The sequence below is a fragment of the Salmonella sp. SAL04214 genome, from assembly GCF_046550615.1.
GTDB lineage: Bacteria > Pseudomonadota > Gammaproteobacteria > Enterobacterales > Enterobacteriaceae > Salmonella > Salmonella enterica.
Map to the genome: position 1 here is coordinate 373,497 of NZ_JBGDXT010000003.1, position 101,291 is coordinate 474,787.

General features: G+C 51.0%; 100 protein-coding genes and 4 pseudogenes (1 of these 104 only partly in view). 67 read left to right on the forward strand and 37 right to left on the reverse strand.

What is annotated here, in order from left to right; all coding sequences use genetic code 11:
- Window positions 1–78, reverse strand: partial view of a LysR family transcriptional regulator gene (locus ACLJQD_RS07530; protein ID WP_001176641.1) — the beginning only. 831 nt of this gene lie to the left of the window's left edge; the window shows 78 of its 909 coding nt (coding positions 1–78); its start codon is at window positions 76–78; the stop codon falls past the left edge of the window.
- 401 nt (window positions 79–479) lie between these two features.
- Here ACLJQD_RS07530 and ACLJQD_RS07535 point away from each other — a divergent pair, with 401 nt between their 5' ends.
- Together ACLJQD_RS07535 and ACLJQD_RS07540 are read left to right on the forward strand one after the other, a co-directional pair.
- Window positions 480–668, forward strand: a complete 189-nt coding sequence (locus ACLJQD_RS07535) for a DUF29 family protein (RefSeq protein ID WP_017441350.1) — start codon at window positions 480–482, stop codon at window positions 666–668.
- Window positions 669–1,035: 367 nt separating this feature from the next.
- Window positions 1,036–1,816 (forward strand): annotated as a pseudogene (locus ACLJQD_RS07540) (hypothetical protein); the annotation flags it as partial.
- Between the two features lies 1 nt (window position 1,817).
- Here the strand turns inward: ACLJQD_RS07540 and ACLJQD_RS07545 are convergent.
- The 3 genes and pseudogenes from ACLJQD_RS07545 to ACLJQD_RS07555 form a co-directional block, all read right to left on the reverse strand.
- Window positions 1,818–2,726: a hypothetical protein gene (locus ACLJQD_RS07545; protein ID WP_077906523.1), complete on the reverse strand. Its 909-nt coding sequence runs from the start codon at window positions 2,724–2,726 to the stop codon at window positions 1,818–1,820.
- A gap of 272 nt (window positions 2,727–2,998) precedes the next feature.
- Window positions 2,999–3,331, reverse strand: a complete 333-nt coding sequence (locus tag ACLJQD_RS07550; protein ID WP_017441352.1) for a DUF1493 family protein — start codon at window positions 3,329–3,331, stop codon at window positions 2,999–3,001.
- Window positions 3,332–3,874: 543 nt separating this feature from the next.
- Window positions 3,875–3,979 (reverse strand): annotated as a pseudogene (locus ACLJQD_RS07555) (IS110 family transposase); the annotation flags it as partial.
- 355 nt (window positions 3,980–4,334) lie between these two features.
- Here ACLJQD_RS07555 and ACLJQD_RS07560 point away from each other — a divergent pair.
- The 5 genes from ACLJQD_RS07560 (at window position 4,335) to ACLJQD_RS07580 (ending at window position 6,575) form a co-directional block, all read left to right on the forward strand.
- Window positions 4,335–4,724 (forward strand): hypothetical protein, encoded by a 390-nt coding sequence (locus ACLJQD_RS07560; protein ID WP_017441353.1) that lies wholly within the window; start codon window positions 4,335–4,337, stop codon window positions 4,722–4,724.
- A 2-nt stretch (window positions 4,725–4,726) separates the two neighbouring features.
- Window positions 4,727–5,080 (forward strand): hypothetical protein, encoded by a 354-nt coding sequence (locus ACLJQD_RS07565; protein WP_000418733.1) that lies wholly within the window; start codon window positions 4,727–4,729, stop codon window positions 5,078–5,080.
- A 412-nt stretch (window positions 5,081–5,492) separates the two neighbouring features.
- Complete coding sequence (locus tag ACLJQD_RS07570) at window positions 5,493–5,741, forward strand: type II toxin-antitoxin system Phd/YefM family antitoxin (protein WP_000885424.1); 249 nt, start codon at window positions 5,493–5,495, stop codon at window positions 5,739–5,741.
- Window positions 5,731–6,015 carry a type II toxin-antitoxin system RelE family toxin gene (locus ACLJQD_RS07575; RefSeq protein WP_000221345.1) on the forward strand — a complete coding sequence of 95 codons (285 nt, stop codon included), beginning with the start codon at window positions 5,731–5,733 and terminating at the stop codon, window positions 6,013–6,015. The genes ACLJQD_RS07570 and ACLJQD_RS07575 overlap by 11 nt, the downstream gene beginning before the upstream one ends.
- Window positions 6,016–6,185: 170 nt before the next feature.
- Entirely contained in the window at window positions 6,186–6,575 is a 390-nt protein-coding gene (locus tag ACLJQD_RS07580) for a RidA family protein (RefSeq protein ID WP_001652798.1), read from the forward strand.
- A gap of 57 nt (window positions 6,576–6,632) precedes the next feature.
- Here ACLJQD_RS07580 and ACLJQD_RS07585 read toward each other — a convergent pair whose 3' ends face one another.
- Both ACLJQD_RS07585 and ACLJQD_RS07590 read right to left on the reverse strand, forming a co-directional pair.
- Entirely contained in the window at window positions 6,633–7,706 is a 1,074-nt protein-coding gene (locus tag ACLJQD_RS07585) for an S-adenosylmethionine:tRNA ribosyltransferase-isomerase (protein WP_017441355.1), read from the reverse strand.
- Between the two features lie 192 nt (window positions 7,707–7,898).
- Window positions 7,899–8,387, reverse strand: coding sequence for a MarR family winged helix-turn-helix transcriptional regulator (locus ACLJQD_RS07590; protein WP_017441356.1), 489 nt, complete (start codon window positions 8,385–8,387; stop codon window positions 7,899–7,901).
- 44 nt (window positions 8,388–8,431) lie between these two features.
- Here ACLJQD_RS07590 and ACLJQD_RS07595 point away from each other — a divergent pair, with 44 nt between their 5' ends.
- From ACLJQD_RS07595 to ACLJQD_RS07615, 5 genes are all read left to right on the forward strand, one after another.
- Complete coding sequence (locus ACLJQD_RS07595; protein WP_017441357.1) at window positions 8,432–9,940, forward strand: FAD-dependent oxidoreductase; 1,509 nt, start codon at window positions 8,432–8,434, stop codon at window positions 9,938–9,940.
- Window positions 9,930–11,171, forward strand: coding sequence for an MFS transporter (locus ACLJQD_RS07600; RefSeq protein ID WP_017441358.1), 1,242 nt, complete (start codon window positions 9,930–9,932; stop codon window positions 11,169–11,171). The genes ACLJQD_RS07595 and ACLJQD_RS07600 overlap by 11 nt, the downstream gene beginning before the upstream one ends.
- Before the next feature lie 69 nt (window positions 11,172–11,240).
- Window positions 11,241–12,797, forward strand: a complete 1,557-nt coding sequence (locus ACLJQD_RS07605) for a PhoPQ-activated pathogenicity-related family protein (RefSeq protein WP_017441359.1) — start codon at window positions 11,241–11,243, stop codon at window positions 12,795–12,797.
- Window positions 12,798–12,973: 176 nt separating this feature from the next.
- The gene (locus ACLJQD_RS07610; RefSeq protein WP_000824240.1) at window positions 12,974–14,260 is read left to right on the forward strand and encodes an MFS transporter; all 1,287 of its coding nucleotides are present in this window, start codon (window positions 12,974–12,976) and stop codon (window positions 14,258–14,260) included.
- Entirely contained in the window at window positions 14,235–15,260 is a 1,026-nt protein-coding gene (locus tag ACLJQD_RS07615) for a zinc-binding alcohol dehydrogenase family protein (protein WP_017441360.1), read from the forward strand. Before ACLJQD_RS07610 ends, ACLJQD_RS07615 begins: the two co-directional genes overlap by 26 nt.
- Before the next feature lie 58 nt (window positions 15,261–15,318).
- Here the strand turns inward: ACLJQD_RS07615 and ACLJQD_RS07620 are convergent, their stop codons facing one another.
- Both ACLJQD_RS07620 and ACLJQD_RS07625 read right to left on the reverse strand, forming a co-directional pair.
- Window positions 15,319–16,110 carry a FadR/GntR family transcriptional regulator gene (locus ACLJQD_RS07620; protein WP_001518759.1) on the reverse strand — a complete coding sequence of 264 codons (792 nt, stop codon included), beginning with the start codon at window positions 16,108–16,110 and terminating at the stop codon, window positions 15,319–15,321.
- A gap of 45 nt (window positions 16,111–16,155) precedes the next feature.
- Window positions 16,156–17,247 (reverse strand): choloylglycine hydrolase family protein, encoded by a 1,092-nt coding sequence (locus ACLJQD_RS07625; RefSeq protein ID WP_000976503.1) that lies wholly within the window; start codon window positions 17,245–17,247, stop codon window positions 16,156–16,158.
- 417 nt (window positions 17,248–17,664) lie between these two features.
- Between ACLJQD_RS07625 and ACLJQD_RS07630 the strand changes: the two genes are divergently transcribed.
- From ACLJQD_RS07630 to hypA, 9 genes are read left to right on the forward strand one after another with little or no spacing between them, the layout of a single operon-like run.
- Window positions 17,665–18,768 carry a hydrogenase small subunit gene (locus tag ACLJQD_RS07630; RefSeq protein ID WP_001194450.1) on the forward strand — a complete coding sequence of 368 codons (1,104 nt, stop codon included), beginning with the start codon at window positions 17,665–17,667 and terminating at the stop codon, window positions 18,766–18,768.
- A 2-nt stretch (window positions 18,769–18,770) separates the two neighbouring features.
- Window positions 18,771–20,573 (forward strand): nickel-dependent hydrogenase large subunit, encoded by a 1,803-nt coding sequence (locus ACLJQD_RS07635; RefSeq protein WP_017441361.1) that lies wholly within the window; start codon window positions 18,771–18,773, stop codon window positions 20,571–20,573.
- On the forward strand, window positions 20,524–21,267 hold the full coding sequence (cybH, locus tag ACLJQD_RS07640) for a Ni/Fe-hydrogenase, b-type cytochrome subunit (RefSeq protein ID WP_000924455.1): 744 nt from the start codon (window positions 20,524–20,526) through the stop codon (window positions 21,265–21,267). The genes ACLJQD_RS07635 and cybH overlap by 50 nt, the downstream gene beginning before the upstream one ends.
- A 5-nt stretch (window positions 21,268–21,272) precedes the next feature.
- Window positions 21,273–21,881 (forward strand): HyaD/HybD family hydrogenase maturation endopeptidase, encoded by a 609-nt coding sequence (gene hybD, locus ACLJQD_RS07645; protein WP_000852663.1) that lies wholly within the window; start codon window positions 21,273–21,275, stop codon window positions 21,879–21,881.
- Complete coding sequence (gene hypC, locus ACLJQD_RS07650; RefSeq protein ID WP_000334904.1) at window positions 21,881–22,180, forward strand: HypC/HybG/HupF family hydrogenase formation chaperone; 300 nt, start codon at window positions 21,881–21,883, stop codon at window positions 22,178–22,180. Before hybD ends, hypC begins: the two co-directional genes overlap by 1 nt.
- On the forward strand, window positions 22,177–22,587 hold the full coding sequence (locus ACLJQD_RS07655; RefSeq protein ID WP_017441362.1) for a hydrogenase: 411 nt from the start codon (window positions 22,177–22,179) through the stop codon (window positions 22,585–22,587). The genes hypC and ACLJQD_RS07655 overlap by 4 nt, the downstream gene beginning before the upstream one ends.
- 17 nt (window positions 22,588–22,604) lie before the next feature.
- Window positions 22,605–23,666: a hydrogenase expression/formation C-terminal domain-containing protein gene (locus ACLJQD_RS07660; protein WP_001016739.1), complete on the forward strand. Its 1,062-nt coding sequence runs from the start codon at window positions 22,605–22,607 to the stop codon at window positions 23,664–23,666.
- A complete protein-coding gene (locus ACLJQD_RS07665) occupies window positions 23,654–24,541 on the forward strand; it encodes an ATP/GTP-binding protein (RefSeq protein WP_017441363.1) in 888 nt (295 codons plus the stop codon). The genes ACLJQD_RS07660 and ACLJQD_RS07665 overlap by 13 nt, the downstream gene beginning before the upstream one ends.
- Before the next feature lie 12 nt (window positions 24,542–24,553).
- Window positions 24,554–24,895: a hydrogenase maturation nickel metallochaperone HypA gene (gene hypA / locus ACLJQD_RS07670; RefSeq protein ID WP_000544772.1), complete on the forward strand. Its 342-nt coding sequence runs from the start codon at window positions 24,554–24,556 to the stop codon at window positions 24,893–24,895.
- Between the two features lie 140 nt (window positions 24,896–25,035).
- Here the strand turns inward: hypA and ompC (ACLJQD_RS07675) are convergent, their stop codons facing one another.
- Complete coding sequence (gene ompC, locus ACLJQD_RS07675) at window positions 25,036–26,154, reverse strand: porin OmpC (RefSeq protein ID WP_000758335.1); 1,119 nt, start codon at window positions 26,152–26,154, stop codon at window positions 25,036–25,038.
- A 716-nt stretch (window positions 26,155–26,870) separates the two neighbouring features.
- Here ompC (ACLJQD_RS07675) and ACLJQD_RS07680 point away from each other — a divergent pair.
- Window positions 26,871–27,413: a YybH family protein gene (locus ACLJQD_RS07680; RefSeq protein WP_000513128.1), complete on the forward strand. Its 543-nt coding sequence runs from the start codon at window positions 26,871–26,873 to the stop codon at window positions 27,411–27,413.
- A 55-nt stretch (window positions 27,414–27,468) separates the two neighbouring features.
- On the opposite strand, the gene ACLJQD_RS07685 is transcribed toward ACLJQD_RS07680, so the two are convergent.
- The 4 genes from ACLJQD_RS07685 to sad all read right to left on the reverse strand — a co-directional run bounded on the left by ACLJQD_RS07685 (window position 27,469) and on the right by sad (window position 31,385).
- Window positions 27,469–28,383: a bestrophin family protein gene (locus ACLJQD_RS07685; RefSeq protein ID WP_001670736.1), complete on the reverse strand. Its 915-nt coding sequence runs from the start codon at window positions 28,381–28,383 to the stop codon at window positions 27,469–27,471.
- Window positions 28,384–28,638: 255 nt separating this feature from the next.
- Window positions 28,639–28,998: a DUF4186 domain-containing protein gene (locus tag ACLJQD_RS07690; RefSeq protein ID WP_000992449.1), complete on the reverse strand. Its 360-nt coding sequence runs from the start codon at window positions 28,996–28,998 to the stop codon at window positions 28,639–28,641.
- Window positions 28,998–29,924 (reverse strand): glutaminase B, encoded by a 927-nt coding sequence (gene glsB, locus ACLJQD_RS07695; RefSeq protein ID WP_000090081.1) that lies wholly within the window; start codon window positions 29,922–29,924, stop codon window positions 28,998–29,000. The genes ACLJQD_RS07690 and glsB overlap by 1 nt, the downstream gene beginning before the upstream one ends.
- Before the next feature lie 72 nt (window positions 29,925–29,996).
- Window positions 29,997–31,385 carry a succinate-semialdehyde dehydrogenase gene (gene sad / locus ACLJQD_RS07700; protein ID WP_000178413.1) on the reverse strand — a complete coding sequence of 463 codons (1,389 nt, stop codon included), beginning with the start codon at window positions 31,383–31,385 and terminating at the stop codon, window positions 29,997–29,999.
- 102 nt (window positions 31,386–31,487) lie between these two features.
- Here sad and ptrR point away from each other — a divergent pair, with 102 nt between their 5' ends.
- Complete coding sequence (gene ptrR / locus ACLJQD_RS07705; protein WP_000366539.1) at window positions 31,488–32,360, forward strand: putrescine utilization regulator PtrR; 873 nt, start codon at window positions 31,488–31,490, stop codon at window positions 32,358–32,360.
- Window positions 32,361–32,475: 115 nt separating this feature from the next.
- Complete coding sequence (locus tag ACLJQD_RS07710; RefSeq protein ID WP_000154617.1) at window positions 32,476–33,666, forward strand: sugar transporter; 1,191 nt, start codon at window positions 32,476–32,478, stop codon at window positions 33,664–33,666.
- A gap of 46 nt (window positions 33,667–33,712) precedes the next feature.
- On the opposite strand, the gene ACLJQD_RS07715 is transcribed toward ACLJQD_RS07710, so the two are convergent.
- On the reverse strand, window positions 33,713–34,378 hold the full coding sequence (locus ACLJQD_RS07715; RefSeq protein ID WP_000968968.1) for a MarC family NAAT transporter: 666 nt from the start codon (window positions 34,376–34,378) through the stop codon (window positions 33,713–33,715).
- A gap of 258 nt (window positions 34,379–34,636) precedes the next feature.
- On the opposite strand from ACLJQD_RS07715, the gene marR reads away from it, so the two are divergent.
- Genes marR through marB form a run of 3 tightly spaced genes read left to right on the forward strand, consistent with a single transcriptional unit; the run spans window position 34,637 to window position 35,718 of the window.
- Window positions 34,637–35,071, forward strand: coding sequence for a multiple antibiotic resistance transcriptional regulator MarR (gene marR / locus ACLJQD_RS07720; protein WP_000843434.1), 435 nt, complete (start codon window positions 34,637–34,639; stop codon window positions 35,069–35,071).
- 19 nt (window positions 35,072–35,090) lie between these two features.
- On the forward strand, window positions 35,091–35,474 hold the full coding sequence (marA, locus tag ACLJQD_RS07725) for an MDR efflux pump AcrAB transcriptional activator MarA (protein ID WP_000091194.1): 384 nt from the start codon (window positions 35,091–35,093) through the stop codon (window positions 35,472–35,474).
- 28 nt (window positions 35,475–35,502) lie between these two features.
- Window positions 35,503–35,718: a multiple antibiotic resistance protein MarB gene (gene marB, locus ACLJQD_RS07730; RefSeq protein WP_000783049.1), complete on the forward strand. Its 216-nt coding sequence runs from the start codon at window positions 35,503–35,505 to the stop codon at window positions 35,716–35,718.
- Between the two features lie 118 nt (window positions 35,719–35,836).
- On the opposite strand, the gene eamA is transcribed toward marB, so the two are convergent.
- The gene (eamA, locus tag ACLJQD_RS07735; RefSeq protein WP_000987750.1) at window positions 35,837–36,739 is read right to left on the reverse strand and encodes an O-acetylserine/cysteine exporter; all 903 of its coding nucleotides are present in this window, start codon (window positions 36,737–36,739) and stop codon (window positions 35,837–35,839) included.
- Window positions 36,740–36,966: 227 nt separating this feature from the next.
- Between eamA and ydeE the strand changes: the two genes are divergently transcribed.
- Both ydeE and mgtS read left to right on the forward strand, forming a co-directional pair.
- Window positions 36,967–38,154, forward strand: a complete 1,188-nt coding sequence (gene ydeE / locus ACLJQD_RS07740; protein WP_017441365.1) for an efflux MFS transporter YdeE — start codon at window positions 36,967–36,969, stop codon at window positions 38,152–38,154.
- Between the two features lie 247 nt (window positions 38,155–38,401).
- Window positions 38,402–38,497 (forward strand): protein MgtS, encoded by a 96-nt coding sequence (mgtS, locus tag ACLJQD_RS07745; RefSeq protein WP_000901531.1) that lies wholly within the window; start codon window positions 38,402–38,404, stop codon window positions 38,495–38,497.
- A 346-nt stretch (window positions 38,498–38,843) separates the two neighbouring features.
- On the opposite strand, the gene ACLJQD_RS07750 is transcribed toward mgtS, so the two are convergent.
- On the reverse strand, window positions 38,844–39,236 hold the full coding sequence (locus ACLJQD_RS07750) for a YdeI family stress tolerance OB fold protein (RefSeq protein WP_000776348.1): 393 nt from the start codon (window positions 39,234–39,236) through the stop codon (window positions 38,844–38,846).
- A gap of 382 nt (window positions 39,237–39,618) precedes the next feature.
- On the opposite strand from ACLJQD_RS07750, the gene ACLJQD_RS07755 reads away from it, so the two are divergent.
- Complete coding sequence (locus ACLJQD_RS07755; RefSeq protein WP_017441366.1) at window positions 39,619–40,146, forward strand: 2-oxo-tetronate isomerase; 528 nt, start codon at window positions 39,619–39,621, stop codon at window positions 40,144–40,146.
- 119 nt (window positions 40,147–40,265) lie between these two features.
- On the opposite strand, the gene ACLJQD_RS07760 is transcribed toward ACLJQD_RS07755, so the two are convergent.
- Window positions 40,266–40,448 carry a general stress protein gene (locus ACLJQD_RS07760; protein WP_000807642.1) on the reverse strand — a complete coding sequence of 61 codons (183 nt, stop codon included), beginning with the start codon at window positions 40,446–40,448 and terminating at the stop codon, window positions 40,266–40,268.
- Window positions 40,449–40,792: 344 nt separating this feature from the next.
- Window positions 40,793–42,835 (reverse strand): peptidyl-dipeptidase Dcp, encoded by a 2,043-nt coding sequence (gene dcp, locus ACLJQD_RS07765; RefSeq protein WP_017441367.1) that lies wholly within the window; start codon window positions 42,833–42,835, stop codon window positions 40,793–40,795.
- Window positions 42,836–42,973: 138 nt separating this feature from the next.
- Between dcp and ydfG the strand changes: the two genes are divergently transcribed.
- From ydfG to ydfZ, 3 genes are all read left to right on the forward strand, one after another.
- Window positions 42,974–43,720: a bifunctional NADP-dependent 3-hydroxy acid dehydrogenase/3-hydroxypropionate dehydrogenase YdfG gene (gene ydfG / locus ACLJQD_RS07770; RefSeq protein WP_000636564.1), complete on the forward strand. Its 747-nt coding sequence runs from the start codon at window positions 42,974–42,976 to the stop codon at window positions 43,718–43,720.
- Between the two features lie 129 nt (window positions 43,721–43,849).
- Entirely contained in the window at window positions 43,850–44,536 is a 687-nt protein-coding gene (locus ACLJQD_RS07775) for a GntR family transcriptional regulator (RefSeq protein ID WP_000215562.1), read from the forward strand.
- A gap of 180 nt (window positions 44,537–44,716) precedes the next feature.
- The gene (gene ydfZ / locus ACLJQD_RS07780; RefSeq protein WP_000989267.1) at window positions 44,717–44,920 is read left to right on the forward strand and encodes a putative selenium delivery protein YdfZ; all 204 of its coding nucleotides are present in this window, start codon (window positions 44,717–44,719) and stop codon (window positions 44,918–44,920) included.
- Between the two features lie 66 nt (window positions 44,921–44,986).
- Here ydfZ and ACLJQD_RS07785 read toward each other — a convergent pair whose 3' ends face one another.
- The 5 genes from ACLJQD_RS07785 to ACLJQD_RS07805 all read right to left on the reverse strand — a co-directional run bounded on the left by ACLJQD_RS07785 (window position 44,987) and on the right by ACLJQD_RS07805 (window position 50,722).
- Window positions 44,987–46,453, reverse strand: a complete 1,467-nt coding sequence (locus ACLJQD_RS07785; RefSeq protein ID WP_001181240.1) for a mannitol dehydrogenase family protein — start codon at window positions 46,451–46,453, stop codon at window positions 44,987–44,989.
- Window positions 46,454–46,596: 143 nt separating this feature from the next.
- The gene (locus ACLJQD_RS07790) at window positions 46,597–47,976 is read right to left on the reverse strand and encodes an MFS transporter (protein WP_000192118.1); all 1,380 of its coding nucleotides are present in this window, start codon (window positions 47,974–47,976) and stop codon (window positions 46,597–46,599) included.
- A 53-nt stretch (window positions 47,977–48,029) separates the two neighbouring features.
- Window positions 48,030–49,049 (reverse strand): Zn-dependent oxidoreductase, encoded by a 1,020-nt coding sequence (locus ACLJQD_RS07795; protein WP_017441369.1) that lies wholly within the window; start codon window positions 49,047–49,049, stop codon window positions 48,030–48,032.
- 10 nt (window positions 49,050–49,059) lie between these two features.
- Window positions 49,060–50,274, reverse strand: a complete 1,215-nt coding sequence (gene rspA, locus ACLJQD_RS07800) for a starvation-sensing protein RspA (protein WP_017441370.1) — start codon at window positions 50,272–50,274, stop codon at window positions 49,060–49,062.
- Window positions 50,275–50,395: 121 nt separating this feature from the next.
- Window positions 50,396–50,722 carry a YnfA family protein gene (locus ACLJQD_RS07805; RefSeq protein ID WP_000921382.1) on the reverse strand — a complete coding sequence of 109 codons (327 nt, stop codon included), beginning with the start codon at window positions 50,720–50,722 and terminating at the stop codon, window positions 50,396–50,398.
- 152 nt (window positions 50,723–50,874) lie between these two features.
- Between ACLJQD_RS07805 and ACLJQD_RS07810 the strand changes: the two genes are divergently transcribed.
- Together ACLJQD_RS07810 and speG are read left to right on the forward strand one after the other, a co-directional pair.
- Complete coding sequence (locus ACLJQD_RS07810) at window positions 50,875–51,216, forward strand: DUF1283 family protein (protein WP_001066440.1); 342 nt, start codon at window positions 50,875–50,877, stop codon at window positions 51,214–51,216.
- Window positions 51,217–51,251: 35 nt separating this feature from the next.
- Window positions 51,252–51,812, forward strand: coding sequence for a spermidine N1-acetyltransferase (speG, locus tag ACLJQD_RS07815; protein ID WP_000199997.1), 561 nt, complete (start codon window positions 51,252–51,254; stop codon window positions 51,810–51,812).
- A 40-nt stretch (window positions 51,813–51,852) separates the two neighbouring features.
- Here speG and ACLJQD_RS07820 read toward each other — a convergent pair whose 3' ends face one another.
- Entirely contained in the window at window positions 51,853–52,563 is a 711-nt protein-coding gene (locus ACLJQD_RS07820; protein ID WP_000743122.1) for a YnfC family lipoprotein, read from the reverse strand.
- A 103-nt stretch (window positions 52,564–52,666) separates the two neighbouring features.
- Here ACLJQD_RS07820 and ACLJQD_RS07825 point away from each other — a divergent pair, with 103 nt between their 5' ends.
- The 11 genes from ACLJQD_RS07825 to clcB all read left to right on the forward strand — a co-directional run bounded on the left by ACLJQD_RS07825 (window position 52,667) and on the right by clcB (window position 65,424).
- The gene (locus tag ACLJQD_RS07825; protein WP_000975516.1) at window positions 52,667–52,975 is read left to right on the forward strand and encodes a DUF1161 domain-containing protein; all 309 of its coding nucleotides are present in this window, start codon (window positions 52,667–52,669) and stop codon (window positions 52,973–52,975) included.
- 156 nt (window positions 52,976–53,131) lie between these two features.
- Window positions 53,132–55,570 carry a selenate/tellurate reductase subunit YnfE gene (gene ynfE / locus ACLJQD_RS07830; protein WP_017441042.1) on the forward strand — a complete coding sequence of 813 codons (2,439 nt, stop codon included), beginning with the start codon at window positions 53,132–53,134 and terminating at the stop codon, window positions 55,568–55,570.
- A gap of 98 nt (window positions 55,571–55,668) precedes the next feature.
- Window positions 55,669–58,104: a selenate/tellurate reductase subunit YnfF gene (ynfF, locus tag ACLJQD_RS07835; protein ID WP_017441041.1), complete on the forward strand. Its 2,436-nt coding sequence runs from the start codon at window positions 55,669–55,671 to the stop codon at window positions 58,102–58,104.
- A gap of 10 nt (window positions 58,105–58,114) precedes the next feature.
- Window positions 58,115–58,732 carry a dimethylsulfoxide reductase iron-sulfur subunit DmsB gene (gene dmsB, locus ACLJQD_RS07840; RefSeq protein WP_000213069.1) on the forward strand — a complete coding sequence of 206 codons (618 nt, stop codon included), beginning with the start codon at window positions 58,115–58,117 and terminating at the stop codon, window positions 58,730–58,732.
- Between the two features lies 1 nt (window position 58,733).
- A complete protein-coding gene (locus ACLJQD_RS07845) occupies window positions 58,734–59,591 on the forward strand; it encodes a dimethyl sulfoxide reductase anchor subunit family protein (protein WP_000534698.1) in 858 nt (285 codons plus the stop codon).
- A gap of 42 nt (window positions 59,592–59,633) precedes the next feature.
- On the forward strand, window positions 59,634–60,248 hold the full coding sequence (gene dmsD / locus ACLJQD_RS07850; RefSeq protein WP_000206567.1) for a Tat proofreading chaperone DmsD: 615 nt from the start codon (window positions 59,634–59,636) through the stop codon (window positions 60,246–60,248).
- Window positions 60,249–60,552: 304 nt separating this feature from the next.
- The gene (gene osmY / locus ACLJQD_RS07855) at window positions 60,553–61,263 is read left to right on the forward strand and encodes an osmoprotectant ABC transporter permease OsmY (protein ID WP_000557304.1); all 711 of its coding nucleotides are present in this window, start codon (window positions 60,553–60,555) and stop codon (window positions 61,261–61,263) included.
- Window positions 61,264–61,291: 28 nt separating this feature from the next.
- A complete protein-coding gene (osmX, locus tag ACLJQD_RS07860; protein WP_001211193.1) occupies window positions 61,292–62,194 on the forward strand; it encodes an osmoprotectant ABC transporter substrate-binding protein OsmX in 903 nt (300 codons plus the stop codon).
- Window positions 62,195–62,203: 9 nt separating this feature from the next.
- On the forward strand, window positions 62,204–62,851 hold the full coding sequence (gene osmW / locus ACLJQD_RS07865) for an osmoprotectant ABC transporter permease OsmW (RefSeq protein ID WP_017441040.1): 648 nt from the start codon (window positions 62,204–62,206) through the stop codon (window positions 62,849–62,851).
- Window positions 62,851–63,999 (forward strand): osmoprotectant ABC transporter ATP-binding protein OsmV, encoded by a 1,149-nt coding sequence (osmV, locus tag ACLJQD_RS07870; protein WP_000593093.1) that lies wholly within the window; start codon window positions 62,851–62,853, stop codon window positions 63,997–63,999. Before osmW ends, osmV begins: the two co-directional genes overlap by 1 nt.
- A 135-nt stretch (window positions 64,000–64,134) precedes the next feature.
- Window positions 64,135–65,424: a voltage-gated ClC-type chloride channel ClcB gene (gene clcB, locus ACLJQD_RS07875; protein WP_000554911.1), complete on the forward strand. Its 1,290-nt coding sequence runs from the start codon at window positions 64,135–64,137 to the stop codon at window positions 65,422–65,424.
- Here clcB and bioD read toward each other — a convergent pair.
- The 3 genes from bioD to ACLJQD_RS07890 all read right to left on the reverse strand — a co-directional run bounded on the left by bioD (window position 65,380) and on the right by ACLJQD_RS07890 (window position 68,448).
- On the reverse strand, window positions 65,380–66,075 hold the full coding sequence (bioD, locus tag ACLJQD_RS07880) for a dethiobiotin synthase (protein WP_000919206.1): 696 nt from the start codon (window positions 66,073–66,075) through the stop codon (window positions 65,380–65,382). The genes clcB and bioD overlap by 45 nt on opposite strands.
- 125 nt (window positions 66,076–66,200) lie before the next feature.
- The gene (gene mlc / locus ACLJQD_RS07885) at window positions 66,201–67,421 is read right to left on the reverse strand and encodes a sugar metabolism global transcriptional regulator Mlc (protein WP_017441039.1); all 1,221 of its coding nucleotides are present in this window, start codon (window positions 67,419–67,421) and stop codon (window positions 66,201–66,203) included.
- 127 nt (window positions 67,422–67,548) lie between these two features.
- Window positions 67,549–68,448, reverse strand: coding sequence for a LysR family transcriptional regulator (locus ACLJQD_RS07890; protein ID WP_001624166.1), 900 nt, complete (start codon window positions 68,446–68,448; stop codon window positions 67,549–67,551).
- 119 nt (window positions 68,449–68,567) lie between these two features.
- On the opposite strand from ACLJQD_RS07890, the gene ACLJQD_RS07895 reads away from it, so the two are divergent.
- Complete coding sequence (locus ACLJQD_RS07895; RefSeq protein ID WP_000091796.1) at window positions 68,568–69,821, forward strand: MFS transporter; 1,254 nt, start codon at window positions 68,568–68,570, stop codon at window positions 69,819–69,821.
- 66 nt (window positions 69,822–69,887) lie between these two features.
- On the opposite strand, the gene ACLJQD_RS07900 is transcribed toward ACLJQD_RS07895, so the two are convergent.
- Window positions 69,888–69,980 (reverse strand): KPN_01571 family protein, encoded by a 93-nt coding sequence (locus ACLJQD_RS07900; protein WP_001068154.1) that lies wholly within the window; start codon window positions 69,978–69,980, stop codon window positions 69,888–69,890.
- A 235-nt stretch (window positions 69,981–70,215) separates the two neighbouring features.
- Between ACLJQD_RS07900 and asr the strand changes: the two genes are divergently transcribed.
- Window positions 70,216–70,467 carry an acid resistance repetitive basic protein Asr gene (gene asr / locus ACLJQD_RS07905; RefSeq protein ID WP_017441038.1) on the forward strand — a complete coding sequence of 84 codons (252 nt, stop codon included), beginning with the start codon at window positions 70,216–70,218 and terminating at the stop codon, window positions 70,465–70,467.
- 268 nt (window positions 70,468–70,735) lie between these two features.
- The gene (locus ACLJQD_RS07910) at window positions 70,736–71,557 is read left to right on the forward strand and encodes a trypsin-like serine peptidase (RefSeq protein ID WP_000549649.1); all 822 of its coding nucleotides are present in this window, start codon (window positions 70,736–70,738) and stop codon (window positions 71,555–71,557) included.
- 34 nt (window positions 71,558–71,591) lie between these two features.
- Here the strand turns inward: ACLJQD_RS07910 and mdtI are convergent, their stop codons facing one another.
- Both mdtI and mdtJ read right to left on the reverse strand, forming a co-directional pair.
- On the reverse strand, window positions 71,592–71,921 hold the full coding sequence (gene mdtI, locus ACLJQD_RS07915; protein WP_001183821.1) for a multidrug/spermidine efflux SMR transporter subunit MdtI: 330 nt from the start codon (window positions 71,919–71,921) through the stop codon (window positions 71,592–71,594).
- Entirely contained in the window at window positions 71,908–72,270 is a 363-nt protein-coding gene (gene mdtJ / locus ACLJQD_RS07920) for a multidrug/spermidine efflux SMR transporter subunit MdtJ (protein ID WP_000500277.1), read from the reverse strand. The genes mdtI and mdtJ overlap by 14 nt, the downstream gene beginning before the upstream one ends.
- A gap of 417 nt (window positions 72,271–72,687) precedes the next feature.
- On the opposite strand from mdtJ, the gene ACLJQD_RS07925 reads away from it, so the two are divergent.
- Window positions 72,688–73,722 (forward strand): AI-2E family transporter, encoded by a 1,035-nt coding sequence (locus ACLJQD_RS07925; protein ID WP_001118268.1) that lies wholly within the window; start codon window positions 72,688–72,690, stop codon window positions 73,720–73,722.
- 174 nt (window positions 73,723–73,896) lie between these two features.
- Here ACLJQD_RS07925 and pntB read toward each other — a convergent pair whose 3' ends face one another.
- A complete protein-coding gene (pntB, locus tag ACLJQD_RS07930) occupies window positions 73,897–75,285 on the reverse strand; it encodes a Re/Si-specific NAD(P)(+) transhydrogenase subunit beta (RefSeq protein ID WP_000014056.1) in 1,389 nt (462 codons plus the stop codon).
- Between the two features lie 10 nt (window positions 75,286–75,295).
- Complete coding sequence (gene pntA / locus ACLJQD_RS07935; protein ID WP_001219360.1) at window positions 75,296–76,825, reverse strand: Re/Si-specific NAD(P)(+) transhydrogenase subunit alpha; 1,530 nt, start codon at window positions 76,823–76,825, stop codon at window positions 75,296–75,298.
- Between the two features lie 526 nt (window positions 76,826–77,351).
- Here pntA and ydgH point away from each other — a divergent pair.
- Window positions 77,352–78,296: a DUF1471 family protein YdgH gene (gene ydgH / locus ACLJQD_RS07940; RefSeq protein WP_000769294.1), complete on the forward strand. Its 945-nt coding sequence runs from the start codon at window positions 77,352–77,354 to the stop codon at window positions 78,294–78,296.
- A gap of 298 nt (window positions 78,297–78,594) precedes the next feature.
- Window positions 78,595–79,977: an amino acid permease gene (locus ACLJQD_RS07945; protein ID WP_017441037.1), complete on the forward strand. Its 1,383-nt coding sequence runs from the start codon at window positions 78,595–78,597 to the stop codon at window positions 79,975–79,977.
- Window positions 79,978–80,036: 59 nt separating this feature from the next.
- On the opposite strand, the gene ACLJQD_RS07950 is transcribed toward ACLJQD_RS07945, so the two are convergent.
- The gene (locus ACLJQD_RS07950; RefSeq protein ID WP_000524877.1) at window positions 80,037–80,372 is read right to left on the reverse strand and encodes a GlpM family protein; all 336 of its coding nucleotides are present in this window, start codon (window positions 80,370–80,372) and stop codon (window positions 80,037–80,039) included.
- Window positions 80,373–80,498: 126 nt separating this feature from the next.
- On the opposite strand from ACLJQD_RS07950, the gene rstA reads away from it, so the two are divergent.
- The 5 genes from rstA to tus all read left to right on the forward strand — a co-directional run bounded on the left by rstA (window position 80,499) and on the right by tus (window position 87,127).
- Window positions 80,499–81,230: a two-component system response regulator RstA gene (gene rstA / locus ACLJQD_RS07955; protein ID WP_001080048.1), complete on the forward strand. Its 732-nt coding sequence runs from the start codon at window positions 80,499–80,501 to the stop codon at window positions 81,228–81,230.
- Window positions 81,231–81,708: 478 nt separating this feature from the next.
- A complete protein-coding gene (gene ompC, locus ACLJQD_RS07960; protein WP_000824335.1) occupies window positions 81,709–82,851 on the forward strand; it encodes a porin OmpC in 1,143 nt (380 codons plus the stop codon).
- Window positions 82,852–83,003: 152 nt separating this feature from the next.
- Window positions 83,004–84,710 carry an amidohydrolase gene (locus ACLJQD_RS07965; RefSeq protein ID WP_072103455.1) on the forward strand — a complete coding sequence of 569 codons (1,707 nt, stop codon included), beginning with the start codon at window positions 83,004–83,006 and terminating at the stop codon, window positions 84,708–84,710.
- 110 nt (window positions 84,711–84,820) lie between these two features.
- Entirely contained in the window at window positions 84,821–86,122 is a 1,302-nt protein-coding gene (rstB, locus tag ACLJQD_RS07970) for a two-component system sensor histidine kinase RstB (RefSeq protein ID WP_000732949.1), read from the forward strand.
- A 75-nt stretch (window positions 86,123–86,197) separates the two neighbouring features.
- Window positions 86,198–87,127, forward strand: coding sequence for a DNA replication terminus site-binding protein (gene tus, locus ACLJQD_RS07975; protein ID WP_017441034.1), 930 nt, complete (start codon window positions 86,198–86,200; stop codon window positions 87,125–87,127).
- Here the strand turns inward: tus and fumC are convergent.
- Window positions 87,124–88,527 carry a class II fumarate hydratase gene (fumC, locus tag ACLJQD_RS07980; RefSeq protein ID WP_000259117.1) on the reverse strand — a complete coding sequence of 468 codons (1,404 nt, stop codon included), beginning with the start codon at window positions 88,525–88,527 and terminating at the stop codon, window positions 87,124–87,126. The two genes, tus and fumC, sit on opposite strands and share 4 nt — an antisense overlap.
- 167 nt (window positions 88,528–88,694) lie before the next feature.
- A complete protein-coding gene (gene fumB, locus ACLJQD_RS07985; RefSeq protein ID WP_000066609.1) occupies window positions 88,695–90,341 on the reverse strand; it encodes a class I fumarate hydratase in 1,647 nt (548 codons plus the stop codon).
- Window positions 90,342–90,540: 199 nt separating this feature from the next.
- Between fumB and manA the strand changes: the two genes are divergently transcribed.
- Window positions 90,541–91,716 carry a mannose-6-phosphate isomerase gene (manA, locus tag ACLJQD_RS07990; RefSeq protein ID WP_001170624.1) on the forward strand — a complete coding sequence of 392 codons (1,176 nt, stop codon included), beginning with the start codon at window positions 90,541–90,543 and terminating at the stop codon, window positions 91,714–91,716.
- Between the two features lie 102 nt (window positions 91,717–91,818).
- Complete coding sequence (locus ACLJQD_RS07995; protein WP_017441033.1) at window positions 91,819–93,327, forward strand: YdgA family protein; 1,509 nt, start codon at window positions 91,819–91,821, stop codon at window positions 93,325–93,327.
- 57 nt (window positions 93,328–93,384) lie between these two features.
- Here the strand turns inward: ACLJQD_RS07995 and malI are convergent.
- Window positions 93,385–93,987, reverse strand: a pseudogene (malI, locus tag ACLJQD_RS08000) (Mal regulon transcriptional regulator MalI); the annotation flags it as partial.
- 18 nt (window positions 93,988–94,005) lie between these two features.
- Here malI and ACLJQD_RS08005 point away from each other — a divergent pair.
- Window positions 94,006–94,380 (forward strand): annotated as a pseudogene (locus ACLJQD_RS08005) (aminotransferase class I/II-fold pyridoxal phosphate-dependent enzyme); the annotation flags it as partial.
- Between the two features lie 217 nt (window positions 94,381–94,597).
- Entirely contained in the window at window positions 94,598–95,599 is a 1,002-nt protein-coding gene (gene add / locus ACLJQD_RS08010; RefSeq protein WP_000565565.1) for an adenosine deaminase, read from the forward strand.
- A gap of 74 nt (window positions 95,600–95,673) precedes the next feature.
- Here the strand turns inward: add and ACLJQD_RS08015 are convergent, their stop codons facing one another.
- Window positions 95,674–96,714 carry an oxidoreductase gene (locus ACLJQD_RS08015; protein WP_000998242.1) on the reverse strand — a complete coding sequence of 347 codons (1,041 nt, stop codon included), beginning with the start codon at window positions 96,712–96,714 and terminating at the stop codon, window positions 95,674–95,676.
- 207 nt (window positions 96,715–96,921) lie between these two features.
- Here ACLJQD_RS08015 and blr point away from each other — a divergent pair, with 207 nt between their 5' ends.
- The 6 genes from blr to rsxC form a co-directional block, all read left to right on the forward strand.
- A complete protein-coding gene (gene blr, locus ACLJQD_RS08020) occupies window positions 96,922–97,047 on the forward strand; it encodes a division septum protein Blr (RefSeq protein WP_001708800.1) in 126 nt (41 codons plus the stop codon).
- 297 nt (window positions 97,048–97,344) lie between these two features.
- Window positions 97,345–97,560: a transcription modulator YdgT gene (gene ydgT / locus ACLJQD_RS08025; RefSeq protein ID WP_000217946.1), complete on the forward strand. Its 216-nt coding sequence runs from the start codon at window positions 97,345–97,347 to the stop codon at window positions 97,558–97,560.
- 88 nt (window positions 97,561–97,648) lie between these two features.
- On the forward strand, window positions 97,649–98,089 hold the full coding sequence (locus ACLJQD_RS08030; protein WP_000214061.1) for a DUF2569 domain-containing protein: 441 nt from the start codon (window positions 97,649–97,651) through the stop codon (window positions 98,087–98,089).
- A gap of 76 nt (window positions 98,090–98,165) precedes the next feature.
- The gene (gene rsxA, locus ACLJQD_RS08035) at window positions 98,166–98,747 is read left to right on the forward strand and encodes an electron transport complex subunit RsxA (protein WP_000133179.1); all 582 of its coding nucleotides are present in this window, start codon (window positions 98,166–98,168) and stop codon (window positions 98,745–98,747) included.
- The gene (rsxB, locus tag ACLJQD_RS08040) at window positions 98,747–99,325 is read left to right on the forward strand and encodes an electron transport complex subunit RsxB (RefSeq protein ID WP_017441032.1); all 579 of its coding nucleotides are present in this window, start codon (window positions 98,747–98,749) and stop codon (window positions 99,323–99,325) included. Before rsxA ends, rsxB begins: the two co-directional genes overlap by 1 nt.
- A partial coding sequence (rsxC, locus tag ACLJQD_RS08045; protein ID WP_410967612.1) for an electron transport complex subunit RsxC occupies window positions 99,318–101,291 on the forward strand: 1,974 nt, incomplete at its 3' end. The genes rsxB and rsxC, both read left to right, overlap by 8 nt.

The window sequence follows — 101,291 nt, forward strand, 5'->3', positions numbered from 1 at the left end:
TTCCGCCGCGCGGATAAAGCTCCCTTGCTCTACCACATTGACATAAATATTCATGGCTTCCAGCATATTCAGCTGCATCTGTTCTCAGTCCTCAACCATTATTTGTGTCGAAGGGGGAAGCTCCTTATAACATTCCTGTCTGCTGGAACATATCCCTTTCTGAGCTGATTGTTTTATCTGGAGTAACATACTGCTATCGATACATGACTTTTACCGGGTGGTTGAGGTAAGACATGTCATTTGTAAAATCGCTACCAATTCTTCGCAACCTTTTTGGATGTTCGGCGGCGTCGTCTACAAAAACAAACAGGCCAGGCGATACGGTTACGCATGTGCAGGTCATGCCAGGCGCGACGCTAAAATACGAGCCGATTATGTTTGACCGCCGCCAGTGTAGGTGGCGAGTGTGAATGCAAGACATTGGCAGACAGTGAATAATCAAACCTCGTGAAATGAGGTTCCCATTGATTTTTTAGTCCATGTCAGCGCAGCGCAGGAAAATTGCCCGTCGTCTGGAAAAAAGCTCGTCATTAAAACGGGAACTGTCGGAAATGGCTGTTGAGTCCTACGGCGATGCCATGTTATCTGCAGCGCGTGAAAAGAGTTTTCCGTCTGAAATGCCGTGGGCGCTCGCTGATGCGCTGCGCGACGATTTCATCCCGGACTGACACACTGACAGTGACGAATCAGTCACAATGGCCGGTTTTTTTATGCCTGCGCGGCGTGTGCTGCGTGAAATCGTGTGCAGGATAGCGGGTGCAAATCAACAGAATTCGCGCAGCGTCACGGCAGGGAAGGGATCAAACTTATGGGCCAGAAGTTTTTTGACATGCACGAATCCAGCCGCCTTAATATGTCTTTTAAATGTTCTGGTGCATTTAACATAATATACATTATGCGCACTAATCTTGTAGAAGCTCAATGCTAATGTCTATTTGTGGCTCATTTATAGGAATGTCCAGGCTATAGTTCTCAGATCTGTATGTCTAAACAACGACTCGCATTTTCCTGATGAGACGTTTTCTATGGCTATACATGACGCCGGGATGTTCACCAGTGAAAGAAATCAACCGCCTCAAAATCCTGCAGGATGTCATCGACCACAATTTACGTCCCGGTCAGGCTGCTGAGATGCCCGGCATTACGCCACGCCATTGCAACCGGCTGCTGAAACGTTATCGTCAACTCGGACCACTTGGCATGAGCAACCATAGTCGTGGCCGCGCTGGTAACCGTCTGTTGCCAACTTCACTGATAGATCAGGCACTCCGTATAATCCGGGAGCACTACCGTGATTTTGACCCCACGCTGGCGCGGGAAAATCTGGAGGAAGTTCACGGTCTGGTTCTTGGCAAGGAAACTATCCGACGCCTCATGATAAAAGCCGGAATCTGGATCCCTCGCAGACAACGTGCGCCGAAAATTCATCAGCCTCGTTACCGGCGGTCTTGTACTGGCTAACTGATACAAATTGATGGCTGTGACCATCACTGGTTTGAAAACCGGGGTCGACCCTGTACTGCTCTTGTCTATGTTGACGATGCCACCAGTCGCCTGATGCACCTGCTGTTTGTGAAATCTGAATCCACAGATTGAGGACAGCGAGCACAGTCGCCGGGCCATCGGTAAATATATCGAAGTCTGGCATTATACTGACGAGCATAAGGAGCTGCGGCTGAATGACGTTCTGCTCCCCTATTCCACCTTCGACCTGTTATCGGAGGTGGACCCCGTCGCAATTATTGATAATAAAAGACTGGGTCATGTGCTTGAAGTTGCGCGCCAGGTCCAGAGAAAACGGAACAATAATCGCTCACTTAAATAAAGAGATGTCGTAAAAATGCCAGCTCAGGCCTGCGCTGCGCCAAAAAATCAACTAACGGATTGAACCACTCTGGACGCTGCCACTGCGAAAAGTCAGGACAATTCGCTGTCGTCATCGGACTATTCATCAATGGATGTTCAATCATTGGTGTACTTAACCCTTGACGTGCTCGCCAGTTTTTTACCGCCTGATATTCAAATGGCCAGAGTAATAGATCCTGACGCTGAATTTCATAGCCAGTCAAGCAACAACGCTTATCGCTATTATGAAAATCAGTCCACTCAAGATGCTTATCGCATAGCGTAATCAATCCGGTGCGGACTAGTTCATCATCTGATGACAATAAAATGTTTTGGCAAAAGTCCAGATAGACAGGATCAACACGCACTTGCATTGCTTCCCAGTTGATTGTATCCCCCCGTTCACGCGCCATTATCTCCATCGCCAGGATACCCAATTTCTGTTCACGATAAAACGGAACAATTTCTTTCAATACGCCGCTTTGAAACCCGCGCTGAATGGCCGGATAGCAGTAAGGAACTAAAGAGAATTGATTGCAGGCGAATAGTGTTAACCAACTCTCTCCCTGCTGGCTAAACTTCGTGGTATATCCCCGTTCTTCCCGAATATCAAAATGATCGCAGGCTAGCTCGATACTCCATAGAGCAAGATTGGTACAAAGCAACGAGTTATCTGCTTTCCCTGTTTTATAGCAACCATCAAAATAGAGCGTGCCATTAGCCTGAAAGTGACAAAACAATTGAGTTCCGATAAGCACCCCTAAATCATCTTCAGCTTGATAAATTTCATCCAAACGCTTCTGAACCAATTTGTCATTGAGCTGATAGTAGCGCTCAAAATACTCCTCTTTCCACAGTACATGTTTCTTAACATGGTTCACAACTTGTTTATAAGTGGGCATGGCGTCACCTAATAGTCCATTACTTTAGCGTTCAATATATATTTTTATAGAGCGTAAGGCTCTATAACTTGTTAGGGCATATTAACAATATAACTTTTTTCCCCAGCAGAACGTAAGCGTCAAGCTACTGCCGCCTGTGTGATTCTGTGCCCAAGATTGTTAGAGGACATTTGAACTTTGCTGGCAGGCGGACATTTCTACTTAGCCTTGACAATAATGACGGAGGACGGAAAGCAGCCCCCAAGCGTGAATCAGTCATACAACCAGCGACCAGACCTGGCAGACGAAATGAGCATACCTATCGTGAAATCCGGCATCTGAGGAATATCGTTTTTGCGAAACGGATTAAGCAAATGCTTTAGCGGTGGTTCTGGCGGATAGTATGTTGTGATCGAGAAATTCCCTTTATCTACATTGAATGTCGTAAAAAAATCATCCATCAATGCCAGTGCTTCATCATCTTCCAACCGTAGATCTGAATCCAAATCTGTTGACGGTGTCAGTTCTTTTTTCTTAAAAAGGTAAATTCCATCATGGCTTCTTACCAGTTCATAAATCCGCTGTTCAAGAATATCACTTACCATATTTTATCGCTTCCTCTGGCAATGCGTTTGAAGGACGAGCGCCGAAATGCTGCCTGCTTGTTTTTATTGATGATGCTATCGGTCACCTGATGCACCTCCGCTTTGGTGAGGCTGAATCAGCCTTTGGTATGATGAGGTTCGCATAGTTACCCCTTCCGGATGTGTTTCCGACACCGTGCCGATGCCGGCTATTTTCTGCAGCCAATACGTTTCCGCATAGGGTCAGTATATGCAGATTATATATGTAGCAGATGCAGGACATATGGATATGTGTTACCTATCCCTTCTTCTCTCTTTTTACGGCAGGACCAAAAAAGGCAAAAAAGGATCTTTTAACATGTCTTCGTCATACGTATGACTACTTTGATACCGATCCTGGTCAGGACGATGCAATTTACGCAGATGGACAGCCAGATTTTGTCTCTGTACGCCAAAGGTGTTTCAGAAGTAATTGAGAACCATTAATCCTGGGCCAGTGAATCCTGAAGAGTTCAGAACCAGCCTTAAATGTTAGCCCCCTCCCACTCCCCGCACTCCTCTGAAGTTTGCCAGTGCAGTCCGCTGCTCCACCATCAACTGACGAGTGCTTCGAAGAGCCTTCATATCCTGCTGCTCAACTGTTTTGATGGCAACGAAATGATTTCCTGGATTTATTGATATTGAGGATGAATGGTCAGATTGCCAGGTTGATGGCGAAAGATTGAATGAAGATATTACACGCGCAGTAGATAATTATTAAACATGGAGTTTTTCCGAAAAACCTTAGGGAGTTTAAAAACAAGTTATTATATTCGCCACTTCACTATATCATCCTGCTGCTATTGGTAAATCTGCACCTGATACACGAGAATCATACACCACTAGTACAAAAGATTTATGAAAAAAGCGATGTCTGGAGAGGTGTAAAAAAATTAACAGCCTCAGGAATGAGACAAACGTGCAGTATTACCAACACTGAATGTTCTTGGTTGGGTGATTTTTAAACACAAGGAAAGGGTAAATTATGAACAAAACCGTGTATGTACCAAGCTACTTCCAACCTATCTACAAAGAGGTAACGGTCAAAGTTCCCACCGGAAATACAAAACGATTTCTTGGATTTATTGATATTGAGGAAAAAATCCGCAAAAAAGAGGTAGTACAGGAAGGATGGTCAGATTGCCAGGTTGATGGTGAAAGATTGAATGAAGATATTACACGCACAGTAGATAAGCTCAACCAAGACGGATTTGAAGTTATTAGCATAACGCCAATAACGTCCGGAAACTGGGGATTTAAATATGACTCAGGGTCTATCAACAATGGAACCGGCAGAGGTGGATATGGTTACGGATATGGTTACTCTTATACCGAAGGTGTTTTAATCCTCGCAAAGGAAAAGGGAGCTTATTAAATATGGAGTTATTCCGAAAAACTTTAGGGGGTTTAAAAGCAAGTTATTATATTCGCCATTTCATTTTTGGCGCGATAATTTCAACATTCTTTATTTACATCTCTATGCAGAATCCTTCTGGGATGAAGGTGGGTAATGTAATATTCTTTGTTATCAATGCGTTACTTTATCCATATGCAAGATTCGTATATGAGCAGGTTGTTTCGTTCATAATGGGTGAAAATGTCTTCTTCATCAATGCGATAGTGATGTTAATGGCTAAGGTCATCACAATGTGCTTATGTTGGATATTTTCAATATTTATCGCTCCAGTTGGATTGGCATATCTTTATTATTATCATTCCAGGGGTGATTAGGTATTGGAAAATAGCAATTGGTTCGCCCAATGACGTTATGCTAAAAAGGCCGTTGCGGGATCCGATTTTCGCAGCGGCCTTTTCAACAGCCGTACATTATGCGCATTTAAATTGTAGAGGCCCAATGCTAATGCCTATTTGTAGCCATTTTTGTCCAGGTTTGTCGACCAGTGTCCTGAGCACCCAGATGGCCGCGCTGCGCCTGGGTATCTCTGTCCGTCACTTCCGAGTGTGATCTTACTCACATAATGTGGACGCTCTAAGCGAGGTTCTGGACATCTGAAATTAGCCTTGAAAAAACCGTCAGCTGCCCGCATCACTGACCGGGCTGGAGCTGAATCCCCTTCGTGAAGGATGCTTTTATTAGTACTATTAAAGGTGCTATATTTAGTCATCAACCAGGAGGTAAATTATGGCATTTCAAATTTTAACGACTACTGCAGCAAGCATTACAGAACTGAAACGTGATCCAATGGGAACTTTCAATGCCGGAGATGGCGCTCCAGTTGCCATTCTTAACCGTAATGAACCGGCTTTCTACTGTGTGCCTCCGGCACTTTATGCTCATCTTATGGATATTCTTGAGGATGAAGAACTCGGTCGTATTATCGATGAGCGTGCGAATGAACGCGTCATTGAGGTCAACATTGATGACTTATAAGCTGGCATTTAACGAATCTGCACTAAAAGAGTGGAAAAAACTGGGTCATACTATACAGGAACAGTTTAAAAAAAAGTTACGGGAACGGCTTGAAAACCCTCGGGTTCCGGCTTCTCAATTACATGGAAGAAAGGATCAGTACAAAATTAAGCTGCGTGGTGCAGGATACAGACTGGTGTACAGCGTCGAAGATGAAATTATCACGGTAACTGTCATTGGTGTTGGAAAGCGTGAAAATGATGCCGTCTACAAAGTGACACGACACAGAAGCTAATCACTCAGAAAATGCTCTCTTTCCCGTCAAGCGATACGACAAACAGGCCCAGTTCTTTTATGTGACGGCACCTTGACATATGCCACGTATATGAAACTATGGCCTACGTTGTGTATGTGACATTCATTTTATTCCCGCCCGGAGTGTTTACGCTATCTGAGGATAACATTATGACGCAACGTATCGCGGTTTTTCCTGCCGACCGCCATTCTCTGTATGAGGAACATGGGTATTCCGCAGCCATCCGTTCTGGTGATTTACTGTTTGTTTCAGGCCAGGTAGGCAGTCACACAGACGGCACGCCGGAGTCTGATTTTCAAAAACAAGTGAGACTTGCTTTTGAAAACCTGAAAGCAACACTGACTGCAGCAGGATGCACATTCGATGACATAGTGGATGTCACCACCTTCCATACCGATCCAGAGCAACAACTTAACGACGTGATGGCGGTGAAACAGGAGATATTTGCCCATCCCCCTTATCCTAACTGGACCGCTGTTGGCGTTACCTGGCTGGCCGGCTTTGATTTCGAAATAAAGGTTATTGCCCGAATCCCCTGATGCTTATTCTCGGTAAAACCGGTAGCATTATATGTACCGGTTTTATTTTATTCATCCCTACCCTTCATCCTGTATGATTAACATGCAATCACCAAACATATCGAACTGACATGACTGGATATCTTCTGAGGCATAGGCCTTCATGAGTAGATCAACCCCAGCAAACTGACCGGTTAACACCATATGCGTCGTTTTTGGCTGATGTAAGTTCGTTAGCAGGCAGTCAACCACTTTCAGTTGATAGCCTGGATGTATATAAAGCGCAGTCCAGCCAGAACTTGCTTTGAGGCAATTGTATTCCCTCGAATACGCAGATTCCAGGCATCGTGTAACGGTAGTTCCTACGGCAAAAATACGTCCGCCATTTTGCTTCGCAGTATTAATGATATCCGCTGTTGCTTGCGGAACCTCGTAGTATTCTTCGTTGATAGTCACTTCCTCTACACATTTTGTTTGTATTTTTCTGTTGGACAACATTTCTGTTGATGCAACATGTAAAGTAATAAAAGATATTAACCCACCTTTATCTTTGATTCTTTGGATAAGATCCCAGGTAAAATGAATGCCGGCAGAAGGTATTTCCAAAGAACCATACTTTTTAGAAAAAACGGAACGGTAAGCATCTGGATATTTATAAAATAGGCTGGAATCCACATACTCATCAAGACGCTCACCATGACTGGCTAAATAGCAAATTAAGGCCTCATGATTTTCCACGACGGCCCGGTACTGGCTCTCTTCGCTAAACTTTTGCTCTATCTTAATGGAAATTTCAGGGTTATCAACCAAATAGAAAACATCATTCGCGTTAAGCCTTTCTTTTAAAAGTCCGGAAATAATTACTCTATTATTTGGTAAAAATCCCTCTAAAACAATTTTAATTAACTTATTCTGTCTTGTTTTACAGATAAACATATGGTTTATTATAGTACTGTCGTTAAAACAGATTACATCACCTTCTTTGATATAATCTGTTAATTTACTAAAGTCTACCTTATGAATTTCCCCTTTACTCCGGTTGAGGACAAGCATTTTACACTTTTCCCTGTATGAATCATTGGCTATCCAATGAGGTCTGAGTGGGATAGTCATCTGATCGGTAATGCGAAAATCATATTTTTCGGTAAGCATATATTTACCCTTTGAAAAACCATTGATACGGCGATTGTTATATAGCCGTATTCTGCAGTATACGTTGGCCTTTCAAAGGGTGAAAATTAACTCAATAAATGTTGTTATTATATTTACTTTGCTGGCTATTTAATCAATGTCAGATACCGATATTAACCTGGACGATCGGATTTGACCGCCCTTTTCTTTTGCTTATTCCGGCATTGAAGCATCGCTATCCATTGCATCGGCAAACTTTTGCATTAACCGAACAAAGACATCAAGTTCATCCTGAGGCCAGTCTTTAAAAACAACTTTGCCCATTTGCTCTCGCGCAGCGTCTATACGCTCCGTCATCGCCTTTCCTGTCCGGGAAATAACGGCCTCGCGTATACGACGATCGATGGCATTATGTTGCCGTATTATCAATCCCAGCTTCTCCAGTTTGGCGACCTGTCGGCTTACCGTCGTATAATCACGACCGGCACGTTCGGCTAACTCAACAACGCCAATCGGCCCTAAACGTTCGATACTAATAAGGATCGAAAATAGCGCACGATCGAGTTGAATCCCCGCTTCTGCAATTAATTTCTCATCATTACGAGGCCGGTTAAGCGCGCTTACCACGCGAATCAACGCACCGTGAAGCGCCTTCATTTGCTCGGAAATACGTGTATCTTGCACATTTTTATTTTCTGACATAGCATGTCTCCTCTTATGTGCATAATACACATATCGGAGAGACGATGACAAGATACACCACTACAGATGTACTGATCTGCGGCGCTGGCGTAACCGGGCTTACTTTAGCCATCGAACTGGCGCGTCACGGGATCTCATTTCGCCTGATTGAGAAAAGAACGACGCCTTTTACCGGTTCCCGCGGTAAGGGTATTCAGCCGCGAACGCAAGAAATCTTCGAGGATCTTGGGATACTCAATAAAGTGGTCGCCGCCGGCGGGCTCTATCCCCGATTACGAACCTACCGTCACGACGGAAGCTACGTAGATTCAGATATTGCGCATCATACAAAACCGACCCACGCCGAACCCTACCACCTGCCATTGATGGTTCCACAGAACGTGACAGAAACGATTATGCGGGAGCAATTAAAAGCGTGGGGACACCGGGTGGAGTTCGGCTGCGAGTTACGACATTTTGCGCAAACCCCACGCACGGTCACCGCGTATGTTGCCGGGCCGGCTGGAGAAGAGGTCATCATCGCGCATTATTTGATAGGCGCGGATGGCGGCGGAAGCTTTGTCAGAAAGAAATTAGGCGTCAGCTTCCCCGGCCGTACGTTGGGAATCCATGCGCTTGTGGCTGACGCTTCGCTTTCCGGTCTGAACCGGGATGTATGGCACCATTTTAACGATGGCGATATGGCGCGGATGATAACGATTTGCCCTCTCGCCGGCACGCAGCTCTTTCAAATCCAGGCGTTGTTGGCCCCGGACGACTCGCAGAATTTCTCAGCCGACGTGCTCACGGCTTTTCTTACTGAACGAATCGGGCGGACGGATGTTCGCATCCATTCGATTCCCTGGGTATCGAAGTACCAGATGAATGCGCGCATAGCGGAACATTACCGTGTGGGTAAGGTATTTTTAGCCGGTGATGCCGCTCATGTGCATCCGCCGACGGGTGGGCAAGGGTTAAATACCAGCATCCAGGATGCCTATAACCTGGGATGGAAAATGGCAGCCTCGCTGCGGGGCGCAGGAGAAGAGCTTCTCGATAGCTATGAACAGGAACGCCGCCCGGTAGCCGAATCACTGCTCCACCTTTCTACCCGATTACTTGACTCTCAAAAACAAGGTGGCATCAAACGAGAACGCGACGTTCAACAACTTGACATCCAGTATACCAACTCCCCCTTAGCCCACACGTTGCCCGAACGTCAGCATGGGTTACAAGCGGGAGAAAGAGCTCCGGATGCTCCTCTTTTGGGCGCCGGCGGCCAATCATTACGATTATTTCAGTTACTCCAGGGTCCGGACTGGAATCTGTTGGCCTACGAAACCCACGGTAAGGTCATCGATGCGCGGCGAGGACTGCGTATTCATCACATTGGCGAGCAGGACGAGCTCATCGATACCCTGGGGCACTTCCGGGAGTCCTATCATCTGGCGCCGGGTCAATGCGTGCTGATCCGACCCGATGGCTATGTCGGCGCGTTCTTTCACGGCAAACAGAGCAACGATATTGAAAATTATCTCTCTCGTTTTGCCATAGGGATTAAAGATGAATACTAATGTTTATGAGAACACCAACAGCGAAACTATCACCCCGCTCAACAAGCGGCGTATTTTACCTGTTTTCCTGCTTGTCGGCCTTTACGCCGCCAGTACAGCGGCTGTAATGTCGGTACTGCCTTTTTATATCCGCGAGATGGGCGGTTCGCCGCTTATCATTGGAATCATCATTGCCACTGAGGCTTTTAGCCAATTTTGTGCGGCACCCCTGATTGGCCACCTTTCCGATCGCGTTGGCCGCAAGCGAATACTGATTGTCACGCTGGCTATTGCGGCGATAAGTCTACTATTACTCGCCAACGCGCAATGTATCCTGTTTATCCTGCTCGCCCGCACGCTTTTTGGCATTAGCGCCGGGAATTTGTCAGCCGCCGCAGCCTATATTGCCGATTGTACGCACGTCAGAAATCGGCGCCAGGCAATCGGTATCCTCACAGGCTGCATTGGCTTAGGCGGTATTGTCGGGGCAGGCGTTTCCGGGTGGCTATCGCGTATCAGTCTGAGCGCGCCAATCTACGCCGCCTTTATACTTGTCCTTGGGTCTGCCCTGGTCGCGATTTGGGGGTTAAAAGACCCTTCCACAGCATCACGTACCACAGATAAAATAGCGGCGTTCTCTGCCCGCGCTATTTTAAAGATGCCAGTCCTTCGCGTCTTAATCATCGTAATGCTTTGTCATTTCTTCGCCTATGGCATGTACTCTTCACAATTACCTGTTTTTCTTTCTGACACCTTCATCTGGAATGGGCTTCCCTTTGGGCCAAAAGCGTTAAGCTACCTGTTAATGGCGGACGGGGTTATTAATATTTTCGTTCAGCTATTTCTGTTAGGTTGGGTGAGCCAATATTTTTCGGAGCGAAAGCTAATTATCCTCATCTTCACCCTTCTTTGTACTGGATTTCTCACTGCGGGTATCGCCACGACCATACCAGTGCTTATTTTTGCTATCGTTTGTATTAGCATCGCTGATGCGCTAGCCAAACCCACTTATCTTGCCGCCTTGTCCGTCCATGTATCGCCTGCCCGACAAGGTATCGTCATCGGAACGGCACAGGCATTAATCGCAATCGCTGATTTTATATCCCCCGTATTGGGCGGATTTGTCCTGGGTTATGCCCTGTACGGCGTCTGGATCGGTATAGCTATCTCTGTCGCCATTATTGGTCTGGTGACGGCAATGATTTACCTTTCAAAAAGTTCAGTGCTAATAGTGAAACCAGAAACAGAATAATGTGACAACGTCACAAATATTATTGTTCCCTTCTTCCGTTATTTATCAAAAGTATTGTACTTATATTGAATGTTTAAGAGGTATTTATGGAAATTATGCTGGCTGGCATTTGCCCTTGTAACGCGCGGGGAAAGCATGAAAAAAATATATCTCGTTGTTATCGTACTGTTTTTGATTTCTACAAAAGTTTATACACTACTTCATAACAACATCTTCTTTTGTCGAAACAGCCCGGAGTGTGATTTGTCTCATGTTCTCCCCGACTACCGGGAGCAGATTTCAGGCACACCGCTAAAATATACCTTGATTAATACAGCTCCATTAGCACAGGTGGTAGTCAGACACTATGAATTATTATCGCAACACTGGTCGCCAGATGACATGGTAACCCCTGCGCAATGGCGACATAACGTTGATATTTATATCCCTGAAACGGCAAAAGAGCACCATGCTTTGGTGGTTGTAAACAACGGAATTAATTATGATAAAGGCGTACAAATCACTGGTAAACCTGGTGATTTCCCTCAGGAAACACTGGCAAGCATCGCCCGTGATACGAATACCATCGTAATATCAGTGAGTGATATACCTAACCAATATTTAACCTTTCAGGATGATAAAAAACCATTGAAAGAGGACGAAAGCGTTTCCCGAAGCTGGGCATTATTTATGGAAGCGCCGGAGCAACGTGAGTTAATGCCTTTAAATATTCCTATGGTCACTGCCCTATCGCAAGCGATGAGATTAGCAAAAAAGGAGTTAACGCAATGGAATATAAATTCCTTTATCATTACAGGTATTTCAAAGCGTGGGTGGACCACCTGGTTGTCAGCTATTGCCGATCCTGATGTTGAAGCAATTGTTCCCTTCGCCATTGATCTACTTGATATTGATGCTTCACTTGAGCATATTTATCAATCATACGGTGGAAATTGGCCCATTACATTCTACCCCTACTACCAGCAAGGCATAGATGAGAAAATAAAATCCCCCACATTTACCCAGCTAAGGCAAATAATAGATCCGCTAAGATATCTCAACACTATTTATCAACCCCGCCTTGCAATACCGAAATATATTATTAATGCAAGTGGCGATGATTTTTTCGTACCAGACAATACTCGCTTTTATTATAGCAAACTTCCTGGCGTAAAATCATTACGTATAGTGCCTAATATGAACCACTACTCAATTAACCAGTTCGCTGAAGAAAGCCTCGTTCCATTTATTAATAGGTTTCAAAGTAAAAAAACATTACCACAGTTGATCGGCCTTATTCACCACCATCTTCTTACGGTCTATTTCTCAGAAGCGCCGGTAAAAGTCGTTCGCTGGACAGCCAACAATCCAAATGCGCGTGATTTTCGTTATGCCTGTGGCATCCGCTATCAGCCGCTTACAATAGATATTCCCGCCAACAATAAGATCAGTATTACGTTAAATGAACCGAAGACAGGTTGGGAAGCTACCTATATCGAAGCCACTTTTAATGATGGCTATGTCGCCACGAGTCAGGTTTATATTACGCCCGATGAAAAATACCCACAGACAGCACCACCTTCCGTTAACGCCGCATGTCAAACGTTACCGGGGCGTGGATTAGGGGAAAACGACAGCCCCGATTGAATTTTCAAGTAATTGTCTGATTTTAAATAATTTTATCCATCACGCTTGCGATGGATAAAAATCCTCTGCGATAAATTTTTGTTATATTGATCACGTTCTAACCACAAGAGAGGTGATTTGAAAATAACCTTAAAATATTGTGGTCAGGCCGCTAGACCACAATAAGAGGATTAATCATGAAAAGAAAAACAATGGGATGGCTTATCGTTTTTCTTCTATTTATAGTTTACATGCTCAACTATATGGATCGTTCAGCATTGTCGATAACTGCCCCCTTGATCGAAAAGGAGTTAGGATTTAACGCCGCGGAGATGGGAATGATCTTCAGCGCATTTTTTATCGGATACGCCCTGTTTAATTTTATTGGTGGCTGGGCCAGCGATAAAGTTGGGCCAAAAACGGTTTTTCTCATCGCAGCGTTACTATGGTCTGTATTTTGTGGCTTAACTGGTTTGGTCACCGGATTGTGGACAATGCTTATCGTGCGCGTTCTTTTCGGTATGGCTGAAGGACCGGTCAGCGCTGCCGGAAATAAAATTATCAATAACTGGATTTCCCGAAAGGAGTCTGCCACGGCGATCGGAATTTTTAGCGCCGGTTCCCCGCTCGGCGGCGCGGTGTCCGGGCCGATTGTGGGCCTGTTGGCGTTATCCTTAGGCTGGCGCCCCGCATTTGGCATTATTTTCTTATTTGGCCTGGTCTGGGTATTGCTGTGGTACTTTATCGTTAGCGATAAGCCAACAATGAGTAAACGCCTGGCGCCGGAAGAACGCATTGATTTTGAAAATCATGAGGACGTTATTTTATCTGATGATGGCCGGGCTACGCCTTCACTCGGCTATTACATGAAACAACCAATGGTATGGGCGACAACTCTGGCTTTTTTCAGCTACAACTATATTCTTTTTTTCTTCCTGACCTGGTTCCCAAGTTACCTGAACCATTCGTTACATCTCGATATTAAAGAAATTAGTATCGCTACGGTAATTCCCTGGGTCATCGGCGCCATTGGTATGGTGCTCGGCGGCGTCTGTTCTGATGTAATTTATCGGATTACCGGTAATGCTCTGCTCTCACGTCGACTTATTCTGGGCGTATGTCTGGCAGGCGCAGCGGTATGTGTTGCCGTTTCCGGTACTGTTAGCACTATCGGTAGCGCAATTACGCTCATGTCAGTTTCACTCTTCCTGCTCTATTTAACGGGCCCAATTTATTGGGCGGTTATTCAGGATGTTGTTCATAAAGATAAGGTAGGGAGCGTCGGCGGAGCCATGCATGGCCTGGCTAATATATCCGGCATTATCGGTCCGCTTGTCACCGGTTTTATCGTTCAATTTAGCGGTAAATATGACTATGCGTTCTATCTGGCTGGTGCTATCGCTATCGTTTCAAGCCTGTTGGTCTTCGTGTTTGTAAAAAGTAAAGGATTCAAAGCCAATGAAAGTCAAAGCTGTGTTCATTAATAAGCCTGGTGAAGTTGAAACCCGCTGGGTGGATTATCCCCATAAGAAAGAAAATGAAGTATTAATTAAGGTTGATGCTGCAGGCATTTGCGGATCGGATATCGGGGCTTTTCGTGGAACGAACCCACTGGTTACTTACCCAAGAATTATTGGGCATGAAGTGACCGGAATTGTTCTTCAGGAAGGAGCCGGAATGCCGGGCAATATTAAAAAAGGCGACCGCGTGATTGTTGACCCCTATATTTATTGTGGTCACTGCTACCCTTGCTCTGTCGGCAGAACTAACTGTTGTGAAAATTTAAACGTCATTGGCGTGCATGTCGATGGCGCAATGCAGGAGGTGGTTACTCATCCCGCACATTTAATTCATAAAATACCAGATAATGTGCCTTCTGAAATGGCGCCGCTGGCAGAACCGCTGACCATCGCTCTGCACGCGCTGCACCGGGCAAACGTTAAGGCCGGGGAATATGTTGCCATCATCGGCGCGGGGGCCATTGGTCTTATGGCGGCATTAAGCGCGCGTCATTACAAGGCAACGCCTATTCTGATCGATATTGTGGAAGAAAGGTTACGCTATGCGCAAAAGCTTGGCGTTCCTTATGTACTGAACGCCGCTGACGATCAGGTTATCGACGCTATTAAAAATATCACCCACGGCACCATGGCGCAGGTCGTGATAGAAGCCTCCGGCGCAAATAGCGCTATTCGAAATACGCTTGATTTAGCATCGTTTGCTGGTCGTATTTCGTTTACCGGATGGCCAAAACAGGAAACGTCGCTGCCGACGAACCTGATCACCTACAAAGAACTGGATTTACGCGGTTCCCGCACCAGTGCCGGTGAATTTGATGAGGCATTACGTATGCTGTCTACGCTGGAGATTAATCCGCAAGATGTTGTCAGTAAGGTCGTCAATCTTGATGAGATCCCTGATGCAGTTAAAGAACTTGATCGCTATCCGGAGCGCTACTTAAAGATTAATGCTGTTTTCCATTGATTTACGGCGAGTTCCACCGCATGGCATATCCGCCATGCGGTGTTATTTACCGACAAACTTAGCCGCCGACAATCTTTCTCACATAGCGTAAATGTTCCAGAGATCCCTCATAGGCGCTGTCAGCATCAGACTGGCGCATTGCATCCACTATCGCTTTATGTTGTTTGTTGAGATTAAGTAAAACATTTCTGTCTCCAGACTGCTCATCAAGCCCGGCATAAGGGATATTAATCCGTTGTTCCCATAACATACGGGACATATCGAACAACACCCGGTTACGGCTGGCCTCAGAGATCGCAAGGTGAAACTCTTTATCCAGCGAGTAAAAGCCGTGGACGTTATTATCGTTAATGGCTTGATCCATACGATGATAAATCGCCTCTATTTGGTTGATGACGTCAACGTTATCGTTTTGTGCGGCTAAGCGCGCACAATGGCTATCGACCAGCTCGCGAGTAGAGAGAATTTCTTCAATGGTATAGTCGCTGGCAAGGTGTTTTTTATCTGAAACGATAACCCCATTACCGGACTGAATCACGATCCATCCCGAGATCTCCAGTACAATAAGGGCTTCTCGCAAGGAGGCGCGGCTCACGCCAAGCTGTTTTGCCAGTTCGCGTTCTGGCGGTAAAAAAGTTCCCGGGGGAAAAATATTATCATTGATCAGCTTAATGATGAGGTTGGCTATCTTCTGATAGAGCCTCTCCTGCCTGACCTCAGGTATAACCATGCGCCCTCCAATCCATATCCAGGGGATTTTGAATGGATTTAGCATACCATCCTGGCGCTGGTGATCGTGATAATTAATTACCGTGCATGATAAAGAGAAGCAACCGCCGGTAGTCTCTATTACCTTCGCCGAGCCTACCGGGGAAACTAAACCGAGACGAGCGATTTATCCTTTGACGTTGATTTTCTCGAACACGGGCGCTGTCGCGTTCTTAAACTGAGAAAGAGACCAGGTTTTATAGTTGATATCATTGTAGCCGCGCACCATCATCTCACCGTGCGTTAAGTCAGACAGCGTTGTCCAGACCGTATATTCTGAGACCGGTTTGCGGGTAGCGTTGCCTTCCCCTTCACTCCCCATATAATCAACCGTAATATTTTTCGGACGATCGAAACGGCTCATAATATGCGCAAGCGTATTCATTGCATCGTGGGCGGATGTCGCTTGCGGTGCATATGTGGTGTAATAAACGCCGCGTATAAAACGGGAAACCGACGTATCGGACGATGGCAAGTCTGCAATAGCAATCCCGCTATCAGGCTGCATCACTTTTATCCCGCCCAGTGTGCCTGAAGAGCGGTCCACATTGGTTAATTGCGTATAGTTATTCAGATTTGTCAGATGCCAGGGGAATGCGGGACCATTTGTCATCACGCGAGTGGGATTGTCATAGACATGGAATTTGCCATTTTCCACTTCAACGACAATGCTTCCTCCTTTCTTGTCGTAAAACGCATAATGAAATGGCGATTTCAGATCGCCAAACCGATGCAGTTCCGGTGACCAGAATTTACCCTCTTTTATTGCCTGTTTTACCTCGCCGACAGTAGCAAAACGGGCCAGCGCCCATTCTCCCAACGAGGTGACAGGAATTGCCTGTTTATATTCACTCGCGGGCAATGGCGGCAACTGCGCATTCATGATCATGTTTTCACTAAATGACAATCCCGCGCTATTCATGCCTTCAAGTATGTCTCTGCTATCGCCATCAGTAATGGTGGAAGTAATGGCCAGTATAGGATACTTCGCCTGATAGCTTACTCCCTGACTGCCATCCGGCGTTTTTTTATCAAACTGTGTTCCCGCCGGGTAATACGTTAACCATGAGGGTAAATCCTGCATATATTCCAGCGTACGCCCATGAAAAATATCGCCTTGTTTATCCTGAATAGCAAGGGTTGTGCAGGCCTGTGCCGCCAGGGCGTATGAAAACAGCGCCGGAGCGATAAATAACATTGCTTTACTTTTTTTCATCATGCTCTCCTTGTTTGTAAAATGGATTGGATGAATATATTAAATTAAACCTATCAATGGTTATGCAGCACGTAATTAATTGTGATCTTATTTTACAAGCTAATAAATTTAACTGACGGGTTTAAAGGAGAGTTAAACACAGCGAACTAATATGAAACGCGTTATCCGTGTGACCATTTAAAAAAATCCCATCATGTTATAAATAAATCTTATCAACATTAAGAGATACCATCACAACGCTATATTTACTCCACATCACCAATAACATTAAATTAATTTATGTTTTTGAGTAATGTGAGTAGCACACATGTAATCGGTTGTTACGAATTAGAAACATAATTGCTACTAAAACACGTTGAGAAAGACAAGAAATGCAACATATGATGCCCACACTAACTATAGTGGTTTGGGATAAACGTTATGCAAACACAAGATACATTTTATCAAGTTATGCGTAGACACGGCGTGACAAGGCGTAGCTTCCTCAAGTTTTGCAGCCTTACCGCAACGTCTTTAGGCCTGAGCAGTTCGATGATTCCTCAGATAGCTTATGCCCTGGAGAATAAACCGCGTACGCCAGTGATATGGCTGCATGGTCTTGAATGTACCTGTTGTACCGAATCTTTCATTCGCTCTGCGCACCCGTTGGCAAAAGATGCCATTCTGTCGCTCATTTCCCTGGATTATGACGACACCATTATGGCCGCCGCAGGGCAACAAGCCGAGCAGGCGTTGGCGGATGTGATGCGCGAGTACAAAGGAAATTATATCGTTGCCGTGGAAGGTAACGCGCCGCTGAATGAAGATGGGATGTTTTGCATACTGGCTGGTGAGCCGTTCCTGGAGAAGTTAAAACGCGTCAGCGCGGATGCTAAAGCGATTATCGCCTGGGGGTCCTGCGCATCATGGGGCTGCGTGCAGGCAGCCCGTCCCAACCCAACTAAAGCCACGCCGGTTCACAAATTAATTACCGATAAACCCATTATTAAAGTGCCAGGCTGCCCACCTATACCTGAAGTGATGTCCGCCGTTATCACCTATATGCTGGCATTTGATCGCATCCCTCCCCTTGATCGTCTTGGACGACCAAAAATGTTTTATGGCCAGCGAATTCATGACAAATGTTACCGACGCGCGCATTTCGATGCCGGTCAGTTTGTGGAAGCGTGGGATGACGAAGGCGCCAGAAAAGGGTATTGCCTGTACAAGATGGGCTGTAAAGGCCCGACCACTTATAACGCCTGTTCAACCGTTCGCTGGAATGATGGCGTGTCTTTTCCTATCCAGTCAGGTCATGGATGCCTCGGATGTTCGGAAGATGGATTCTGGGATTACGGTTCTTTTTACAGCCGGGCAACGGGCATTCCGCAGACCGGCATTGAGGCTACCGCCGATAAAATCGGAATGGGCGTTGCTGGCGTCGCGGGCGCTGCCGCCATCGCTCACGCCACGGTGAGCGCCATAAAACATGCCCGCAATAAAAACAACACGTCATCAGAAAACGCTCCGGAAGAGAAAAAATAATTATGACATATCCTTATCAGACTCAGGGTTTTACGCTGGACAATAGCGGACGGCGAATTGTGGTCGATCCGGTTACTCGCATCGAAGGGCATATGCGTTGCGAAGTGAATATCGACAGTAATAATGTCATTACTAACGCCGTGTCGACCGGCACCATGTGGCGCGGCCTGGAGGTTATCCTGAAAGGTCGCGATCCGCGAGACGCCTGGGCATTCGTTGAACGCATTTGCGGCGTCTGCACCGGTACACACGCTCTGACCTCAATCCGTGCCGTAGAAAATGCGCTGGGAATCGCGATTCCGGACAACGCAAACTGTATCCGTAATATGATGCAGGCTACGCTACACGTTCACGATCACCTGGTGCATTTTTATCATCTGCACGCGCTGGACTGGGTCGATGTAGTTGCCGCCCTGAAAGCCGACCCGCATCAGACCTCCGCCATCGCGCAAAGCCTTTCCGCATGGCCGCTATCCTCGCCGGGATATTTCCGCGATTTGCAAAATCGACTGAAGCGGTTTATCGAGTCCGGTCAACTTGGCCCTTTCCGTAATGGCTACTGGGGACATCCGGCGATGAAACTTCCGCCGGAAGCCAATTTGCTGGCGGTCGCCCACTATCTTGAAGCACTCGATTTTCAAAAAGAGATCGTAAAAATTCACACCGTTTTCGGTGGTAAAAACCCGCATCCTAACTGGCTGGTGGGCGGCGTTCCTTGCGCCATCAACCTTGACGAAACGGGCGCGGTCGGCGCAGTAAATATGGAACGCCTGAACCTTGTCAGTTCCATCATCCAAAAAGCTCGCCAGTTCTGCGAACAGGTTTATCTTCCGGACGTCTTGCTGATTGCCAGTTATTACAAAGACTGGGCAAAAATCGGCGGCGGGTTATCGAGCATGAACCTGCTGGCTTATGGCGAGTTTCCGGATAACCCTAACGATTATTCCGCCAGTAATCTTCTGCTTCCGCGTGGGGCTATCATTAACGGTCGTTTCGACGAAATTCATCCTGTCGATTTAACCGCCCCCGATGAGATTCAGGAGTTTGTCACTCACTCCTGGTATACCTATGGTAACGGCAATAACGATAAGGGCCTGCATCCTTGGGATGGTCTGACCGAACCGCAACTGGTCATGGGCGAACACTATAAAGGCACAAAAACCTTTATCGAACAGGTGGATGAGTCCGCTAAATATTCATGGATTAAATCGCCGCGCTGGAAGGGACATGCGATGGAGGTAGGTCCGCTGGCGCGTTATCTGATTGGATATCATCAAAATAAACCGGAATTTAAAGAACCCGTGGATCAACTGCTTAGTGTATTAAAGCTGCCTAAAGAAGCGCTCTTTTCTACATTAGGACGTACTGCCGCGCGTGCGCTGGAATCCGTATGGGCAGGCAATACGCTGCAATATTTCTTCGATCGTCTGATGCGTAACCTCAAGTCCGGCGATACGGCGACGGCAAACGTCACGCTCTGGGAACCCGATACCTGGCCTACATCGACAAAAGGCGTTGGTTTCAGCGAGGCGCCGCGCGGCGCGCTGGGGCACTGGATAAAAATTGAAAATCAGAAAATCGACAGCTATCAGTGTGTGGTACCGACAACCTGGAATGCCGGGCCACGTGACGATAAAGGTCAAATTGGCGCGTACGAAGCGGCGTTAATGGGGACTAAACTCGCCGTTCCCGATCAACCATTGGAGATTTTACGTACTCTGCACAGCTTCGATCCCTGCCTGGCCTGCTCCACCCATGTTATTGATAATCATGGAGGGGAGCTGGTCAGGGTTCAGGTACGATGACGACGATTCGGAGGTCTCAATGCATCTCAAAGAAATAACCAGCCAGGGGTACTATATCTATGAAGCGCCGGTCCGTTTATGGCACTGGATCACGGCGTTATCCATTGTCGTCCTGGCTGTTACAGGATATTTCATTGGCCACCCCCTGCCATCGATTCAAGGTGAAGCGACCTTTATGTTTTGGATGGGCTGGATACGACTGATCCATTTTACCACGGCGTATATTTTTACTGTCGCGCTGCTGTTTCGTATTTACTGGGCATGTGTCGGCAATGAGTACGCCAGGGAGATGTTTCTGGTTCCGTTCTGGCGCCGCGCCTGGCGCAAAGGCGTTATCAGCGAAATCCGCTGGTATTTTTTCCTCGAAAAAGAGGCCCATCGTTACTATGGACATAATCCGGTAGCGGGACTGGCGGTAATGTTCTATTTTTGGATGTCCGTACTGATGGTGTGTAGCGGCTTTGCGCTCTATGGCGAAGGACTTGGAACAGACAGTTGGGCGTATCAATGGTTTGGCTGGATGATTCGCCTGACTGGCAACGATAGCCTCGCGCTGCATTTCTGGCACCGGCTGGGCATGTGGTTCATTATCGCCTTCGTCATTGCGCATGTTTATACCGCTATCCGCGAAGACATTATGAGCCGACAAAGCGTGATTTCCGTCATGATAAGCGGCTGGCGCTGGTTCAGGTGATAACAATGGCAGAAGTAACAATCTTAGGGCTTGGCAACCTGCTTTGGGCAGATGAAGGGTTCGGCGTCAGAGCGGCGGAAAAGCTGTTTGAACAGTATGCCGATAACGAGAAAGTTGACGTTGTTGATGGCGGTACGCAGGGGCTGGCGCTGCTGCCCTGGCTGCAACAGACCGAAAAACTGTTAATCATGGATGCTATCGATTTTGGTATGGCGCCAGGTTCGCTGGCGATGTTTCGTGATGAACAGGTTCCCGCCTATCTGACGGCGAAAAAACTCAGTTTACATCAGACCAGTTTTTCTGAAGTGCTGGCATTGCTGCAATTAACCGGCGGCCAGTTATCGGAGATTGTGCTGATTGGCGTGCAGCCGGAATGTCTGGATGACTATGGCGGGAGTCTTACGCCGCAGGTAAAGGCGCAACTGATGCCTGCGGTCTGTCTCGCGCAGGAAGTGCTGGCGCAATGGGGTATCACCGCCTCTTCAGCGGCCTTGCCCACTGAAAGACTCAATCATTACAGCCTGTGTATGGAACGCTACGAAGATGAACGGCCAGATGCGCAAAGCGCTTGCCGGGTCGGCGATATTCGGGTGCTACAGAGAGAGAAATCATAATGTGTATCGGCGTTCCTGTGCAGGTTATTTCACCCGGTCAGTGGTTCGCCAAATGCCGCGACCGACACGGCGAGCTTATCGACGTTGATATTCGGCTTGTGGCTCCCCCCTTAGCAGGCGCATGGCTGCTGACATTTGGCGGCGCAGCACGACGAGAAATGGACGAAGCGGAAGCCGCTGAGGTACTGGCGGCGCTGGACTCGCTGGAACAGGCCATGCTTACGCAAAGCGATCCGCTGACCGGTTTTGCCGATTTATTGTCTCGCACGCCTGAATTACCGGAGCATTTAAAAAAATGACTATCTCACCCCAAAATCCTGTTTGTCCACTGGCGGATAAAGGCTTTCTGGTTACCGATGCGCAAACGCTCCCGTCGTTGATTAATGCGCATCCGACTGTGCTGGTTTTGCTGCAAAGCGACCCCAACAAACATCCGGAAGTCGCCGACAGTTGGGTCATTATCCCGGAGATCCTCAAGCAATTTCCGGCGACGTCTTATACCGCGGCATTTGCGGATAGCGAACAGAGTGATCTGATCGCCCGGGAGTATCGCATTCTGAAATATCCGGCGCTGCTTATCTTTCGCCAGCACCGTTTTGTCGGCAGTCTGGCGGGATTATATAGCTGGCAAGAATACTCTCAGCGGGTGGCCGCATTGCTGACCACACCGGGCTATCGTCAGGATATTCCCGTTATCACGCAATAGAATGAAAGGTAACACACGTGAATCATTCCAGAACTATTCCAGTCGTTAATATTGCCGGACCAGGCTCGCAGCCAGAAGAGGAAGACTTTAACTTTCTTCCTATCCCCGCCGGCATTAATCTCCCACTAACGCCGGTTTTACCGGAACAGGCGCTGCCCGCTGAGCTTCGTGTTGCCAGACACATCCTGACTACGCTTATTCGCGATATGGATAACCCGGTGGCAACGCTCCCCTTTCCCCTGAGCTATAAGCTGAATGCCACTGAGCAACAGAATAGCGGTTTGTTGGATCAACTGCTCGGCGAAGGTGAAATATCCGCCCGGGTACTATTACCCGATGGAAAAGAACAGCGTATTCAGGAGACGGTTTTTACGGGTGTCTGGCGTGTGCGTGAATATAACGCTGACCAGCAACGGGTTGCCGATGAAATTATCATTGGCCCGATCCCGGAGAGCATCTGGCAAACGCATCCGCAGCCGCCGATTACACCAGAATTGCCGCCACAACCGGCGGGATTGATGAATGGCGCCTTTATCGCGCATGAAATAGCCGAGCGCGTAAAACAGCCGGTAAAAGAGCCGCACATCATTAATTTAACGCTGTTGCCAGTAAACGATGCCGACCGCGAGTATCTGGATCATTTTTTAGGCGAAGGCTGTAGCGCTATTTTTTCACGCGGATATGGTAAATGCCGGATTGTAAGCACGCATTTTCCCGGCGTATGGCGGGTCAATTATTTCAATGATATGAACACATTACTGCAAGATATGATTGAGATAGCGGACATTCCTGATATCGCCGTTGCAGGCATCGACGATATCGAAGATGCCTACGCGGGGCTAAAAAATACGTTGGAATGGTTGAAAGAATACCCGGTCACAGAAAATGAGCCAGTGGTGCGCATGGAGTGCAAAGTATGTTGGTGGGTTTACGACCCTGCGCTGGGCGATGACGTATGGCAAATTCCACCCGGCGTGCCCTTCAGCCAGTTACCTGATTACTGGTGCTGTCCGGTTTGCGAAACCAGTAAGTCCGGGTTTATGGTGATCGATGAAGGTAATAATTCGTGCAAAGATTGACCGTCTATTCTCACCCGCTACGGATTATCTGGCAGGAGGCGCCGATCGGTCGTTTGCTACAGGGCGCAACGCCGGTATACGCAAAAACGCTTATTTCACGTTTGTTTACGTTGTGCGCTCAGGCGCACAGCGCAGCGGCGGCTTTACTGTTGTTTCCTGAAGAGAAGCCAGATATGCAGGCCGCACAACAAGAGCTGGCGCGAGAAACGCTCCGTCGCGCGTTGACCGACTGGCTCCCCCTGTTTAGCCACCGACAGGCAACCGCTGAAGAATGGGCGTTGTTACGTCGCGGAGAGTTATCCCCGCTGGCAAGCACAATCTTTTTTGACGATGATCCTCAGACCTGGCTTGCCGCTGGCGTAAAGGGCTGGGAAGCCTGGTTTTTGCAAGAGCGTTCTGAAACCGCCCGCTGGCTGGCGACAGTACAGAATATCATTACACCTACACTACCGATGGCGTCGTCCCCGGACCATACGTTAATAACCCCTGGTCCCCTGGATGTCTCGCCTCTGGCTATCGAATATCCGCTACTGTCAGCCTGTTGTCTTAGCGGTAAAACGACTGCGCTACGTCTGCTGGCCCGCTGCATTACGCTCGCCCGAAGTTTGAGCGCCCTTCCTACCCTGCGCTGGAATCGTTTTGATGATGGCGAATGGAAAATAGCGGTAGTGGAAACCGCGCGAGGATGGTTAGTTCATCAGGCCAGACTGACGACGTCAGGCAATATTCTTGATTACCGTATTATCTCGCCTACCACACGTCACGCCCAATCTGACGGCGTCATTGCTCGCGAACTGGCCACTATTCCACTCTCATTGTGGTCGCAACAGTTACAGGTAATTGATCCTTGTGTCGCCGTAAATATTGTTGAATGAAGGAGCTGGCCCATGCATGAATTAGCCCTGGCGCAAAATATTATCGAATTGCTGGAGGAACAGGCAGTAAATCACCAGTTCAGCAAGGTAAAGCAAGTCTGGCTGGAGATTGGCGTTATGGCCTGTGTTGAGGTGCCGGCGCTGCATTTTGGCCTGGACGTCGCCGCTCGTCATACCCTTGCTGACAATGCGCGTTTCCATATTACTATCGCACCGGCGCAAGGTTGGTGTCTGTCCTGTAATCAACCCTTCACCTCTCAAACATCCACACTCTGTTGCCCCTTTTGTCATTCAGGCAAAGTGCAGATAGATGACAGTAGCAGAATGCGCATTCGCGAGATCGAAGTCGAATAGTCAACGAATAGTCAATAAAAAAGGACGCCAGAAGCGTCCTGAAATAATAAAAGAATAAATTAACAATAATAAAGGTTAAGCAGTGACACAGTTTTGGGAAAAGGAGGGTATCCCTAAACTGTCTTAATCAGCAAGTTTTATCAAAACTCGTAGACTAAGCCGAGCGCCACGGTGTTGTCTGTATTAGGATTCGATGGGTTGCCATCTTTTAGCAGATTGATTTTGTAGTCAACATACGCGGACATATTTTTATTGAAGTAGTAGTAGGAACCCACATCAATATATTTCACAAGGTCGAACGAACCCAGTCCATCAACATCATTGGCTCTGGATTGCAGGAACGCCAGTGATGGGCGTAAGCCATTATCAAATTGATATTGCCCTACCATTTCCCAGTTATCGGTTTTATGTGCAAAGCCGCCCAATGTATCACCCATATAGGTCATATCATAAGTACGGGTATAGTTTGCCGCCAGGTAAATATTATTGGCATCATACTTCACGCCGCCAGTCCAGGCTTCAGCGCGGTCACCATTGTCGTATTTATCTTGCGTCATCTGATCAAGCGTGCGTTTGGAACTGGTATAGGCTGCCCCCAGGCTCACCCCCATGCCCAAATCATATGTCGCTGATGCCCCGAAACCATCGCCATTCTGGTACGCGATACTTTTTCTGGCATTATTACTTAAAGGATCGCCTTCTTTCGACAGGCCGTCATTTTTACCCTGATACTGCAACGCAATATTCAGACCATCAACCAGACCAAAGAAATCATTATTGCGATAAGTCAGAACGCCATTCGCGCGTCCGGTCATAAAATTATCGGAAGCTTCATACGAATCATTACCAAATTCAGGCAGTACGTCAGTCCATGAACCAATGTCGTATAACACGCCATAGTTACGACCATAATCAACAGACCCCATATCGGCAAATGCCAAACCAGCAAAACCGAGACGCGTCCAGCTTTGCGGGGAACCGCTGGAGTCACCATCTTCCGGACGATTGGCGTTGACCTGATACTCCCACTGTCCAAAACCGGTTAGTTGATCGGTAATTTGAGTCTCGCCTTTAATACCCATACGGATATAAGATTGATCGCCATCCGTACTATGATTACTGGAAAAATAATGCAGGCCGTCGACCTTGCCATACAAATCCAGTTTATTGCCATCCTTGTTATAGATTTCTGCTGCGTTGGCGGCTCCAGCCATCATCACGGCTGCGGCTACCGCAGATAACACCACTACTTTTTTCATTTTATATGCCTTATTTGTCTTATTTTTGGACTTTCCGCAAAACCTGCTCGCGGAACTGTCCAGGACAATATCACTAACAATTACCGTGCGTTAAGTTTCAAAGTGTAATATTAGCTTGCTATGTATTAGTGATGTTAAAATGCAAGTTAAGCATGACTACATCAATGATATGCCCTGTTTTCTGCTGTAATAACAAGGGGGTTACCAGTAGAGAACTGGCTTACGGTCGGGGATGCCAGGGCGAGAATGGCACTGAACACTCGGCTGGCATTCGTTAAGACGGAATCATAATCAAGTCAGTTGAGGCCACAGCCCTTCTTATTTTTGTGTATAATTTGTTACGTTTACATTTATTTTTAAATTAGCGTTATGAAAATATCAGTACTACTGAAATAGCACTTCTTCGCTTCGTGTATTTTTACTATGGTTAATTATCACATAGAGCAAACGGTCATTTGTGTATCACTATTCATAAGATTAACTATTTACCAGTGGTAATAAATACAAAAACAAATCAAGGGACAACAACAATACTGAAACTCTAAATGTTGATATTTTGAGTCATGCCGTTACAAACAAATACGATATTCTTAATTGCACTACTCCCTTTTCGGGGTAGTTTTATAGAAGGATGTTTTTTATTGTTCGTGAGCCATGCTCCTTTAGTATAAAGGTGAACGTAACAGGAAAGATAAAGCGTCTCAAAAACAGACCATATGGGTATAACTATTATGCAAAAAACGTCACTATTGTTTTCGGCCACCGCGATAACGTTAACTCTGATGGCGTCATCGGCATCAGCGGCAACGCCAACCGCTGCACAAAATGAAGCTACGTCGACCGTTAAACAAGAAATTACAGAAGGTATTAACCGCTACCTTTATTCAATAGATAAGGCAGACCCAACGTTAGGCAAGCAGCTCTTTTATGTTTCACCGGAAACCAGTTTTATTCATCCACGCGGTCACGAACGCGGATGGTCGCAGATCGCTGAAAATTTTTATGGCACCACTATGGGTAAAACCTTCAGCAAACGCACGTTAAAACTGGACGCTCCCCCGGCTATTCATGTGTATGGCAATGCCGCCGTTGCAGAGTTCGACTGGCATTTTACCGCGGTACGCCGTGATAATGGGCAGACTCAACACACGACAGGCCGCGAAAGCCAGGTGTGGGCGAAGATACCAAACACAGGATGGCGAATCGTTCATGTCCACTACTCCGGTCCAGCCAAAACCGGCGTTGGAGAAGGCTATTAAACTTTGCTATTCAGGTTATGGCGCAGATGAACATTCTGCGCCAGTTAAGTCGAGCTCAGGTCAGTTGATAGCGTTTATCCGGTATCCGTTTTGCCGGAATATCCCTTTCATCATTCATTTGCAGTAAATCGATTTCTATCGCATTGCATATCGCATCCAGCGGTAAATCATTATTTTCAGTACCGAACGGATCTTCCAACTCTTCCGCCAACGCATCCAGCGCGATAAACGTATAAGAAATAAGCACCGAAATAAACGGCGTCATATAGTGCAGATCAACCACCAGTGCAAATGGCAACATAATGCAGAAAAGATAAACCGTACGATGCAAAATTAACGTATAGGCAAAAGGCACCGGCGTGTTGGCGATGCGCTCACAGCCGGCCAATACTGACGACATATCATTTAAGCGGTTGTTGAGGCTATGAAATAAAATATCGGAAAGCTTTCCGCTGCGGCGGCGAATCGCCAGCCACTCTCCCATCAGCAATAAGATACGGTTAGCGGGGGAATGGGAAGCGACAACTTTCTGTAACGCCTCCTGGTCAAGATAGTTTCCCAGAACTTGCGTTTGAGGCTGTCGACGCAATGTCATGCGCAAACAGTGGGCAAAAGCGATTTGTAACCGAACAAAATCCTCGATACCGCGTTCATCAGGCAAAGTTGTTTTCACCTCTCGCAGTATTGAGCGTGAAGCGATCATCAACTGCCCCCACAAATGTCGCGCTTCGACGTAACGCGCATAACAGGCATTATTGCGAAACCCCAGAAAAATGGCGATAGCGACGCCCAGTATGCTAAACGGCGCAAGGGTAAACTTAATACCCAGCATTGTGTACCAGGGCAGCATGATAATAACGGCGATAGAAAGAAGAAAGTTAAGGAGTAGTCGTGAAAAGATTTTAGATAACACGGAACCATGCCAGACAAATATCAGGCGAATCCAGTGCTGTTGTGGTCTAACGATCATGATTATCTTCAGCAGGTGAAAAAGCACTGTCATTAAACGTGATCCAGATCAAGGTTGCAAGCTTCTGGCGATACACGGGTTCCCTGCCCTGTAGAACATTTTTTTGCACAGTGCTGACAGGCGTTGAAAAAAAACAACCAAATGTATGTTGTAACTAAAAAGACACTTCAGCACATGAGATATATGACGGTCAACGGCTGCTATCAGTGGTATAGGGTGATTTATCGGGGAAAGCGTCAGCAACGACGCGCTGCCCTACCGCTGATTCATTTGTATGACCAGCCAGTAATGGATAACGCTGACAATATACTGTTGCTGCGCTTCGCTCAGCGGTTCTCCCTGAGGTATCTGGTGCCACTTCGCCAGGCACCCGCGACAGCAGGTTGCCGTCGCATGTTGCGCGATAAATACCGGATGGCCCCGCATCGGCGTTTGCTTACCATCATTCGCCGGGTGAGCTGGCGCCAGTCGCTGGGCGATAAAATCGGCGGCGTGTTTATCAATCACCTCCGCGCCTTTATCCCAGCAATATTGTCTTTCTTTTATCCCGAGACGAAAACGCGAACGAAATGTCGATCGCGCCAGGCGGGCAAAGAGCGGTTCAAGCGCATTCATCAGTATACCGAACGTCCTAACGTTTGTGTTAATTGCTCAAGCGCGGCGATACCTGCCAGAGAGTTTCCCGCAGGATCCAGCTCCGGACTCCAGACGGCAATCGCCATTTCATGCGGCACTATGGCGACAATACCGCCGCCCACGCCGGATTTAGCGGGCAATCCCACCCGCCAGGCAAACTCTCCGGCATTCTGATACATACCGCTGGTCGCCATTAGCGCATTAATCTGCCGGGCCTGCATGGGGGTAACTACCGGCTCGTCGAGATGAAACGCCTCGCCCTGATTCGCCAGAAAGACAAACGTCCTCGCCAGTTCCATGCAGCTCATTTTCAACGCACAGTAGTGGAAGTAATTTTGCAACACGGTAGGCACATCATGATGAAAATTACCGAATGATTTCATCAGCCAGGCAATCGCGGCGTTACGGGCGGAATGCTCAAATTCAGAGCGCGCGACCGTAGCGTCATACGTAATATCCGATACGCCGCAAAGCGCGCGCACAACTTCCAGCATTCGCTGACGCGGCGCGCTAAGCCGCCCTTGCAACATGTCGCATACCACCAGCGCGCCCGCATTAATAAATGGATTACGCGGGATGCCTTGTTCCATCTCTAACTGAACCAACGAATTGAATGGCGAGCCGGAAGGATCTTTTCCGACGCGCTGCCAGATCTCCTCTTCCGGATAATGACGCATCGCCACCACCAGACTGAGCACTTTCGAAATAGACTGAATAGAGAAGCGTTCGTGCGCATCGCCCGCCTGATAATGCTGCCCGTCCACGGTACAAATCGCTATCCCCAGCTTTGAACCTTCGACGGACGCTAATGCCGGAATATAGTCAGCGACTTTGCCCTGGCCAATGAGGGGGCGAACGCGCTGTAAAATCGTCTCTAAAATTGCATTATCCATGGCCCTGGCCACAACATGCTCCTTGCTCGCAGGTCTGAAAAGGCCTGCGAGTATAGCAGAGGGCGCCACGCGACGTCAGGGCGATTAGACGCGGTTCTTCCAGACGGTCTGCACATTACAAAATTCGTGTAAACCAAAGTGCGAAAGCTCGCGACCGAAGCCGCTTTTCTTCACCCCGCCGAATGCCACACGCGCATCGCTGGCGCTGTACCCATTAATGAATACCCCGCCGCACTCAAGACGCGCCGCCATCTCCGCGGCCAGCGTATCGTCGGCGGTAAAGATCGTCGCCGACAGGCCAAACTCACTGTCATTCGCCAGCGCGAGGGCGTGCGCCGCATCTCTTGCAACGGTAATGGCGGCAACAGGCCCAAAAAGTTCCTGACGAAATGCCGTCATGTCAGGTGTGACATCCGCCAGAACGGTCGCGGCATAATAGTTGCCCTCCCCGGCGATTTTCTCCCCGCCCAACAGTAGCCGTGCGCCTTCGGCGACGGAAGCCTGCACCTGTTGATGGAGTTCATCACGCAAATCAAAGCGCGCCATCGGCCCCAGGTCATTCTCTTCAACCAGAGGATCGCCCATCTTTAATGCTGCGGCAGCCGCCACAAAGCGATCGGTAAACGCCTGCGCAATGCCCTCTTCGACAATAAAACGTTTGGCGGCGGCGCAGACTTGTCCGGTGTTTTGATAGCGTCCTGCAACCGCGGCTTTTACCGCCAACTCGAGATCGGCATCATTGAGTACAATAAACGGATCCGAGCCCCCCAGTTCCAGTACGCACTTTTTCAGCGCCGCCCCAGCCTGAGCGCCAATCGCCGCGCCGGCGCGCACGCTACCGGTCACCGTCACCGCCGCGATTCGCGGATCGTTAATCATCTGACTCACGCCCTCATTATTAGCGTTCACCCATCCATAGACGCCAGCGGGAGTACCGGCTTCCGTCAAGATTCGGGCTATCATCTGCGCGCAACCCGTGACATTGGGCGCATGTTTTAGCAAGTAGCTATTCCCCGCCAACAGTATCGGCACTGCCCCGCGTAACACCTGCCATAAAGGAAAATTCCACGGCATTATCGCCAGGATGACGCCCAGCGGACGGTATTCAATCACCGCCTGCTGATTTTCTACCAGCGTAGGCTCAGGATTCAGCATTGCCGGACCATGTTCCGCATACCAGTCGCATAACGCGGCGGATTTCGTCACTTCCGCACGCGCCTGCTTTATGGGTTTACCCATTTCACGCGTAATACATTGCGCCATCTCTTCTGCATGAGCGCGAAGCGCCTGACCAATATCGCGTAATGTTTGCGCCCGTTGCGCTACCGATGTCATTTTCCACTTTTTGAAACCGCTCGCCGCCAGACTCAGCGCATGTTCAATCTCTTGCGCGTTAGCCCAGGGCATTGCCGCCAGCGTCTGGCCGGTCGCAGGATTCACGGATAACGCCTGTGTTGCAGTCATCATGGTCATGTTCTTTCTCTCGTTATCAGGGGAGTTGTACCATCATGACGCCCTTTACCCTTTCTGAAAAATGAATAATATTAACCAGACTATTCACGAATTGAGAAAACCATGGACCTGACGCAACTGGAAATGTTTAACGCTGTCGCTCTGACGGGCAGCATTACGCAGGCGGCGGCAAAAGTGCACCGCGTTCCGTCCAACCTGACCACGCGTATCCGCCAGCTTGAAGCCGACCTGGGCGTCTCTCTGTTTATTCGCGAAAACCAGCGACTCAGGCTGTCACCAGCCGGGCATAACTTTTTACGTTACAGCCAGCAGATCCTGGCGCTGGTTGATGAAGCCCGTATGGTGGTTGCCGGAGAGGAACCGCAAGGACTGTTTTCACTCGGCGCGTTAGAAAGTACTGCCGCCGTACGAATCCCCGCGCTGCTGGCGGGTTATAACCAGCGTTACCCTAAAATTCAGTTCGCGTTAACGACCGGTCCTTCCGGCGCCATGCTGGATGGCGTGCTCGAGGGAAAGCTGAACGCCGCCTTTATTGATGGCCCGCTAATGCATCCGGGGCTGGAAGGTATACCGGCTTACCAGGAAGAGATGATGATCGTCGCGCCACACGGCCATTCCGTCGTTTCGCGGGCCAGCGAGGTGAATGGTTATAACATCTATGCTTTTCGCGCCAACTGTTCTTACCGACGGCATTTCGAAAGCTGGTTTCATGCCGATGGCGCGACCCCCGGTACGATTCACGAAATGGAGTCATATCATGGAATGTTGGCGTGCGTAATTGCCGGCGCAGGTATTGCGCTGATGCCAGCAAGTATGCTCAACAGTATGCCAGGACATCATCAGGTGGAAGCCTGGCCGTTGGCGGAGAAGTGGCGCTGGCTTAACACATGGCTAATGTGGCGGCGCGGGGCGATGACGCGTCAGCTTGAGGCCTTTATCGAGTTACTTAACGCCCAACTGGCGAGCGTCGACTGAAGACGAAACGGCCTGCGAAGTAAATGAGAAGCAGGTCACAAAATGATTGTCTTTTCGCCAGTAAACGTTTTAAGATCGCGGCCTCACCTTCTCGCAACTAACCCGAAATATTTTTATGACAATCAATCCAGTTTCCCGCAAGGTCGCGTGGCTACGGGTAGTTACGCTTGCTATTGCCGCTTTTATTTTCAATACCACAGAATTTGTGCCGGTTGGTTTGCTGTCAGACATTGCTGAAAGCTTTCATATGCAAACCGCGCAGGTCGGCATCATGCTAACCATTTACGCCTGGGTAGTTGCCGTCATGTCGCTGCCTTTTATGCTTCTTACCAGTCAAATGGAGCGCCGTAAGCTACTCATTTGTCTGTTTGTTTTGTTTATTGCCAGCCACGTGCTCTCCTTCCTGGCATGGAACTTTACCGTGCTGGTCATTAGCCGTATTGGTATCGCTTTCGCCCACGCTATTTTCTGGTCGATAACCGCCTCGCTGGCGATCCGCCTGGCCCCTGCCGGGAAACGCGCGCAGGCATTAAGTCTGATAGCGACCGGCACCGCGTTGGCCATGGTGCTTGGGCTGCCCATAGGTCGCGTTGTTGGTCAGTATTTTGGCTGGCGCACCACCTTTTTTGCCATCGGCATGGGCGCATTAATTACGCTGCTATGTCTGATTAAGCTTCTACCGAAATTGCCGAGCGAGCATTCCGGCTCACTAAAAAGTTTACCTTTGCTATTCCGACGCCCGGCGCTGATGAGCCTCTATGTACTGACCGTCGTTGTGGTGACTGCGCATTACACAGCTTATAGCTATATTGAACCGTTCGTTCAGAATGTCGCCGGGCTCAGTGCGAATTTTGCTACCGTCCTGTTACTGATCCTCGGCGGCGCCGGGATCATCGGCAGCCTCGTGTTTGGTAAACTGGGTAATCGCCATGCCTCGTCGCTCGTCAGTATCGCTATTGCCCTGCTGGTTGTCTGTCTGCTTCTGCTGCTGCCTGCGGCGGATAGCGAAGCGCATCTGGCCATACTGAGCATTTTCTGGGGCATCGCGATTATGGTGATAGGGCTCGGTATGCAGGTGAAAGTACTGGCGCTGGCCCCGGACGCGACCGATGTCGCAATGGCGCTATTTTCAGGCATCTTTAATATTGGTATTGGCGCTGGCGCGCTGGTAGGCAATCAGGTGAGTTTGCACTGGTCAATGTCGGCCATCGGCTATATTGGCGCCATACCCGCCTGTGCCGCGCTGGTATGGGCTGTGCTCATATTCCGCAAATGGCCAGTGACGCTGGAAGAACAACCGCATTAAGACATTCGTCTGCCGGGAACAGGTTTTCGGCAGACGACAATGCGCCTTAGTGGTACGTTTTAATAATTTCCAACACGCCGTTGATAATAAATTGCACGCCCATACACACCAGCAGGAATCCCATTAAGCGGGAGATCGCTTCAATCCCCCCTTTACCCACCAGCCGCATAATAGCGCCAGAACTGCGTAAGCATCCCCACAGGATCACCGCCACGGCAAGAAAAATAATCGGCGGCGCGACCATAATGACCCAGTCGGGAAACTCGCCGCCATGACGCACCGTGGAAGCGGAACTGATGATCATTGCGATGGTCCCCGGTCCTGCGGTGCTTGGCATAGCCAGTGGAACAAACGCAATATTGGCCGTCGGTTCGTCTGCCAGCTCCTCCGATTTGCTTTTCGCTTCCGGCGACTCATGCGCCTTCTGCTGCGGGAAAAGCATTCTGAAGCCGATAAACGCCACGATTAACCCCCCGGCGATCCGTAGCCCTGGAATCGAAATACCGAAGGTGTTCATGACTAACTGCCCGGCATAGTATGCCACCATCATAATAGCGAAGACATAAACCGAAGCCATATAGGACTGCCGGTTGCGTTCCGCACTATTCATATTGCCCGCAAGGCCAAGAAACAGCGCCACGGTGGTTAGCGGATTGGCTAACGGGAGCAGTACGACCAGCCCCAATCCAATCGCTTTAAACAAATCCATCATAATACTATCTCTTACCCATCAGCGTTTCATGAACCGGAAGTATAAAGTGAAATTGCCCAGGCGCGCCATTTCGCCAGTGTGCAAGTTAATATCCTCTACAACCTATAACCTGTAATTATCAATTAGTTACAAGTTATCACAGCACAATACCCCGGACGCCTTTTAGCAAATCGTGGCATCGGTCAATTCATTTAGTTGACTTATACTTGCCTGGGCAATAGTATCTGACGAAATTAATTACTTGCCGGGGCAACCATTTTGAAAAGCACCAGTGATCTGTTCAATGAAATCATTCCGCTGGGTCGCTTGATCTACATGGTAAATCAAAAAAAAGATCGCCTGTTAAATAACTATTTATCCCCGCTGGATATCACCGCAACACAGTTTAAAGTGCTGTGCTCGATACGCTGCGCGGGATGTATTACCCCGGTTGAACTTAAAAAAGTGCTGTCTGTCGATCTCGGCGCATTGACGCGGATGCTCGACCGCCTGCTGTGCAAAGGCTGGATCGAAAGACTGCCAAATCCTAATGACAAACGCGGCGTACTGGTGAAGCTAACGCCGGACGGCGCGGCAATTTGTGAGCAATGTCATCAACGACCAGGGCAAGACCTGCATCAGGAATTAACAAAAAACTTAACGGCGGACGAAGTGGCAACGCTTGAGTATTTGCTCAAGAAAATTCTGCCGTAGACAAAAAAGAGGTATGACGATGTCCAGACGCAACACTGACGCTATTACTATTCATAGCATTTTGGACTGGATCGAGGATAACCTGGAGTCGCCGCTCTCACTGGAAAAAGTGTCTGAGCGTTCAGGATATTCCAAATGGCACCTGCAACGGATGTTTAAAAAAGAGACCGGTCATTCATTAGGTCAATACATCCGCAGCCGTAAGATGACGGAAATCGCGCAAAAATTAAAAGAGAGCAACGAGCCCATTCTCTATCTGGCGGAACGCTATGGCTTTGAGTCACAGCAAACATTGACCCGGACGTTCAAAAACTATTTTGATGTGCCGCCACACAAATACCGGATCACCAATATGCATGGCGAATCACGGTATATGCTGCCGCTGAACCATGGCAACTACTAGTTTGTTTATGCGCCACGCGAAGAGCACCATGAAAATGCTGTTTCCCGCCCTGCCGGGTCTGTTACTTATCGCCTCCGGATATGGCATTGCAGAACAAACTTTGTTACCTGTGGCGCAAAATAGCCGCGATGTGATGCTTCTGCCCTGTGTGGGCGATCCGCCAAATGACCTTCACCCCGTGAGCGTGAACAGCGATAAGTCAGATGAATTAGGCGTGCCCTATTATAACGACCAACACCTTTAACCTCTTTGCCCCGTTTTGCGGGGCATTTTTTTAGTACCGTCTGGCGATGACAAGTCCGCCGCTATTACCTCGCGGCATGGTCTGAAATTAGCGTTTGTCTTCTTAGTAACATAATGCCTCATCCCCTGACGCGCGCAGTACGGCGCACACGAAATCCAAACACATTGATATAGAGTCCAGCCATAATCAGTACTGCGCCCGCAAGCTGCATCCCGGTCAACGTTTCCCCGAGTAACACCGCGGCGCTCGCCAGCCCGACTACCGGCACCAGCAATGATAACGGCGCCACGCGCCAGGTCTCATAACGCCCCAGTAACGCGCCCCAGATGCCGTAGCCAAGTATAGTGGCGACAAAAGCCAGATAAAGCAGCGACAATATCGTCGTCATATCGATGGTAATAAGGCTTTGCGTAATGTGATCCGCCCCCTCCAGTAGCAGCGATGACAGCAGGAACGGCAGGATCGGGATCAGCGCGCTCCAGACCACCAGCGACATCACCGCCGGGCGCGGACTATGTTGCATAATTTTTTTATTAAAGATATTGCCGCAGGCCCAGCTAAATGCCGCCGCCAGAGTCAGCATAAATCCCGACATCGCTATATGCTGTCCGTTGAGACTGGCTTCAATCAATACCAGTACACCTATAATCGCCAGGGCGATCCCCGCTAACTGCTTACGTTGTAACCGCTCACTAAAAACAAACGCCCCTAACGCCATGGTAAAAAAGGCCTGCGCCTGTAATACCAACGACGCCAGTCCTGCGGGCATACCAAACTTTATCGCGCAAAAGAGAAAGGCGAACTGCCCAAAGCTTATCGTCAGGCCATAGCCCAGCAACAGCGTAAGCGGGACTTTAGGCCGGGCGACAAAGAAAATTGCCGGAAACGCCACCAGTAAAAATCGTAATCCTGCCAGCAATAATGGCGGCATATGGTGCAGGCCGACTTTGATGACAACAAAATTGAGCCCCCATACGACAACCACCAGTAACGCCAAAAAACCGTCTTTACGCGACATCATCGGCCCCTGTCATTATTAAAATTTTGTAAAAAGGTAAGTTATCGGAAATCAGTGCGCCATAACAGGACTTTTCTTTTTACCGTGAGCATGGCATTGAACAACACACGATGGGCAAAATCCTGCGTTATGGTATGTTAAGACTACGCTATAGCGTATAGACATCATGCTTTTGCGGGCACGGTAGATTAAAACGTCCCGATACGTAACCTCCATTTCAGGCAGGAAAAATGAATCCAGGATTGAGACGTTCGACGTTGGCTCTACTCGCCTCATCGCTGTTATTGACAATTGGACGCGGGGCCACGCTCCCCTTTATGACCATCTATCTTAACCGTCAGTACGGTTTAGGCGTGGATCTGATTGGCTACGCGCTGACCAGCGCGTTAACGATCGGCGTCATCTTTAGTCTTGGCTTTGGGATTCTGGCGGACAAGTTTGATAAAAAGCGCTACATGTTACTCGCGATTATCGCCTTCGCCTGCGGATTTATCGCCATCCCAATGGTGCATAATGTCGTACTGGTTGTCCTGCTTTTTGCGCTTATTAACTGCGCCTATTCGGTTTTTTCTACCGTCCTGAAGGCCTGGTTCGCCGATAACCTCACCGCGACAACAAAAACACGGATTTTTTCGCTCAATTATACCGTACTCAATATCGGCTGGACGGTTGGCCCGCCGCTCGGCACGCTGCTGGTGATGCAAAGCATCAATTTACCCTTCTGGCTTGCCGCCATCTGTTCCGCATTCCCGCTGGTCTTTATTCAGGTATGGGTGACACGATCGGTTGCCCCCAGCGAGGGGAAAAATGCCGCTATCTGGTCTCCCTCCGTTCTGCTGCGTGACAAAGCATTATTGTGGTTTACGCTTTCGGCATTTCTGGCCTCCTTTGTGGGGGGCGCCTTTGCGTCCTGTATTTCACAGTACGTTATGGTCGTTGCCGATAGCGGCTTCGCGGAAAAAGTGGTAGCCGTCGTCCTGCCGGTTAATGCGGTTATTGTGGTCAGTTTGCAATACGCCGTGGGCCGTCGACTTACCGCCGTCAATATTCGACCAATGATGACGACCGGCACCGTCTTTTTTATCGCCGGGCTCATCGGATTTATTTTTTCAGGCGACAATCTGTTTTTTTGGGGGCTTTCAGCGGCAGTATTTACGATTGGCGAAATTATTTATGCCCCCGGCGAATATATGTTAATTGACAACATTGCGCCTGCCGGGATGAAAGCCAGCTATTTTTCAGCGCAATCGCTGGGCTGGCTGGGTGCGGCGGTAAACCCGCTGGCCAGCGGCGTCATCCTGACGACGCTTCCCGCCTGGTCGCTTTTCGTTGTCCTGATAATCGCCATTGTGTTCGCCTGGGCACTGATGTTAAAAGGAATGCGGATTACCCCTACGCAACAGGCTATCACCTGTTAATTATCTGCAGCCAGTGATGTGCGCAGTTTCTGGCGCACTGGGTTAACCCTATATATTGCAGGCTAATTATCTGCTGTCACTGCGGTAATTCAGGAATATTCCTGGGCGCTGACGAAAATATTCTAATGCTTTACCCTTCCAGTAAAATAAATACGCAATTCAGACTTTGCTTAAGCATAAATTAGTACTATAGTCTGTACGAGGTTTTTTAAAAAAGAGGATGCACGCTAAAATAAGGAGAAACGAGATGTTAGGCAGTATTAACCTTTTTATCGTTGTATTAGGAATTATTTTATTTTCCGGATTTCTGGCCGCCTGGTTCAGTCACAAATGGGATGATTAATGAACGGAGATAATCCCTCGCAGAGCCGGCCCCTTGCTGCATCGTTGCGCAAGGGGCCGCTTTTGTCTGGATGGCAGGCAAAAAAAAACCGCCGGTTCACCAGCGGTAAATGCTTGCATGGATAGATTTGTGTTTTGCTTATACGCTACCGGGCAAATTCTTGCGAGGATAACGGATCGCTAACGACTGTAGCACCGTCAATATCAATGAAGCTTAAACGATACGCAACCAGACCTGAATAAGACATTATGGGACCTTTTGTCCCCCAGGCGCTTTTACAAGACCCATGGTATCAGGCCAGCCGGTGCCCCGTATGGCTGACCTGGAGATTGCCGGTTAGCGCGCGTTATTTTTGCAATCGGTTCACGCGAACAAGCGGTTCCTTCGCTTTCTTGTCCAGACTACCGTTAATGTTGATCATTTGATCCGGCTGAACTTCCCGCCCATCAAATACGGCGGAAGGAATTATCACGTTAATCTCGCCGGATTTATCACGAAATACATAGCGATCGTCGCCTTTATGATCAATAAGGTTGCCGCGCAGCGAAACGGTCGCGCCATCATGCAGGGTTTTTGCCTGTTCGATGGTCATTTTTTCTGCATCATCCGTACCACGATAACCATCCTCAATAGCATGAGGCGGCGGCGGCGCCACGTCTTTTTTTAATCCCCCTTGATCATCCGCTAGCGCGTAAGGCATTATCAGAAAACTTAAAAATGCAGCCACCTGTAGTTTCATGCTCTCTCCTTAATAACGTCTATTTGACGTATTAAGTCTGGCCGCTATTTTTAGTTTTTACAAACATGAATTTACCCGCAGAATATTAAGCAATAAAATCAACCCATCCGGATTAATATGCAACCGACATCAGCGCCGGTGAGCGCGAAAGCGTAACGGCGTAATAGAGAACTTGCCACATAGCTGAAGTCATATGCATCAACGTTTTGATAGCAATTCAGAATAATCGGCTTTATTTTTTGAGGATAATGGCCTTACGCATAATCAATGACTGTCATCGCCGCAGGAAAATAATCATTCACTGACAATGTCATAAAATAAATATGCCATACTTGAGAAGAACGAACAGATTTCATTTGTCTCTGTAACGGAAAAATAAACGATGAGATTAGAACAGCACGATATTGTCACCCTTGATGAAGCCGAATCCGTCGATAGCCTGACAAAAAAACTTGGTAATTTACTGGTTAACCAGAAACTCCGTCTGACCACTGCAGAATCCTGCACTGGCGGGAAACTGGCTTCAGCATTGTGCGCAGCAGAAGATACGCCCTCATTTTACGGTGTGGGTTATGTCACCTTTACTGATGAAGCCAAAGCAAAAATCTTACGCGTACAACGCCACAGCCTTGCCGAACATACCGCCGTCAGCGAAGCGGTCGTTACTGAAATGGCACAGGGCGCTAAGGATCAGGCTGAGGTCAATATCAGCATAGCGATCAGCGGCTATGGCGGTCCGGAAGGCGGCGAAGATGGCACGCCGGCGGGCACCGTTTGGTTTGCCTGGAATATTAACAATACAACTTTTACAAGCCGACAACATTTCAACGGAGATTGTCAGGAAGTATTGGAAAAATGCGTACGCTTCGCCCTCGCTGAATTGCTTTTTCTGTTAACGAAGAAAGCATAAACAATAATTTCATCTGACCGGTCAGAATAACTCCCGGTCAGAATAAAAAAATGCGAGCCTATGGCCCGCATCGTATGTGCAATATTTCAGAATATATTTATGAAATATCAGGAGTAAAATTAATTGCCGGATTTCCGTCCGCCACTGTGGCTATTCTGGCCACCTTTTTTACCCGCTTCAGATGCACGCTGTGGGTCGTTTTTAAAGTTCCCACCGCTATGCTGGCCGCCTTTACGACCTGCTTCTGAGGCTTTCTCTTTATCTTCTGCAAAATTACCGGAACCGCCGCGATGTTCTGCCATAATATAATCCTCATGATGATGTTGCGTTTTAAATATGATATGTCTTCTCATATCATGTGATACAGTTCTAAATCTAGTCGCCCTGTGCGCAGTGTCAAATTCATTTCTGCATTATTTACATAACGCCGATACATGGCGGAAAATATATTTTTTGAAAACATCAACAGCGAAGCGGTAATAAATCTTTGGCAATCAAGCCACCACGGGAAAATAAGTAGAAAAATCCGAATGCACGCCCTCTTTATATTCAGACAATTTAACCCCATAAATTTAACTGGCTGTCATCAGAAGTGCAGGATTCATTTTCAGGCGGTTGTTCGACAGTGCCGAACAACCGTATCAGCTTAGCGATCGAGCCCACGATATTGCAACATGGGGTCAATATGCGGTTCATGTCCACGCCAGGCTGAATAAAGCGTTTCTAAATCAGTACTATTCCCCCGGGAAAGGATAGCATCACGAAAACGCTGCCCGTTTTCACGCGTCAGGCCGCCCTGCTCTACAAACCATTGATAACCGTCATCCGCTAACATTTGCGTCCACAGGTAGGCGTAGTATCCCGCTGCGTAGCCGCCGCCGAAGATATGGGCAAAATAACTGCTGCGATAGCGGGGCGGCACTGCCGGTAAATCAAGATGCTCGGCGGCCAGCGCCTGCTGCTCGAACTCAGCGACAGACTGCTCTGCTACGCTCTCCTCCAGCATATGCCAGCGCATATCCAGCAATGCGGCGCCGAGCAATTCAGTCATATCGTAACCTTTATTAAATAAACTCGCCTTGCGCATTTTTTCCTGTAAATCAGCGGGCATTTTTTCACCGCTGTCGACATGACGCGCGTAGCGTTCGAACACACGTGGATGGCTCGCCCAATGCTCATTAATCTGGGAGGGAAACTCGACAAAGTCGCGGGGCGTATTGGTACCTGAAAGCGTGGCATAGCGCTGGACGGCGAACAAACCATGTAACGTATGACCAAACTCATGGAAGAGCGTAATAACGTCGTCCCAAAGCAGTAATGCAGGCTGCCCATCAACAGGTTTTTGATAGTTACATACATTGTATATAACGGGCCGGGTTTCATTGAGTGTGGATTGCTCGACAAAATTCCCCATCCACGCGCCGCCGCTTTTCGAGTCCCGCGCGAAGAAGTCGCCATAAAATAACGCCATGCCGACACCATCGGAATCGAAAATCTCCCACACCCGAACATCAGGGTGATACACCGGAATGTCAAAACGCTCGACGAAGGTGATGCCGAATAGCTGGTTGGCGGTCCAGAAAACCCCCTCTTGCAACACCGTATTTAAGGCAAAATAGGGCTTCAGTTGCGCTTCATCTAACGCATATTTTTCCCGCCGTACCTGTTCGGCATAGAACATCCAGTCCCAGGCCTGAACGGTGTAGCCGCCCTGCTCACCATCAATGACGTTCTGAATTTCCGCCTGTTCATTGAGTACACGCTGACGCGCTGGCGGCACAATGCCACGCATAAAGCTCAGTGCGGCTTGCGGCGTTTTCGCCATCTGATCGGCCATTTTCCATGCGGCATAATTGGGGAAACCCAGCAGTTTTGCCTGACAGCGACGAATCTCTACCAGACGCTGAACGATAGCGCGGGTATCGTGGGCATCTCCTTTTTCCGCCCGAGTCCATGACGCTGCGAATAAATTTTCGCGGGTCTGGCGATCGCGCAGCGTAGCAAGCGCAGGCTGTTGCGTCGTATTAAGGAGCGGAATGAACCAGCGCTCCTCCAGGCCTTTTTCACGCGCCGCTTCAGCAGCGACGGTCATTTCTTCCGGGCTTAATCCTGCCAGGCAATGCGCGTCATCTACCGCCAGCCCGCCCGCTTTACTTGCCGCCAGCAGACGCTGATTAAACTGACTCATTAAGGTCGCGGATTCAGTATTCAATACCTTCAGTCGCGCTTTATCCTCTTCGGCAAGCCGCGCGCCTGCCAACACAAAACGCTGATGGATAACATCGACCAACCGTAGCGACTCATCATCCAGCCCCAGTGAGTGACGCTGTTGCCAGACGGCGTCCACGCGAGCGAATAACGCGCTATTCAGATAAATATCGTTGGAGAGCGCCGCCAGCTCGGCAGAAAAGGCCTCATCCAACCGCTGGAGTTCATCGTTAGTGTGCGCGGCCGTCATCGCGAAAAAAACGCTGGTGACGCGTGACAGAAGCGCCCCGCTTTGCTCCAGCGCCAGAAGCGTATTCGTAAAGTCAGGGGCCGCCGGATGATTGACGATGGCCTCGATTTCCACGCGTTTTTGCCGCACGCCCTCATCAAAAGCAGGACGATAATGGCAATCTTTGATCCGATCAAAACGCGGTGCCTGATAAGGCAACATACTCTGGTCTAACAAAGGATTCGTCGACATTTTTCACTCCTGAAAATAGGTTGATCATAAGAGTAAGCTTCCCCCTATGCTGACCGCAACCGTGTTAACCAGGATTACCCTTTCATAAACGCCGCGTGCTATGGTAATACAACACAAAAAGCGTTGAGGAACTGTGTGATGATCGTTTTAGTAACTGGAGCAACCGCAGGGTTTGGCGAGTGCATTGCACGCCGTTTTGTTGAGAATGGACATAAAGTCATTGCCACGGGACGTCGTCATGAACGCCTGCAAGCGTTAAAAGATGAGCTTGGCGAGAACGTATTGACCGCCCAACTGGACGTGCGCAACCGCGCGGCCATCGAAGAGATGATGGCCTCTCTGCCTGCGCAGTGGCGCGATATTGATGTGCTGGTCAATAACGCCGGTCTGGCGCTGGGCCTTGAACCGGCGCATAAAGCCAGCGTAGAAGACTGGGAAACTATGATCGATACTAATAATAAAGGCTTAATTTATATGACCCGCGCCGTGCTGCCAGGAATGGTCGAACGTAATCGCGGTCATATCATTAACATCGGTTCAACCGCCGGCAGTTGGCCTTATGCTGGTGGCAACGTCTATGGCGCGACGAAAGCCTTTGTGCGCCAGTTTAGCCTGAATTTGCGCACGGATTTACACGGCACGGCGGTTCGCGTGACCGACATTGAACCGGGTCTGGTTGGCGGTACCGAGTTTTCCAGCGTCCGTTTCAAAGGCGACGATGAGAAAGCGGGTAAAACCTACGAAAATACCACCGCGCTCACGCCAGAAGACATTACCGAAGCGGTATGGTGGGTGGCCACACTCCCCGCGCATGTGAATATTAATACCGTTGAAATGATGCCTGTTACCCAATCCTTCGCGGGGCTCAGCGTCCACCGTAGCTAAGAGGTTATACCCGGTCTGCGGGCCGGGTAATCCCTGGCAAACGTATCTGCAACCAAGAACATGATCGGTATAGACCACCACGGAAAAGTGGTAGAGTATCCGGGTCAACCGCCTAAAAAGTAAGAATGAATGACCGTCGAAACGCAGCTTAACCCTACACAGCCTGTCAACCAGCAAATTTACCGTATTCTTCGGCGTGATATCGTGCATTGTCTGATCCCGCCTGGCACGCCGCTATCAGAAAAAGAGGTCTCAACCCGTTTTAACGTTTCGCGTCAACCGGTGCGCGAGGCTTTTATAAAGCTGGCGGAAAATGGGTTGATTCAGATCCGCCCTCAGCGCGGTAGTTATGTGAATAAGATTTCGCTTTCTCAGGTACAGAATGGCTGTTTTGTACGGCAGGCGATCGAATGCGCGGTGGTCCGCCGTGCGGCGGCGATGATCACCGACAACCAGTGCTATCAACTGGCACAAAACCTGCACCTGCAACATATTGCTATCGAGCGCAAACAGATTGATGATTTTTTCCAGCTTGATGACGATTTCCACCAAAAGCTGGCGCAGATCGCCGATTGCCAGTTAGCGTGGGATACCATTGAAAATATCAAAGCGACAATTGACCGGGTTCGCTATATGAGTCTGGATCATGTTTCTCCGCCGGAGATGTTGTTGCGCCAGCACCATGATATTTTCTCCGCGCTGGAAAATCGTGACGGCAATGCGGTTGAGAGCGCAATGACCCAGCATTTGCAGGAAATTAGCGAATCCGTTCAGCTTATCCGTCAGGAAAACAGCGGCTGGTTTAGCGAAGACTAACCCCCTTTAACGTCAGGGTGAGACGCCTTCTCCGCTTTCTCACCCTGCACATTCCCGCCTAAAAAGCCGTGAGCTTGATCAAAAACAAAAAAAATCCGCAACGATAAGCGTATTTATATGTCGCCCGTCATGCGGGGAAACCTGCGGGCTTTGGCAGTAAGTTTGAAAGGAGAAAACACCATGATGACATACGATCGTAACCGTAACGCAATCACTACCGGCAGCCGGGTCATGATAAGCGGCACGGGTCATACCGGGATTATCAAAGCCATTGAGAGCGAAGGTCTGGATGCAGGTCAAATTCGCCGCGGCAAAACGGTGATTGTCGAAGGTTGTGAAGGTAAATTCGCGCCGGTCGAACTGATTCGTCTTGGCATGAACTGATACCACTGGCCGCTAAGAACCGCTCCGGCCTTCCCGGTAGCATAATGCTACCGGGTCTCTGTTGCGCTACTTCAACCGCTCGGCATATTTCGCCACGCTCGCTTTCGCGCCATATGTCAGTAAACTGTCATAGGCTTCTTGCACTTTTTGCGTAAACCGCGCCGCCTGCGGCAAATCGTTGCCGAAAATTTCTGCCATTCCCAGCAGCGCCTTAACACGACTGGCGCCTTCTTCACTGTTTGCCACGGCGCGCTGAATAACCGGCAATAGCGGATCGCTAATATCGATGGCCTTGCCCTGCTCATCCACGCCGCCAACGTAACGCATCCACCCCGCCACGCCCAGCGCCAGCAAATCAAAATCGCTATGATTAGCAAGATGCCAGCGAACGGAGTCCAGCATACGCTGCGGAAGTTTCTGGCTGCCATCCATCGCAATCTGCCAGGTACGATGACGCAGCGCCGGATTACGGTAACGCGCAATCAACTGATCGGCATAACGCTGTAAATCTACCCCCTGGACTTTCAGCGTTGGCGCCTGCTCGCGTAACATTAACGCCTGCGCGGTCAGACGATAGTTGTCGTCAGCCATGCAGTCATTAATATGCTGATAGCCGGCAAGATACCCCAGATAAGCCAGGAATGAATGACTGCCGTTAAGCATTCGCAGTTTCATCTCTTCAAACGGAACCACGTCGGCGACCAACGTCGCGCCCGCGTTTTCCCACTGCGGACGACCCGCCACAAACGTATCTTCTATCACCCACTGGCGAAACGGTTCGCAGGCGACGCCCGCCGGATCGCGCACGCCGGTCAGTTGTTCGATTTTATCCAGCGTCTCCGGCGTGACCGCAGGGACAATCCGATCAACCATGGTTGACGGAAATGTCACGTTTTGCTCGATCCATATCGCCAGTTCCGCATCCACCTCCCGGGCGTAAGCCGTCACAACCTGACGCGTCACATGCCCATTTTCCGGCATGTTATCGCAGGACATCACGGTAAATGCCGGTAAGCCTGCGGCTTTACGACGCGCTAACGCTTCGACAATAATACCCGGTGCCGTTAGCGGTTGATGCGGATTTTGCAGGTCGGCTGCAATCATGGGATGCTCCAGCAGAAGTTGGCCCGTGGCTGGCGAATGACAATACCCTTTCTCGGTAATGGTCAGAGACACAATCGCTATCTGCGGTTCGCACATCGCCGCCAGCACACGTTCCAGACCATCAACCTGGACATGCAACGCCGCTTTGACGACGCCCACCACACGCGCCGTCCAGGCATCCGCCGACATCTCCGCCACGGTATAGAGGTTATCCTGCTGCTTTAGATCGGCAATCTGCTGTTCGCCGCCAATAAGATTAACCTCATAATAGCCCCAGTCGCTATGCTGCTCCGCAGCCAGAATATCTGTATAAACCCCCTGATGCGCGCGATGAAACGCGCCAAAACCGAGATGGACCATCCGCGCCGCCAGCGCCGCGCGATCGTAATCAGGAAGCGTCGCCTTTGCCGATAAAAGCCTGTTTTGCATTTTATAACCTCTATATTCTGAAAGCGGAACAGTCGCAGAGTAACGCCTGCCCTGGTGCATTTGGATTTACGCTAATTAAACAAAAGTGACCGGACAGCATGGCCGAAACCGCATTAGCGTTCCGGCCATACCGTCGACACGATTTAACTCGTCTGGGTTGCGGAGTGGCGTAACTTCTCTGCCGCTGTCGCTTCCGCCGCATCCTCAGGCAAACTCAGGTCGCGATCTCTGACCTCCGGCATCAACAACGCAGAAATCAGACCAATACACGAGTAGAGCACCAGCATAATTAAGATGGGCAGCCAGGAATCGGTCATGTTACAAAAGATCCCCGCAAGAACAGGGCCAAAGCCAACCGCCACCAGGCCTCCTGCCTCTTTTGAAATCGCCATCCGGGTGAAGCGATTACGCGATCCGAAAATTTCCGCCATGGTGATGTTTTCCAGCGCAAACAATCCCAGCACGGCAAAGTTATGAATAACAATGAGCGCCGCCATAATTACGCCAGGGCTATACGTTTTATCTACCACAATAGACAGCATCGGCCAGGCGAGAATAATCGCGGAGATATTCAATATTATATACGGCAGCCGACGACCGTATTTATCGGACAACCACCCCAAGAGTGGGATAGTGATAAAACCAATTACGGAACTTATCATTAACGCATCGGTTGGGATAGATTTGTTAAATAATAACGTCTGAACCAAATATCCGGCAAGGAAGGTTTGAATAAGCCCGGAATTCCCCGCTTGTCCAAAACGTAAACCGGTGGCCAGCCAGAAAGATTTGCTGGTAAACATCGCGCCCAATGTATTTTCTGACGCAGGCGTTAACGCTGGCGATTTTTCACCTTCGCTTACTTTTTCGAATACCGGACTTTCTTTCAGATTCATTCGCAGCCAGATCGCGAATATCATAACAACGACGCTCGCCAGGAAAGGAATACGCCATCCCCAGGCGATCAGTTGTTCGCGTTCAAGCGCAAAGAACATCACCGCCCAGATCGCCGTCGCGCTCAACGTACCGCAGTTGGTGCCCATCGCGACCAGCGAGGAAATGATGCCACGCTTTCCTTTCGGCGCATACTCGGCCAGCATAGTACCCGCACCGGAAATTTCCGCCCCGGCGCCCAGCCCCTGTATAATTCGCAATGTCACCAGTAATACTGGCGCAAAAATGCCGATTTGCGCATACGTCGGCAGTACGCCAATCAGCGTGGTGCAGATCCCCATCATGGTGATGGTAATAAACAATACTTTTTTTCGTCCGATGCGGTCGCCCATTTTACCAAAAACAAAGGCGCCGATAATTCTGGCTATATAACCTGCACCATAGGTGCCCATTGCCAGAATAAGCGCCATCGCGGCAGACTGTTCCGGGAAAAATATTTCATGGAAGACCAGAGCCGCGCCTAGTGAATATAACTGAAAATCCATAAATTCAAGCGCGGTGCCTAACCAGCCAGATACGGCAGCGCGCACTAAATCCTGAGTCGATCGTTCATGCTTTATTTGTGTCATATAGGCAATCTCTAAGAGGTAAGATGCGTACCACTTACTCGCAATTATTTATATTATTTCGCAAACGTGAGTAAGACTTTGCAGCATTGACGCTGGTCTTTCTCGAAAAGCTCAATCGCGTCGGTGACATGTTGATAATCAAATGTATGCGTTATCAGCTTATCCGGATCAATAAGCCCTTTATTCAGCCAGTCAATCACGACCGGGAATTTATTGGCATTAAGACGCGATGAATAAATAGCCAGCTCTTTTCCGGTAATACCCTGCTGTACAATCTCACACGGGTCGCTGGAAAATCCCATCAGGACAATGCGTGCCGCAGGCGATGCAAGGGTAATCGCCTCTTGCAGGATAGCGGGATGACAGGCGGCATCGACAATCAAGGTCGGTTTTAGCGCCTTCTGCTGTAGAAATTCCGCCAGTGAATGTTGAGCATTATTGAGGGTCCAGTCAGCGCCGCTCTGCTTCGCCATCGCTAAACGCTCTTCAATGCGATCAACGACTATGACCGTTTTAACCTGATAAACCCCCTTCAGCGCCTGTACGGTCGTCAGTCCCATCGGGCCTGCGCCATAGATAAGCGCCACGTCCTGCTCGGTCGGATTCGCTTGCCCCGTCACATTTGCCGCAATGGTAAATGGCTCAACCATGACGGCATGATGATCTGCGATGTTGTCCGGTATGCGATGAGCATTACGGGCCGGCGCCACCGCATACTCGCTGAAACCGCCGTCACGATGCACGCCCAGCACCACCAGCGAGGTACACACATTGGGTTTACCGACTGAACAAGGGTAACAATGCCCGCAACTGATCACCGGATCGACGGATACCCGTTCTCCTATCCGGTCGCGATTGACGTTGTCGCCTACCGCGTCGATGACACCGAAAAATTCATGGCCTATGACACGGGGATATTTTGCAAAGGGATTATGTCCCCGATAAATATGGCTATCGGAACCGCAGATACCCGCCAGTTTCACTTTAATGCGAACTTCGCCCGGCGCAGGCTGCGGAAGCGCGCGCGTTTCGATAGTTAATGTATTCGGTTTTTCGATTACGATGCTTTTCATTTTTCGCTCCTTACCAGTTCCACAGTGTGCCGTCTTCCAGGCGGGCCACCGGCAAATAGGCTGGATCGTACGGATATTTCGCCGCCAGTTTTTCATCGAACTCAATGCCCAGTCCTGGCTTGTCGCCCGGATGCATATAGCCGCCCTCGAACGTCCAGTTATGCGGGAAAACCTCCAGCATCTGTTCGGAGTAGCCCATAAACTCCTGCACACCAAAGTTAGGCACCCACAGGTCGAAATGTAATGCCGCGGCCATACAAACCGGCGACAGATCGGACGGCCCATGCGAACCGGTACGCACCTGGTAGAGCGAGGCAAAATCGGCAATGCGGCGCATCCCGGTAATACCACCGGCATGGGTAAGCGTGGTGCGGATATAGTCAATCAATTGCTCTTCAATGAGCTGTTTGCAATCCCAGATACTGTTAAAGACTTCGCCTACCGCAATCGGCGTGACCGTATGCTGGCGGATCAGGCGGAAGCACGCCTGATTTTCAGCCGGCGTCGGGTCTTCCATCCAGAACAAACGATAGTCTTCAATACATTTGCCAAAGCGGGCAGCCTCAATAGGCGTCAGCCGGTGATGCATATCGTGCAGAAGATGTTCATTAAAACCGAACGTATTACGCACGGTGTCAAACAGCTTTGGCGTAAAATCGAGATACTTTTCCGTTGACCACAATTGTTCTTCCGGCCACTGACCTTTTGTCGCGGGCTCATAGGCCAGCCCCTTGCCTTTCGCCATGCCGTAGGTGGTTTTCATCCCCGGAACGCCGCACTGCACGCGGATTGCTTTGAACCCTTGCTCTTTATGACGCGCGTAGTCTTCCAGCACATCGTCGATGGTGTGGCCTGTGGTATGGCAATACACCATGACGCCTTCACGCGAAGCGCCGCCGAGTAACTGATACAACGGCATATTGGCGGCTTTGGCTTTAATATCCCATAGCGCCATATCAACCGCGGAAATGGCGGACATGGTGACAGGGCCACGGCGCCAGTACGCGCCTTTGTAGAAGAACTGCCAAATATCTTCGATGCGGCGAGCATCCCGCCCGATGAGCTGTGGGCACAGGTGATCGGTAAGGTACGAGGCCACCGGGAGCTCGCGTCCGTTCAGGGTGGCATCCCCCAGACCGGTGATCCCGTCTTCCGTGGTTATCTTTAAGGTGACGAAGTTACGCCCTGGACACGTAACAAAAACTTCAGCCCCTACAATCTTCATTTTTATTCCTTACATCGCATTATGGGATGCAGGAAATTTACCCAACTGAGCTACTACCATACAAGTATATTGATGTAAAAAGCGCTGCCAGATCACAAAATGTTCTGGTCGCGCGGCAATGTTACGTACGTCCCCATCCGACGACGATAATCAGCATTCCACACAGCGCGATCAGCGCGCCGCACCAGTCATAAACCGTGAGCCGGACGCCATCGACAACACGTAACCACAGGAGCGCAGTACAGACATATACCCCACCGTAAGCCGCATAAACCCGCCCACTCGCCGCCGGATGCAAGGTCAAAAGCCAGACGAATAACGCAAGTGACGCAGCGGCGGGCAGAAGCCACCACACGCTGGCGCCGCGCTTAATCCATAGCCAGGGAAGAAAACATCCAATGATTTCACAGAGGGCGGTGACAAAGAAAAGCAGAGTCGTTTTTAGCATGAGATTCATTTGGTTACGAAATGATAAGTGATAATACAACAGAATATCGTTACGGTTATCCGGCCATTCTTGTGTATATGCCAGGCATAAGGATTGGTGTAGAATTTACAGGTGGTTTACCGCTTTTTCCCCTCTAATGAAAGGATGTTGTGATGAACAATACGCTGAGCAAACGCCTGTGCCTGACGGCAATGCTTACGTTGGCGGCCGTTGTATATACTACTTCCGCATTCGCTGAAACCAGTAAACTGGTGATTGAATCGGGAGATAGCGCACAAAGTCGTCAGGAAGCGGCGATGGAAAAGGAACAATGGAACGACACTCGCAGTCTGCGCCAGAAAGTGAATACCCGCGCAGAAAAAGAGTGGGACAAAGCCGATGCCGCCTTTGATAACCGCGATAAATGCGAGCAAAGCGCCAACATCAACGCCTATTGGGAACCCAATACGCTGCGGTGTCTGGATCGTCGTACAGGTCGCGTTATTACGCCCTGATGCAGGATAACTAAAAGGAAGTGTAAGGATACAGTATGACAAGTGACTACAAGGTCAGACTGCGCCCGCTTGAGCGTGAAGATTTACGATTTGTCCACCAGCTTGATAATAATGCCAGCGTTATGCGTTACTGGTTTGAAGAGCCGTATGAGGCTTTTGTCGAACTGTCGGATCTCTACGACAAACACATCCACGACCAAAGCGAACGGCGCTTTGTCGTCGAATGCGATGGTGAAAACGCCGGGCTGGTGGAACTGGTGGAAATTAACCATGTGCATCGGCGGGCGGAATTTCAGATTATTATTTCGCCGGAGTACCAGGGAAAAGGCCTGGCGTCACGCGCGGCCAAACTGGCGATGGATTACGGATTTACCGTACTCAATCTCTATAAATTGTATTTGATCGTCGATAAAGAGAATGAAAAAGCGATTCACATCTACCGTAAACTCGGGTTTAGAGTAGAAGGCGAGCTGATTCATGAGTTCTTCATTAACGGCGAATACCGTAACACCATCCGCATGTGTATCTTCCAGCAGCAGTATCTGGATGAACATAAAACGTCCGGTTCTACGCTCCTGAAACCCACCGCGCAGTAAACGCGGCGCGGCAGTCACGGAGAGTCGCACCGCGCCCGGTTTAGTAGTAATCGATACGATTTTTAATGGTGTAATGGTGGGACACTGCCGGCTTAACGCTCTCATCGACGATAACAAGCCGGCAGTCAACAGGGTTCGCGTACGCATCATATTCGCAGCTCTGTGTGACGTTGCCGACCTGTCGATCATCCACCCGGCTGACTGCCGTGTAATCCAGCTTTTTACGCGGGTCTGCGGAGGGTTTTGCCGTCACAGAGAGCGTATTCTGCGAGTTTATGGTTGTCTTACCTAGCGGATAACCTTCGCTATCATAGCGATACTCGACTTTCATCTCTTTGCCCGTCGCCGATACCACAAAACCGTTGTCGTCCGTTTCCCAGGTCACGCCCGCCGAAGGCAACGCCGCCAGCTGGCACTTCCCCTGTAACTGCACCTTTTTTTCCAGCGTCTGAGCATCCCGGTAATAATTGGCATCCAGCACGAGCGCCAGCCCCGTATTATTCTCCAGATCGTGTAACTCAAGCGTATCAAAACAGCCTTCCTGTGAAAGCGTACCGGTGACCTGCTTCGCCACTTCGCCATTCTCACTCATCAATGTCTGGCTGAAATCCTTTACCGGACCACGTAATGGATCAAAATCAAATTCGTTCGAAAAACTGGCCATTTCCGGCGTAAAAGACTCAAGGGATTTCGGGTTATCACAACCTGCCAGTATCATGCACAATAACGTCAGTAAAAGGGGTTTCTTCACGCGTGTCACCAGGATGAAAAGATATTTATCATCATATTAGCAAATACAGTTATTTACACGAAAAATGCTAAGCTTAGAACATCGTCATTAATCACAGGAGTTCATGATGAAAATCGCAACTGCAATAGCCGCTCTGGCGTTAGTCAGCGCCCCCTCGCTGGTGATGGCGGCACCGGGATCGTGCGAGAGAGTAAAAAGCGATATTGAACAACGTATCATCAATAACGGCGTGCCGGCGGATAATTTTACGCTCACTATCGTTCCTAACGACCAGGCCGATCAGCCGGACTCACAGGTGGTGGGCCATTGCGCGAACGACACGCATAAAATTCTTTATACCCGCACCAGCAGCGGCAATGCGCCAGCCAATACCTCTCCCGCTCAGGACGGTTCATCCGCCGAACCGCAATAACCTCCTCCTGCCCTCCGGGTCCGGAGGGTAACGCTCTTTGACATGGATTAATAATCCTTACTCCCAAAGGGGTAAACTCATTACATCATTAGCATGTTAATAATTTCGTTATAGTTATCAATATATAGCGAAATAATAACGACAATGGAGTGAGTGATGCCCGGAGAAAAGCAACAAACAGGCGTTAGCCGCAGGACGTTAGTGAAATCAGCGGCGCTTGGCTCACTGGCGCTGGCTGCCGGAGGCGTATCTTTACCGTTTGGGATGCGTACCGCGGCCGCGGCGGTGCAGCAGGCTATACGCAACGAAGAAGATAAAATCGTCTGGGGCGCCTGTTCGGTCAACTGCGGCAGTCGCTGCGCCCTGCGTCTGCATGTAAAAGATAATGAAGTCTGGTGGGTTGAAACTGATAATACTGGCGACGATGTCTACGGCAATCATCAGGTTCGCGCCTGTCTGCGGGGCCGTTCAATCCGTCGGCGCATTAACCATCCGGATCGCCTTAACTATCCCATGAAACGCGTTGGCCGCCGCGGCGAAGGCAAATTTGAACGCATTAGCTGGCAGGAAGCACTGGACACCATTAGCGCCAGCCTGAAAAAGACCGTAGAGACCTACGGCAATGAAGCCGTTTATATCCACTATTCATCCGGCATCGTAGGCGGCAACATAACCCGCTCGTCGCCTGCCGCCTCGCCGGTGAAGCGTTTGATGAACTGCTACGGCGGTTCGTTGAATCAATACGGCTCATACAGTACCGCGCAAATTTCTTGCGCCATGCCCTACACCTATGGTTCCAACGACGGCAACAGCACGTCTGATATCGAAAACAGTAAACTGGTGGTCATGTTCGGCAATAATCCGGCTGAAACACGCATGAGCGGCGGCGGCATTACCTGGTTTCTGGAGCAAGCGCGTGAACGCTCAAATGCGCGCATGATCGTGATAGATCCGCGCTATACCGATACCGCTGCCGGACGTGAAGACGAGTGGATACCGATTCGCCCCGGCACCGACGCCGCGCTGGTGGCGGGAATTGCCTGGGTATTGATTAACGAAAATCTCGTTGACCAGCCTTTTCTCGACAACTATTGCATCGGCTACGATGAAAAGACCCTTCCGGCTGACGCGCCCCCCAATGGCCATTATAAGGCTTATATTTTGGGCCAGGGCGAAGACGGTATCGCCAAAACGCCGCAGTGGGCATCGCATATTACCGGCATCCCCGCCGATCGGATTATCAAACTGGCGCGCGAGATAGGCAGCGTCAAGCCGGCCTACATCTGTCAGGGTTGGGGCCCGCAGCGTCAGGCGAACGGCGAACAAACCGCTCGCGCCATCGCCATGTTACCGATTCTGACCGGCAACGTCGGCATTCATGGCGGTAATAGCGGCGCACGCGAATCTACTTACACCATTACCATTGAACGTCTGCCGGTCCTGGAGAATCCCGTTAAAACCGCCATCTCCTGCTTTAGCTGGACGGACGCCATTGCGCGCGGCCCGGAAATGACCGCCCTGCGCGACGGCGTACGCGGCAAAGATAAGCTGGATGTCCCGATCAAATTTCTATGGAACTACGCTGGCAACACCCTGATTAATCAGCATTCGGATATTAATAAAACCCATGAAATTCTTCAGGATGAAGCGAAATGCGAAATGATTGTGGTCATCGACAATTTTATGACCTCTTCCGCGAAGTACGCCGATATTTTACTGCCGGATCTCATGACCGTCGAACAGGAAGATATCATCCCCAATGATTACGCCGGCAATATGGGATATCTGATTTTTATCCAACCGGCGACGACGCCTAAGTTCGAGCGCAAGCCCATCTACTGGGTACTCAGCGAAATCGCCAGACGCCTCGGCGACGATGTGTATCAGCGGTTTACCGAAGGCCGTACACAGGCGCAATGGCTGCAATATCTGTACGCCAAAATGCAGGCAAGAGATCCGGCATTGCCCGCGTATGACGAGCTAAAAAAAATGGGCATCTATAAACGCAAAGATCCCAACGGCCATTTTGTCGCCTATAAAAAATTTCGTGAAGATCCGCAGGCCAATCCGTTAAAAACGCCGTCCGGTAAAATCGAAATCTACTCGAGCCAACTCGCTCACATCGCCAGTACCTGGGAGCTGGCGGAAGGCGACGTGATAAGCCCACTGCCGATTTATACCCCTACTTTTGAAGGATGGGACGATCCGAAACGGAGCACCTTCCCGCTACAGCTGTTTGGCTTTCACTATAAATCCCGTACCCATTCAAGCTACGGCAATATTGATGTTCTGCAGGCCGCCTGTCGCCAGGAGGTGTGGATAAATCCGCTCGATGCGCAAAAACGCGGTATCGCGAATGGCGATAGGGTTCGCGTCTTTAACGATCGTGGAGAGGTGCGTCTACCCGCCAAGGTCACGCCGCGTATTCTGCCGGGCGTCAGCGCGATGGGTCAGGGCGCATGGCATAATGCGGATATGGCTGGCGATAAAATTGACCACGGCGCCTGCATCAATACGCTCACGACGCTGCGTCCTTCCCCCCTGGCAAAAGGGAATCCTCAACATACAAATCTGGTGGAAATCGAAAAAATCTAAGCCGCCTGCTCCGGGACGTTTTTACGCGCCCGGCGCTCCCCGTTTTGCGAACACAACGACATTTAAAACTCTTTTTTGGATGAGCATAGTGAGCTGTTATGAAAATCACCAACCCTGAGGCATTAATGGCGGCCAGTATCAGCCGACGAAGCCTGGTGAAAACCTCCGCTATCGGTAGCCTTGCGCTTGCCAGTAGCGCTTTCACCCTTCCGTTCTCCCGCATCGCCCACGCCGCAGCAGACCTCGCATCTGGCAATGTGGCAGAAAAAGCGGTCTGGAGTTCATGTACCGTTAACTGCGGCAGCCGCTGCCTGCTGCGCCTGCACGTAAAAGATGACACCGTATATTGGGTTGAATCAGATACCACGGGCAACGATGAATATGGCAACCATCAGGTACGCGCCTGCCTGCGCGGTCGTTCTATTCGTCGCCGGATGAATCATCCCGATCGCCTGAAATATCCGATGAAACGCGTTGGTAAACGAGGAGAAGGCAAATTCGAACGTATCAGTTGGGATGAAGCGTTGGATACCATCGGCGATAACCTGAAACGTATCCTCAAGGATTACGGCAACGAAGCGGTACATGTCCTTTACGGTACCGGCGTGGACGGCGGCAATATTACCAATTCTAACGTACCGTATCGCCTGATGAACGCCTGCGGCGGCTATCTCAGCCGTTACGGTAGCTACAGCACAGCCCAAATCAGCGCGGCCATGAGCTATATGTTCGGCGGCAACGACGGCAATAGTCCGGATGATATCGCCAATACAAAACTGGTGGTGATGTTTGGCAATAACCCCGCGGAAACACGTATGAGCGGCGGCGGCGTGACATACTATGTCGAACAGGCGCGCGAACGCTCCAACGCCCGGATGATCGTCATTGACCCGCGTTATAACGACACTGCCGCCGGCCGCGAAGACGAGTGGCTGCCGATTCGCCCGGGTACCGATGGCGCGCTGGCGGCGGCAATCGCCTGGGTGCTGATTACCGAAGATCTTATTGATAAACCGTTTCTGGATAAATACTGCATCGGCTACGACGAAACCACTCTGCCCGCCTCGGCCCCGCGTAACGCGCACTATAAAGCCTATATTTTGGGTCAGGGCGAAGACGGTATTGCTAAAACGCCGCAATGGGCCGCGCAGATTACCAGTATTCCGGCGGAAAAAATCATTCAACTGGCGCGGGAAATCGGCTCGGCGAAACCGGCTTACATTTGCCAGGGCTGGGGACCGCAACGCCACTCTAACGGGGAGCAGACCGCACGCGCAATCGCCATGCTGTCTGTACTCACCGGTAACGTCGGCATAAATGGCGGTAATTCCGGCGTGCGCGAAGGCACCTGGGATCTGGGCGTCGAATGGTTTTCTATGCTGGAGAACCCGGTAAAAACCCAGATTTCGGTCTTTACCTGGACCGACGCTATCGATCATGGCGCGGAAATGACCGCCATACGCGACGGCGTGCGGGGAAAAGACAAGCTCGACGTGCCGATCAAATTTTTGTGGTGCTACGCCAGTAATACGCTGATCAATCAGCATGGCGATATCGCCCACACCCACGAGGTGCTTCAGGACGACAGTAAATGTGAAATGATCGTCGGCATCGAGCACTTTATGACTGCGTCGGCAAAATATTGCGACATTCTGCTGCCTGATTTAATGCCGACCGAGCAGGAAGATCTGATTTCCCACGAATCCGCAGGCAATATGGGCTATGTCATTCTTGGTCAGCCCGCCACCTCGCCGAAATTTGAAAGAAAGCCCATTTACTGGACGCTCAGTGAAGTGGCTAAACGGCTTGGTCCGGACGTATACCAGACCTTCACAGAAGGCCGCACGCAGCATGAGTGGGTCAAATACCTGCACGCAAAAACCAAAGCGCGTAACCCGGAAATGCCGGATTACGAAGAGATGAAACAGACAGGGATTTTCAAGAAAAAATGCCCGGAGGAGCACTACGTCGCTTTCCGCGCCTTCCGCGAAGACCCTGCCGCCAACCCACTGAAAACGCCGTCCGGTAAAATCGAAATCTATTCCGAGCGTCTGGCAACCCTCGCCAACACGTGGGAGCTGAAGAAAGATGAGATTATCCATCCTTTACCCGCCTATACACCAGGCTTTGACGGTTGGGACGATCCGCTTCGTCAGCGCTACCCGCTACAGCTAACCGGCTTCCACTATAAAGCGCGTACCCACTCCAGCTACGGCAATATCGACGTCCTGCAACAGGCGTGTCCGCAGGAGATCTGGATCAACCCAATTGATGCGCAAGCGCGCGGCATTCAGCACGGCGACACCGTGCGGGTCTTTAACCAGAATGGAGAGATGCTCATTCCGGCAAAAGTCACGCCGCGCATATTGCCTGGCGTCACCGCTATCGGCCAGGGCGCCTGGTTAAATGCCGACATGTTTGGCGACAAAATCGATCGCGGCGGCTCCATTAACATTCTGACGTCGCACCGGCCTTCCCCACTGGCGAAAGGTAATCCGTCACACAGTAATCTTGTTCAGGTTGAAAAGGCGTAAGGAGTAACCGATGACAACCCAGTATGGATTTTTTATTGATTCCAGTCGTTGCACCGGTTGCAAAACCTGCGAACTGGCCTGCAAGGACTACAAAGATCTCACTCCCGACGTCAGTTTCCGGCGGATATATGAATACGCAGGTGGCGACTGGCAGGAAGATAACGGCGTCTGGCACCAGAACGTCTTTGCCTACTATCTCTCCATTTCATGCAACCACTGCGAAGACCCGGCCTGTACCAAAGTCTGCCCGAGCGGCGCGATGCACAAGCGCGATGACGGTTTTGTGGTGGTGAATGAAGAGGTCTGTATCGGTTGCCGCTATTGCCACATGGCCTGCCCGTACGGCGCGCCGCAGTACAACGCGGCCAAAGGTCATATGACCAAGTGCGATGGCTGTTATGACCGGGTGGCGGAAGGCAAGAAACCAATTTGCGTGGAATCCTGCCCGCTGCGGGCGCTGGATTTCGGCCCGATAGACGAACTGCGCAAAAAACACGGTGAGCTGGCTGCCGTCGCGCCGCTGCCGCGCGCGCATTTCACGAAGCCGAATATTGTGATTAAACCCAACGCCAACAGCCGCCCGACCGGGGACACTACCGGTTATCTGGCCAATCCGAAGGAGGTATAAGATGGGAAGTGGATGGCATGAATGGCCGTTGATGATCTTCACGGTCTTTGGTCAGTGCGTGGTCGGTGCGTTAATCGTTAGCGGACTGGGCTGGCTGACGGCAAAAGACGATACCATCGCCCGTCAGCGCATCGTGCGCAGCATGTTTTTTCTGTGGCTGGTGATGGGACTGGGATTCCTCGCGTCGATTATGCATCTCGGCTCGCCGATGCGCGCGTTTAACTCGCTTAACCGCGTAGGCGCTTCCGCTCTGAGTAATGAAATCGCCGCAGGATCGGTGTTCTTTGCCGTAGGCGGCATCTGGTGGCTGGTGGCGGTACTCGGTAAAATGCCCCCGGCGCTGGGTAAAGTGTGGCTGCTGGTCAGTATGGCGCTCGGCGTTGCATTCATCTGGGCAATGACGCTCGTTTATCAGATAGATACCGTGCCAACCTGGTATAATGGCTACACCACGCTGGCCTTTTTCCTCACGGCATTCCTGTGCGGCCCGGTGTTTGCGGCGCTACTGCTACGCATCGCGCGCGTCCCATTTTGCAGCGTGACGTTTGCCAGTATTAGCGGCCTGGCGTTGGTGGTGTGCGTGGCGGTCATCGTACTACAAGGACTGTCTCTCTCAACCATTCACAGTTCCGTGCAACAGGCCAGCCATCTCGCACCGGATTACGGTATGCTACAGGTCTGGCGCATTGTCTTGCTTGCTGCCGGATTAGGCTGCTGGCTATGTCCGCTAATTCGTCGCCGCGAACCGCATACCGTTGGTTTGCTGCTCGGTGTCGTGCTGGTGCTGGCAGGCGAAATTATTGGCCGCGGACTTTTTTATGGCCTGCATATGACCGTAGGTATGGCCGTCGCAGGTTAATTTATGCGTGCGGGGCGACCCGCACCTTTCGGGATTGTTTGAATGACCACTTTTTTACAACGTGATGATTTTGCAGTAACGGCGCGTGTTCTCGGCGCGTTGTTTTATTATTCGCCGGAAAGCCACGAAACCGCTCCTCTGGTTCAGGCGCTATTAACCGACGACTGGCAGGCGCAGTGGCCGCTTGATGCCGAGGCGCTTGCGCCTGTGGCGGCTATGTTTAAGACCCACAGCGAAGAGTCGTTGCCACAGGCCTGGCAGCGTCTGTTTATCGGCCCTTACGCTCTGCCGTCTCCGCCGTGGGGTTCCGTCTGGCTGGATCGTGAGAGCGTATTATTTGGCGATTCTACATTGGCGCTACGTCAGTGGATGCGCGAAAACGGGATTCAGTTTGAAATGCAGCAAAACGAGCCAGAAGATCATTTTGGGTCGCTGTTGCTGCTGGCGGCCTGGCTTGCCGAGAATGGCCGTCATCATGAATGCGAACAACTCCTGGCCTGGCATCTGTTTCCGTGGTCGTCCCGCTTTCTGGACGTATTTATCGATCATGCCGGGCATCCGTTTTATCAGGCGTTGGGGCAACTGGCGCGTCTGACGCTGGCGCAATGGCAAGCTCAACTCATTATTCCCGTCGCTGTAAAACCGTTATTCCGTTAATCCCCACAAAAGGCAGGATTTTACCTGCCTTTTCTCCCATTGCGGCCTATTTTTATCTACAAAAAGTGACAACGTCACACCACGCTTCTATTTTTAAGATAATTCTTTATCGTGAATGTTCACGCTAAGCCGTATAAGGGCAAAGCATAATTGTTAATAGATGTTTAACAGTGTTAAACATCACGCTCCGCTGGAATCCTTCCCAACCTGTTGCTATAGCTCAAAGCACCCTGCCGGAACATGGCATAACAACACGCGACTCTTAACGTCGCCATAACACATGCAAACAGGGAGACACACCGCAATGCACACCCTCACCCTAAAACGCGTACTTGGGTTCACTATCGTCATTTTGCTGTTACTGGCGCTGTTTATCTGGGGAATCGGTCTGGAGACGCTGAAAGCGCGCCAGGTCGATCTGCTGTATCTCGGACAACGGCATTTGATGCTGGTCTTTACGTCCATGTTTTTTGCTTTACTGGTCGGTATCCCGAGTGGGATTTTACTCAGCCGTCCTGCGGCAAAAGGATTTGCTGAATATGTCATGCAAATCTTTAATGTTGGTAATACCTTGCCGCCGCTGGCCGTCCTGGCCTTAGCGATGGTGATTATCGGGATCGGCGATACGCCCGCCATTGTCGCGCTATTTCTGGCCTCCCTTCTGCCTATCGTCCGCAATACCTATGCGGGCCTCTGTTCCGTTCCCGCCTCACTGATTGAAGCGGCCAACGGGATTGGGATGACAAAATGGCAGCGGCTTCGTCAGGTAGAGCTACCTAATGCGTGGCCAGTGATGCTGTCCGGTATTCGCATCGCGACCGCCATCAATGTCGGCACCGCGCCGCTAGCCTTTCTGATTGGCGCCAGCAGCTACGGCGAGCTGATTTTCCCGGGAATTTATCTCAACGATTTTCCGACGTTAATCCTCGGCGCAACGGCCACGGCGTTATTCGCGCTGATTCTTGACACTCTGCTTGCCTGGTTTGGGCGACGCCTTAGCCCTCATACCGTCTGAACGCATAAATAACAATAAGGAGCGTTAAATGAGATTCAAAAAACACCTGTTAGGATGGCTTGCCGCAACGCTGTTGTTCAGTAGCCAGACGCAGGCCGCGCCGCTGGTTCTCGCCACCAAAAGCTTTACCGAGCAGCATATTCTTTCCGCTATGACCGTTCAGTATTTGCAGAAGAAAGGCTTTCAGGTTCAGCCGCAAACCAATATCGCCGCGGTGATTTCACGTAATGCGATGGTGAATAAACAAATTGATATTACCTGGGAATACACCGGTACATCGCTGATTATTTTCAACCGTATCGATAAGCGCATGAGTCCACAGGAAACCTACGACACGGTAAAACGCCTGGATGCGAAGCTGGGCCTGGTATGGCTCAAACCGGCTGACATGAACAATACTTACGCGTTCGCGATGCAGCGCAAACGCGCCGAGTCGGAAAATATCACCACCATCTCGCAAATGGTGGCAAAAATCGAACAGGTCCGGCAGAACGATCCTGACCACAACTGGATGCTCGGCCTCGATCTGGAATTTGCCGGGCGCAGCGACGGAATGAAGCCCCTTCAGCAAGCCTACCAGATGCAGCTTGATCGCCCGCAAATACGACAGATGGACCCAGGGCTGGTCTATAACGCCGTTCGGGATGGGCTGGTTGACGCCGGGCTGGTCTATACCACCGACGGACGGGTGAAAGGGTTTGATCTGAAAGTGCTGGAAGATGATAAAGGCTTCTTTCCAAGTTACGCTGTCACGCCCGTGGTGCGTAAAGAGGTGCTGGAAGCCAATCCTGGCCTTGATGACGCCTTAAATACCCTTTCCGGCCTGCTCAATAACGATGTGATATCGACCCTAAACGCCCAGGTCGATATCGAGCATCGCACGCCGCAACAGGTAGCCCATCAATTTTTGCAGGACAAAGGTCTGCTGTAAGGAGCGCCTATGGATACGATATATTATATGCTGGATAACGCAGGCTATCTCGCCAGCCTTACCTTTCAGCATCTCTGGCTGGTCGCGCTGGCCGTCGGTCTGGCGATTATCATCGGCGTACCGTTAGGCGTTTTGATTGTACGCCACAAATGGCTGGCAACGCCGGTATTGGGCGCCGCCACGCTACTTCTTACCATTCCGTCTATCGCGCTGTTTGGATTAATGATCCCGCTCTTTTCGCTGATCGGGCATGGTATTGGCGTTCTGCCCGCCGTGACGGCCGTTTTTCTCTACTCTTTACTGCCGATTGTCCGTAATACCCATACTGCGCTTGATAGTTTGCCGCCCGGTCTGCGTGAAGCGGGACGCGGCATCGGTATGACTTTCTGGCAACGGCTGCGCTGGGTCGAAATCCCAATGGCCCTACCGGTTATTTTCGGGGGTATCCGCACCGCGGTAGTGATGAATATCGGCGTAATGGCGATTGCCGCGGTGATCGGCGCCGGCGGTCTGGGACTGCTACTGTTAAACGGCATTAGCGGCAGCGATATTCGCATGTTAATTGCCGGCGCGCTGATGATCTGTCTACTGGCAATTGTACTTGACTGGCTGTTGCATCGTCTGCAAGTCGTACTGACACCTAAGGGGATACGATAATGATAAAACTGGAAAATCTCACCAAACAATTTGTACAGAAAAAGGGTCAGCCGCTAAAAGCCGTCGACAACGTCAACCTGAACGTGCCGGAAGGCGAAATGTGCGTCTTACTCGGTCCCTCCGGCTGCGGCAAAACCACCACGTTAAAGATGATCAACCGGCTGATCGCGCCCAGCAGCGGTAATATTCTTATCAACGGCGAGAATACCAACGATATGGATACGGTAACGCTACGCCGCAATATTGGGTATGTTATCCAACAAATCGGCCTGTTTCCTAATATGACGATTGAAGAAAATATTACCGTTGTGCCGCGCATGTTGGGTTGGGACAAAGCACGCTGCAAGCAACGCGCCGAAGAGTTGATGGACATGGTGGCGCTGGATGCCAGAAAATTTCTGCATCGCTATCCAAAGGAGATGTCCGGGGGACAGCAGCAGCGCATTGGCGTGATCCGCGCTCTGGCCGCCGATCCGCCGGTACTGCTGATGGATGAGCCCTTCGGCGCGGTGGACCCCATTAACCGCGAAGTGATCCAGAACCAGTTTCTGGATATGCAGCGTAAGCTAAAAAAGACTGTGATGCTGGTCAGCCATGATATCGACGAAGCGCTAAAACTCGGCGACCGTATCGCCGTGTTCCGTCAGGGGCGAATTGTACAGTGCGCCAGTCCTGATGAACTGCTGGCCAAACCGGCTAACGAGTTTGTCGGGTCGTTTGTCGGTCAGGACAGAACGTTAAAGCGTTTGCTACTGGTCTCCGCAGGCGATGTTACCGACCAACAGCCAACCATTACCGCGCGGCCTTCCACGCCGTTAAGCGAGGCGTTCGGCATTATGGATGATCACGATATTCGCGCCATTACCGTCATTGACAACGACGGTAAGCCACTGGGATTTGTGAAGCGCCGGGAAGCGCGGAACGCCAGCGGAATCTGCGCCGATATCACCCATCCTTTCCGTATTACGGGCAAAGCGGAAGATAATCTGCGTATTGTGCTGTCCAGATTGTACGAAAGTAATACTAGCTGGATGCCGATCGTTGATGAAGACGGACGCTATAACGGTGAAATCTCTCAGGATTACATCGCCGATTATCTCAGCTCAGGCCGCACGCGTCGGGCGCTAAATATTCACGAAAGCAGCTAACGTTGCCGCCGGATGGCCTCTCGCTATCCGGCAGTATCATTATTGTACGCAATATTATATCGCACATAGTGCTTTTGCGTCTGACGCCATTTCCCCGCAGAATAGGCTATCCTGAAACTCCCTGTTTACCCGCTCATGCATCGTTTACACGCTTACCCGGATCTGCGCGCGATGTTTCGTCGCCTGCTGATCGCTACGCTCATCGGTATTCTCGCGGCGCTGGCTGTCGCCGCCTTCCGTCATGCGATGCAATTGCTGGAGTGGATTTTCCTGAGTAATGACACCGGCAGTCTGGTGAATGCGGCTGAGGGGCTTTCGCCCTGGCGACGGCTGATTACGCCAGCGCTTGGCGGCCTGGCCGCTGGTCTGTTGCTGTGGGGGTGGCAAAAAATGAACCAACAGCGCCCCCATGCGCCCACTGACTATATGGAAGCATTGCAAACCGACGGGCAATTTGACGTTGGCGCCAGTCTGGTGAAATCGCTGGCCTCGCTGCTGGTCGTGGTCAGCGGCAGCGCAATTGGTCGCGAAGGCGCAATGATCCTCCTCGCCGCGCTGGCGGCATCCAGCTTTGCCCGACGCTTCACGCCGCGTGAGGAATGGAAATTATGGATCGCCAGCGGCGCCGCTGCGGGCATGGCGGGCGCTTACCATGCGCCGCTGGCGGGCAGCCTGTTTATCGCGGAGATCCTGTTCGGTACCTTAATGCTGGCTTCCCTCGGCCCGGTTGTCGTTTCCGCCGTCGTCGCCCTGCTAACCACCCATGTATTAAACGGTAGCGATTCACTACTCTATACCGTACATCTGACCGTTGATCTCCACGCGCGGGAGTACGTCATGATAGTCAGTACCGGTCTGGTCGCCGGTCTGTGCGGCCCATTGCTGATGTGGCTGATGACGGCCAGTCATAATAGTTTCTTACGCTTAAAACTGTCGCCGCCCTGGCAGCTGGCGTTGGGCGGGCTTATTGTCGGATTACTGTCGTTACTCACGCCCACGGTATGGGGAAACGGCTATAGCGTCGTACAATCATTTTTGCTCTCCCCGCCGCTATTCTCGCTGATTGGCGGAATTTTTGTGTGCAAAATCCTGGCGGTGCTCGCCAGTAGCGGATCTGGCGCGCCGGGCGGCGTCTTTACGCCAACATTATTTGTCGGATTATCAATTGGAATGTTTCTGGGTCGGATATGGGGATTCTGGCTGCCAGGCTCGGATGAAATAGCAATTTTATTGGGGCTGGCGGGTATGGCGACGCTACTGGCGGCGACAACCCATGCGCCGATAATGTCCACCCTGATGATTTGTGAAATGACCGGCGAGTATCAGTTACTCCCCGGTCTGCTGATTGCCTGTGTAGTCGCGTCAGTGCTCTCGCGAACGTTACGCCATGATTCTATCTACCGCCAGCACGCTGCCGAGCATTGATAAACGAATATACTGCCCCAGCTCACGCTGCTCGGCGCGCGGCAGGTACGGTAACTCGCCAATCAGCGGCGCTGGCAGTTTTTTCCCAAGCACATCAATAATTTCAGCATAATGCGCCAGGCCAGGATTGATACGATTCGCCACCCAGCCAATTAATGGCAGTCCATCGTTAGCGACAGCTTGCGCAGTCAGTAGCGCATGATTAATGCACCCCTCCTGAATCCCTACCACCATCAATACCGGTAACTGTTCCTGTACCACCCATTCGGACAATGGACGTAAATCATTCATCAAACTACGCCAGCCGCCAGTACCCTCCACAACCACGTGGTCCACTTTATCGCTCAGGCTCGCCAGACCGTTGGACAGCAAGGTGTAATTTATAGGACAGCTATGCGCGACGCTGCTTTCTTCTTCGCTTAACGCGATCGGATTAATCGCCTCATACGGCAACTCCAGCGAAGAGACGCTTTGCAATACCAGCGCGTCTTTGTTGCGCATCCCTTCTGCAGTCTCTTTGCTCCCTTTAGCGACAGGTTTATACCCTGCAACGCTCTTACCACCCGACGCTAACGCTTGTAGTAATGCGCGGGAAACCACCGTCTTCCCAACAGAAGTGTCTGTACCTGTAATAAAGAAACGCTTCAGCATCACTAACTCCACCGTTATGCTTCGAAAATATAAGCCAGGAAAATAATACAGTGGAGAAAGTCTAAGATATGGCAAGGGCAATCAGCTTGAGTTAGCGCAAATTTTTGTACAACAGTTAAAAAATGTTAACCCTGTAATAGACGAATCAACAAAGAGCCGTTATACATCGCGTCTTTTACCAACGCCGCCCCGGCCATCGTGCCCTGGTTGGTAAACTGCGTGCTTTCCACAACCGTGTTCCTGCTGTAGGCGGGCAGCGCCTGCTGACGGATACTGTCAGCAATGGCCGGAAAAAGGATATCAGCCGCTTTACTTAGCGGCGAACCAATAAGAATTTTTTGCGGATTAAATAAATTCACCATGATAGCCAGAATGCGTCCGACATGCGCGCCAACGCCGCTAATAATATCTTTTGCTAATAGATCTCCCTGCATCGCCGCCTGACACAGTGAATCTACCGTTAACGGCTGGCCGTGCAACATTGAACTCATCGATTGATTAAGCCGAAGCTGCGTAAGTTCCAGCACACTATCGACGCTGGCGATGGTCTCCAGACAGCCATGATTACCGCAATAACAGCGCTTACCATAAGGATCGACCTGGGTATGCCCAATCTCTACCAGACTGCTACTGCCCGCATGAAGCAAATGACCGTCGGTGATAACGCCCGCCCCCACATTATGATCAATCACCACCTGGATAACGTCGCGCGCGCCGCGTGAGGCGCCAAAAAGCGCCTCTGCCATCGTCCAGGCGCTAATATCATGCTGAATGTAAACCGGTACGCCGGTGTGCCGCTCCAGCGCATCTCCCAAAGGCATCTCTTTGACATCTTCATAATACGGCATCCGGTGCACAACGCCGTTTTCGGTATCGATAATGCCCGGTAACGTAATGGCAATGGAGGTCAGACGCTCCAGTTTCTGCTGATGGCGGGTAAAAAACCGATCAACGTGCGTAATAATTCGCTCAAGCAACGGCATGGCTTCGTTTAACGGCAGCGGCAGACACTCTTCTACCACCAGTTTGCTGCTAAGATCGCGCAGCGCAAGGAAAATTTCGCCACGGCTAATACGAATAGATAAATAGTGCCAGGCTTCCGTTTCCACCATCAGCCCGACGGCGGGACGTCCGCGACTGCCCGCCTCTTTAATTTCAAGTTCCTGAACCAAATGCGCTTCCAGCATTTCGCGGACAATTTTCGTAATACTGGCAGGCGCTAACTGCGCCAGACGAGACAGGTCAATTCGCGATACCGGTCCGAGCTGATCAATCAGGCGATACACTGCGCCAGCATTGGTCTGCTTAATTTGATCGATATGCCCAGGCTGACTATCAGCAACCACCGCTCACTCCCTTTATTTTCGCGCTCCGAAATAATCTGTGTGCTATGGTGAAACACTTCAATACTCGCCGTCAACTTTTTGCTTAGCCGTGTGATTAACTGCACATTTTCACCCTTTTTAAGCGTAATTAATCCTGTCGGGCAGCCAGTAATAGCAGTTGGCAAAACCGCTGTACGGCATGACTCTGTTCATGATGCTTCGGCCATACCAGCCACATTTCAGATACGGCGTCCTCTTCTGCCAGGGGAACCCAGCGCATCTCGCTCATCTGTACACGCTTAAAGGATGCCGGCAGAATCGAGACACCCAGTCCCGCCGCCACCAGACCGATAATGGTCATTGCCTCGCCAACCTCCTGCGTGATGGTCGGCGACAGGTTATAGCGCCGCATCAGGCCGAGAATATCGTCGTAGAGGCCCGTCCCGACATGTGGATCGAAAAAGACGAAAGGTTCTTCCGCCAGTTCTGTCAGACTGACGACCGGCTTTTGCGCCAGCCGATGTTCGCGCGGGATCATGGCCATAAGCGGCTCATGCAAAATCACCTCGCGATTAAGTGTGTCGGGCAGCGGCGTATTCCGCAGCAAGCCAATATCCAGTACGCCTTCGTTGAGCGGCGCGATTTGCTCACGCGTATTCATTTCACGCGTTTGCATATGCACTCCCGGATAGGACTGGCGGAACAACGAAAAGGTATGCGATACCGCCCGAATAAAAGGTGCTGAAGACGTAAAGCCAATACGGATTTCTCCCGCTTCGCCCTGATGCAACCGCTCGGCGCGAGCGGCGGCGTCGTTTACCAGACTCAGGATGTGTCGGCTATCCACCAGAAACTGTCGCCCGGCGGCGGTTAACGCTACGCTGCGGTTGGTCCGCGCCAGTAATCGCGCGCCGACCTGCTGCTCCAGAATTTGTATCTGCTGACTGAGCGGCGGCTGCGAGATATTGAGGCGCGCGGCGGCGCGACCAAAATGCAGCTCTTCTGCTACCGCCACAAAGTAACGTAAATGACGTAATTCGATATTCATATTTTTAACGTCTTATTTGAGACAATTAATATATTAGACAGAATATTTTGCTTTTTCTATGCTTTACATGTCGGTTATACCCGTCTCCTGTTGACGGAGATGTAAAGCAAGGATTTAACGTGAGTCGTACAACTATTCTCGATGACGCCACGGCGAGCGATATCGATGAACAACGCCATTCTCAGCCGGTTCAATTTATTAAACGCGGTACAGCGCCTTTCATGCGCGTCACGCTGGCCCTTTTTTCCGCGGGCCTGGCGACTTTCGCGCTCCTTTATTGCGTTCAGCCTATACTACCGGTACTTTCCCAGGAGTTTGGCGTCTCCCCCGCCAGCAGCAGCGTTTCACTTTCTATTTCTACCGCCATGCTGGCTATCGGCTTACTTTTTACCGGCCCGCTTTCTGATGCGATAGGCCGTAAACCGGTGATGGTCACCGCCTTGTTATTAGCCTCCTGCTGCACATTGTTATCAACCATGATGACCAGCTGGCATGGTATTCTGATTATGCGCGCGCTGATCGGTCTGTCGTTAAGCGGCGTCGCCGCGGTGGGAATGACCTACCTGAGCGAAGAAATCCATCCCAGCTTTGTCGCTTTCTCTATGGGTCTCTATATTAGCGGTAATTCCATCGGCGGGATGAGCGGGCGTTTATTAAGCGGCGTCATGACCGACTTTTTTAACTGGCGCATCGCGCTGGCGGCCATCGGATGCTTTGCGCTGGCGTCCGCGCTGATGTTCTGGAAGATTTTACCCGCCTCGCAACATTTTCGTCCCACGTCGCTACGGCCTAAAACGCTATTTATTAATTTCCGTCTCCACTGGCGCGATCGGGGGTTACCTCTGCTGTTTGCGGAAGGTTTTTTACTGATGGGCGCGTTCGTCACCCTGTTTAACTACATTGGCTATCGCCTGATGCTCTCCCCCTGGGAATTAAGCCAGGCCGTGGTCGGACTGTTATCCGTAGCCTATCTCACCGGCACATGGAGCTCGCCGAAAGCTGGCGCAATGACCTCACGCTATGGCCGGGGGCCGGTGATGCTGTTCTCTACCGCAGTAATGCTGGGTGGGCTTTTACTGACGCTTTTTACCTCGCTTTGGCTGATTTTTGCCGGGATGCTGCTTTTTTCCGCCGGCTTTTTCGCCGCGCACTCCGTGGCCAGTAGTTGGATTGGCCCGCGTGCGCGCCGGGCGAAGGGACAGGCCTCGTCACTTTATCTTTTCAGCTATTATCTGGGGTCCAGTATCGCCGGGACGCTAGGCGGCGTATTCTGGCATAGTTACGGCTGGAACGGCGTAGGCGGTTTTATCGCGCTAATGCTGGTGCTGGCCATCCTGGTCGGGACGCGGTTACATCACCGTCTTCACGCCTGAAAAGAAATAATCCGGCGATAGCAACGTGCGCTATCGCCGGGCTGGTTTCACGCCACGACTCACTGTTCACCACAGACCTGTCAGGCTTGATACGCCCATAACTTCTCTGATTGCATCCAGCGCCAGAAGCGTAAATACCACCCAGATTATCGGATTCATATACGGTGTGCCTGTTATTCTGGAGGGCGGATATTACCGCCTCTGCGACCAAAAATAACGGCCGGTAACGTAAAGCTACCTATTATGGTGGGGGCTGACATCGCGTTACCGGGGGATTGTACATAGCGTTACATGCCGAAACCAATCACTCACGGAAGCCTTTTGATAACAGCGATATAGTCATTTCACCGGCCCCGCAGTGGGGTTGAATGAAAACCAAATCGAGGGTATCAAAATGAAAAAAGTATTAGCTCTGGTTGTTGCCGCTGCAATGGGTCTCTCTTCCGCAGCATTCGCGGCTGAGACTGCAACGCCTGCGAAAACCGCAGCGCCTGCCAAAACAACCCAGACCACCCAGCACCACAAAAAACAGCATAAAAAAACCGTTGAGCAAAAAGCGCAGGCGGCTAAAAAGCACCAGAAAAAAGATGGCAAAAAAGCCCCAGCCAAATCTGTGTCAAAAACAACTTCGCAGCCGGCTGCGTAAGTCGTAACATGCTGCGGCGCGCCCCCGCGCCCGTTTTTACGGCGCTAAATTGTTCTGGTTTAGCGCCGCCTTCCGGGAGGGCAAAAAAGTGTCTCGCTACCGCTTTGAGCTCATTCTTATCGTGCTTATTTTATGCGCCGTTATTGCCACGCATTTCTATCTTTCCTGAGTGTAGTTATCTGATTTTACTCCCACTTTCTTACCGTCACGTCTATAGTAGTACTGAGGGTTTGTTGTTAATAATCATAATTACCCACCAGAGTGTGATATGCATAAAACCATTGCTGTATTACTGGGCATAGTGTGTTTTTTACCGGTTATGGCGAAAGCCAGGGGGGCTGAAACAGACGCCACGGATGCCAGCGACGTCAAAACGCTTTTTTTTAACCATGATGATCGGGTGCCCGTCGCCGATCCTACCCAATCGCCGTGGGATGCCATCGGGCAACTAGAGACCGCCAGCGGTAATTTGTGTACGGCAACGCTTATCTCCCCGCATATCGCCCTGACAGCAGGTCACTGCCTGCTAACGCCACCGAAAGGAAAACCAGACAAGGCGGTTGCGCTGCGTTTTGTGGCGCGAAAAGGAGTATGGCGCTATGAAATCCACGGCATTGAAGGCCGCGTTGAACCGTCGCTGGGCCGACGCCTGAAAGCGGATGGCGATGGCTGGATTGTGCCGCCTGCCGCGGCAAGCTGGGATTTTGGTCTGGTAATATTACGCTACCCACCTTCCGGTATCACGCCAGTGCCTTTATTTACCGGCGATAAAGCGGCGCTCACTGCGGCGTTGAAAGCCGCAGACCGAAAAGTCACGCAGTCCGGTTATCCGGAAGATCATCTGAATGCGCTTTATTCCCATCAGGATTGCGTCGTGACCGGCTGGGCGCAGAATGCCGTACTCTCACACCAGTGCGACACGTTACCTGGCGACAGCGGCTCGCCGCTCTTATTGCACACGGATAGCGGATGGCAGCTCATTGGCGTACAAAGCTCCGCTCCTGCGGCTAAAGATCGCTGGCGCGCCGATAACCGCGCCATATCCGTCACCGGCTTTCGCGATAAGCTGAAAGCTCTGGCGCAGGATTAATGCGGGAATCGCTGCCTGACCGGCAGCGATCGTCTCAGGCAAATTTGATCATGACCATTCCTGCGAGCAGCAATATCACGCCAACCCAGCCTTTGGGATTTAAGCGCTGGCCGAAGAGCACCCAGCCCGCCGCCAGCGTGGCGGCAATACCAAAACCGCCCCATAGCGCATACGCCACCGACAGGTCTATCCCTTTTACCGCCTGGGAAAGCGCGCTGAAGGCGGCCAGAACAGCGGCAAGCGATAAGATGCCATAGCATTTACGGCGAAAGCCGTCCGAAAATTTCAACAGTACGTTAGCCGCGATTTCCAGCATTATTGCCAGCCCAAGCCAGGCGCCGTGTATCCATTCAAATTGTTGCACGAGCCGCCTCCTTCACCGGTTTGCCGGGTTTACGCGTCCCTGATTTGATCAATACTATGCCAGCGACCAGCGTCAGCAAGCCGGCAATCTTCATGGTTGATAATGCTTCATCAAATAGCAGCACGCTAAAAATGGTAATAAATAAAATGCCGATCCCTTCCCATAAGGCATACGCTACACCCAGGGCAATCTTTTTTACCGCAAAAGAAAGAAATATATATGACAGCGTGATCATCACCAGCATTAAAATAAAACCCGCATTGCCATTACCCACGCTAGCCCATTTCATTGAGAGCGTGCCGGTAATTTCAGTCGCGATAGCCAGAGCTAATAAAATCCAGTAAAACATGACACTTCTCCTGCATGAGAATATACTCTTTCGAGTCTGCTGCACGCAGCAAACTAAAAAATAAAATCAGTTAGCACAGCGCATTGCGCCAGCTCAGGCAGAAGTGAGAGACTAAAGTGCGTTACGCCAGTGCTGCTCGCCGATAAGCAGGAAAAAGGAGGTAGAGTGAAGATGCGTTTGCGTGGAGAAAAAAGCGCTGAACATATTGTCCATAATATTACAATTATCCGCAGTGTTGCTTCTCGTCATCGCGGATGATAATTGTCCTCGGTAGTTGAACACGCCTGATTTGTATCATAAGCCAGGAATTAACTCAAAATATTTTCACTTCTTTACCTGAAGTGTTTGATTTTAACCAGAACAGGTCGACCGACATCACATTATTATTCGTGTCGGCATCAGAAAACAGGGACTGATATGGCAAAACCGATCATCACGCTCAATGGTCTAAAAATCGTCATTATGCTGGGAATGCTGGTAGTTATTCTGAGCGGTATCCGCTTCGCCGCAGATATCATTGTTCCCTTTATTTTGGCGTTATTTATTGCAGTCGTTCTCAATCCCGTTGTGCAACGGATGACCCGATGCCGAATTCCGCGCGTTATCGCCGTATCATTGCTCATTGTGATTATTGTTATGTTAATGGTACTGCTACTGGCCTATTTGGGGACATCATTAAATGAACTGGCTCGTACCCTACCGCAGTATCGCTCCTCATTGGTGATACCGTTGCAACGTATTGAACCGTGGTTACAGCGAGCAGGCATTGGCGTGTCGGTTGATGAGCTGGCGAAATATATCGATCCAAACGCCGCCATGACTTTGGTAACGAACCTGCTCACCCAGCTGTCCAATGCTATGTCGTCCATCTTTTTATTGTTATTGACCGTGGTATTTATGCTGCTGGAGGTTCCACAATTGCCTGAAAAACTGCAGCAGATGATGAGCCGCCCGGTAGAAGGTATGGCGGCAATTCAACGCGCGCTTGATAGCGTTTCCCATTATCTGGTGTTAAAAACAGCGATCAGTATCGTGACGGGGCTGGTCGCATGGGGAATGCTGGCCGCACTGGATGTCCGCTTCGCCTTTGTCTGGGGTCTACTGGCCTTCGCGCTGAACTATATCCCTAATATTGGATCGGTGCTCGCTGCCCTGCCCCCCATTATTCAGGTGCTGGTATTTAACGGGTTTTATGATGCGCTGCTGGTGCTGGCAGGCTATCTGCTGATTAATCTGGTCTTCGGCAATATCCTTGAGCCACGAATCATGGGACGTGGTTTAGGCCTTTCAACCTTAGTGGTATTTTTGTCGTTAATTTTCTGGGGCTGGCTATTAGGTCCGGTGGGCATGTTGCTCTCCGTTCCGTTAACCATCATTGTCAAAATCGCCCTCGAACAGACCACCGGCGGGCAGAGTATCGCCGTTCTGCTTAGCGATTTAAACAAAAGATAAAATGCAATACATACACAAAATCATTCAAGATGCCTCGCGGCGGCAAGGGAAGAAATCCCCGGGAGCATAGATAACGATGTGACCGGGTTTTCTGAGCGCAGCCAACAAAGAGGCAGCTTAAAGGATGAAGTGTATAAAAACGGCCTCCGAAGAGGCCGCCGCACGTTTAAAAGATTAAAGCGCTTTCAGAATCGCATCCACGCTGGCTTTGGCATCGCCAAACAGCATTTGCGTATTCTCTTTAAAGAACAGCGGGTTCTGCACGCCAGCATAACCGGTATTCATTGAACGCTTAAAGACCACGACATTCTGTGCTTTCCACACTTCGAGAACCGGCATACCGGCGATCGGGCTGCGGGGATCGTCTTGCGCCGCCGGGTTCACCGTATCGTTCGCGCCAATCACCAGCACGGTATCGGTATCGGCGAAATCATCGTTGATCTCATCCATTTCCAGCACGATGTCATAAGGCACTTTCGCCTCCGCCAACAGCACGTTCATATGCCCCGGCAGGCGACCCGCCACCGGATGAATGCCGAAACGCACGTTGATACCGCGTGCACGCAGTTTTTCGGTGATTTCCGCCACCGGATACTGCGCCTGCGCCACCGCCATCCCGTACCCCGGCGTAATAATGACGGAGTGGGAGTTTTTCAGCATCTCAGCGGTCTCTTCCGCTGTGATTTCGCGATGTTCGCCAGCTTCCTGATCGTCGCCTGTTGAGGAGCCGTCAGTACCGAACCCACCAGCAATAACGCTGATGAAAGAGCGGTTCATCGCTTTACACATAATGTAAGACAGGATCGCGCCTGACGAACCGACCAGCGCGCCGGTCACAATCAGCAAATCGTTGCTCAACATGAAGCCAGCCGCCGCGGCAGCCCAACCGGAATAGGAGTTCAGCATTGAAACAACCACCGGCATGTCCGCCCCGCCGATAGAGGCGACCAGATGCCAACCAAACGCCAGCGCGATAATGGTCATCAGCAGTAGCGCCAGAACCTGTAGACCCACGCTTTCGGTGCGGACAAAAACCAGCAGCAACAGGAAAGAAACAACCAGCGCCGCCAGGTTCATTTTGTGACGGTTAGGCAACATCAACGGCTTAGAAGAGATTTTGCCGCGCAGTTTACCAAACGCTACGATCGATCCAGTGAAAGTGACTGCGCCAATAAAGATACCGAGGAAGACTTCGGTCAGATGGATATTCACCAGCACCGGCGCCAAACTGGCGTCATGGTACAGATAGCTGTTAAAGCCAACCAGTACCGCCGCCAGGCCCACGAAACTGTGCAGAATCGCGACCAGCTCCGGCATCTCGGTCATCTCAACTTTTTTCGCCATGCGGATGCCAATCGCGCCGCCAATAATCATGGCGACCAGAATCCATGCCACGTTGCCGGTATCCGGCCCGAAAATGGTCGCCAGCAACGCGATCGCCATCCCGGCAATACCGAAGTTATTCCCCTGGCGGGACGTTTCATGCTTTGAAAGCCCGGCAAGACTGAAAATAAACAGGATCGCGGCAACAATGTATGCAGCTGTAACTAATCCTCCAGACATGTGTTACCCCTTAGTTTTTCCGGAACATTTTCAGCATACGCTGAGTCACGGTGAAGCCACCGAAAATATTAATGCTGGCGATAAGCACCGCGATAAAGCTCAGGAAGCTGACCCAGCCGCCCTGACCAATTTGCAATAATGCCCCGACAACAATAATCCCTGAAATTGCGTTGGTCACCGACATTAATGGCGTATGAAGCGCATGAGACACGTTCCACACCACGTAATAACCAACCACGCAGGCGAGCGCAAACACGGTAAAATGGCCGAGGAACTCTTTTGGCGCGACATCGGCCAGCCAGCCAAAAAGAATGATCGCCAGCGCCATTAACGCATACTTCCGCCAGGGTGAAGCGGGCTTTTCCGGCTCTTTTGGCGCAGGTGCTGCTTTAGGCGCGGCCTGTGGCTGCGCGGAAACCTGGATTGGCGGCGCAGGCCAGGTAATGTCGCCGTCGCGAATCACCGTCACGCCACGGATCACGACATCGTCAAAATCCACGTCAATATTGCCGTCTTTCTCTTTGCACAGCAGCTTCAGCAGGTTAACCAGGTTGGTGCCATAAAGCTGGGATGACTGCGTCGGCAAACGCCCCGGTAGATCGGTGTAGCCAATTACTTTCACGCCATTGTCCGTCGTCACAACCTGATTGGCGACGGTATATTCGCAGTTACCGCCATTCTGCGCGGCCAGGTCGACAATCACGCTGCCAGCCTTCATAGAATCGACCATATCGCGGGTAATCAGCTTCGGCGCAGGTTTGCCCGGAATCAACGCGGTGGTAACAATGATATCGACTTCTTTGGCCTGGGCGGCAAAGAGCGCCATTTCCGCTTTGATAAACGCCTCGGACATCACTTTGGCGTAACCATCGCCGCTACCGGCTTCCTCTTTAAAATCCAGTTCGAGGAACTCAGCCCCCATACTCTGGACCTGCTCTTTGACTTCAGGACGAGTGTCAAACGCGCGGACAATCGCCCCCAGGCTGTTTGCCGCGCCGATAGCCGCAAGACCGGCTACGCCCGCGCCAATCACCATCACCTTCGCCGGCGGCACTTTCCCGGCGGCAGTGATTTGGCCGGTAAAGAAGCGCCCAAATTCATGCGCGGCCTCTACAATGGCGCGATAACCCGCGATATTCGCCATTGAGCTTAACGCGTCGAGCGATTGCGCGCGGGAAATACGCGGCACGGAGTCCATCGCCATCACCGTAACCTTACGTTCGGCAAGTTTCTCCATTAACCCAGGATTTTGCGCAGGCCAGATAAAACTGACCAGCGTAGTCCCGGGGTTCAGTAAAGCGATTTCCTCTTCTTCAGGCGCATTAACCTTGAGAATAATTTCCGACTGCCAGATAGCATTGCCGTCTACAATATCCGCGCCAGCCTGCGCAAACGCTTTGTCGTCAAAACTTGCCAGTTGACCCGCCCCGCTTTCGATAGCGACGCTAAACCCCAGCTTCAGTAGCTGCTCTACCGTTTTCGGCGTCGCAGCGACACGGGTTTCATTGGGTAACCGCTCTTTTGGTATGCCAATTCGCATAAATGTTCCCTTCCATCGGTATTTTTGATGATGGTTTGTCAGTAAGCGCGAGAAGCGTACGCCTGCCCGCGTTTGAGGTAAATGTTACCCCAGCAGAATAAAACCGTTACAAACTCTCTATAACCTACTGAAAATAACGCCTGTGATCTAGCGCCAAAAAACAGAATTTTTTATCAAATTTGCAAAACATGAACGATTCAGCCGCTAAGCAGCCATAATGCCTTGAAAATGGCCTGCGAGGGCTGATAATTCGCTCAAATTTGACAGCAAAACATCATTAAACCTCTGCCGGGATCAAGAAATTAACATTAAATTAACTTATTAAATTTATGCGCTTCATTAGCTTAGCCGCCCGGACGCCGTTTTTTTCGACATATCGGCAAATGTTATCATCAAAGATAGGATACATGACACGATGCGTGAAAAATCCCGCAGACATCCATATGGTTTAAATGCAATAATCAGCCACGTTTCTAGTCAATAACAATACCAGTACCTGGTTTGCGCAAGGCGAAGGATTATTTTTATGAAGCTTAAGAACACTCTCCTGGCGTCGGCTCTGCTTTCTGCGGCTGCTTTTTCTGTCCATGCAGCAACAGAACTGACGCCGGAGCAAGCGGCTGCACTAAAACCTTATGACCGCATCGTTATTACCGGTCGTTTTAATGCTATTGGCGATGCGGTCTCCGCCGTGTCCCGCCGCGCAGATAAAGAAGGCGCAGCCTCCTTCTATGTTGTCGACACCTCGGAGTTCGGCAACAGTGGTAACTGGCGTGTTGTGGCGGACGTGTATAAAGCCGACGCGCCGAAAGCCGACGCGCCCAAAAATCGTGTCATTAATGGCATCGTGGAACTACCGAAAGACCAGGCCGTACAATTAGAACCGTATGACACCGTCACCGTTCAGGGCTTCTACCGTAGCCAGCCGGAAGTTAACGATGCCATTACGAAAGCGGCGAAACAAAAAGGCGCATACGCTTTCTATATTGTTCGTCAGATAGATGCGAATCAGGGCGGAAACCAGCGCATCACTGCATTTATCTATAAACAAGATGCGAAAAAACGCATCGTCCAGAGCCCGGACGCTATTCCGGCAGACTCTGAAGCTGGCCGCGCCGCGCTGGCTCAGGGCGGCGAAGCTGCGAAGAAAGTCGAAATTCCAGGCGTCGCCACGTCAGCCTCGCCGAGCGCCGAAGTAGGCCGTTTCTTCGAAACGCAATCCTCCAAAGGCGGACGTTACACTGTCACACTTCCGGATGGCACAAAAGTTGAGGAGCTGAATAAAGCGACGGCTGCGATGATGGTGCCTTTCGACAGCGTTAAGTTCACCGGCAACTACGGCAATATGACAGAAATCTCCTATCAGGTCGCCAAACGCGCGGCGAAGAAAGGCGCTAAGTATTATCATATTACGCGTCAGTGGCAGGAGCGCGGTAATAACATCACCATCAGCGCCGACCTCTATAAATAAGGCGCGCGTCGCCATCAGGCTTTCTCGCCGGATGGCGGCATACCTGCCTTATCAGGCCTACACGATCGTTCAACGGCAGGCCTGATAAGCCGCCATCCGGCACTTTCTCGCGGGATGCCAGTTCCGTCAAATATCGCGATGAATCTCACTTTTCGCTTTTTTGGCGATAAATCTTATCCAGGCCGTTGCATGCGGTCCCTTCTCTCCGTAAAATCCCGCGCCTTAGTGGCTTTCACCATTTTTATGCGTTTTGCCATAATAATTATTCTTCCAATTTCATTTTTATAGCTGGATACCAATGGAAAAAAAACTGGGACTGAGCGCGCTGACCGCGCTGGTTTTAAGCTCAATGCTTGGCGCAGGTGTTTTCAGTCTGCCCCAGAATATGGCCGCCGTTGCCAGTCCGGCTGCGTTGTTAATTGGCTGGGCCATTACCGGCGTGGGGATACTCTTACTGGCATTCGCCATGTTAATCCTTACGCGCATTCGCTCCGAGCTTGACGGCGGCATCTTTACTTACGCCCGCGAAGGCTTCGGCGAACTGATTGGCTTTTGTTCTGCCTGGGGCTATTGGCTGTGCGCGGTCATCGCCAACGTATCCTATTTGGTTATCGTTTTTTCAGCGCTGAGTTTCTTTACCGATACGCCTGCCCTGCGTCTGTTTGGCGACGGTAATACCTGGCAGGCTATTGTCGGCGCTTCAGTCCTGCTCTGGATTGTCCATTTCCTCATCCTGCGCGGCGTACAAACGGCAGCCAGCATCAATCTGGTCGCGACTCTGGCGAAACTGTTGCCGCTCGGCGCGTTTATTGTGCTGGCTATCATGATGTTCAAACTGGATACCTTCACACTGGACTTCACTGGTGTTGAACTCGGTATTCCCGTATGGGAACAGGTCAAGAACACCATGCTTATTACGCTGTGGGTGTTTATTGGCGTTGAAGGCGCCGTCGTCGTCTCGGCCCGAGCGAAAAATAAACGCGATGTAGGCCGCGCCACGCTACTGGCAGTACTCGCAGCGCTGGGAATATATCTCCTGGTCACGCTGCTTTCTCTTGGCGTTCTGGCGCGTCCGGAACTGGCGGAGATGCGCAACCCGTCGATGGCCGGTCTGATGGTGAAAATGATGGGGCCGTGGGGAGAAATTATTATTGCAGCGGGACTGATTGTGTCTGTCTGCGGGGCTTATCTAAGCTGGACTATCATGGCGGCGGAGGTGCCGTTTCTGGCGGCAGCCTATAAATCCTTCCCGGGCATCTTCACGCGACAAAATGCGCAAGGCGCGCCTTCTGCGTCGTTATGGCTCACCAATATCTGTGTGCAAATCTGTCTGGTGCTGATCTGGCTGACCGGTTCGGACTACAACACACTATTGACGATTGCGTCAGAAATGATTCTGGTGCCCTACTTTCTGGTCGGCGCATTTCTGCTGAAGATTGCAACGCGTCCCCTCCATCGGGCGGTCGGTATCGGAGCCTGTATTTATGGCTTATGGTTGTTATACGCGTCGGGTCCCATGCACCTGCTGCTGTCCGTCGTGCTGTACGCGCCTGGATTACTGGTTTTCCTGTATGCGCGTCGGACGCACAAGCATGACAACGTATTAAATCGTCAGGAAGTCGTGCTGATTGGTTTATTGCTGGTCGCGGCGGTTCCGGCTACGTGGATGCTGGTGGGTTAACCCCCCCCATCGTAATATCCGTCTGTATTACGATGGGGAAACCACGGTCTTTGCCAATATTAATGCCATTTAATCCAGCAAAAAATCAGCAGCCACGCGCTTAGCCCCCAGCAGACCACCGCACCGCCAAGCGCGACGGGCAGGCGCATCACGCCGCTGAAATACCATAGCGTTGCAAGATAAATGAAATAAGGAATGATCGACCACATGCTAAAGACGATGGTGGTACGCATCGCGTCGATGCCCCGCTCGCTGGCCACGATATAGTGCGCGATAAGCGCAAACGTTGGAAACAGAGGAATTAATCCGGCGATATAATAATTTTTCGTTTTTGACAGCAGACCAATCAATACGACGACCAGCGCCCCCAGGGCAGCTTTAATCACGAGTCCCATTACCTTGCCTTAACATGCTAATAACAACAGCGTGTAGCATAACGGAACCGCTCTCGTTTAGAAAAGATTTATGGAAGGGAAAACAGAGGCGGTGTATGTTGGCGTTTTCTATTCTCCATTTATAATATGAACCGCATTGTATTTGTTGAAGACGACGCTGAAGTGGGTTCTCTCATTGCCGCTTATCTGGCGAAACATGATATTGATGTCATTGTTGAGCCGCGTGGTGACCGGGCGGAGGATCTTATCCTCACCACTCAGCCCGATCTGGTTTTACTGGATATTATGCTTCCAGGTAAAGATGGCATGACGATATGCCGCGATCTGCGCCACCGCTGGCAAGGCCCGATTGTCCTGCTCACCTCGCTGGACAGTGATATGAATCATATTCTGGCGCTGGAGATGGGCGCTTGCGACTACATCCTCAAAACCACGCCTCCGGCCGTTTTGCTGGCGCGTCTGCGCTTACACCTGCGGCAAAGCGAACAAACGCAACAGGCAAAAAGTCTTCAGGAGAGCGCGCTTACGCCGCATAAAGCGCTGCGTTTTGGCGCGTTAACCATCGATCCCCTTAACCGGGCGGTCCAGCTCAACGGCGATTTCATATCGCTCTCCACCGCCGATTTTGAATTGCTCTGGGAACTGGCGACACACGCCGGACAAATTATGGATCGCGACGCGTTGCTAAAAACGCTGCGCGGCGTCAATTATGATGGTCTGGATCGCAGCGTGGATGTGGCGATTTCCCGCCTGCGTAAGAAACTGCTGGATAGCGCTGCTGAGCCCTATCGTATAAAGACCATTCGCAATAAAGGCTATCTTTTTGCCCCTCATGCCTGGGACGAAACGACGGGATAAGTTAGCTGCAGATTTTACCTGCCTTTATCAAATCACAGTGGCGATGCTCATCACCGCCACTGTTCAAAAAACAGACATTGTATACATGAATGCTATTTTTATTAGTCGAAACGGCCCCTTTATTACCGTTTTCTCTGCGTTGCGGTTCTTCATTACGTCTTTTTCGCCCAAGAAAATTAAATTAAAAAAACTCGAAGCCAGTTCACAAAATTGATAACAGAATGTCTGACCGGCGCTATATTGCCGTCTTTTTTCGCAAATTGTGAAATCAAACAAATCATAATCATGAATATATAATAACAAATATATTCACCATAAATATATGCGTTTCCGATAGTAACTTTTGTATTAATTAATAACATATAAGAAAAGTTAGCATTTGCTGAAATAATATTATTCAGATTAGGATGCCTTTGATTCAACGAATCTGTAGAAGTTCAATCTTTTGCAAATAAGTTAAGTTTTTAAGGATAAAAAAATGAAAAGAAAAGTATTGGCACTTGTCATCCCGGCTCTGCTGGCTGCTGGCGCGGCACACGCCGCTGAAGTTTATAACAAAGACGGCAATAAGCTGGACCTTTACGGGAAAGTAGACGGCCTGCACTATTTCTCTGACAATAGTGGCTCTGACGGCGACCAAACCTATGTTCGTTTCGGTTTTAAAGGCGAAACGCAGATTAACGACCAACTGACTGGTTACGGCCAGTGGGAATATAACGTTCAGGCTAACACTACCGAAGGCGAGGGCGCTAATTCCTGGACTCGTCTGGCATTCGCCGGCCTGAAATTCGGCGACTACGGCTCATTCGACTATGGTCGTAACTACGGCGTCCTGTACGACGTGGAAGGCTGGACCGATATGCTGCCTGAGTTCGGCGGCGACTCCTATACTTACGCTGACAACTACATGACCGGTCGTGCTAACGGCGTGGCCACCTACCGTAACACTGATTTCTTCGGTCTGGTAGACGGTCTGAGTTTTGCTCTACAATACCAGGGCAATAATGAAAATAGCGGTAACGGTAATGAAGGTACAAATAACCGTACTGATGATGACGATTTCCGTAGAGAAAACGGAGATGGTTTTGGTATTTCTACCACTTACGATTTTGGTATGGGCTTTAGCGCAGGTGCTGCCTACACAACATCTGACCGTACAAACGATCAGGTTTCGCATGGCGAACAGTATGCAAAAGGCGATAAAGCAGATGCATGGACTGCTGGCTTGAAATATGATGCCAACAACATCTATTTAGCCACTATGTATTCTGAAACCCGGAATATGACGCCATATGGCTCTTTGGATTCTGATGCTCAGGGTGGTGTGGCTAATAAAACACAAAACTTTGAAGTTACTGCGCAGTACCAATTTGATTTCGGTTTACGTCCGGCAGTTTCCTTCCTGATGTCTAAAGGTAAAGACCTTGTCAATAAAGGCGTAAATGAAGACAAAGATTTGGTCAAATATGCTGATGTCGGCGCCACCTACTATTTCAACAAAAACTTCTCCACCTATGTTGATTATAAAATCAACCTGCTGGATGACGACGATAACTTCTATGCAGATAACGGCATTAATACCGATGACGTTGTCGCGCTGGGTATGGTTTACCAGTTCTAATTATTCATTAATTCTTCTCAAGCCCGCCGTTTCGGCGGGCTTTTCTTTTTTCATCACCACCGTTCTAAAAACAGAACGCACTGTTCCCTGGGCACAGATTGAACAATTCTTGTTCGCTCTCTATGGTTTGCTTATCGCCCGACAAAAGGAACATGCTAATGATCAGTCTCGTCCCGCCTCTGCTTTCCAGAACCGCGCTTCTCTTTCTGCTCACGGCCACAGGCGCAGCCACCGCCGCCCGCCCGGCAGCGGATATTATTTTGCATAACGGTAATATCATCACTCTGAATGATGCCCTGCCGCAGGCCAGCGCGCTGGCGATTTCCGGCTCGCGGATTGTGGCGATTGGCGATGATACGGCGACAAATGAATGGCGCGGCGACCATACCCGTACCATCGATTTACAGGGTAAAACCGTGATACCCGGCCTGACCGATACTCACATCCACGCCATTCGCGGCGGACAAACCTGGACATTCGAAACCTACTGGTACGACAGCCCTTCGCTTAAAGACGCGCTGGATAAATTACGCGCCGACGCTAACCGTCGTCCCCACGATCAATGGGTAGCCGTAGTGGGATCGTGGATACCGGCACAATTTGCAGAAAACCGGGCGCCGACGGTAGCCGAATTGAGCCACGCCCTTCCCGATCATCCGGCTTATATTCAGTATCTGTACGACTATGCGTTAGTGAATCAGCGCGGTATAGACGTACTTGGCCTTAACAACACCCCTCCTCCTGATTTAGCGGGAATCCGCGTAGAGCGCGACGCAAAAGGTAGCGCCACGGGGAAATTATTTGGTGACATCGCCGCGTTCAATCAGCTTTTTGCCAGCATAAGTAGTAACGCCGATCGCGAGGGCGGTCTGCGGCAATTTTTCGCTGATATGAACGCTCGCGGCGTGACCGGCATCATTGACCCCTCTGCCGGGCCTGCCGCCGCTTATGAGCCTTTATTTGCAATGCGAAACCAGGGGGATTTACCGCTGCGCGTGGGGTATCGCATTCCGGTACAGCCAGAAGCGAAAGGTCATGAAGCGCAGTGGTTCAGCAACCTGATGGCCTTTCGCCCGGCGCGTGCCGATGACGGGCAACTGGCTTTTCTTGGCCTGGGGGAAAGCCTGGTGGCCGGAATGAATGACGGCGTGCGGATGGCCCCAGGGTTTTCTTCCTCAGAGCAGGACAAAACCGCGCTTCGCCAGGTCGCGACGCTTGCGGCAAAACGGGGAATACCGCTTGAGATCCACGCCTATACCGATGACAGCGCCGACGCGATATTGACGATTTTTGAGCAGGTAGCGCAGCAGTACGATCTGCGCCCTCTCCGCTGGTCTATTGCGCATCTGAATACCGGTTCGCCACAGACGCTTGAGCGAATGCGTAAGCTGGGTCTGGCATACACTGTGCAAATGGGGCCTTACTTTGAGGGGCTTGCCATCCGTGACGCCAATCCACCCGGCGCGACGGACAATTCGCCGCCGGTTCGACTGGCGCTGGATAAAGGGCTTGTCGTAGCTGGCGGCACCGATTCGACGCGTATTGGCATTGCCGGTGTCTGGCACGCTATCGAATATCATATCACCGGTATAGCGTCAGGCGGTTCCGTGCGTAAACCCGCCAGCGAGCGGCTCACGCGTCTGGAAGCGCTAGCGTTATATACACGTCATGCCGCCTGGCTCGCCTTTGCCGAACAACACCGGGGCCAGCTTAGCGTCGGAAAACAGGCCGATCTGGCGGTACTCAATCAGCCATTTATGACGATGCCGGAAGACAGAATTGATACCATTCGCGCTGTTTTGACGCTTGTCGATGGACGCATTGTTCACGAAAGTCCGGACCTTAACGCCGGACAATGAGGTTGTCAGTTGACGCAAAGCCTGCTTTTATAACCCACCAGCGGCGCTGACGGGAAATCTTTTTCGTCAGCGCGCGATAGAGCTAATGTATTGAGATCCGGTGGGCGTTGATGAAAAAGCTGTTTGTGCAGTTTTACCTTTTGCTGTTCGTCTGTTTTCTGGTCATGACCTTATTGGTCGGACTGGTGTACAAATTCACCGCCGAACGCGCGGGCAGGCAATCGCTCGACGATCTGATGAAAAGTTCGCTCTATCTGATGCGCAGCGAACTGCGGGAAATTCCGCCGCGTGAATGGGGGAAAACGTTAAAAGAGATGGACCTGAACCTCTCTTTCGATTTACGCGTTGAACCGTTAAATCACTATAAGCTTGATGCCGCCACCACGCAGCGACTGCGTGAAGGCGATATTGTCGCGCTTGACGATCAATACACCTTTATTCAGCGTATCCCGCGCAGCCATTACGTCCTGGCGGTTGGCCCGGTTCCCTATCTCTATTTCCTGCATCAAATGCGACTGCTGGATATCGCCTTAATGGCGCTCATTGCCTTTTCTCTCGCCTTTCCTGTGTTTATCTGGATGCGTCCGCACTGGCAAGAAATGCTCAGGCTCGAATCCGCCGCGCAGCGCTTTGGCGAGGGTCATTTGACTGAACGCCTGCACTTCGATAATGGCTCCAGTTTCGAACGTCTGGGCGTCGCGTTCAACCAGATGGCGGATAACATTAATGCCCTGATCGCCAGTAAAAAACAGCTGATTGACGGTATCGCCCATGAGCTTCGCACGCCGCTGGTACGTTTACGCTATCGGCTTGAAATGAGTGAAAATCTGACACCGCCGGAATCACAGGCGCTCAATCGCGATATTGGTCAACTGGAAGCGCTGATTGAAGAACTGCTCACCTATGCGCGCCTTGACCGACCGCAAAATGAACTGATGTTGACCGAACCCGACCTCCCCGCATGGTTGCTCGCGCATTTGCAGGATGTGCAGAGCGTGACCCCGGAACGTGCCGTAAACCTTCTCACATCTGTAATCGGCGATTATGGCGCGCTTGATATGCGGTTAATGTCGCGAGTGCTGGATAACCTGCTGAATAATGCGTTGCGCTACAGTCGTACCACCGTTCAGGTCAGTCTGTTACTCGACGGCAGTCAGGCAACATTGATAGTCGAAGATGATGGCCCCGGCATTGAAGCGGATGCGCGTGAGCGCATATTTGAACCTTTTGTCAGACTCGACCCCAGTAGAGATCGGGCGACAGGCGGCTGCGGGCTTGGACTCGCCATCGTACACTCTATCGCCCTGGCGATGGGCGGTAGCGTCGTCTGTGACGAGAGCGAACTGGGCGGCGCAAAATTTAGTTTTCGCTGGCCGGTCTGGCACGCGATGCCCGACATGACCGCTGCCTGACGCATTTTGTACGCTGGTTGAGCGGCGGGAACTGTGCTATACATATAGTATGTTGTAACTAAAGTGAGTGATACCATGTCCCGCTACGATCTCGTTGAACGCCTGAATGGCACTTTTCGCCAGATAGAACAACACCTGGCGGCGCTGACGGATAATCTACAGCAGCATTCGCTACTTATCGCCCGTGTCTTTTCACTGCCGCAGGTGACCAAAGAGGCGGAACATGCGCCGCTGGATACTATAGAGGTAACGCAACATCTGGGGAAAGAGGCCGAAGCGCTGGCGCTACGTCACTATCGCCATTTGTTTATTCAACAGCAGTCCGAAAACCGCAGCAGTAAAGCCGCCGTCCGCCTGCCTGGCGTCTTATGCTATCAAGTGGATAATGCGACACAGTTAGATCTGGAAAATCAGATACAGCGCATTAACCAGTTGAAAACCACCTTCGAGCAGATGGTTACAGTAGAGTCCGGTCTTCCCTCAGCGGCACGTTTTGAGTGGGTGCATCGGCATCTACCCGGCTTAATTACGCTGAACGCTTACCGCACGCTGACGCTTATCAATAACCCCGCCACCATACGTTTCGGCTGGGCAAATAAACATATTATTAAAAATTTAAGCCGGGATGAGGTTCTGAGCCAGTTGAAAAAAAGCCTCGCGTCGCCGCGCAGCGTCCCGCCATGGACGCGCGAACAATGGCAATTCAAGCTGGAACGGGAATATCAGGATATCGCTGCCTTACCGCAGCAGGCCCGACTCAAGATTAAGCGTCCGGTTAAAGTACAGCCGATCGCCCGCATCTGGTATAAAGGCCAGCAGAAACAGGTGCAACACGCCTGCCCCACGCCGATTATCGCATTAATCAACACGGACAACGGCGCAGGCGTGCCGGATATTGGCGGGCTGGAAGACTATGACGCCGATAATATTCAGCACCGTTTTAAACCACAGGCGCAGCCGCTGCGACTGATTATTCCGCGACTGCACCTGTATGTGGCGGATTAACGTCCCGGCGTCATACTGCCAACCATCAACTCCGGACGTACCCAGGCGTCGAACTCCTCGTCGCTAAGGTATCCTAATGCCACGGCTGAGGCTTTGAGCGTCAGCCCTTCTTTATGCGCCTTCTTCGCAATCTCCGCCGCTTTATCGTAACCGATGTGCGTATTGAGCGCAGTGACCAGCATCAGCGACTCATTCAGCAACTGCGTAATACGCTCGCGGTTTGGCTCGATTCCTGACGCACAGTGTTGATTGAAACTCGCCATGCCATCGGCCAGCAGGCGCACCGTTTGCAGAAAATTATGAATAACCATCGGACGATAGACGTTGAGCTCAAAGTTGCCCGATGCGCCCCCCATATTGATGGCCACATCGTTACCCATCACCTGGCAACATAGCATCGTTACCGCTTCACACTGGGTCGGGTTCACTTTACCAGGCATAATGGAACTGCCTGGCTCATTCTCCGGGATAGCAATCTCGCCAATGCCGCAGCGCGGGCCGGACGCCAGCCAGCGAACATCGTTGGCGATTTTCATCAGCGAGGCCGCCAGTCCTTTTAATGCGCCATGCGCCTGTACCAACGCGTCACAGGTCGCCAGCGCTTCGAATTTATTCGGGGCGGTAACAAACGGCGCCGCGGTAATCGTCGCCAGTTCCTCGGCCACGCGCCGGGCATATTCCGGGTGGGTATTAAGCCCTGTCCCCACTGCGGTTCCGCCGAGCGCCAGTTCCGCGACGTGCGGTAAACTGTGCTCAATGTGTCTGAGGTTATGTTCCAGCATGGCTACCCAACCGGAAATCTCCTGGCCTAAGGTGAGCGGCGTCGCGTCCTGCAGGTGAGTACGGCCAATTTTGACAATATCGGCGAAAGCATGGGATTTATCGCGAAGCGTATCCGTTAATGCGGATAATTGCGGGATAAGGTGTTCGCGCAACGCCAGTAACGCCGCCACGTGCATGGCGGTTGGGAACACATCGTTTGAGCTTTGACTCTTATTGACGTCATCATTGGGATGCACCTTGCGTTCCATACCGCGAACGCCGCCCAAAATTTCACTGGCGCGGTTCGCTAACACTTCATTCATATTCATGTTGCTTTGCGTACCGGACCCGGTCTGCCAAATCGCCAGCGGAAACTCATCAGCATGTTTTCCCGCCAGCACTTCATCAGCCGCCTGGATAATCGCGCTGGCTTTTTCCGCCGCCAACAACCCTAAGTCCTGGTTGACCTTCGCAGCAGCGCGCTTGGTCAACGCCAGAGCGTGAATGAGCGAGACGGGCATTTTCTCCGTGGAAATCCGAAAATGCTCCAGCGAACGTTGAGTCTGTGCCCCCCACAGTTTATCTGCCGGGACTTCAATCGCGCCCATTGAATCTTTCTCGCGGCGTACCGTTACCATTACCTGCTCCTTACTCAAGTTGATGAGATCATGTGTCGACATTGCTCACATGTTTGCGGTCTTATGAGTATTAACGATAACAACACAACGGTGTAGACCGGATAAGGCGCTTGCGCCGTTCTCCGGCAAAATAGCGAATCATGTTACCGCCCCGCAGGGCGGCGACATTACTTAACGCAGCGCGCGCACTGCGATGACTGAATCTGCTGGAAGAAATCGTTGCCTTTATCATCCACCAGAATAAAGGCCGGAAAATCCTCCACTTCAATTTTCCAGATAGCCTCCATACCCAGTTCAGGATATTCCACGCACTCCAGGCGCTTGATACTGCCCTGCGCCAGAACGGCTGCGGGGCCGCCGATACTGCCCAGGTAGAAGCCACCATGTTTCTTACAGGCATCGGTCACCTGCTGGCTGCGGTTGCCTTTCGCCAGCATGATCATACTGCCGCCCTGCGACTGGAGCTGATCAACATAAGAGTCCATTCGTCCTGCGGTAGTCGGCCCAAGCGACCCGGAGGCGTACCCTTCCGGCGTTTTTGCCGGCCCCGCATAATAGATAGGATGATCTTTGATGTACTGCGGCAAACCTTCGCCTCTGTCCATCCGTTCTTTCAGTTTAGCGTGCGCGATGTCGCGGCCCACAATAATCGTGCCGTTCAGCGACAGGCGCGTTGATACCGGATACTGCGACAGTTGTTGCAGTATCTCGCTCATGGGACGGTTAAGATCAACGCGCACCGCCTCGCCCTCTCCCGCCTGGCGCAGCGCCTCAGGAATATATTTACCGGGATTGCGCTCCAGCTTCTCGATCCAGATCCCTTCCCGGTTGATCTTCGCTTTAATGTTTCGATCCGCGGAGCAGGACACGCCCATACCTACCGGACACGATGCCCCGTGGCGCGGCAATCGGATGACACGAATATCGTGAGCGAAATACTTGCCGCCGAACTGCGCGCCTAAGCCAAGATTTTGCGCCTCAAGCAACAATTCTTTTTCCAGCTCAATATCGCGGAAGGCCTGCCCGTGTTCATTGCCTTCGGTCGGTAGCGCATCATAGTATTTTGCCGAGGCCAGCTTAACGGTCTTCAGGTTCGCTTCCGCCGAGGTGCCGCCAATGACAAACGCAATGTGATACGGCGGACAGGCGGCGGTACCCAGCGTACGCATTTTATCAACGAGATAATTTTTGAGCTTACCCGGCGTCAGAAGCGCTTTTGTCTCCTGATAGAGGTAGGTTTTATTCGCCGATCCGCCGCCTTTAGCGATACAGAGGAATTTATATTCATCGCCATCGACGCTGTAGAGATCGATCTGCGCCGGCAGGTTAGTACCGGTATTGACCTCTTTGTACATATCCAGCGCCGCGTTCTGTGAATAGCGCAGGTTATCTTCGATATAGGTGTTATATACGCCGCGAGCCAGCGCCGCTTCATCACCTCCACCAGTCCAGACGCGTTGGCCTTTTTTGCCGACAATAATGGCCGTACCGGTATCCTGGCAGGTGGGCAACACGCCCTTGGCCGCGATATCGGAGTTTCGCAGGAATTGCAGCGCGACATATTTGTCGTTTTCACTGGCCTGCGGATCGCGCAGAATATCCGCCACCTGCTGCTGATGCGCGGGACGTAGCATAAAAGACGCATCGTGGAAGGCCTGACGCGCCAACAACGTTAGCGCTTCCGGCGCGACTTTCAGGATCTCTTGTCCTTCGAATTCGGCGACGGAAACATGTTCGCTGGTCAACAAGTAGTACTCGGTATCGTCCTTTTTGAGGGGAAAAGGGTCTTGATAAAAGAAGGGTTTGTTTGACATTGTGCTCTCACTTACCGCTCGGTATGGTTATTCTATGGGCAGGTGTTCCATTGCCCGACTCAAAGCGAGTAACACTATCCTACACAATTTTTTAACAAAAACTGAGACAAGTACGACTTTTTACGCGCGGAGGTTACTTCATGCGGGTTTCTTGGTTTAATACCTCCCATTGATCTCCACATTGAAACAGGGCTTGATAATGCAAAAACTCATTAACTCAGTGCAAAACTATGCCTGGGGAAGTAAAACTGCGTTAACGGAACTTTATGGCATCGCCAATCCGCAGCAGCAGCCAATGGCTGAACTCTGGATGGGCGCGCATCCCAAAAGCAGCTCGCGAATCACCACCGCCAACGGCGAAACCGTCTCCCTGCGTGACGCCATCGAAAAGAATAAAACCGCCATGCTGGGCGAAGCGGTAGCCAACCGTTTCGGCGAACTGCCGTTTCTGTTTAAAGTACTGTGCGCCGCACAACCGCTCTCTATTCAGGTGCACCCGAATAAACGCAACTCCGAAATCGGTTTCGCGAAAGAAAATGCGGCGGGTATCCCCATGGATGCCGCAGAGCGGAACTATAAAGATCCTAACCATAAACCAGAGCTGGTTTTTGCCCTGACGCCTTTCCTGGCGATGAACGCGTTCCGCGAATTTTCTGACATTGTCTCTTTACTGCAACCTGTCGCCGGCGCGCATTCCGCTATCGCCCACTTTTTGCAGGCGCCGAATGCTGAACGTCTGAGCCAGCTTTTCGCCAGCCTGTTGAATATGCAAGGCGAAGAAAAATCCCGCGCGTTAGCCGTACTCAAAGCGGCGCTTAACAGCCAGCAAGGCGAACCGTGGCAAACGATCCGCGTGATTTCAGAGTATTATCCTGACGACAGCGGGCTTTTCTCTCCTTTGTTGCTGAATGTGGTCAAACTGAATCCCGGCGAGGCGATGTTCCTGTTTGCCGAAACGCCTCATGCTTATCTGCAGGGCGTTGCGCTGGAAGTCATGGCGAACTCCGATAACGTTCTGCGCGCTGGCCTTACGCCAAAATATATCGACATCCCTGAGCTGGTCGCGAACGTGAAGTTCGAACCTAAGCCTGCCGGCAAGTTGCTGACTGCCCCGGTGAAAAGCGGCGCGGAGCTGGACTTCCCAATTCCGGTTGACGATTTTGCTTTTTCACTGCACGACCTGGCGCTTCAGGAGACGAGCATCGGCCAACACAGCGCCGCGATTCTGTTCTGCGTTGAGGGTGAGGCGGTGTTACGTAAAGATGAACAGCGTCTGGTACTGAAGCCGGGTGAATCTGCCTTTATCGGCGCGGATGAGTCTCCGGTTAACGCCAGCGGCACGGGCCGTTTAGCGCGTGTTTATAACAAGCTGTAGCAACGTACTGAATTTTTTAACAACTCTTGCTAAGCTTATAACAGACGTAAAACTCCTCCAGGCGGTTTAATCCGCCTGGTTTCATTTTTATGGACAATTGATATGAAAAAAACACTGGTAGCTGCAGGTGTAGTGATTGCACTTGGCATCGTCTGGACAGGCGGCGCCTGGTATACGGGGAAAAAGCTGGAGAACCATCTTTCAGAAATGGTGACTCAGGCCAATGAACAGCTCAAGCGTACTGCGCCGGAGGCCGGTGTCGAATTAAGTTATCAAAACTACCAGCGTGGCGTGTTCAGTAGCCATCTGCAACTGGTTGTCAAACCGGTTGCCGGCGCAGACAATACCTGGTTGAAGCCCGGGCAAAGCATTGTGCTGGACGAGTCCGTTTCACATGGCCCCTTCCCGCTCGCCCAGCTCAAAACGCTCAATCTGATCCCTTCTATGGCGTCGGTAAAAACCACCCTGGTGAATAACGATGCGGCAAAACCCCTCTTTGATATCGCGAAAGGCGACACGCCCTTTGTTATCAATACCCGCATTGGTTATGGCGGCGATACCCGCTCCGATATCTCTCTCAAGCCGTTAAACTACGAGAATGCCGGTGAAAAGGTCGCCTTTAGCGGCGGCGAGTTCCAGCTTAACGCCGATAAAGACGGTAATGTGGTTTCGCTGTCAGGCGAAGCGCAGAGCGGCCTGGTCGATGCCGTTAACGAATATAATCAGAAGGTCCAACTCACCTTTAATAATTTGAAAACCGACGGTACCAGTAAACTGGCAAGCTTTGGCGAACGTGTGGGCGACCAAAAGTTAACGCTGGATAAACTGTCCATCGCCATTGAGGGTAAAGAGATGGCGGTGCTGGAAGGGATGGAAATTGCCGGCAAGTCCGATCTCGTCAACGACGGAAAAACCATTAACAGCCAGTTGGATTACTCGCTTAACAGCCTGAAAGTGCAGAATCAGGATTTGGGCAGCGGTAAATTAACGCTGAAAGTCGGTCAAATCGACGGCGAAGCCTGGCACCAGTTTAGTCAGCAATATCATGCGCAAACGCAGGCGCTGTTGAATCAGCCGGACGTGGCGCAGAATCCTGAGCTTTATCAGCAAAAAGTCACTGAAGCGTTCTTTAGCGCTCTCCCCGTGCTGTTAAAAGGCGATCCGGTACTGACCCTGGCGCCGCTTAGCTGGAAAAACGCCAAAGGGGAAACCACGCTGAATCTGTCGCTGTTCCTCAAAGATCCGGCAACCACAACGGCACAACCGCAAACGCTGGCGCAGGAAGTCGACCGCTCCGTGAAATCGCTGGATGCGAAACTGGCAATTCCAATGGACATGGCGGTCGAGTTTATGACGCAGATAGCAAAACTGGAAGGCTATCAGCAGGATGATGCGGAAAAACTGGCAAAACAACAGGTGCAGGGGCTGTCCGCAATGGGTCAGATGTTCCGACTGACAACGCTGAAGGATAATACTATCGCCTCCAGTTTGCAGTACGCCAATGGCCAGATCACGCTCAACGGACAAAAAATGCCGTTGGAAGACTTTGTCGGCCTGTTTGGGATGCCGGCGCTTTCCGTTCCGGACGTTCCGGCGCTGCCTCAACAATAATCGCCTTGCCGGGTGTCGCGACGCTGCACCCGGTCTGCGCCGAACGACGCGCAGCCTCTACTTTTGCGTTACCAGGCGAGCGGCTATCGTTTGACTCCGCACATGGTGCTCGTCGTGAGCAATACGCTGCAATATTCGTTCGGCCAGGGTATAGCCTATTTCTCGCGCCGGCGTACTGGCCCAGATAATCGGCAGGTCGTCGAGGGCGTTCTCCGCCACATCAGCAAACGCCGCCAGCGACACCTGCTGCTCGAAATAACGATCGACACCGCTCTCGCCACTCTGTCGTCCGGCTCTCAGCAGGCCAAACCACGCCCCCATCGCAATGGTTTCGTTGTAACAAACGACAGCGCTAATGGTCGGATTGTATCGCAACAGCGCGGTAATGCTTTCTGCTGCCTGTTTCTGACTGGAAGCGCATTCCACGACCCACTCGCTGTGAAACGGTAGACCGTATTTTAACAACGTCGCGCAATAGCCGCCCACGCGCTCCGCGCGGGTTAAAGATGCGCTTTGTCCTCCCAGCCAGGCGATGCGCTGATGGCCCTGACGAATAAGGTACTCCGTCAGGAGTTGCGCCGCCTGCATGTTGTCAGGCCGAACGGTATCCGCATCATCAAGATAGCTGGCGCGTGACGCAAACACCACCGGAATTCCTTGTGCGTCGGCCTGCGCTCTTCTTCGCCAGCGGTGCTCTCGCTCACGGCGCATATTGCCGCGTATCAGCACGGCGCGCCGTGGCTGGATGCGTTACGCGCCTCGCTGGCGGCTAATATGCGCTATATTGAGCAGGCGCTGAATGGCGCCTTTCCGACGTTGAACTGGCAAGCGCCGCCATCGACCTATCTGGCCTGGATTGATCTCCGTCCACTCGGCATTGACGATCAAAAATTACAGCACACGCTCATTCATCAGGAGAAAGTCGCCATTATGCCCGGCGATACCTATGGCGCCGAAGGCCGGGGATTTGTGCGTCTGAATGCCGGATGCCCTCGCCTGAAACTTGAAAAAGGCGTCAACGGATTGATTAACGCTATCCGCACCGTTCGCTGATACTGTCTACAAGCGGGGGGTTGACCCTTTATCCTAAGATGCGATAACAGAGACAACTCCCGTGAGCTGACCGGGGGCGCGTTAAAGAGAATGATACAAAATTTCTCCCGCGCTCTCGCGAAGTTGCAACGTAATGACTCCGTTTTTGCAAAATTTCCAGAGCATTATTAATCTGTAGTATAATGGTGCGCACTTTTATTAAAAATTGAGTGCGCCCATGATTGATATTACGCTTCCTTTGACTGACATCCACCGCCACCTTGATGGCAACATTCGCGCCCAAACAATTCTGGATCTTGGTCGGCAGTTCAACATCGCCCTTCCCGCCCAAACGCTGGAAACGCTGATTCCGCATGTCCAGGTCACCTCAACCGAACCCGATTTAGTGAGCTTTCTCACGAAGCTCGATTGGGGGGTAAAAGTCCTGGCATCGCTTGACGCCTGCCGCCGTGTGGCCTTTGAAAATATTGAAGATGCCGCACGTAACGGCCTGCATTACGTCGAGCTTCGCTTTTCGCCCGGCTATATGGCGATGGCGCATCAGTTACCGATCGCAGGCGTGGTTGAAGCCGTTATCGACGGTGTACGCGACGGCTGTAACACGTTTGGCGTCGAGGCGCGACTCATTGGCATTATGAGCCGCACCTTCGGCGAGGCGGCATGTTTACAGGAGCTTGATGCGCTGCTGGCGCACAGAGAGAAAATCACCGCGCTGGATTTAGCCGGTGATGAGCTGGGCTTTCCCGGCAGTCTGTTTTTGTCGCACTTTAATCGGGCGCGCGATGCGGGCTGGCATATTACCGTTCACGCTGGCGAAGCCGCAGGGCCGGAAAGTATCTGGCAGGCGATTCGCGAACTGGGGGCCGAGCGTATCGGACATGGCGTAAAAGCTGTCGAAGATCGCGCGTTAATGGATTTTCTTGCACAGCAGCGTATCGGTATTGAATCCTGTCTGACCTCGAATATTCAGACCAGTACCGTCGCATCGCTGGCAGATCATCCGCTCAAAACCTTCCTTGAGCATGGCGTTCTCGCCAGTCTTAATACGGACGATCCGGCTGTTCAGGGCGTAGATATTATCCATGAATATCACGTCGCCGCGCCAGCGGCAGGATTGAGCCGCGAACAGATTCGCCAGGCGCAGATTAACGGTCTGGAAATCGCCTTTCTGAGCGATGGCGAAAAACGTGCGCTGCGCGAAAAAGTGGCCGCGGCGTAAAATTGCTTTATTGATGCTAACGCCCTCTCTCCGCCTGCGGTTTAATGCTATCCCAGGCGAAGAAATGCGACATCTCAGGCAAGACACAGCGTCGCGCGATGTTTTGCCGATTCCATGCCCAGTTCAATCAACTCCATAATTTGAATCGCCTGACTTGCCGGCACGGGATTTTCACCGTTACCGTTTAACGCATCGCGGATGGCGGCATAATATGCCGGATAGTTACCCGGCAACGTAAGCCAGTTTTCTTCTTTGCGCGTCTCTCCCTCAACCAGGGTCAATACGCCGTCACGCATGTCGTATCCCCAGTCTTCCTGCGGTAAACGCTCGCCGTTTTTTAACCGTTCCTCCTGGGGATCGAGGCCATATTTAACATAGCTACCGCGCGAACCATGAACGATGTATCGCGCGGATTCCGCCGCGGCCAGCATCGTACCGTGCAAAATCACGCGGCGCTGGGGGTAGGATAAAATCGCGTGGAAATAATCTGTAGATTGCGCGCCCGGACGCAGCTGCGCTAAATCCACCGTCATGCTGACCGGCAGGCCAAAAAGTTGAATGGCCTGATCCAACAAGTGCGGCGCCAGATCGTACCAGATACCACTTCCCGGCCCGCCTTGCTCGCGCCAGCGGTCGCGCACCTGGGGACGGAAGCGATCAAAGTGGGATTCAAACAAGGACACCTCGCCGAGCACGCCATCCGCCAGCAAGGCCTTCAGCGTCAAAAAATCGCTGTCCCAGCGTCGGTTGTGGAAGACGGAAAGTACCCGGCCAGTGCTCCGCGCAAGCGCATCCAATTCTCGCGCCTGTGACAGTGTCACGGTAAAGGGTTTATCAACCACCACATGCTTACCGGCTTCCAGCGCAGCTTTCGCCAGCGGGAAATGGGTATCGTTGGGCGTCGGGATCACGATCAGGTCGATATGCGGATCGTTAAATAAATGTCGGGGCTCAGAGACCACGGAAACCGCCGGCCAGTCTGCTTTCACTTTTGTTTCATCGCTGCTGGATACCGCCGCAAGCTCTAGCCCTGGCGTTCCCATAATTAAGGGCGCATGAAAGGTTTTACTGGCGTAGCCATAACCGATTAACCCAACGCGGATTTTGTCATTCATCTCACTGCCTCCGGTTTTAGATATCGCTATTCCACACCATCGTGCGATTAGCCGCAATAGCGTCCTGACCATCAACGTAGCATCAAATGATTAACTTGTTACAGAACAGAGGCTGAAAACGTTTCCCTCCCTCTTGCCGACCGTTCGCCAGGAAAGTAACATTTACCCTCTGTGTTTATGGATAAATCAAAGCAAATGTCGTCAATAATGAATCGTCTTATTGAATTAACTGGGTGGATAGTTCTCGTTATCTCAGTCATTCTTTTAGGTATTGCCAACCATATTGACAATTACCAACCACCAGAGCCCACGGCTTCCGTCCAGAAGAAGTAAGCGTCAGATAATGTAAAGGCATTTTCGCGTGGTACGGTAAGCGGCGCCCCGGGGGGTACAAAGAAAAGTCAAAAACCGGCAAAAAAAACGAAATATGTCCTATCTGGTCTGACGTTTATTGCCTGTTGTAGGAAAGCGCGTTAACCTTTCGCCCCAGGCGCCATGTGGCGCCTGACTCTTTACCGGTAAGAATATTCCCTTTTTACCTGCACCCCTGACCTCTCACTGGTGCGGTTTTGTTTATTTTTTATCAGTGACTACTCCGTTGGCATTATATTTAATATGGATCAACTTTATATGACTGTTCAGGATTATCTATTAAAATTCCGCAAAATTAGTTCGCTCGAAAGTCTGGAAAAACTGTTCGACCACCTTAACTATACCCTTACTGATGACATGGACATTGTTAATATGTATCGCGCTGCAGATCACCGCCGTGCCGAACTGGTTTCCGGAGGACGCCTGTTTGATGTAGGTCAGGTTCCGCAATCCGTCTGGCGCTATGTGCAATAAAGAAAGTAGCGTTTAACATCAAAAACCTTATAATATTTGCCCCAAAATGAGCGGCATGGCCGTTAATGCGCGTAACCCCGGAGAAGATATGACTACAACACCGCCACAACGAATTGGAGGCTGGCTTCTTGGCCCGTTAGCCTGGCTGTTAGTCGCGTTGTTGAGCGCCTCGCTGGCGTTATTACTCTACGTTATGGCGCTTGCCACACCGCAAACGTTCAAGACGCTTAGCGGACAGGAAACCGGTAATTTACTGCTATGGGGCATTTCATTTATTACCGCTATCGCCATGTGGTACTATACCCTGTGGTTGACAATCGCATTCTTCAAACGCAGACGCTGCGTGCCGAAGCATTACATTATCTGGCTGCTGGTGTCGGTGTTACTGGCGGTTAAAGCATTTGCCTTTTCGCCCGTCTCAGATGCCTTTGCCGTGCGTCAGTTACTCTTCCCACTGTTGGCGACGGCGCTCATTGTGCCTTATCTCAAACGTTCAGCGCGCGTTAAAACAACGTTTGTTAATCCGTAATAACCCTACAGTTAACCTGTTGTCGCCTGTGGTAGTTTGACAGATAATAGGCGGCTTTTTTATTTCAGGCCGAAACATGACTGATTACCTGCTGCTCTTTGTCGGAACTGTACTGGTCAATAACTTTGTACTGGTCAAATTCCTGGGCCTTTGTCCCTTTATGGGCGTATCCAAAAAACTGGAAACCGCCATGGGGATGGGCCTCGCGACGACCTTTGTCATGACGCTGGCGTCGATATGCGCCTGGCTTATCGACACCTGGATACTTATTCCGCTGGATCTGATTTATCTGCGGACGCTGGCCTTTATCCTCGTCATTGCTGTGGTCGTGCAATTTACCGAAATGGTTGTGCGGAAAACCAGCCCGGCGTTATACCGCTTGTTAGGCATCTTCTTACCACTGATTACCACTAACTGTGCGGTTCTGGGCGTAGCGTTACTGAATATTAATCTCGGTCATCACTTTCTTCAGTCGGCGCTGTACGGATTTTCCGCCGCCGTCGGTTTTTCATTAGTGATGGTTCTGTTTGCCGCCATCCGCGAACGCCTTGCCGTGGCGGATGTGCCCGCCCCTTTTCGTGGTAACGCGATAGCATTGATTACCGCAGGATTAATGTCTTTGGCCTTTATGGGCTTTAGTGGTTTGGTGAAGTTGTAATGAATACTATCTGGATTGCCGTTGGCGCCCTGACCCTTCTGGGCCTGGTGTTCGGCGCCATTCTGGGTTATGCCTCCCGCCGATTCGCGGTTGAAGATGATCCGGTTGTTGAAAAAATCGATGCGATTTTGCCGCAGAGCCAGTGTGGTCAGTGCGGCTATCCCGGCTGTCGCCCCTACGCTGAAGCCGTGGGTCTCCAGGGCGAGAAAATCAATCGTTGCGCGCCCGGCGGCGAAGCCGTCATGCTGAAAATGGCAGAGCTGCTAAACGTAGAGCCGCAGCCATGCGATGGTGAAGAACAGCAGGCCGCGCCAGTACGTATGCTGGCAGTTATTGATGAAAATAACTGCATTGGCTGCACAAAATGTATTCAGGCCTGCCCGGTTGACGCCATCGTTGGCGCAACGCGCGCCATGCACACGGTCATGTGCGATCTCTGTACTGGCTGTAATCTGTGCGTCGATCCGTGTCCGACGCACTGCATCGAATTACGTCCGGTGAATGAGACGCCCGACAGTTGGAAATGGGATTTGAACACCATTCCCGTTCGCATCATTCCCGTGGAACAACATGCTTAAACTATTTTCCGCTTTCAGAAAAGATAAAATCTGGGATTTCGACGGTGGTATTCATCCGCCCGAAATGAAGACCCAGTCAAACGGCACGCCGCTGCGCCAGGTGCCTTTAGCGCCGCGCTTTGTTATCCCTTTAAAACAGCACATTGGCGCTGAGGGCGAGCTGTGCGTTAGCGTCGGCGATCGCGTGCTACGCGGCCAGGCGCTTACCCGTGGACGTGGGAGAATGCTGCCGGTACACGCGCCCACCTCCGGGACGGTTATCGCTATTGCCCCCCACTCGACGGCGCATCCTTCGGCGCTGGCGGAGTTAAGCGTCATCATTGATGCCGACGGCGAGGACCGCTGGATTGAACGCGAGGGCTGGTCTGATTACCGCGCCCACAGCCGTGAAGCGCTCATTGAACGCATTCATCAGTATGGCGTTGCCGGGCTTGGCGGCGCAGGGTTTCCCACCGGCGTTAAATTGCAGGGCGGCGGCGATAAAATCACCACGCTTATTATCAATGCCGCAGAGTGCGAACCTTACATTACGGCGGACGATCGTCTGATGCAGGACTGCGCCGCGCAGATTGTGGAAGGTATTCGCATCCTGGCGCATATTCTGCAACCGCGTGAGGTATTAATCGGCATTGAAGATAACAAACCGCAGGCTATTTCCATGCTGCGCGCCGTACTGGCTGACGCCCACGATATTTCGTTACGTGTGATCCCAACCAAATACCCTTCCGGCGGCGCAAAACAGCTTACCCAAATACTGACGGGAAAACAGGTTCCCCACGGCGGGCGCTCCTCTGATATTGGCGTGCTGATGCAAAACGTCGGTACGGCTTATGCCGTTAAACGCGCCGTGATTGACGGCGAACCGATCACAGAACGCGTCGTCACCTTAACGGGTGAAGCGGTAAGCCGTCCGGGTAACGTCTGGGCGCGGCTCGGCACTCCCGTTCGTCATTTGCTTAACGATGCCGGGTTCTGCCCTTCTGCTGACCAGATGGTCATCATGGGCGGCCCGTTGATGGGATTCACCCTTCCCTGGCTTGACGTACCGGTCGTAAAAATCACCAACTGCCTGCTGGCGCCATCCGTGACTGAAATGGGAGCGCCTCAGGAAGAGAAAAGCTGTATTCGTTGCAGCGCTTGCGCTGACGCCTGCCCTGCCGACCTTTTACCGCAGCAGCTTTATTGGTTCAGCAAAGGGCAGCAGCATGACAAGGCTACCGCTCACCATATTGCTGATTGTATAGAATGCGGCGCCTGCGCCTGGGTCTGCCCAAGTAATATTCCGCTCGTCCAATATTTCCGTCAGGAAAAAGCAGAGATTAATGCAATCAGGCTTGAAGAAAAACGCGCCGCCGAAGCCAAAGCACGTTTTGAGGCTCGTCAGGCAAGACTGGAGCGTGAAAAAGCCGCCCGCCTTGCACGTCACAAGAGCGCAGCAGTACAACCAGCGGCAAAAGATCAGGACGCCATTGCCGCTGCGCTGGCGCGGGTAAAAGAGAAACAGGCGCAGGCCACGCAACCGGTGGTTATTCAGGCGGGTAGTCTGCCAGACAATAGCGCCGTCATCGCGGCCCGTGAAGCGCGTAAAGCGCAAGCGCGCGCTAAACAAGCCGCTCATCCGATGGCTGACAGCGCGATACCCGGCGACGATCCGCGTAAAGCCGCGGTGGAGGCGGCTATCGCCCGCGCCAAAGCCCGCAAGCAGGAGCAGCAGGCCGGAAGCGAACCTGCCGAACCGGTCGATCCGCGTAAAGCCGCGGTGGAAGCGGCTATCGCCCGCGCCAAAGCCAGTAAGCAGGAGCAGCAGGCCGGAAGCGAACCTGCCGAACCGGTCGATCCGCGTAAAGCCGCGGTGGAAGCGGCCATCGCCCGCGCCAAAGCTCGTAAACAGGAGCAGCAGGCCGGAAGCGAACCTGCCGAACCGGTCGATCCGCGTAAAGCCGCGGTGGAAGCGGCCATCGCCCGC

What these genes read in the sequence shown, in the direction of transcription:
- ACLJQD_RS07570 (WP_000885424.1), top strand. Translation starts at nt 5,493, where the DNA reads ATGGCATTTCAAATTTTAACGACTACTGCAGCAAGCATTACAGAACTG.
- ACLJQD_RS07775 (WP_000215562.1), top strand. Translation starts at nt 43,850, where the DNA reads ATGACCGTCGAAACGCAGCTTAACCCTACACAGCCTGTCAACCAGCAA.
- mdtJ (WP_000500277.1), bottom strand. Translation starts at nt 72,270, where the DNA reads ATGTTTTACTGGATTTTATTAGCTCTGGCTATCGCGACTGAAATTACC.
- ACLJQD_RS07755 (WP_017441366.1), top strand. Translation starts at nt 39,619, where the DNA reads ATGAGATTAGAACAGCACGATATTGTCACCCTTGATGAAGCCGAATCC.
- manA (WP_001170624.1), top strand. Translation starts at nt 90,541, where the DNA reads ATGCAAAAACTCATTAACTCAGTGCAAAACTATGCCTGGGGAAGTAAA.
- ptrR (WP_000366539.1), top strand. Translation starts at nt 31,488, where the DNA reads ATGGACCTGACGCAACTGGAAATGTTTAACGCTGTCGCTCTGACGGGC.
- ACLJQD_RS07825 (WP_000975516.1), top strand. Translation starts at nt 52,667, where the DNA reads ATGATGAAAATCGCAACTGCAATAGCCGCTCTGGCGTTAGTCAGCGCC.
- fumC (WP_000259117.1), bottom strand. Translation starts at nt 88,527, where the DNA reads ATGGTAACGGTACGCCGCGAGAAAGATTCAATGGGCGCGATTGAAGTC.
- hypC (WP_000334904.1), top strand. Translation starts at nt 21,881, where the DNA reads ATGTGTATCGGCGTTCCTGTGCAGGTTATTTCACCCGGTCAGTGGTTC.
- ydfZ (WP_000989267.1), top strand. Translation starts at nt 44,717, where the DNA reads ATGATGACATACGATCGTAACCGTAACGCAATCACTACCGGCAGCCGG.
- ACLJQD_RS07595 (WP_017441357.1), top strand. Translation starts at nt 8,432, where the DNA reads ATGACAAGATACACCACTACAGATGTACTGATCTGCGGCGCTGGCGTA.
- ACLJQD_RS07600 (WP_017441358.1), top strand. Translation starts at nt 9,930, where the DNA reads ATGAATACTAATGTTTATGAGAACACCAACAGCGAAACTATCACCCCG.
- ACLJQD_RS07750 (WP_000776348.1), bottom strand. Translation starts at nt 39,236, where the DNA reads ATGAAACTACAGGTGGCTGCATTTTTAAGTTTTCTGATAATGCCTTAC.
- ACLJQD_RS07690 (WP_000992449.1), bottom strand. Translation starts at nt 28,998, where the DNA reads ATGAATGCGCTTGAACCGCTCTTTGCCCGCCTGGCGCGATCGACATTT.
- ACLJQD_RS07580 (WP_001652798.1), top strand. Translation starts at nt 6,186, where the DNA reads ATGACGCAACGTATCGCGGTTTTTCCTGCCGACCGCCATTCTCTGTAT.
- hypA (WP_000544772.1), top strand. Translation starts at nt 24,554, where the DNA reads ATGCATGAATTAGCCCTGGCGCAAAATATTATCGAATTGCTGGAGGAA.
- ACLJQD_RS08030 (WP_000214061.1), top strand. Translation starts at nt 97,649, where the DNA reads ATGACTACAACACCGCCACAACGAATTGGAGGCTGGCTTCTTGGCCCG.
- ynfF (WP_017441041.1), top strand. Translation starts at nt 55,669, where the DNA reads ATGAAAATCACCAACCCTGAGGCATTAATGGCGGCCAGTATCAGCCGA.
- ACLJQD_RS07710 (WP_000154617.1), top strand. Translation starts at nt 32,476, where the DNA reads ATGACAATCAATCCAGTTTCCCGCAAGGTCGCGTGGCTACGGGTAGTT.
- ACLJQD_RS07785 (WP_001181240.1), bottom strand. Translation starts at nt 46,453, where the DNA reads ATGCAAAACAGGCTTTTATCGGCAAAGGCGACGCTTCCTGATTACGAT.
- ACLJQD_RS07635 (WP_017441361.1), top strand. Translation starts at nt 18,771, where the DNA reads ATGACATATCCTTATCAGACTCAGGGTTTTACGCTGGACAATAGCGGA.
- bioD (WP_000919206.1), bottom strand. Translation starts at nt 66,075, where the DNA reads ATGCTGAAGCGTTTCTTTATTACAGGTACAGACACTTCTGTTGGGAAG.
- ACLJQD_RS07535 (WP_017441350.1), top strand. Translation starts at nt 480, where the DNA reads ATGTCAGCGCAGCGCAGGAAAATTGCCCGTCGTCTGGAAAAAAGCTCG.
- osmV (WP_000593093.1), top strand. Translation starts at nt 62,851, where the DNA reads ATGATAAAACTGGAAAATCTCACCAAACAATTTGTACAGAAAAAGGGT.
- add (WP_000565565.1), top strand. Translation starts at nt 94,598, where the DNA reads ATGATTGATATTACGCTTCCTTTGACTGACATCCACCGCCACCTTGAT.
- fumB (WP_000066609.1), bottom strand. Translation starts at nt 90,341, where the DNA reads ATGTCAAACAAACCCTTCTTTTATCAAGACCCTTTTCCCCTCAAAAAG.
- osmY (WP_000557304.1), top strand. Translation starts at nt 60,553, where the DNA reads ATGCACACCCTCACCCTAAAACGCGTACTTGGGTTCACTATCGTCATT.
- cybH (WP_000924455.1), top strand. Translation starts at nt 20,524, where the DNA reads ATGTTATTGATAATCATGGAGGGGAGCTGGTCAGGGTTCAGGTACGAT.
- ACLJQD_RS07610 (WP_000824240.1), top strand. Translation starts at nt 12,974, where the DNA reads ATGAAAAGAAAAACAATGGGATGGCTTATCGTTTTTCTTCTATTTATA.
- ACLJQD_RS07925 (WP_001118268.1), top strand. Translation starts at nt 72,688, where the DNA reads ATGGCAAAACCGATCATCACGCTCAATGGTCTAAAAATCGTCATTATG.
- ACLJQD_RS07625 (WP_000976503.1), bottom strand. Translation starts at nt 17,247, where the DNA reads ATGATGAAAAAAAGTAAAGCAATGTTATTTATCGCTCCGGCGCTGTTT.
- ompC (WP_000824335.1), top strand. Translation starts at nt 81,709, where the DNA reads ATGAAAAGAAAAGTATTGGCACTTGTCATCCCGGCTCTGCTGGCTGCT.
- dcp (WP_017441367.1), bottom strand. Translation starts at nt 42,835, where the DNA reads ATGTCGACGAATCCTTTGTTAGACCAGAGTATGTTGCCTTATCAGGCA.
- ACLJQD_RS07760 (WP_000807642.1), bottom strand. Translation starts at nt 40,448, where the DNA reads ATGGCAGAACATCGCGGCGGTTCCGGTAATTTTGCAGAAGATAAAGAG.
- ACLJQD_RS07995 (WP_017441033.1), top strand. Translation starts at nt 91,819, where the DNA reads ATGAAAAAAACACTGGTAGCTGCAGGTGTAGTGATTGCACTTGGCATC.
- pntA (WP_001219360.1), bottom strand. Translation starts at nt 76,825, where the DNA reads ATGCGAATTGGCATACCAAAAGAGCGGTTACCCAATGAAACCCGTGTC.
- blr (WP_001708800.1), top strand. Translation starts at nt 96,922, where the DNA reads ATGAATCGTCTTATTGAATTAACTGGGTGGATAGTTCTCGTTATCTCA.
- ACLJQD_RS07795 (WP_017441369.1), bottom strand. Translation starts at nt 49,049, where the DNA reads ATGAAAAGCATCGTAATCGAAAAACCGAATACATTAACTATCGAAACG.
- hybD (WP_000852663.1), top strand. Translation starts at nt 21,273, where the DNA reads ATGGCAGAAGTAACAATCTTAGGGCTTGGCAACCTGCTTTGGGCAGAT.
- ACLJQD_RS07575 (WP_000221345.1), top strand. Translation starts at nt 5,731, where the DNA reads ATGACTTATAAGCTGGCATTTAACGAATCTGCACTAAAAGAGTGGAAA.
- marA (WP_000091194.1), top strand. Translation starts at nt 35,091, where the DNA reads ATGTCCAGACGCAACACTGACGCTATTACTATTCATAGCATTTTGGAC.
- ACLJQD_RS07810 (WP_001066440.1), top strand. Translation starts at nt 50,875, where the DNA reads ATGAACAATACGCTGAGCAAACGCCTGTGCCTGACGGCAATGCTTACG.
- ACLJQD_RS07910 (WP_000549649.1), top strand. Translation starts at nt 70,736, where the DNA reads ATGCATAAAACCATTGCTGTATTACTGGGCATAGTGTGTTTTTTACCG.
- eamA (WP_000987750.1), bottom strand. Translation starts at nt 36,739, where the DNA reads ATGATGTCGCGTAAAGACGGTTTTTTGGCGTTACTGGTGGTTGTCGTA.
- ACLJQD_RS07655 (WP_017441362.1), top strand. Translation starts at nt 22,177, where the DNA reads ATGACTATCTCACCCCAAAATCCTGTTTGTCCACTGGCGGATAAAGGC.
- asr (WP_017441038.1), top strand. Translation starts at nt 70,216, where the DNA reads ATGAAAAAAGTATTAGCTCTGGTTGTTGCCGCTGCAATGGGTCTCTCT.
- rsxB (WP_017441032.1), top strand. Translation starts at nt 98,747, where the DNA reads ATGAATACTATCTGGATTGCCGTTGGCGCCCTGACCCTTCTGGGCCTG.
- rstA (WP_001080048.1), top strand. Translation starts at nt 80,499, where the DNA reads ATGAACCGCATTGTATTTGTTGAAGACGACGCTGAAGTGGGTTCTCTC.
- ACLJQD_RS07805 (WP_000921382.1), bottom strand. Translation starts at nt 50,722, where the DNA reads ATGCTAAAAACGACTCTGCTTTTCTTTGTCACCGCCCTCTGTGAAATC.
- ACLJQD_RS07890 (WP_001624166.1), bottom strand. Translation starts at nt 68,448, where the DNA reads ATGAATATCGAATTACGTCATTTACGTTACTTTGTGGCGGTAGCAGAA.
- ACLJQD_RS07945 (WP_017441037.1), top strand. Translation starts at nt 78,595, where the DNA reads ATGGAAAAAAAACTGGGACTGAGCGCGCTGACCGCGCTGGTTTTAAGC.
- ACLJQD_RS07560 (WP_017441353.1), top strand. Translation starts at nt 4,335, where the DNA reads ATGAACAAAACCGTGTATGTACCAAGCTACTTCCAACCTATCTACAAA.
- ACLJQD_RS07900 (WP_001068154.1), bottom strand. Translation starts at nt 69,980, where the DNA reads ATGAATCCGATAATCTGGGTGGTATTTACGCTTCTGGCGCTGGATGCA.
- ACLJQD_RS07565 (WP_000418733.1), top strand. Translation starts at nt 4,727, where the DNA reads ATGGAGTTATTCCGAAAAACTTTAGGGGGTTTAAAAGCAAGTTATTAT.
- clcB (WP_000554911.1), top strand. Translation starts at nt 64,135, where the DNA reads ATGCATCGTTTACACGCTTACCCGGATCTGCGCGCGATGTTTCGTCGC.
- ACLJQD_RS07590 (WP_017441356.1), bottom strand. Translation starts at nt 8,387, where the DNA reads ATGTCAGAAAATAAAAATGTGCAAGATACACGTATTTCCGAGCAAATG.
- ACLJQD_RS07950 (WP_000524877.1), bottom strand. Translation starts at nt 80,372, where the DNA reads ATGGGACTCGTGATTAAAGCTGCCCTGGGGGCGCTGGTCGTCGTATTG.
- ydeE (WP_017441365.1), top strand. Translation starts at nt 36,967, where the DNA reads ATGAATCCAGGATTGAGACGTTCGACGTTGGCTCTACTCGCCTCATCG.
- ACLJQD_RS08015 (WP_000998242.1), bottom strand. Translation starts at nt 96,714, where the DNA reads ATGAATGACAAAATCCGCGTTGGGTTAATCGGTTATGGCTACGCCAGT.
- osmW (WP_017441040.1), top strand. Translation starts at nt 62,204, where the DNA reads ATGGATACGATATATTATATGCTGGATAACGCAGGCTATCTCGCCAGC.
- ACLJQD_RS07715 (WP_000968968.1), bottom strand. Translation starts at nt 34,378, where the DNA reads ATGATGGATTTGTTTAAAGCGATTGGATTGGGGCTGGTCGTACTGCTC.
- ACLJQD_RS07845 (WP_000534698.1), top strand. Translation starts at nt 58,734, where the DNA reads ATGGGAAGTGGATGGCATGAATGGCCGTTGATGATCTTCACGGTCTTT.
- mgtS (WP_000901531.1), top strand. Translation starts at nt 38,402, where the DNA reads ATGTTAGGCAGTATTAACCTTTTTATCGTTGTATTAGGAATTATTTTA.
- ACLJQD_RS07965 (WP_072103455.1), top strand. Translation starts at nt 83,004, where the DNA reads ATGCTAATGATCAGTCTCGTCCCGCCTCTGCTTTCCAGAACCGCGCTT.
- ACLJQD_RS07790 (WP_000192118.1), bottom strand. Translation starts at nt 47,976, where the DNA reads ATGACACAAATAAAGCATGAACGATCGACTCAGGATTTAGTGCGCGCT.
- osmX (WP_001211193.1), top strand. Translation starts at nt 61,292, where the DNA reads ATGAGATTCAAAAAACACCTGTTAGGATGGCTTGCCGCAACGCTGTTG.
- rsxA (WP_000133179.1), top strand. Translation starts at nt 98,166, where the DNA reads ATGACTGATTACCTGCTGCTCTTTGTCGGAACTGTACTGGTCAATAAC.
- rstB (WP_000732949.1), top strand. Translation starts at nt 84,821, where the DNA reads ATGAAAAAGCTGTTTGTGCAGTTTTACCTTTTGCTGTTCGTCTGTTTT.
- ACLJQD_RS07605 (WP_017441359.1), top strand. Translation starts at nt 11,241, where the DNA reads ATGTTTAAGAGGTATTTATGGAAATTATGCTGGCTGGCATTTGCCCTT.
- ACLJQD_RS07615 (WP_017441360.1), top strand. Translation starts at nt 14,235, where the DNA reads ATGAAAGTCAAAGCTGTGTTCATTAATAAGCCTGGTGAAGTTGAAACC.
- pntB (WP_000014056.1), bottom strand. Translation starts at nt 75,285, where the DNA reads ATGTCTGGAGGATTAGTTACAGCTGCATACATTGTTGCCGCGATCCTG.
- speG (WP_000199997.1), top strand. Translation starts at nt 51,252, where the DNA reads ATGACAAGTGACTACAAGGTCAGACTGCGCCCGCTTGAGCGTGAAGAT.
- ompC (WP_000758335.1), bottom strand. Translation starts at nt 26,154, where the DNA reads ATGAAAAAAGTAGTGGTGTTATCTGCGGTAGCCGCAGCCGTGATGATG.
- ACLJQD_RS07550 (WP_017441352.1), bottom strand. Translation starts at nt 3,331, where the DNA reads ATGGTAAGTGATATTCTTGAACAGCGGATTTATGAACTGGTAAGAAGC.
- ydfG (WP_000636564.1), top strand. Translation starts at nt 42,974, where the DNA reads ATGATCGTTTTAGTAACTGGAGCAACCGCAGGGTTTGGCGAGTGCATT.
- ACLJQD_RS07585 (WP_017441355.1), bottom strand. Translation starts at nt 7,706, where the DNA reads ATGCTTACCGAAAAATATGATTTTCGCATTACCGATCAGATGACTATC.
- dmsB (WP_000213069.1), top strand. Translation starts at nt 58,115, where the DNA reads ATGACAACCCAGTATGGATTTTTTATTGATTCCAGTCGTTGCACCGGT.
- sad (WP_000178413.1), bottom strand. Translation starts at nt 31,385, where the DNA reads ATGACCATGATGACTGCAACACAGGCGTTATCCGTGAATCCTGCGACC.
- ACLJQD_RS07680 (WP_000513128.1), top strand. Translation starts at nt 26,871, where the DNA reads ATGGGTATAACTATTATGCAAAAAACGTCACTATTGTTTTCGGCCACC.
- rspA (WP_017441370.1), bottom strand. Translation starts at nt 50,274, where the DNA reads ATGAAGATTGTAGGGGCTGAAGTTTTTGTTACGTGTCCAGGGCGTAAC.
- ydgT (WP_000217946.1), top strand. Translation starts at nt 97,345, where the DNA reads ATGACTGTTCAGGATTATCTATTAAAATTCCGCAAAATTAGTTCGCTC.
- marB (WP_000783049.1), top strand. Translation starts at nt 35,503, where the DNA reads ATGAAAATGCTGTTTCCCGCCCTGCCGGGTCTGTTACTTATCGCCTCC.
- ACLJQD_RS07630 (WP_001194450.1), top strand. Translation starts at nt 17,665, where the DNA reads ATGCAAACACAAGATACATTTTATCAAGTTATGCGTAGACACGGCGTG.
- ynfE (WP_017441042.1), top strand. Translation starts at nt 53,132, where the DNA reads ATGCCCGGAGAAAAGCAACAAACAGGCGTTAGCCGCAGGACGTTAGTG.
- tus (WP_017441034.1), top strand. Translation starts at nt 86,198, where the DNA reads ATGTCCCGCTACGATCTCGTTGAACGCCTGAATGGCACTTTTCGCCAG.
- ydgH (WP_000769294.1), top strand. Translation starts at nt 77,352, where the DNA reads ATGAAGCTTAAGAACACTCTCCTGGCGTCGGCTCTGCTTTCTGCGGCT.
- dmsD (WP_000206567.1), top strand. Translation starts at nt 59,634, where the DNA reads ATGACCACTTTTTTACAACGTGATGATTTTGCAGTAACGGCGCGTGTT.
- ACLJQD_RS07685 (WP_001670736.1), bottom strand. Translation starts at nt 28,383, where the DNA reads ATGATCGTTAGACCACAACAGCACTGGATTCGCCTGATATTTGTCTGG.